The organism is Pseudomonas sp. NPDC087814, from assembly GCF_044742865.1.
GTDB lineage: Bacteria > Pseudomonadota > Gammaproteobacteria > Pseudomonadales > Pseudomonadaceae > Aquipseudomonas.
In genome coordinates this window covers 2,876-115,664 of the sequence record NZ_JBIUVK010000008.1, presented here as the reverse complement: position 1 = coordinate 115,664, position 112,789 = coordinate 2,876, and the positions used below count along the sequence as shown (strand labels likewise).

At 61.7% G+C, this 112,789-nt stretch carries 107 protein-coding genes (1 of these 107 only partly in view); 58 read left to right on the top strand and 49 right to left on the bottom strand.

From position 1 onward, the window contains the following. From ACIOMR_RS09485 to ACIOMR_RS09425, 13 genes are all read left to right on the top strand, one after another. Positions 1-218: the 3' end of a glutamate-5-semialdehyde dehydrogenase gene (locus ACIOMR_RS09485; protein ID WP_003215430.1), read on the top strand. 1,048 nt of this gene lie to the left of the window's left edge; only the last 218 of its 1,266 coding nucleotides appear in the window; its start codon lies off the left edge, out of view; its stop codon occupies positions 216-218. Then, complete coding sequence (gene nadD / locus ACIOMR_RS09480) at positions 218-862, top strand: nicotinate-nucleotide adenylyltransferase (protein WP_401193662.1); 645 nt, start codon at positions 218-220, stop codon at positions 860-862. Before ACIOMR_RS09485 ends, nadD begins: the two co-directional genes overlap by 1 nt. 69 nt (positions 863-931) lie before the next feature. Beyond that, positions 932-1,426, top strand: coding sequence for a ribosome silencing factor (gene rsfS / locus ACIOMR_RS09475; protein WP_003215432.1), 495 nt, complete (start codon positions 932-934; stop codon positions 1,424-1,426). A gap of 9 nt (positions 1,427-1,435) precedes the next feature. Continuing rightward, positions 1,436-1,903, top strand: a complete 468-nt coding sequence (gene rlmH / locus ACIOMR_RS09470) for a 23S rRNA (pseudouridine(1915)-N(3))-methyltransferase RlmH (protein ID WP_003185785.1) — start codon at positions 1,436-1,438, stop codon at positions 1,901-1,903. Positions 1,904-1,918: 15 nt separating this feature from the next. Next, positions 1,919-3,817: a penicillin-binding protein 2 gene (gene mrdA, locus ACIOMR_RS09465; protein ID WP_003215433.1), complete on the top strand. Its 1,899-nt coding sequence runs from the start codon at positions 1,919-1,921 to the stop codon at positions 3,815-3,817. Between the two features lie 31 nt (positions 3,818-3,848). Beyond that, on the top strand, positions 3,849-4,952 hold the full coding sequence (gene rodA, locus ACIOMR_RS09460; protein WP_050442794.1) for a rod shape-determining protein RodA: 1,104 nt from the start codon (positions 3,849-3,851) through the stop codon (positions 4,950-4,952). A gap of 17 nt (positions 4,953-4,969) precedes the next feature. Beyond that, complete coding sequence (gene mltB / locus ACIOMR_RS09455) at positions 4,970-5,983, top strand: lytic murein transglycosylase B (protein WP_003215435.1); 1,014 nt, start codon at positions 4,970-4,972, stop codon at positions 5,981-5,983. Next, the gene (locus ACIOMR_RS09450) at positions 5,983-6,981 is read left to right on the top strand and encodes a septal ring lytic transglycosylase RlpA family protein (RefSeq protein ID WP_003215436.1); all 999 of its coding nucleotides are present in this window, start codon (positions 5,983-5,985) and stop codon (positions 6,979-6,981) included. Before mltB ends, ACIOMR_RS09450 begins: the two co-directional genes overlap by 1 nt. A gap of 185 nt (positions 6,982-7,166) precedes the next feature. Beyond that, complete coding sequence (locus ACIOMR_RS09445) at positions 7,167-8,324, top strand: D-alanyl-D-alanine carboxypeptidase family protein (protein ID WP_003215437.1); 1,158 nt, start codon at positions 7,167-7,169, stop codon at positions 8,322-8,324. 84 nt (positions 8,325-8,408) lie between these two features. Further along, entirely contained in the window at positions 8,409-8,684 is a 276-nt protein-coding gene (locus ACIOMR_RS09440; RefSeq protein WP_401193657.1) for a DUF493 domain-containing protein, read from the top strand. Continuing rightward, positions 8,684-9,331: a lipoyl(octanoyl) transferase LipB gene (gene lipB / locus ACIOMR_RS09435; RefSeq protein WP_003215439.1), complete on the top strand. Its 648-nt coding sequence runs from the start codon at positions 8,684-8,686 to the stop codon at positions 9,329-9,331. The genes ACIOMR_RS09440 and lipB overlap by 1 nt, the downstream gene beginning before the upstream one ends. A 2-nt stretch (positions 9,332-9,333) precedes the next feature. Beyond that, positions 9,334-10,353 carry a lipoyl synthase gene (lipA, locus tag ACIOMR_RS09430; protein WP_003215441.1) on the top strand — a complete coding sequence of 340 codons (1,020 nt, stop codon included), beginning with the start codon at positions 9,334-9,336 and terminating at the stop codon, positions 10,351-10,353. Between the two features lie 151 nt (positions 10,354-10,504). Further along, positions 10,505-11,440 (top strand): LD-carboxypeptidase, encoded by a 936-nt coding sequence (locus ACIOMR_RS09425; RefSeq protein ID WP_401193653.1) that lies wholly within the window; start codon positions 10,505-10,507, stop codon positions 11,438-11,440. Positions 11,441-11,573: 133 nt separating this feature from the next. On the opposite strand, the gene ACIOMR_RS09420 is transcribed toward ACIOMR_RS09425, so the two are convergent. The 5 genes from ACIOMR_RS09420 to leuS form a co-directional block, all read right to left on the bottom strand. Continuing rightward, complete coding sequence (locus ACIOMR_RS09420; protein ID WP_401193651.1) at positions 11,574-12,899, bottom strand: lytic murein transglycosylase; 1,326 nt, start codon at positions 12,897-12,899, stop codon at positions 11,574-11,576. A gap of 61 nt (positions 12,900-12,960) precedes the next feature. Beyond that, a complete protein-coding gene (gene arfA, locus ACIOMR_RS09415; RefSeq protein WP_003176285.1) occupies positions 12,961-13,125 on the bottom strand; it encodes an alternative ribosome rescue factor ArfA in 165 nt (54 codons plus the stop codon). Between the two features lie 84 nt (positions 13,126-13,209). Further along, on the bottom strand, positions 13,210-14,247 hold the full coding sequence (gene holA / locus ACIOMR_RS09410; protein WP_003215444.1) for a DNA polymerase III subunit delta: 1,038 nt from the start codon (positions 14,245-14,247) through the stop codon (positions 13,210-13,212). 39 nt (positions 14,248-14,286) lie between these two features. Further along, positions 14,287-14,892 (bottom strand): LPS assembly lipoprotein LptE, encoded by a 606-nt coding sequence (gene lptE / locus ACIOMR_RS09405; RefSeq protein WP_177035962.1) that lies wholly within the window; start codon positions 14,890-14,892, stop codon positions 14,287-14,289. Positions 14,893-14,982: 90 nt separating this feature from the next. Beyond that, positions 14,983-17,589: a leucine--tRNA ligase gene (leuS, locus tag ACIOMR_RS09400; protein WP_008436573.1), complete on the bottom strand. Its 2,607-nt coding sequence runs from the start codon at positions 17,587-17,589 to the stop codon at positions 14,983-14,985. Between the two features lie 261 nt (positions 17,590-17,850). Between leuS and ACIOMR_RS09395 the strand changes: the two genes are divergently transcribed. Both ACIOMR_RS09395 and ACIOMR_RS09390 read left to right on the top strand, forming a co-directional pair. Then, complete coding sequence (locus ACIOMR_RS09395) at positions 17,851-18,168, top strand: hypothetical protein (protein ID WP_008436575.1); 318 nt, start codon at positions 17,851-17,853, stop codon at positions 18,166-18,168. Between the two features lie 103 nt (positions 18,169-18,271). Then, positions 18,272-19,033 carry a YdcF family protein gene (locus ACIOMR_RS09390; RefSeq protein WP_008436576.1) on the top strand — a complete coding sequence of 254 codons (762 nt, stop codon included), beginning with the start codon at positions 18,272-18,274 and terminating at the stop codon, positions 19,031-19,033. A gap of 123 nt (positions 19,034-19,156) precedes the next feature. Here ACIOMR_RS09390 and lnt read toward each other — a convergent pair whose 3' ends face one another. From lnt to miaB, 5 genes are all read right to left on the bottom strand, one after another. Further along, positions 19,157-20,680, bottom strand: a complete 1,524-nt coding sequence (lnt, locus tag ACIOMR_RS09385) for an apolipoprotein N-acyltransferase (protein ID WP_003215450.1) — start codon at positions 20,678-20,680, stop codon at positions 19,157-19,159. Between the two features lie 8 nt (positions 20,681-20,688). Continuing rightward, positions 20,689-21,528: an HlyC/CorC family transporter gene (locus tag ACIOMR_RS09380; protein ID WP_003215451.1), complete on the bottom strand. Its 840-nt coding sequence runs from the start codon at positions 21,526-21,528 to the stop codon at positions 20,689-20,691. A 27-nt stretch (positions 21,529-21,555) separates the two neighbouring features. Continuing rightward, the gene (gene ybeY / locus ACIOMR_RS09375; RefSeq protein ID WP_003215452.1) at positions 21,556-22,029 is read right to left on the bottom strand and encodes an rRNA maturation RNase YbeY; all 474 of its coding nucleotides are present in this window, start codon (positions 22,027-22,029) and stop codon (positions 21,556-21,558) included. Continuing rightward, on the bottom strand, positions 22,022-23,023 hold the full coding sequence (locus ACIOMR_RS09370) for a PhoH family protein (RefSeq protein ID WP_003215453.1): 1,002 nt from the start codon (positions 23,021-23,023) through the stop codon (positions 22,022-22,024). The genes ybeY and ACIOMR_RS09370 overlap by 8 nt, the downstream gene beginning before the upstream one ends. Positions 23,024-23,241: 218 nt before the next feature. Beyond that, positions 23,242-24,567 carry a tRNA (N6-isopentenyl adenosine(37)-C2)-methylthiotransferase MiaB gene (miaB, locus tag ACIOMR_RS09365; protein WP_102369960.1) on the bottom strand — a complete coding sequence of 442 codons (1,326 nt, stop codon included), beginning with the start codon at positions 24,565-24,567 and terminating at the stop codon, positions 23,242-23,244. A 132-nt stretch (positions 24,568-24,699) separates the two neighbouring features. Between miaB and ACIOMR_RS09360 the strand changes: the two genes are divergently transcribed. Beyond that, positions 24,700-25,026, top strand: coding sequence for a DUF1820 family protein (locus ACIOMR_RS09360; protein WP_003215457.1), 327 nt, complete (start codon positions 24,700-24,702; stop codon positions 25,024-25,026). Between the two features lie 129 nt (positions 25,027-25,155). On the opposite strand, the gene ACIOMR_RS09355 is transcribed toward ACIOMR_RS09360, so the two are convergent. The 4 genes from ACIOMR_RS09355 to ACIOMR_RS09340 form a co-directional block, all read right to left on the bottom strand. Next, positions 25,156-25,710: a tetratricopeptide repeat protein gene (locus tag ACIOMR_RS09355; RefSeq protein WP_401193639.1), complete on the bottom strand. Its 555-nt coding sequence runs from the start codon at positions 25,708-25,710 to the stop codon at positions 25,156-25,158. Between the two features lie 225 nt (positions 25,711-25,935). Further along, positions 25,936-27,219 (bottom strand): glutamate-1-semialdehyde 2,1-aminomutase, encoded by a 1,284-nt coding sequence (hemL, locus tag ACIOMR_RS09350; RefSeq protein ID WP_401193636.1) that lies wholly within the window; start codon positions 27,217-27,219, stop codon positions 25,936-25,938. A gap of 17 nt (positions 27,220-27,236) precedes the next feature. Then, positions 27,237-27,860: a thiamine phosphate synthase gene (gene thiE / locus ACIOMR_RS09345; protein ID WP_177113525.1), complete on the bottom strand. Its 624-nt coding sequence runs from the start codon at positions 27,858-27,860 to the stop codon at positions 27,237-27,239. Positions 27,861-27,878: 18 nt separating this feature from the next. Next, positions 27,879-28,676, bottom strand: a complete 798-nt coding sequence (locus ACIOMR_RS09340; protein WP_003215474.1) for a hydroxymethylpyrimidine/phosphomethylpyrimidine kinase — start codon at positions 28,674-28,676, stop codon at positions 27,879-27,881. A 286-nt stretch (positions 28,677-28,962) separates the two neighbouring features. On the opposite strand from ACIOMR_RS09340, the gene ACIOMR_RS09335 reads away from it, so the two are divergent. The 4 genes from ACIOMR_RS09335 (at position 28,963) to ACIOMR_RS09320 (ending at position 35,469) form a co-directional block, all read left to right on the top strand. Beyond that, complete coding sequence (locus ACIOMR_RS09335; protein ID WP_401193631.1) at positions 28,963-31,341, top strand: 7TM diverse intracellular signaling domain-containing protein; 2,379 nt, start codon at positions 28,963-28,965, stop codon at positions 31,339-31,341. 88 nt (positions 31,342-31,429) lie between these two features. Beyond that, positions 31,430-33,082 (top strand): acyl-CoA dehydrogenase family protein, encoded by a 1,653-nt coding sequence (locus tag ACIOMR_RS09330; RefSeq protein ID WP_177008848.1) that lies wholly within the window; start codon positions 31,430-31,432, stop codon positions 33,080-33,082. A 174-nt stretch (positions 33,083-33,256) separates the two neighbouring features. Further along, the gene (gene amn / locus ACIOMR_RS09325; RefSeq protein WP_172834544.1) at positions 33,257-34,756 is read left to right on the top strand and encodes an AMP nucleosidase; all 1,500 of its coding nucleotides are present in this window, start codon (positions 33,257-33,259) and stop codon (positions 34,754-34,756) included. 71 nt (positions 34,757-34,827) lie between these two features. After that, the gene (locus ACIOMR_RS09320; RefSeq protein ID WP_003215483.1) at positions 34,828-35,469 is read left to right on the top strand and encodes a pseudouridine synthase; all 642 of its coding nucleotides are present in this window, start codon (positions 34,828-34,830) and stop codon (positions 35,467-35,469) included. Here the strand turns inward: ACIOMR_RS09320 and ACIOMR_RS09315 are convergent. Beyond that, the gene (locus tag ACIOMR_RS09315) at positions 35,464-35,673 is read right to left on the bottom strand and encodes a DUF2788 domain-containing protein (RefSeq protein ID WP_401193741.1); all 210 of its coding nucleotides are present in this window, start codon (positions 35,671-35,673) and stop codon (positions 35,464-35,466) included. The genes ACIOMR_RS09320 and ACIOMR_RS09315 overlap by 6 nt on opposite strands. A gap of 228 nt (positions 35,674-35,901) precedes the next feature. Beyond that, on the bottom strand, positions 35,902-36,381 hold the full coding sequence (locus ACIOMR_RS09310; protein ID WP_003194418.1) for an Lrp/AsnC family transcriptional regulator: 480 nt from the start codon (positions 36,379-36,381) through the stop codon (positions 35,902-35,904). Positions 36,382-36,795: 414 nt separating this feature from the next. Here ACIOMR_RS09310 and ACIOMR_RS09305 point away from each other — a divergent pair, with 414 nt between their 5' ends. Further along, the gene (locus ACIOMR_RS09305; protein WP_401193625.1) at positions 36,796-37,914 is read left to right on the top strand and encodes a DUF6515 family protein; all 1,119 of its coding nucleotides are present in this window, start codon (positions 36,796-36,798) and stop codon (positions 37,912-37,914) included. On the opposite strand, the gene ACIOMR_RS09300 is transcribed toward ACIOMR_RS09305, so the two are convergent. Both ACIOMR_RS09300 and ACIOMR_RS09295 read right to left on the bottom strand, forming a co-directional pair. Then, the gene (locus ACIOMR_RS09300; RefSeq protein ID WP_003215490.1) at positions 37,911-38,804 is read right to left on the bottom strand and encodes a cation diffusion facilitator family transporter; all 894 of its coding nucleotides are present in this window, start codon (positions 38,802-38,804) and stop codon (positions 37,911-37,913) included. The genes ACIOMR_RS09305 and ACIOMR_RS09300 overlap by 4 nt on opposite strands. Before the next feature lie 15 nt (positions 38,805-38,819). Beyond that, on the bottom strand, positions 38,820-39,239 hold the full coding sequence (locus tag ACIOMR_RS09295) for a hypothetical protein (RefSeq protein WP_003215492.1): 420 nt from the start codon (positions 39,237-39,239) through the stop codon (positions 38,820-38,822). Between the two features lie 250 nt (positions 39,240-39,489). On the opposite strand from ACIOMR_RS09295, the gene hrpB reads away from it, so the two are divergent. Beyond that, the gene (gene hrpB / locus ACIOMR_RS09290) at positions 39,490-41,997 is read left to right on the top strand and encodes an ATP-dependent helicase HrpB (protein WP_401193621.1); all 2,508 of its coding nucleotides are present in this window, start codon (positions 39,490-39,492) and stop codon (positions 41,995-41,997) included. 138 nt (positions 41,998-42,135) lie between these two features. Here hrpB and ACIOMR_RS09285 read toward each other — a convergent pair whose 3' ends face one another. Both ACIOMR_RS09285 and ACIOMR_RS09280 read right to left on the bottom strand, forming a co-directional pair. Next, entirely contained in the window at positions 42,136-43,224 is a 1,089-nt protein-coding gene (locus tag ACIOMR_RS09285) for an endonuclease/exonuclease/phosphatase family protein (RefSeq protein WP_134327357.1), read from the bottom strand. 40 nt (positions 43,225-43,264) lie between these two features. Continuing rightward, the gene (locus tag ACIOMR_RS09280; RefSeq protein ID WP_003215498.1) at positions 43,265-43,924 is read right to left on the bottom strand and encodes a YciC family protein; all 660 of its coding nucleotides are present in this window, start codon (positions 43,922-43,924) and stop codon (positions 43,265-43,267) included. Between the two features lie 179 nt (positions 43,925-44,103). Between ACIOMR_RS09280 and ACIOMR_RS09275 the strand changes: the two genes are divergently transcribed. The 3 genes from ACIOMR_RS09275 to ACIOMR_RS09265 all read left to right on the top strand — a co-directional run bounded on the left by ACIOMR_RS09275 (position 44,104) and on the right by ACIOMR_RS09265 (position 46,116). Beyond that, on the top strand, positions 44,104-44,874 hold the full coding sequence (locus ACIOMR_RS09275) for a DUF2076 domain-containing protein (protein ID WP_008436594.1): 771 nt from the start codon (positions 44,104-44,106) through the stop codon (positions 44,872-44,874). Between the two features lie 129 nt (positions 44,875-45,003). After that, positions 45,004-45,480, top strand: coding sequence for an NYN domain-containing protein (locus tag ACIOMR_RS09270; RefSeq protein WP_003215502.1), 477 nt, complete (start codon positions 45,004-45,006; stop codon positions 45,478-45,480). Between the two features lie 24 nt (positions 45,481-45,504). Beyond that, positions 45,505-46,116: a PolC-type DNA polymerase III gene (locus ACIOMR_RS09265; protein ID WP_003215504.1), complete on the top strand. Its 612-nt coding sequence runs from the start codon at positions 45,505-45,507 to the stop codon at positions 46,114-46,116. Positions 46,117-46,264: 148 nt separating this feature from the next. On the opposite strand, the gene ACIOMR_RS09260 is transcribed toward ACIOMR_RS09265, so the two are convergent. Beyond that, positions 46,265-46,558: a DUF6124 family protein gene (locus tag ACIOMR_RS09260; RefSeq protein ID WP_017477876.1), complete on the bottom strand. Its 294-nt coding sequence runs from the start codon at positions 46,556-46,558 to the stop codon at positions 46,265-46,267. A 464-nt stretch (positions 46,559-47,022) separates the two neighbouring features. Further along, on the bottom strand, positions 47,023-47,484 hold the full coding sequence (locus ACIOMR_RS09255) for an Lrp/AsnC family transcriptional regulator (protein WP_003215506.1): 462 nt from the start codon (positions 47,482-47,484) through the stop codon (positions 47,023-47,025). A gap of 160 nt (positions 47,485-47,644) precedes the next feature. On the opposite strand from ACIOMR_RS09255, the gene yedA reads away from it, so the two are divergent. From yedA to ACIOMR_RS09240, 3 genes are all read left to right on the top strand, one after another. Further along, positions 47,645-48,541, top strand: a complete 897-nt coding sequence (yedA, locus tag ACIOMR_RS09250; protein ID WP_401193615.1) for a drug/metabolite exporter YedA — start codon at positions 47,645-47,647, stop codon at positions 48,539-48,541. 48 nt (positions 48,542-48,589) lie between these two features. Beyond that, positions 48,590-49,927, top strand: a complete 1,338-nt coding sequence (locus ACIOMR_RS09245; RefSeq protein ID WP_003215511.1) for a DEAD/DEAH box helicase — start codon at positions 48,590-48,592, stop codon at positions 49,925-49,927. Positions 49,928-50,122: 195 nt separating this feature from the next. Next, positions 50,123-50,650 (top strand): hypothetical protein, encoded by a 528-nt coding sequence (locus tag ACIOMR_RS09240; protein WP_238544249.1) that lies wholly within the window; start codon positions 50,123-50,125, stop codon positions 50,648-50,650. Between the two features lie 43 nt (positions 50,651-50,693). Here ACIOMR_RS09240 and ACIOMR_RS09235 read toward each other — a convergent pair whose 3' ends face one another. Then, positions 50,694-51,938, bottom strand: a complete 1,245-nt coding sequence (locus tag ACIOMR_RS09235) for a TIGR03862 family flavoprotein (protein ID WP_401193610.1) — start codon at positions 51,936-51,938, stop codon at positions 50,694-50,696. Between the two features lie 172 nt (positions 51,939-52,110). Further along, the gene (locus ACIOMR_RS09230) at positions 52,111-53,031 is read right to left on the bottom strand and encodes a histone deacetylase (RefSeq protein WP_401193607.1); all 921 of its coding nucleotides are present in this window, start codon (positions 53,029-53,031) and stop codon (positions 52,111-52,113) included. Positions 53,032-53,107: 76 nt separating this feature from the next. Here ACIOMR_RS09230 and ACIOMR_RS09225 point away from each other — a divergent pair, with 76 nt between their 5' ends. From ACIOMR_RS09225 to ACIOMR_RS09215, 3 genes are read left to right on the top strand one after another with little or no spacing between them, the layout of a single operon-like run. Beyond that, entirely contained in the window at positions 53,108-53,677 is a 570-nt protein-coding gene (locus ACIOMR_RS09225) for a GNAT family N-acetyltransferase (RefSeq protein WP_003215518.1), read from the top strand. A 41-nt stretch (positions 53,678-53,718) separates the two neighbouring features. Continuing rightward, positions 53,719-54,588, top strand: a complete 870-nt coding sequence (tesB, locus tag ACIOMR_RS09220; RefSeq protein WP_177028997.1) for an acyl-CoA thioesterase II — start codon at positions 53,719-53,721, stop codon at positions 54,586-54,588. Then, on the top strand, positions 54,585-55,172 hold the full coding sequence (locus tag ACIOMR_RS09215) for an HAD family hydrolase (RefSeq protein ID WP_177021504.1): 588 nt from the start codon (positions 54,585-54,587) through the stop codon (positions 55,170-55,172). Before tesB ends, ACIOMR_RS09215 begins: the two co-directional genes overlap by 4 nt. 134 nt (positions 55,173-55,306) lie before the next feature. On the opposite strand, the gene ACIOMR_RS09210 is transcribed toward ACIOMR_RS09215, so the two are convergent. From ACIOMR_RS09210 to ACIOMR_RS09200, 3 genes are all read right to left on the bottom strand, one after another. Next, complete coding sequence (locus tag ACIOMR_RS09210) at positions 55,307-56,284, bottom strand: hypothetical protein (protein ID WP_087693556.1); 978 nt, start codon at positions 56,282-56,284, stop codon at positions 55,307-55,309. After that, the gene (locus tag ACIOMR_RS09205; RefSeq protein ID WP_003215526.1) at positions 56,285-57,175 is read right to left on the bottom strand and encodes a neutral zinc metallopeptidase; all 891 of its coding nucleotides are present in this window, start codon (positions 57,173-57,175) and stop codon (positions 56,285-56,287) included. A 115-nt stretch (positions 57,176-57,290) separates the two neighbouring features. Further along, positions 57,291-57,707, bottom strand: a complete 417-nt coding sequence (locus tag ACIOMR_RS09200; RefSeq protein WP_008436613.1) for a hypothetical protein — start codon at positions 57,705-57,707, stop codon at positions 57,291-57,293. A gap of 186 nt (positions 57,708-57,893) precedes the next feature. On the opposite strand from ACIOMR_RS09200, the gene ACIOMR_RS09195 reads away from it, so the two are divergent. Further along, a complete protein-coding gene (locus ACIOMR_RS09195; RefSeq protein ID WP_003215531.1) occupies positions 57,894-58,772 on the top strand; it encodes a DMT family transporter in 879 nt (292 codons plus the stop codon). Positions 58,773-58,777: 5 nt separating this feature from the next. Here ACIOMR_RS09195 and ACIOMR_RS09190 read toward each other — a convergent pair whose 3' ends face one another. Continuing rightward, complete coding sequence (locus ACIOMR_RS09190) at positions 58,778-60,112, bottom strand: MFS transporter (RefSeq protein WP_003215533.1); 1,335 nt, start codon at positions 60,110-60,112, stop codon at positions 58,778-58,780. 254 nt (positions 60,113-60,366) lie between these two features. Here ACIOMR_RS09190 and quiC point away from each other — a divergent pair, with 254 nt between their 5' ends. Both quiC and ACIOMR_RS09180 read left to right on the top strand, forming a co-directional pair. Beyond that, a complete protein-coding gene (gene quiC, locus ACIOMR_RS09185) occupies positions 60,367-62,265 on the top strand; it encodes a 3-dehydroshikimate dehydratase QuiC (RefSeq protein WP_401193600.1) in 1,899 nt (632 codons plus the stop codon). A gap of 71 nt (positions 62,266-62,336) precedes the next feature. Then, positions 62,337-63,002: a TetR/AcrR family transcriptional regulator gene (locus ACIOMR_RS09180; protein ID WP_003215538.1), complete on the top strand. Its 666-nt coding sequence runs from the start codon at positions 62,337-62,339 to the stop codon at positions 63,000-63,002. A gap of 122 nt (positions 63,003-63,124) precedes the next feature. Here the strand turns inward: ACIOMR_RS09180 and ACIOMR_RS09175 are convergent, their stop codons facing one another. Both ACIOMR_RS09175 and aroQ read right to left on the bottom strand, forming a co-directional pair. Then, a complete protein-coding gene (locus ACIOMR_RS09175) occupies positions 63,125-63,991 on the bottom strand; it encodes a shikimate dehydrogenase (RefSeq protein ID WP_166742179.1) in 867 nt (288 codons plus the stop codon). Beyond that, the gene (gene aroQ / locus ACIOMR_RS09170; RefSeq protein WP_087693554.1) at positions 63,988-64,428 is read right to left on the bottom strand and encodes a type II 3-dehydroquinate dehydratase; all 441 of its coding nucleotides are present in this window, start codon (positions 64,426-64,428) and stop codon (positions 63,988-63,990) included. Before aroQ ends, ACIOMR_RS09175 begins: the two co-directional genes overlap by 4 nt. Positions 64,429-64,633: 205 nt before the next feature. On the opposite strand from aroQ, the gene ACIOMR_RS09165 reads away from it, so the two are divergent. The 7 genes from ACIOMR_RS09165 to ACIOMR_RS09135 all read left to right on the top strand — a co-directional run bounded on the left by ACIOMR_RS09165 (position 64,634) and on the right by ACIOMR_RS09135 (position 74,393). Further along, on the top strand, positions 64,634-65,155 hold the full coding sequence (locus ACIOMR_RS09165) for an RNA polymerase sigma factor (protein WP_003215543.1): 522 nt from the start codon (positions 64,634-64,636) through the stop codon (positions 65,153-65,155). Between the two features lie 63 nt (positions 65,156-65,218). Next, a complete protein-coding gene (locus ACIOMR_RS09160; protein ID WP_401193595.1) occupies positions 65,219-66,208 on the top strand; it encodes a FecR family protein in 990 nt (329 codons plus the stop codon). Positions 66,209-66,341: 133 nt separating this feature from the next. Further along, on the top strand, positions 66,342-69,092 hold the full coding sequence (locus ACIOMR_RS09155) for a TonB-dependent receptor (RefSeq protein ID WP_102369949.1): 2,751 nt from the start codon (positions 66,342-66,344) through the stop codon (positions 69,090-69,092). 108 nt (positions 69,093-69,200) lie between these two features. Continuing rightward, positions 69,201-69,821 carry a heme acquisition protein HasA gene (locus ACIOMR_RS09150; protein WP_003215551.1) on the top strand — a complete coding sequence of 207 codons (621 nt, stop codon included), beginning with the start codon at positions 69,201-69,203 and terminating at the stop codon, positions 69,819-69,821. A 176-nt stretch (positions 69,822-69,997) separates the two neighbouring features. Then, positions 69,998-71,740, top strand: coding sequence for a type I secretion system permease/ATPase (locus ACIOMR_RS09145; protein ID WP_102369947.1), 1,743 nt, complete (start codon positions 69,998-70,000; stop codon positions 71,738-71,740). Then, a complete protein-coding gene (locus tag ACIOMR_RS09140) occupies positions 71,737-73,068 on the top strand; it encodes an HlyD family type I secretion periplasmic adaptor subunit (RefSeq protein ID WP_177021509.1) in 1,332 nt (443 codons plus the stop codon). Before ACIOMR_RS09145 ends, ACIOMR_RS09140 begins: the two co-directional genes overlap by 4 nt. Then, on the top strand, positions 73,065-74,393 hold the full coding sequence (locus ACIOMR_RS09135; RefSeq protein WP_177020964.1) for a TolC family outer membrane protein: 1,329 nt from the start codon (positions 73,065-73,067) through the stop codon (positions 74,391-74,393). The genes ACIOMR_RS09140 and ACIOMR_RS09135 overlap by 4 nt, the downstream gene beginning before the upstream one ends. A gap of 163 nt (positions 74,394-74,556) precedes the next feature. Here the strand turns inward: ACIOMR_RS09135 and trmA are convergent, their stop codons facing one another. Both trmA and ACIOMR_RS09125 read right to left on the bottom strand, forming a co-directional pair. Further along, on the bottom strand, positions 74,557-75,636 hold the full coding sequence (trmA, locus tag ACIOMR_RS09130; RefSeq protein WP_003215555.1) for a tRNA (uridine(54)-C5)-methyltransferase TrmA: 1,080 nt from the start codon (positions 75,634-75,636) through the stop codon (positions 74,557-74,559). Then, complete coding sequence (locus ACIOMR_RS09125; protein WP_003215557.1) at positions 75,633-76,928, bottom strand: NCS2 family permease; 1,296 nt, start codon at positions 76,926-76,928, stop codon at positions 75,633-75,635. The genes trmA and ACIOMR_RS09125 overlap by 4 nt, the downstream gene beginning before the upstream one ends. 200 nt (positions 76,929-77,128) lie before the next feature. On the opposite strand from ACIOMR_RS09125, the gene ACIOMR_RS09120 reads away from it, so the two are divergent. The 4 genes from ACIOMR_RS09120 (at position 77,129) to ACIOMR_RS09105 (ending at position 81,372) form a co-directional block, all read left to right on the top strand. After that, on the top strand, positions 77,129-77,575 hold the full coding sequence (locus tag ACIOMR_RS09120; RefSeq protein ID WP_401193590.1) for a DUF4879 domain-containing protein: 447 nt from the start codon (positions 77,129-77,131) through the stop codon (positions 77,573-77,575). Positions 77,576-77,681: 106 nt separating this feature from the next. Then, positions 77,682-78,206, top strand: coding sequence for a (2Fe-2S)-binding protein (locus ACIOMR_RS09115; protein WP_256344191.1), 525 nt, complete (start codon positions 77,682-77,684; stop codon positions 78,204-78,206). Continuing rightward, positions 78,203-79,192, top strand: a complete 990-nt coding sequence (locus ACIOMR_RS09110; RefSeq protein WP_003215563.1) for a xanthine dehydrogenase family protein subunit M — start codon at positions 78,203-78,205, stop codon at positions 79,190-79,192. Before ACIOMR_RS09115 ends, ACIOMR_RS09110 begins: the two co-directional genes overlap by 4 nt. Then, entirely contained in the window at positions 79,189-81,372 is a 2,184-nt protein-coding gene (locus ACIOMR_RS09105; RefSeq protein ID WP_401193587.1) for a xanthine dehydrogenase family protein molybdopterin-binding subunit, read from the top strand. The genes ACIOMR_RS09110 and ACIOMR_RS09105 overlap by 4 nt, the downstream gene beginning before the upstream one ends. Here the strand turns inward: ACIOMR_RS09105 and ACIOMR_RS09100 are convergent. Then, positions 81,369-82,610, bottom strand: a complete 1,242-nt coding sequence (locus ACIOMR_RS09100) for an MFS transporter (protein WP_401193584.1) — start codon at positions 82,608-82,610, stop codon at positions 81,369-81,371. The two genes, ACIOMR_RS09105 and ACIOMR_RS09100, sit on opposite strands and share 4 nt — an antisense overlap. 932 nt (positions 82,611-83,542) lie before the next feature. Then, the gene (locus ACIOMR_RS09095; protein ID WP_177020704.1) at positions 83,543-84,334 is read right to left on the bottom strand and encodes a crotonase/enoyl-CoA hydratase family protein; all 792 of its coding nucleotides are present in this window, start codon (positions 84,332-84,334) and stop codon (positions 83,543-83,545) included. 420 nt (positions 84,335-84,754) lie between these two features. On the opposite strand from ACIOMR_RS09095, the gene ACIOMR_RS09090 reads away from it, so the two are divergent. Then, positions 84,755-86,428, top strand: coding sequence for a DEAD/DEAH box helicase (locus tag ACIOMR_RS09090; RefSeq protein WP_003209050.1), 1,674 nt, complete (start codon positions 84,755-84,757; stop codon positions 86,426-86,428). A 69-nt stretch (positions 86,429-86,497) separates the two neighbouring features. Here the strand turns inward: ACIOMR_RS09090 and ACIOMR_RS09085 are convergent, their stop codons facing one another. After that, complete coding sequence (locus tag ACIOMR_RS09085) at positions 86,498-87,265, bottom strand: DODA-type extradiol aromatic ring-opening family dioxygenase (RefSeq protein WP_401193581.1); 768 nt, start codon at positions 87,263-87,265, stop codon at positions 86,498-86,500. A gap of 102 nt (positions 87,266-87,367) precedes the next feature. On the opposite strand from ACIOMR_RS09085, the gene ACIOMR_RS09080 reads away from it, so the two are divergent. Next, positions 87,368-88,024 (top strand): thiopurine S-methyltransferase, encoded by a 657-nt coding sequence (locus ACIOMR_RS09080; protein WP_177040539.1) that lies wholly within the window; start codon positions 87,368-87,370, stop codon positions 88,022-88,024. A 51-nt stretch (positions 88,025-88,075) separates the two neighbouring features. On the opposite strand, the gene htpX is transcribed toward ACIOMR_RS09080, so the two are convergent. Together htpX and ACIOMR_RS09070 are read right to left on the bottom strand one after the other, a co-directional pair. Continuing rightward, the gene (gene htpX / locus ACIOMR_RS09075; protein ID WP_003209055.1) at positions 88,076-88,963 is read right to left on the bottom strand and encodes a protease HtpX; all 888 of its coding nucleotides are present in this window, start codon (positions 88,961-88,963) and stop codon (positions 88,076-88,078) included. 314 nt (positions 88,964-89,277) lie between these two features. Continuing rightward, positions 89,278-90,489 (bottom strand): pyridoxal phosphate-dependent aminotransferase, encoded by a 1,212-nt coding sequence (locus tag ACIOMR_RS09070; protein WP_003209058.1) that lies wholly within the window; start codon positions 90,487-90,489, stop codon positions 89,278-89,280. A gap of 202 nt (positions 90,490-90,691) precedes the next feature. Here ACIOMR_RS09070 and msrB point away from each other — a divergent pair, with 202 nt between their 5' ends. The 3 genes from msrB to ACIOMR_RS09055 all read left to right on the top strand — a co-directional run bounded on the left by msrB (position 90,692) and on the right by ACIOMR_RS09055 (position 92,150). Then, positions 90,692-91,084, top strand: coding sequence for a peptide-methionine (R)-S-oxide reductase MsrB (msrB, locus tag ACIOMR_RS09065; protein WP_401193576.1), 393 nt, complete (start codon positions 90,692-90,694; stop codon positions 91,082-91,084). A gap of 131 nt (positions 91,085-91,215) precedes the next feature. Then, the gene (locus ACIOMR_RS09060) at positions 91,216-91,701 is read left to right on the top strand and encodes a glutathione peroxidase (protein ID WP_003209061.1); all 486 of its coding nucleotides are present in this window, start codon (positions 91,216-91,218) and stop codon (positions 91,699-91,701) included. Further along, positions 91,698-92,150, top strand: coding sequence for a MarR family winged helix-turn-helix transcriptional regulator (locus tag ACIOMR_RS09055; protein ID WP_087694772.1), 453 nt, complete (start codon positions 91,698-91,700; stop codon positions 92,148-92,150). Before ACIOMR_RS09060 ends, ACIOMR_RS09055 begins: the two co-directional genes overlap by 4 nt. Here the strand turns inward: ACIOMR_RS09055 and ACIOMR_RS09050 are convergent. Next, a complete protein-coding gene (locus ACIOMR_RS09050) occupies positions 92,134-94,443 on the bottom strand; it encodes a response regulator (protein ID WP_177009500.1) in 2,310 nt (769 codons plus the stop codon). The two genes, ACIOMR_RS09055 and ACIOMR_RS09050, sit on opposite strands and share 17 nt — an antisense overlap. A gap of 167 nt (positions 94,444-94,610) precedes the next feature. Here ACIOMR_RS09050 and ACIOMR_RS09045 point away from each other — a divergent pair, with 167 nt between their 5' ends. Together ACIOMR_RS09045 and ACIOMR_RS09040 are read left to right on the top strand one after the other, a co-directional pair. After that, positions 94,611-95,501, top strand: a complete 891-nt coding sequence (locus tag ACIOMR_RS09045) for an ATP-binding protein (protein ID WP_003209065.1) — start codon at positions 94,611-94,613, stop codon at positions 95,499-95,501. Continuing rightward, a complete protein-coding gene (locus ACIOMR_RS09040) occupies positions 95,498-95,980 on the top strand; it encodes a GAF domain-containing protein (RefSeq protein ID WP_003209067.1) in 483 nt (160 codons plus the stop codon). The genes ACIOMR_RS09045 and ACIOMR_RS09040 overlap by 4 nt, the downstream gene beginning before the upstream one ends. Before the next feature lie 44 nt (positions 95,981-96,024). On the opposite strand, the gene ACIOMR_RS09035 is transcribed toward ACIOMR_RS09040, so the two are convergent. The 8 genes from ACIOMR_RS09035 to ACIOMR_RS09000 all read right to left on the bottom strand — a co-directional run bounded on the left by ACIOMR_RS09035 (position 96,025) and on the right by ACIOMR_RS09000 (position 104,876). Continuing rightward, positions 96,025-99,657, bottom strand: coding sequence for a transporter substrate-binding domain-containing protein (locus ACIOMR_RS09035; RefSeq protein WP_401193570.1), 3,633 nt, complete (start codon positions 99,655-99,657; stop codon positions 96,025-96,027). A gap of 8 nt (positions 99,658-99,665) precedes the next feature. Continuing rightward, complete coding sequence (locus ACIOMR_RS09030; RefSeq protein WP_003209072.1) at positions 99,666-100,292, bottom strand: response regulator transcription factor; 627 nt, start codon at positions 100,290-100,292, stop codon at positions 99,666-99,668. Positions 100,293-100,541: 249 nt separating this feature from the next. Next, positions 100,542-100,949, bottom strand: a complete 408-nt coding sequence (locus tag ACIOMR_RS09025; protein ID WP_003209073.1) for a response regulator — start codon at positions 100,947-100,949, stop codon at positions 100,542-100,544. Between the two features lie 225 nt (positions 100,950-101,174). Further along, positions 101,175-102,506 carry a deoxyguanosinetriphosphate triphosphohydrolase gene (locus ACIOMR_RS09020; protein WP_003209075.1) on the bottom strand — a complete coding sequence of 444 codons (1,332 nt, stop codon included), beginning with the start codon at positions 102,504-102,506 and terminating at the stop codon, positions 101,175-101,177. Positions 102,507-102,578: 72 nt separating this feature from the next. After that, a complete protein-coding gene (locus ACIOMR_RS09015) occupies positions 102,579-103,742 on the bottom strand; it encodes an EAL domain-containing protein (protein ID WP_401193566.1) in 1,164 nt (387 codons plus the stop codon). Positions 103,743-103,834: 92 nt separating this feature from the next. Continuing rightward, positions 103,835-104,176, bottom strand: a complete 342-nt coding sequence (locus tag ACIOMR_RS09010) for a hypothetical protein (RefSeq protein ID WP_008432159.1) — start codon at positions 104,174-104,176, stop codon at positions 103,835-103,837. Next, positions 104,173-104,559 (bottom strand): phage holin family protein, encoded by a 387-nt coding sequence (locus ACIOMR_RS09005; RefSeq protein WP_003209078.1) that lies wholly within the window; start codon positions 104,557-104,559, stop codon positions 104,173-104,175. Before ACIOMR_RS09005 ends, ACIOMR_RS09010 begins: the two co-directional genes overlap by 4 nt. Positions 104,560-104,561: 2 nt before the next feature. Further along, the gene (locus tag ACIOMR_RS09000) at positions 104,562-104,876 is read right to left on the bottom strand and encodes a YqjD family protein (RefSeq protein ID WP_003209080.1); all 315 of its coding nucleotides are present in this window, start codon (positions 104,874-104,876) and stop codon (positions 104,562-104,564) included. A gap of 348 nt (positions 104,877-105,224) precedes the next feature. On the opposite strand from ACIOMR_RS09000, the gene ACIOMR_RS08995 reads away from it, so the two are divergent. Further along, positions 105,225-106,433, top strand: a complete 1,209-nt coding sequence (locus ACIOMR_RS08995; protein WP_401193561.1) for an ammonium transporter — start codon at positions 105,225-105,227, stop codon at positions 106,431-106,433. On the opposite strand, the gene ACIOMR_RS08990 is transcribed toward ACIOMR_RS08995, so the two are convergent. After that, positions 106,420-108,141: a cation:proton antiporter gene (locus tag ACIOMR_RS08990; protein WP_401193559.1), complete on the bottom strand. Its 1,722-nt coding sequence runs from the start codon at positions 108,139-108,141 to the stop codon at positions 106,420-106,422. The genes ACIOMR_RS08995 and ACIOMR_RS08990 overlap by 14 nt on opposite strands. A 141-nt stretch (positions 108,142-108,282) precedes the next feature. On the opposite strand from ACIOMR_RS08990, the gene ACIOMR_RS08985 reads away from it, so the two are divergent. The 3 genes from ACIOMR_RS08985 (at position 108,283) to ACIOMR_RS08975 (ending at position 109,884) form a co-directional block, all read left to right on the top strand. Continuing rightward, entirely contained in the window at positions 108,283-108,519 is a 237-nt protein-coding gene (locus ACIOMR_RS08985; protein ID WP_087694778.1) for a glutaredoxin family protein, read from the top strand. A gap of 74 nt (positions 108,520-108,593) precedes the next feature. Next, positions 108,594-108,929 (top strand): hypothetical protein, encoded by a 336-nt coding sequence (locus ACIOMR_RS08980; RefSeq protein WP_003209087.1) that lies wholly within the window; start codon positions 108,594-108,596, stop codon positions 108,927-108,929. Between the two features lie 70 nt (positions 108,930-108,999). Then, positions 109,000-109,884, top strand: a complete 885-nt coding sequence (locus tag ACIOMR_RS08975) for a pseudouridine synthase (protein WP_177028920.1) — start codon at positions 109,000-109,002, stop codon at positions 109,882-109,884. Between the two features lie 57 nt (positions 109,885-109,941). On the opposite strand, the gene ACIOMR_RS08970 is transcribed toward ACIOMR_RS08975, so the two are convergent. Both ACIOMR_RS08970 and mobA read right to left on the bottom strand, forming a co-directional pair. Further along, complete coding sequence (locus tag ACIOMR_RS08970) at positions 109,942-110,163, bottom strand: YgdI/YgdR family lipoprotein (RefSeq protein ID WP_003209090.1); 222 nt, start codon at positions 110,161-110,163, stop codon at positions 109,942-109,944. Positions 110,164-110,243: 80 nt separating this feature from the next. Further along, positions 110,244-110,846 (bottom strand): molybdenum cofactor guanylyltransferase MobA, encoded by a 603-nt coding sequence (gene mobA / locus ACIOMR_RS08965; RefSeq protein ID WP_003209091.1) that lies wholly within the window; start codon positions 110,844-110,846, stop codon positions 110,244-110,246. A gap of 75 nt (positions 110,847-110,921) precedes the next feature. Here mobA and moaB point away from each other — a divergent pair, with 75 nt between their 5' ends. Together moaB and glp are read left to right on the top strand one after the other, a co-directional pair. Then, positions 110,922-111,461 carry a molybdenum cofactor biosynthesis protein B gene (gene moaB / locus ACIOMR_RS08960; RefSeq protein ID WP_003209092.1) on the top strand — a complete coding sequence of 180 codons (540 nt, stop codon included), beginning with the start codon at positions 110,922-110,924 and terminating at the stop codon, positions 111,459-111,461. After that, positions 111,445-112,671, top strand: a complete 1,227-nt coding sequence (gene glp, locus ACIOMR_RS08955; RefSeq protein ID WP_177047123.1) for a gephyrin-like molybdotransferase Glp — start codon at positions 111,445-111,447, stop codon at positions 112,669-112,671. The genes moaB and glp overlap by 17 nt, the downstream gene beginning before the upstream one ends. Positions 112,672-112,789 lie beyond the last annotated feature (118 nt).

Sequence of the window (112,789 nt, the reverse complement as noted above, 5' to 3'; positions counted from 1 at the left end):
CCGAGCATTTCAGTGATGCCCGGCGTTTCCTCAACGAAGTGGATTCCGCTTCGGTGATGGTCAACGCCTCGACGCGCTTTGCCGACGGCTTCGAGTACGGCCTGGGGGCGGAGATCGGTATCTCCACCGACAAGCTCCACGCACGCGGCCCGGTTGGCCTGGAAGGGCTGACCAGCGAGAAGTACGTGGTGTTCGGTGACGGTCATGTGCGCACTTGATGGGTAAACGCATCGGGCTGCTCGGCGGCACCTTCGACCCCGTGCACATCGGCCATTTGCGCAGTGCACTGGAAGTCGCGGACGCCCTCGGGCTGGATGAACTGCGCCTGGCACCGAATGCCCGGCCGCCCCATCGCGATACGCCGCAGGTGTCTGCGCAGCAGCGCCTGGAGATGGTCCGCCTTGCTGTGGCCGGCATGGCACCGCTGGTGGTGGACGACCGCGAACTCAAGCGCGACAAACCGTCCTACACTGTCGACACCCTGGAACTGATGCGGGCCGAGTTGGCCGCGGATGACCAGTTATTTCTACTTTTGGGCTGGGACGCGTTTTGCGGCCTGCCCACTTGGCACCGCTGGGAAGAGTTGCTCCAGCATTGCCACATCCTGGTGCTGCAACGCCCGGATGCCGACGCAGAATCGCCGGATGCCTTGCGCAACCTGCTGGCGGCGCGGTCGGTAAGTGACCCTTTGGCCCTGACCGGGCCGAGCGGGAATATTGCATTCGTCTGGCAAACCCCGCTTGCGGTGTCTGCCACCCAGATCCGTCAACTGCTGGCCAGCGGGAAGTCGGTACGTTTCCTGGTGCCTGACGCGGTCCTGGCCTACATCGATGCGCACGGGCTTTACCGTGCGTCGAACTGAAAAGGCGCGCTTGAACGCACGAACAGTCGTGCAGCGAGCGCCCGAACATACGAGCAAAACGAGTTTTATATGACGAACAAAGACGTAAGCAAAGTTAAGCGCAAAGGCACGTTCAAGAGCGCTCCTCTGCCAGTAGAAGCCCACACCGGCCCTGAGCTGGCCGGCGAAGAGCTGGTGAAGGTTGCCGTGGCTGCCCTGGAAGACGTGAAGGCCCAGGACATCCAGGTCCTGGACGTGCGCGACAAGCAGAGCATCACCGACTTCATGATCATCGCCACCGGTACCTCCAACCGCCAGATCGGCGCGATGCTGGACAAGGTTCGCGAAGCGGTCAAAGCCCAGGGCGTCAAGCCATTGGGTGAAGAAGGCAAGGGCGACAGCGACTGGGTACTGCTGGACATGGACGACGTGATCGTTCACATGATGACCAGCAACGCCCGTCAGTTCTACGACCTGGAGCGTCTGTGGAAAGGCGCCGAGCAGAGCCGTGCCGCCGATGGCAAGCACCACAGCCCTGAAGTCGGCCACGCGCACTTCGACAAGCTCAACAAAGACCAGGAATAAGGAACGGCTGTGCGCCTGCGTCTGATCGCTGTCGGTTCACGCATGCCCAAGTGGGTGGAAGAAGGCTGGCATGAATATGCCAAGCGCCTGCCATCCGAATTGGCGCTGGAACTGGTGGAAATACCGCTCAACACCCGGGGCAAGAATGCCGACGTGGCCCGCTTTATCCGTCAGGAAGGCGAAGCCATGCTGGCCAAGGTCGGGCCCAACGAGCGGATCGTGACCCTCGAAGTGCACGGCAAGCCCTGGAGCACCGAGCAGTTGGCGGTGGAACTGGATCGCTGGCGCCTGGATTCGCGCACGGTCAACTTCATGGTCGGCGGCCCCGAGGGGCTGGCGCCGGAAGTGTGCGCGCGGGCGGACCAGCGCTGGTCGCTGTCGCCCCTGACACTGCCGCACCCGCTGGTAAGAATTCTGATCGGTGAACAGCTGTATCGCGCCTGGACAGTTCTGTCCGGGCACCCTTACCACAAATAATCTGCGCCCTGCCTGATGACCCAGCCGATCCGCATCAAGGACCACGAGAAAGACGCACGTCTTGTACGCGCGCGGGTGGTGTTTGGCGCGATTTTGGTGGTGGCATTGCTGGGGGTGCTGATTGCGCGCCTGTATTTCCTGCAGGTGATCCAGTACGACTATCACTCCACATTGTCGGAAAACAACCGGGTGCACGTGCAGCCGATTCCGCCTACCCGTGGGCTGATTTTCGACCGCAATGGCGTGGTGGTAGCGGATAACCGGCCCAGCTTCAGCCTGAGCATGACCCGCGAACGCTCCGGCGACTGGCAGCAGATCCTCGATGTGATCGTCGAGGTGCTGCAACTGACGCCGGAAGACCGGGTGATTTTCGAAAAGCGCATGAAACAGGGGCGCCGGCCGTTTGAGCCGGTGCCGATCCTGTTCGAGCTGACCGAAGAGCAGATCGCCCGGATCGCGGTGAACCAGTTCCGTCTGCCGGGTGTGGAAGTGGTGGCGCAGTTGGTGCGGCACTACCCGCAAGGGGCGCACTTTGCGCATTCGGTCGGCTACATGGGCCGGATCAACGAGAAAGAGCTCAAGACCCTCGACCCGGTCAACTACAGCGGCACCCACCATATCGGCAAGACCGGCATCGAGCGTTTCTACGAGCCGGAACTGCACGGCCAGGTGGGGTACGAGGAAGTCGAGACCAACGCCCGTGGCCGCGTGCTGCGGGTGCTCAAGCGTACCGACCCGGTGCCCGGCAAGGACATCGTGCTGAGCCTGGACATCAAGTTGCAGGAAGCGGCGGAGATGGCCCTGGGCGGGCGTCGGGGTGCCGTGGTGGCACTGGATCCGAGCACTGGCGAAGTGCTGGCGATGGTCAGCCAGCCAAGTTTTGACCCGAACCTGTTTGTCACCGGGATCAGCTTCAAGGCCTACGCCGAGCTGCGTGATTCCATCGACCGGCCGCTGTTCAACCGCGTATTGCGCGGCCTGTATCCGCCGGGCTCGACCATCAAGCCGGCGGTAGCGATTGCCGGCCTGGACTCGGGCGTGGTCACGGCATCGAGCCGGGTGTTCGACCCCGGCTACTACATGCTGCCCAACTACGATCACAAATACCGTAACTGGAACCGCACCGGCGACGGCTATGTGGACCTGGATACGGCGATCATGCGTTCCAACGACACCTACTTCTATGACCTGGCCCACAAGCTGGGGATTGATCGGCTGTCGGCCTACATGGGCAAGTTCGGCCTTGGTCAGAAAGTCTCCCTGGACATGTTCGAAGAATCCCCCGGCCTGATGCCGTCCCGCGAGTGGAAGCGTGCGACCCGGCGCCAGGCGTGGTTCCCGGGCGAAACCCTGATCCTGGGGATCGGCCAGGGCTACATGCAGGCCACGCCGCTGCAGCTGGCCCAGGCCACCGCGCTGGTGGCCAACAAGGGGGTGTGGAACCGTCCGCACCTGGCCAAGACCATCGAGGGTGAACGCCCGGTGGACGAAAACCCGATTCCCGACATTGTGCTGCGCGACCCGTCCGACTGGACCAAGGTCAACCACGGCATGCAGCAAGTGATGCACGGCGCCCGGGGTACCGCTCGTAAAGCGGCAGCCGGTGCGCAATACCGGATTGCCGGCAAGAGCGGTACGGCCCAGGTGGTCGCGATCAAGCAGGGCGAGAAATACGACCGCTCCAAGGTTCAGGAACGCCACCGTGACCACGCCTTGTTCGTCGGCTTTGCTCCGGCCGACAACCCGAAGATCGTCGTGGCGGTGATGGTCGAGAACGGTGAATCCGGTTCCGGCGTAGCAGCGCCCGTGGTGCGGCAGATCATGGATGCCTGGCTGTTGACCGAAGACGGCAAGCTCAAGCCCGAATATGGCGGCACCCCATCCAGTGTGGAGGCTACGGCCCTTGAAGAGTAATTTTGACCGCATCCTCTCCAGCGAGGATGTGATGCGCCGCCGCGCCACTTTGCTGCAGCGCATGCACATTGATGGCCCGTTGCTGATCCTGCTGCTGACCCTGGCCGCCGGCAGCCTGTTCGTGTTGTATTCGGCCAGTGGCAAGAACTGGGACTTGCTGATCAAACAGGCGTCGTCGTTTGGCCTGGGCCTGTTGTCGATGGTGGTGATCGCCCAGCTGGAGCCGCGTTTCATGGCGCGCTGGGTGCCGCTGGGGTATGTCGCCGGCGTGTTGCTGCTGGTGGTGGTGGATGTCATGGGCCACAACGCCATGGGCGCGACACGCTGGATCAACATCCCGGGGGTGATTCGCTTCCAGCCGTCGGAATTCATGAAGATTTTGATGCCGGCGACCATCGCCTGGTACCTGTCAAAACGCACACTGCCGCCCCAGCTCAAGCACGTGGGCATCAGCCTGATATTGATCGGCGTGCCGTTTATCCTGATCGTGCGCCAGCCCGACCTCGGCACCTCGCTGCTGATCCTGGCGGGCGGCGCGTTCGTGCTGTTCATGGGGGGGCTGCGCTGGCGCTGGATCCTCAGCGTGCTGGCCGCGGCCGTGCCGGTGGCCGTGGCCATGTGGTTCTTCTTCATGCACGACTACCAGAAGCAGCGAATCCTCACGTTCCTCGACCCGGAGAGCGATCCGCTGGGCACCGGCTGGAACATCATCCAGTCCAAGGCGGCCATCGGTTCCGGCGGCGTATTCGGCAAGGGCTGGCTGCTGGGCACCCAGTCGCACCTGGACTTTTTGCCGGAAAGCCACACCGACTTCATTATCGCGGTGATGGGCGAGGAGTTCGGCCTGGTGGGCATCTGCGCACTGTTGCTGATTTACTTGCTGCTGATCGGGCGCGGCCTCGTGATTACTGCCCAGGCGCAAACCCTGTTTGGCAAATTGCTCGCCGGCAGCCTCACCATGACGTTTTTTGTTTACGTTTTCGTCAACATCGGTATGGTCAGTGGCCTGTTGCCGGTGGTTGGGGTGCCGTTGCCGTTCATTAGCTACGGCGGAACTTCGCTGGTGACATTGCTGTCAGCGTTTGGGGTTTTGATGTCGATCCATACCCATCGTAAGTGGATCGCACAGGTTTGAATAAGGTGAAGATGTCAATGCAAGTAATGCGCGGCTGGGCTGCCCGGCACGTGTCCTGGATGGGCCTGTTGGGCCTGCTGGGAGCCGCTGTGCAGGAAGCGCAGGCCGGCGACTACGACGGTTCGCCCCAGGTCGCCGAGTTTGTCGGTGAGATGACCCGTGACTATGGTTTCGCCGGTGAACAGCTGATGGGCGTGTTCCGCGAGGCCCAGCGCAAGCAGGCGATCCTCGACGCCATCTCCCGGCCCGCCGAGCGCGTGAAGCAGTGGAAGGAATATCGCCCGATGTTCCTGACCGACGCCCGCGTGGCGCGGGGCGTGGACTTCTGGCGCCAGCACGAAGCGGTGCTGGCCCGCGCCGAGCAGGAATACGGCGTACCGGCCCAGGTGATCGTGGCAATCATCGGCATCGAAACCTTCTACGGCCGCAACACCGGCAGCTACCGGGTGATCGACGCCTTGTCGACCCTGGGCTTTGACTACCCGCCACGCGCCGAATTCTTCCGCAAAGAGCTGCGCGAGTTCCTGTTGTTGGCCCGTGAAGAACAGGTCGACCCGTTGACCCTCAAGGGCTCCTACGCCGGGGCCATGGGCTTGCCGCAGTTCATGCCGAGCAGCTTTCGCGCCTACGCCGTGGATTTTGACGGCGACGGCCATATCAATATCTGGAGCAACCCCGATGACGCCATTGGCAGCGTCGCCAGCTACTTCAAGCGCCACGGCTGGGTAGCCGGCGAGCCGGTGGTGATTCGAGCCGATGTGACCGGTGAGCGCGCCGATGAAGGCCTGACCCAGGGTATCGAGCCGGTCAAGACGGTCGGGGAGTTGCGGGCGCTGGGCTGGTCGAGTCAGAATGCGCCACGCGATGATATGCCGGTGACGGCGTTCCGCCTCGAAGGCGAAAATGGCCCCGAATACTGGATGGGCCTGAAGAATTTCTACGCAATCACGCGTTATAACCGCAGCGTGATGTACGCCATGGCCGTGCATCAACTGTCAGACATGCTGGTCCAAGCACGGGGCGTCAAGTAATGCCGGTATCACCGATGTACAAACCCCTGAAGCTGTTGGCGTACGCCGCATTGTCGTTATTGGTGGTCAGTTGCTCCACCAGTCGTGCACCGGTGCAAAAAACCGCTGGCACGGCGATCCGCTCCCAGCCGGGGCTGGATATCAACCGGGCCCACAAAGACGGCGCGCCGTGGTGGGATGTGGATGTTTCGAAGATCCCGGATGCCACGCCGACCCTGCACACCGGCCCTTACAAGGCCAATCCCTATACCGTGCTGGGCAAAAACTACTTCCCGCTGCAAGACTCCAAGACCTACGTGCAATCAGGTACGGCGTCCTGGTACGGGACCAAGTTCCACGGCCAGAACACCGCCAACGGCGAAGTCTATGACCTGTACGGCATGAGCGCGGCGCACAAGACCCTGCCGCTGCCCAGCTATGTACGCGTGACCAACCTGGACAACAACCGCTCGGTAATCCTGCGGGTCAATGACCGTGGGCCGTTCTATTCGGACCGGATCATCGACTTGTCCTACGCCGCCGCCAAGAAACTCGGGTATGCCGAAATCGGCACCGCCCGGGTGAAGGTCGAAGGTATCGACCCGGCCCAGTACTGGGCCCAGCGTGGCAAGCCGGCGCCGTTGATGCTCAACGAACCGCAAACCCCGCAACCGCAAGTCACGGCCTCGGCCGGCAAGATCGAACAGTGGACCCCGCCGCCGGCGCAGCACGCCCCGGACACGGTGGTCATTCCGCATGCAGCACCGGGAGCCTCTACCGTGGGCGGCCAGTACCTGCAAGTCGGCGCTTTCGCCAACCCGGACGCGGCAGAGCTGCTAAGGTCCAAGCTCAGCGGGATGGTCAGCGCGCCAGTCTTTATCAGCTCTATTGTGCGTAACCAGCAGACCCTGCACCGTGTGCGCATGGGGCCGATCGGCTCGCCGAGTGAAGTTGCGCAAGTGCAGAACAGCGTGCGCCTGGCCAACCTGGGGCAACCCAGCGTGGTCACCGCCGAGTAAGCAGTACAAAGGATTGATGGTTCAGGCTCGCATGCGGGTTTGAGCCCTGGTTGTTGGCTCGTTGAACAATAAAAACCCAGGGGCAAGGGGTGGGCATGCAACCGAACACGCGACAGTCTGGCGACGGGCTGTCTGAATAGTTTTGCCCGCGAGGGCAAGTTTCCATAAGCAATTTCGAGAGACGGATGAACATCACCACCTTAGCCAAACGCACGTGCCTGCTTCTTTCGCTGATCATCACCCCGGCCGCCTGGGCGGTTGAAATGGTGCCAGCTTCCCCGCAACTGGCTGCCAAGGCCTGGGTCCTGATGGACGCCGCCAGCGGCAACGTGCTGGTGGAGAACAACGGTGACCAGCGCCTGCCCCCAGCCAGCCTGACCAAGCTGATGACCGCCTACATCGCGACCCTGGAAATCCGTCGCGGCCAGATCGGCGAAAACGATCCGGTGACCGTCAGCGAAAACGCCTGGCGCACCGGCGGTTCGCGGATGTTCATCAAGGTCGGCTCGCAAGTGACCGTCAGCGACCTGCTGCACGGCATCATCATCCAGTCGGGTAACGACGCCAGCGTAGCCCTGTCCGAGCACATCGCCGGCAGCGAAGATGCGTTCGCCGACATGATGAACAAAACCGTGGCCGACCTGGGCATGACCAACAGCCACTTCATGAACCCGACCGGCCTGCCGAACCCTGAGCACTACTCGTCGGCTCACGACATGGCGATCCTGGCTCGCGCGATCATTCGTGTCGACCCGGTGCACTACGCGATCTACTCCCAGAAAGAGTTCTTCTGGAACAACATCAAGCAGCCTAACCGCAACCTGTTGCTGTGGCGTGACAAGACTGTCGATGGTCTGAAAACCGGCCACACCGAAGAAGCCGGCTACTGCATGGTGTCGTCCGCTGTCCGTGACGGCCAGCGCCTGATTGCCGTGGTATTCGGTACCAACAGCGAGCAGGCCCGTGCGGCCGAGACGCAAAAGCTGCTGACCTATGGCTTCCGTTTCTTCGAAACCCAGACCTTCTACCAGAAAGGCACCGAGCTGGCTCAAGCCCCTGTATGGAAAGGCGCGACCCATCAAGTCAAGGCCGGCCTGGCTGAAGACCTGACCCTGACCATGCCTAAAGGCCAGCTCAAGAAGCTGGTGGCCAGCATGACCATGAACCCGCAACTGGTCGCACCGATCGCCAAGGGCGATGTGATTGGTAAAGTCGAAGTGAAGCTGGACGACAAGGTGGTGCACAGCGCCGATCTGATCGCTCTGGACGCCGTCGACGAAGGTGGTATCTTCCGACGCGTGTGGGATAGCATCCGTCTATTCTTCTACAGCTTGTTCAACTGATAGTGTGCACCTGCATGACCCCGCGCTGATCCGGCGCGGGGTTATGCCCGTCGCCACGGCTTACGCTTACGAGGCCGTTACGCCATGACCGATATCGAAGTAAAGGCGCCAAAGATCGAATTCCCAAACGTGGACTATCCCGTCAAGGTGATCAGCGATACGGGCGTGGGCAACAAGGACAAGATCATCGAGATCGTCAAGAAACACGCAACGATCAACCATGACCGTGTGGATGAGCGTCAAAGCACCAACGGCAAGTACACCACTATTCAGTTGCACATCGTGGCGACTGATCAGGACCAGCTCTACAACATCAACAGCGAACTGCGGGCTACCGGCTTCGTGCACATGGTGTTGTGATGTCACAGACCCTGGGCTTTCGCGAGCTCGGCCAAATGGCTTACGAACCGGTGTGGCACGCCATGCAGCGGTTCACCAACGAGCGCGGCACCGAAGCCCCGGATGAAATCTGGCTGGTGGAGCACCCGCCGGTTTTCACCCAGGGCCAGGCCGGCAAGGCCGAGCATTTGCTGCTGCCGGGAGAAATCCCGGTGGTGCAGGTCGACCGCGGCGGGCAGGTGACTTACCATGGCCCAGGTCAATTGGTGGCTTATCTGTTGCTGGACGTGCGCAGGCTGGGTTTTGGCGTACGTGAGCTGGTCAGTCGCATGGAGTCATGCCTGATCGAGCTGCTGGCCAGCTACGGTGTGACCGCCGCGGCCAAGCCGGATGCACCGGGGGTTTATGTTGATGGCGCGAAAATCGCCTCCCTGGGCTTGCGGATTCGCCACGGTTGTTCCTTTCATGGCCTGGCCTTGAATGTGGACATGGACCTGGCGCCGTTTCGACGGATCAATCCCTGCGGCTACGCCGGTTTGGCGATGACCCAGTTGAGCGATCACGCAACACCACTAGAATTTGCCGAGGTAAGTGCCCGGCTGCGCGCGCAGCTCGTCAAACACCTCGACTATGCTGAGCAGACGACCCTAACGGGCGGAATCGACTGATTATGACTACTGATGCAGTGCAAACCATGATCCCGACGCTGGATGTTACCGAGCGTCCGGCCCCGCGTGCCAAGGTAGAAGCCGGCGTCAAGCTGCGCGGCGCCGAGAAGGTTGCACGCATCCCGGTGAAGATCATTCCGACCACCGAACTGCCGAAAAAGCCTGACTGGATTCGCGTGCGTATCCCGGTTTCGCCGGAAGTCGACCGCATCAAGGCCCTGCTGCGCAAACACAAGCTGCACAGCGTGTGCGAAGAGGCGTCCTGCCCGAACCTGGGCGAGTGCTTCTCCGGTGGCACCGCGACCTTCATGATCATGGGTGACATCTGCACCCGTCGTTGCCCGTTCTGCGACGTTGGCCACGGCCGGCCGAAGCCACTGGACGTCAACGAGCCGGAAAGCCTGGCCATCGCCATCGCCGACCTGAAACTCAAGTATGTCGTGATTACCTCGGTAGACCGCGACGACCTGCGTGACGGCGGTGCCCAGCACTTTGCCGACTGTATCCGCGAGATCCGCAAGCTGTCGCCGAACGTGATGCTCGAGACCCTGGTGCCGGACTACCGTGGCCGTATGGACGTGGCGCTGGAAATCACTGCCGCCGAGCCGCCGGATGTGTTCAACCACAACCTGGAAACCGTGCCGCGCCTGTACAAGGCTGCGCGTCCGGGTTCGGACTACCAGTGGTCGCTGACCCTGCTGCAGAAATTCAAGCAGATGATGCCGCACATTCCGACCAAATCCGGCCTGATGCTGGGCCTGGGCGAAACCGACGAAGAAGTCATCGAAGTCATGAAGCGCATGCGCGAACACGACATCGACATGCTGACCCTCGGCCAGTACCTGCAGCCGTCCCGCAGCCACTTGCCGGTACAGCGTTTCGTGCACCCGGATGTGTTCGCCTGGTTTGCCGAAGAAGGCTACAAGATGGGCTTCAAGAACGTCGCTTCCGGCCCGCTGGTACGTTCCTCGTACCACGCCGACGAGCAGGCGAAACTGGTCAAGGCCAGCCTGGTGTCCTGATACGCGGAACGCCGGACACTGCAGGACCCATGTGGGAGCCGGCTTGAGTGGGAGCGGGCCCGCTCCCACATTTGCTACTGACTCTTCCTCTTCTGTTTGCAACCATTGCTGTTTAGAGTGCCTTGGGCAATCCACACGAGGAGAACCATGGATGACGACTCAATTGACCACTTGTGCGGTACCTGCGCTGCGCGCCGAAGGCGTGATCGGGCTGATTGCCCCTGCCGGGCCGGCCGAGCTGGATATCGACACGGCCACGCAATGGATGCGCGCCCGGGGCTACACACTGCGGATCTTTCCGGGCGTGAGCCAGCGTGATGGCTATCTGGCCGGCAGTGATGAGGTACGCCTTGATGACCTGCACGCGGCGTTCGCCGATTCGACCATCGACGCGATTTTCTGCCTGCGCGGCGGCTACGGCACGCCACGCCTGCTGGACCGCCTGGACTTTGACCTGCTCCGGGCCAACCCCAAGCCATTCGTAGGCTACAGCGATATCACCGCCCTGCACCTGGCGATCAACCGGTATGCCGGTTTCGTCACCTTCCATGGTCCGATGTTCAACGCTGACCTGTTAGGTGAAAAGCAACAGCCTACCGAGTCGTCGCTGTTCAGCATGCTGCGTGGGCAAGTGAAAGCCGGGAGCCAGCTGACTCACCCGGTGGCTTACCCTTTGACCACCGTCGAGCCAGGCATCGCCAGCGGGCGGCTGCTGGGCGGCAATCTATCGATGATCGCAGCAGTGATGGGCACGGCTTACGAGATTGACGCCGAGGGCATCATTCTGTTTATCGAAGATGTGAACGAGCCGTTGTACCGCATTGACCGGTTGCTCACCCATTTGCGCCTGGCGGGCAAGCTGGCCCAGGTGGCGGGCGTGGTGGTGGGGGATGTGGCTGGGGTTGATAGCCTTGCGCTTGAGCGCTTGCTGAAGCAGACCTTCGGGCCGTTGTGCATTCCTGTGCTGTCCGGCTGGCGCAGCGGGCACTGCAACCCGAACCTGACCTTGCCGTTGGGCGCCAGGGTGCGGTTGGATGCGGGGGAGAGGCGGTTGGTGTTGGAGCAGGATGTGGTGTTTAAGGCCTGAACTTTGTAGCGCCGATAAAGGCCTCTTCGCGAGCAAGCCCGCTCCCACATTTCGATCGCGTTCCTTCAGGAAGTGCACGGTCAAAATGTGGGAGCGGGCTTGCTCGCGAATGCGGTAGCAGCCATACGCCGATCTATCGGCTTTGCAGCGACTCCAGCAACTTCACCGTCGGATACCCATCCGCCGGCCAGCCCAGAGACTGCTGCGCGGCACGAATCGCCTTGCGGGTATTCGCACCGATGATCCCGTCCGGGTTGCCCGCGTCGTAACCATTGGCACTGAGCACCGCCTGCAAGTCAATTCGCTGCGAGCGAGTCAACGGCAGTTCATCTTTCGGCCAGCTCCCACGAATCAAGCCACCGCCCCCGAAGCGTTCCGACAACAAGCCAACTGCCAACGCGTAGGACGACGAGTTGTTGTACTTGAGGATCGCGCGGAAGTTATCCAGCACCAGGAACGCCGGGCCACGATAGCCGGCCGGCAGCAACAGGGCGGCGGAAAGCTGGTCGACGTTGGCCGGGACACTGGCGCCCGGCGGCACCTGGATTCCCAGTTTCAGCCACTCGCCAACGGTCTTGCGTACGCTGCCATCGGCCAGGGCGTAATCAAAATTCAACGGCAGTTGCTGCACCTCGAAGCCCCAGGGCTGGCCTTTCTGCCAGCCGGAGCTTTGCAGGTAGTGCGCGGTGGAGGCGAGGGCGTCGGCCGGGCTGTTCCAGATATCGCGGCGGCCGTCACCGTCGAAGTCTACGGCGTGGGTGTTATAGGTGGTCGGGATGAACTGGGTCTGGCCCATGGCCCCGGCCCAGGAGCCTTTCATCTGGTCGGCGGCGATATCGCCATGCTGGATGATTTGCAGCGCCGCCAGCAGCTGCGCCTGGGCGAAGGCCGGGCGACGGCCTTCATAGGCCAGGGTCGCCAGTGAGCGGATCACCGAGTTGTTGCCCTGGAACTGGCCGAAGTTACTCTCCATGCCCCACACCGAGACCAGCGCCTGGCGGTCGACGCCGTAACGGTCCTCAATGCGTTGCAGAATGTCGGCATACTTCACCAGCAGCGACTGGCCATTGCGCACCCGCAGCGGCGACAGCGCGCCATCGAGGTATTCCCATACCGGCCGGGAGAACTCCGGCTGGCTGCGGTCGGCGCGGATCACCGCCATGTCGGGTACGACATTGGCAAAGGCCGTGTCGAAAACCTGCGGCGTGATACCGGCCTTCAAGGCTTCCACGCGAAACCCCGCCTGCCATTCGGCAAAGGTCTGGGTCGGCTGGATATCAAGATTGTCTGCCACCAGTGGCGCAACGACGGCAGGCGCAGCTACCGGTGCAGTCTGGAGCGGGGGCAGGGGTTGGGCATCGGCAGCGGTGGGTTTTTCCGCGCAGGCGACTAACAGAATGAGGCTGGAGGCAGCGATCAGTTGGCGAAGGTGCCAACGACGGGAAAGACTAGAGGGCATGCACAGGTCCAGGGAATACGAATCAGGTACAGACCTTATCATGCCGGAGGGGCGCTTGCCTTCAGGCAGCCAGAAAGTAAGAAGCCTCCCAGCTATTAGACTGGAAGGCTTCGCGGCGGTAGCTGCCTTTGCCTTTGCCGGCTCGTTCCTGGCGACTGCGGAACAACGGCTGGGCGATGATGGATTTGGCCTTGTTGGGGCCATGTTTGGATGGCTTTTTGCTCATGATGGGTACTCTCTGGCGGGTTGATGGTGCGGTGCGAATCATCTGCCGAAGTTTGGATTCTGTCCAGCCCAGCGATACGTAGGACTATTCAGCAGGCAGCGCCAAGCGCTGTCCTGACATCAAAAGTGACAAACGACTCAGGCTCATCCACGGCGATCCAGCCGCCTGCCCCTTGATCTGCGCGTCAATGCGTTGGGCTTCCATCAGCAATTGCGCCCAGCGTTGCGCCGAGTGCCGTTGCAGGGCTTTGCTGATCAGTGGTTTGCGCTTGTCCCATACCGGTGGCCGCGCCTGGCTGAAGGCCTTGTCCAGTGGGATGCCCTGGCTGTACTGCAGGGCAATATTGGCCAGCAGCCGTAATTCTCGCGCCAGGGCCCAGAGAATCACCGGCGGCTCGACGCCTTCGCCGCGCAGCCCTTCGAGCATGCGCAGGGCGTGGGCGGGTTCGCCATTGAGGATCGCATCCACCAGGCCAAATACGTCAAAGCGCGCGCTGTCCGCCACGGCGCCTTGTACGGTTTCGACGGTGATCTGGCCACCCTCGGCCATCAGCTTGAGCTTTTCGATTTCCTGGGCGGCGGCCAACAGGTTGCCTTCCACCCGCGCCGCGATCAGCTCCACCGCATCCTGGCTGGCACTCAGCCCGGATTGCGACAGGCGCTGACGAATCCACTGCGGCAGTTGGCTGCTGTCCACCGGCCAGATCTGTATGAACTGAGTCTGGCCACCTTCCACCAGCGCCTTGCCCCACTTGGTTTTCTGCGCACTGCCATCGAGCTTGGGCAGGCTGATCAGCAGCAGCGTGTCTTCGGCAGGGCGTGCGCAGTATTCCATCAAAGCCGCCGCGCCTCTGTCGCCGGGCTTGCCCGAAGGCAGGCGCAGTTCCAGCAGGCGTTTTTCGGCGAACAGCGACATGCTCGCCCCGGCTTGCAGCAGCGTACCCCAGTCGAAACTGGCGTCGGCGCTGAATACCTGGCGTTCATCGAAGCCCTGTTGGCGGGCTGCGGTGCGAATTGCGTCCGCAGCCTCCTGGCACAGCAGCGGGTCATCACCGCTGACGATGTAGACGGGCGCAAGGCTGCCTTGCAGGTGCTTGGCGAGTTGGGCGGGGGCGAGTTTCATAGGCAGGGCGAACGGGGCGCCTGGGGCGCCCCGTCTGGCTTACTCGACAGGAACTTCGACAGGCGACTGTTTAGGTTGGCTGTCTTCATACTCTTGCGCCGCTTTCAGCGCATCGGCATCTGCCTTGGCCTTGGCATCCGCGGTTTGCTGCAGCTTATCCAGTTGCTCCGGCGTGATCAGTTGCAGGCGCAGGACCATGCGCTGCACCAGTTCACGACGCATTTCCTTGCGCACCTGGATGGTTTCGGAGTCCGAACCCACCAGGTTGTTGCCGTCGTGGCTCACGACTTTCTGTATCTGGATCTTGTCGCCCATCAGCGGCAGGTGGTCATGGCCCTGGATTTCGAAGAAGAGCGTGGTGCTCAGCTCAATGTCCGAAGCACGCCCGGCACTGGCATAGCTGAGGTTGCGCTGCTCTTCTTTCTCATCCAGCAGGTTCAGCTTGTAAGCCGCGCCTGAATAGACTTTGACGCCACTGTTTTCCAGGACCTGGCGCAGCTGTTGCACGGTCTCGCCGTAGGAGTTGCGGGCGGTGACGTCCAGTTCCTTGATCGCCAGTTCGGTGGTGCCGGTGCCGCGCAGCTGGAAGCCGCAAGCGCTCAGCAGCACGGCAAGGCCCATAACCAGCAGATTGCGTTTGATCATTTTGATGCTCCCCTTGAAACCATGTGGGCCTTATCGAGGCCCTGGAGGTTTTGTTCGGCGCCAGGGTTATTCCCTCGGCGCCCGATCCGATTAGCTAGCGACGATATTGACCAGTTTGCCGGGCACCACGATCACTTTGCGGATCGTCAGGCCTTCGGTGAAGCGCAGCACGTTCTCATTGATACGGGCGGCGGCTTCGACGTCTTCACGGCTGGCGCTGGCCGGCATGTCGATCTGGCCACGCAGCTTGCCGTTGACCTGAATCACCAGTTGCAGCGTGTCCTGTACCAGGGCGCTGTCATCCTGTACCGGCCAGCCGGCATCGATGACGGCACCGCTGTGGCCCAACTGGTTCCACAGTTCGTGGCTGATGTGTGGCGTGATCGGCGCCAGCAGCAGGGTGACCGTTTCCAGGCCTTCCTGTACCAGTGCGCGGTCCTGTTCGGTAGCCTGCGGCGCTTTCTCCAGCACGTTCATCAGCGTCATCACCTGGGCGATGGCGGTGTTGAATTTGTGGTGCTGGCCCACGTCCTGGCTGGCGTGCTTGATGGCCAGGTGGGTGCTGCGGCGAATGACTTTTTGCTCATCGCTCAGGGTCGCCACGTCCAGCTTGCCCGGCAAGCCTTGGCTGACATGGGCGTGCGCCAGGCGCCAGACGCGCTTGAGGAAGCGATGCGAACCTTCGACGCCGGAGTCCGACCATTCCGCGCTCATGTCAGGCGGCGAGGCGAACATCATGAACAGGCGGCAGGTGTCCGCGCCGAACTGGTCGATCATCGACTGTGGGTCGACGCCGTTGTTCTTCGACTTGGCCATCTTCTCGGTGCCGCCGATTTCCACCGGCAGGCCGTCGGATTTCAGCTTGGCGCTGATCACCTTGGCCTTGCTGTCACGCTCCAGCTCGACATCTGCCGGGTTGAACCAGGTGTAGGCGCCATTGGCTTCGCGGCGGTAATAAGTCTCGGCAATCACCATGCCCTGGGTCAGCAGGTTCTTGAACGGCTCGTCGGAACTCACCAGGCCTTCATCACGCATCAGCTTGTGGAAGAAGCGCGCGTACAGCAGGTGAAGGATGGCGTGTTCGATACCGCCGATGTACTGGTCTACCGGCAGCCAGTGGTCGGCCGCGGATTTTTCCACCAGGCCGCCTTCATAGTGCGGCGAGGCGTAGCGGGCGTAGTACCACGAAGACTCCACGAAGGTGTCCATGGTGTCGGTTTCGCGTTTGGCCGGGGCACCGCAGTTCGGGCAGGTGCACTCGTAGAATTCGGGCATGCGCGCCAATGGCGAGCCAGCACCGTCCGGCACCACGTCTTCGGGCAATACGACCGGCAGTTGGTCTTCCGGTACCGGCACGTCACCGCAGGTTTCGCAGTGGATGATCGGGATCGGGCAGCCCCAGTAGCGCTGGCGGCTGATGCCCCAGTCACGCAGGCGGAACTGGGTGCGCGAGGCACCGAGGTTTTTCTTGATCAGCGCGACTTCGATGGCGTCGAAGGCGCCTTCGAAATCCAGGCCGTCGAACTCGCCGGAATTGATCAGTGTGCCGTGTTCGTTGTACGCGTCCTGCCACGGAGCCGGGTTGGTGTCGCCCGAACTGGTGCGCACCACGGACTTGATCGGCAGGTTGTATTTGACGGCGAATTCGAAATCGCGCTCGTCGTGGGCCGGCACAGCCATTACTGCGCCATCACCGTAGTGCATCAGCACGTAGTTGGCGACCCACACCGGCAGCTTCTCGCCGGTCAATGGGTGCTCGACGAACAACGAGGTCGGCAGGCCTTTTTTCTCCTGGGTGGCGACGTCGGCTTCGGCGACGCTGCCGCCCTTGCATTCGGCGATGAACGCCTGCAGCTCAGGGTTGTTCTGTGCGGCCTGGGTGGCCAGCGGGTGTTCGGCGGCCACGGCGACGTAGGTCGCGCCCATCAGGGTGTCCGGACGGGTGGTGAAGACTTTCAGTACACCTTCTGCGCCGATGGAGTCGACGTTGTAGGGGAACTGCACTTCCATGCCACGGGACTTGCCGATCCAGTTGCGTTGCATGGTCTTGACCTGCTCGGGCCAGCCCGGCAAATCGTCGAGGCTTGACAGGAGTTCATCCGCGTAGGCGGTGATCTTGAAGTAGTACATCGGGATTTCGCGCTTTTCGATCAGCGCGCCGGAACGCCAGCCGCGGCCGTCGATCACTTGTTCGTTGGCCAGTACGGTCTGGTCCACCGGGTCCCAGTTCACGGTGCCGCTCTTCTTGTAGATCACGCCTTTTTCGAACAGGCGAGTGAACAGCCATTGTTCCCAGCGGTAGTAATCAGGCTTGCAGGTGGTCACCTCGCGGGACCAGTCCACCGCCAGGCCCAGGCTGCGCAGCTGGGTCTTCATGTAGGCGATGTTTTCGTAGGTCCACTTGGCGGGCGCTACGTTGTTCTTCATCGCGGCGTTTTCCGCCGGCATGCCGAAGGCGTCCCAACCCATGGGTTGCAGGACGTTCTTGCCCAGCATGCGCTGGTAGCGGGAGATGACGTCGCCGATGGTGTAGTTGCGCACATGCCCCATGTGTAGCTTGCCGCTGGGGTAAGGGAACATCGATAGGCAATAGAAAGTCTCCTTGCCTGGCTGTTCACTGACTTCAAAGGACTTTTGCTCATCCCAGAACGACTGGGCGGCATTTTCTATTTCACGGGGCTGATATTGTTCGTGCATGGCTACTTTTGAACTGAATAGGGGTGGCCTAATCCTCTTCGGTGCAACGTTCAGGTTGATCGACACCAAAAAGCGGCGCGTCCGTGCCCAAACCCTGCGGGAAGTGGAGTTACAGGAAGCGCCGTAGCATACATGACCCCACTCTATCGAGGGAAACCCTGATTGCGCCGCCGAGGCCGTTGGTCGCGGCGCCAGGCAGGCAGGGCAAGCAGGACTACGCTGTTTAGTGGGGAGTGAGTCTTATCTTCAATGAGGTGAGGGATGGTTGATTCGCAGCGAACTTTAACGAAACCGCAGGTGTACGAAGGACTGATCGACCGTTTGGGTCGAGCACTGGATGCAGCAAAAACCGCAGGCCGATTGTGTGATGAACGGCCTCTGGAGTTGGAACTGCGTGGCTTGAGCCAGGCAGAGCTGGACGTGATCAGGGTGTATCTGGAGTTGAATGAGCATCGCGCGTCCCATGGCATGGCCTCCCCGCCAGCCCAGGAGTTTTCGCGATCGGCCAAGGTGGTATGGCTCAAGGATTTTTCGGCCGGTCGCAGCCCGGAAAAACTCCGGTCCGTGCGTTTCAAGTGAAGTACCGCGTTAGTGATCTGTAGCCTTCTCAGCGTCTGTTCCTGTAAAGATTGTCGCTTAACCCCGTTACACCTTAGGCTTCGGGCATCTTTGGAGATGCCCGATGCCTATTCGCTATTTCATTAAACAATTGTTGTTGCCGCCCGGCATCCTGTTGCTGTTGCTGGCCCTTGCCTGGTGGTTTCGTCGCAGCCGACCGCGGCTGGCGGCCGTGTGCTTTGCCCTGGGGTTTGGCGGGATGTGGCTGATGAGCCTGCCGGTGGCGGTTCAATGGGGCGCAAAGGCCCTGGAGACCGAGCCGCCTCTGGCCCGTGATGAATGGGCGACCCTGGCGCAGCGGGCTGATGCCATCGTGGTGTTGGGCTCGGGGCGTGAGCGCGGGGATCCGGCGTGGGGCTCCGATCAGCCGACGGGTATCGGTCTTGAGCGCCAGCGCTATGCAGCCCGCCTGGCCAAGGCTTCGGGCTTGCCGGTGCTGACCACCGGCGGCTTGCACTACGGCACACCGCCCAGCGAGGCGGAGTTGATGGCGGTATCGATGCAGGATGACTTTGGCGTGAGCGTGCGCTGGAAGGAAGAGCGCAGCCGTACCACGTGGGAAAACGCGCAGATGAGTGCCGAGATTCTGCTGCCGCAGGGGATCAAGCGTGTGGTGGTCGTGACTCAGGCCTGGCATATGCCGCGCTCGCGCTGGAGCTTCGAAAAGGCCGGGTTCACGGTTGTTCCGGCGCCAGTGGGGTTTCTTGGTTTGGACAATGCCCGGCCATTGGGGGGCTGGATGCCGGAGTTCAAGTCGGTATGGCAGAGCGGGCAGTTGCTGAATGAAGCGGTGGGGCAGGTGGGTTACCGGATGTTTTACAGGTAATACCGCAGGTCAAATGTGGGAGCGGGCTTGCTCGCGAATACAGTGTGTCAGTCACTGGTGCTTTAACTGACAGATCGCATTCGCGAGCAAGCCCGCTCCCACATTGTCGTCCGAGTATTTCTTTTAAACCGTTTTGGACATCCGGCCCGCCAACAGCGCCCAGCCAAACAGGCCAAGGCACAGGATGATCAACGGCCAGGAACGCCATTCCAGGTAAGGCGTGAGGTTGTGCATCGGCACGACCTCGCCGTAGAGAATCCCGCGTTCAAACTGCGGGATCTGCACGGTGATCTGCCCGTACGGGTTGATCAGGCCAGTGACGCCGTTGTTGGTGGCGCGGATCATCCAGCGCCCGGCTTCCAGGGCGCGCATCTGGGCCATCTGCAAATGTTGCAGCGGGCCGATGGAGCGGCCGAACCAGGTGTCGTTGCTGATGGTCAGCAACAAATCGCTGCGGGCCGACAGGCCGGCGGCGAACTCCGGGTACACCACTTCATAGCAAATGAACGGCGCAATCTGATAGCCCTTGGCTTGCAGCAAAGCCTGGTCGGACGGCCCGCGGGCGAAGTCCGACATCGGCAGGTCAAAGAACGCGATCAAGCCGCGCAACATGTCCTGCAGCGGCACGTACTCGCCAAACGGCACCAGCTTCTGCTTCAGGTAGGTGCCGTCGCCTTCGCCCACCACCGTGATGCCGTTGAAGAAGCGCTTGTGGTGATGCACTTCCTGGCGGATCGGTACACCGGTGATCAGCGCAGTGTGCCGGTCAGCGGCGAACTTGCCCATCATGCCCAGGTAACCCTCCACGGATTCCTTGAGCACCGGCACGGCGGTTTCCGGCCATACCAGCAGGTCGACAGGCTTGGAGCTGAAGCTCATGTCGCGGTACAGCGCGAGCTGCGCATTGAGCTGCTCCGGGTCCCACTTCATGCTTTGTTCGACGTTGCCCTGGACGGCTGCCACGGTCAGCGGCGCGCCGGCGGGGGTGGTCCATGCATGATGCTTGAGTGCCAGGCCGATGGCCCATGGCGCCACCAACAACAGCAAGCCGGCACCGATGAACAGGTTGCGCTTAGCCGCCAGCAGACGCGGCAGGTTGCAGATCAGTGCGGCGGTCAGCGCCAGGGCAAAGGATATCAGCCACATCCCGCCCAGCGGCGCGAGGCCGGTGAGAGGACCGTCGAGCTGGCTGTAACCGGAATAGAGCCAGGGAAAACCGGTGAGGAACCAGCCGCGAAACGCTTCCTGGCCAACCCACAAGGCCGCGAAGGCCAGGGCATCGGCCAGTGGCGCTTCGTTGCGGCGCAGCCAGCGCGCCCACAGCCAGGCGGGCAGGGCAAAGAACCAGGCAATGGCCGCCGTAAACGCCAGCATCAGCATGCCCGCCAGCAGCACCGAAGCGCCGCCGAAGTGGTGAATGCTGTAGTAGATCCAGCTGGTACCGGCGCCAAACAGGCCGAAACCGAAACACCAGCCGCGCCACAAGGCCTGGCGCGGTGTCAGTTCACGCAATCCCGCATAAAAGAACCCGGCCGCCACCAGCGCAAACGGCCAGAGGTCGAACGGCGCCAGCGCCAGGGTGGTGATGGCGCCGGCCACCACGGCCAGCAAGTTACCGGGCCAGCCGGGTGCAATCATACGGCGCATGTCAGTCCTTAGCGGGCAATAGGTGTCAAACGGATCAAGTGAATACGGCGGCTGTCGGCATTCAGGATGCGGAAGCGATAGGCACCGATTTCCGTGGTCTCGTTACGCTTGGGCAGGTGCCCGAACGCACTCATCACCAGGCCGCCAACCGTGTCGAACTCATCGTCGGAGAATTCGCTGTCGAAGAACTCGTTGAAGTTCTCGATCGGCGTCAGGGCCTTGACCAGGAAGTCACCGCTGGGCAGCGGCTTGATGTAGCTGTCCTCTTCCACATCGTGTTCGTCTTCGATGTCACCGACGATCTGTTCCAGCACGTCTTCGATGGTCACCAAACCCGCTACACCGCCGTACTCGTCAATCACGATGGCCATGTGATTGTGGTTCGCACGAAATTCGCGCAACAGCACATTCAGGCGCTTGGATTCAGGGACGAAGGTGGCAGGACGCAGCAGGTCCTTGATGTTGAAGCTGTCGCCGTTCTCCTTGAGGATCAGCGGCAGCAGGTCCTTGGCCAGAAGGACGCCCATGACGTCGTCATGGCTTTCGCCGATCACCGGGTAGCGCGAGTGCGCCGAATCGATGACGGCCGGGAGGAATTCCCGTGGGGTCTGGGTCGCCTTGATGCTGACCATCTGCGAGCGCGGAACCATGATGTCCCGCACTTGCAAGTCAGCGACCTGGATAGCGCCTTCGACGATGGCCAGCGCTTCGCTGTCCAGCAACTTGTTCTGATGCGCCTCGCGCAGCAGCTCCAGCAGCTCCTGGCGGTTTTTCGGCTCGTGGGCAAAGGCCTGGGTGAGTTTCCCCAGCCATGACTTTTGCCCGTTGCTCGATCGGTCTTCGCTCATAGCGATTACTCTAAATCCTTTATTGTTTCAGTTAGGTGTAGTTGCAATTTCGTCGTCTGCATACGGGTCACGATGACCCAGTTCTGCAAGCAACGTTCGTTCCAGTGCTTCCATTTCTTCGGCTTCGTCATCGTCTATATGGTCGTAACCCAAGAGATGCAAGCAGCCGTGGATGACTAGATGGGCCCAATGGGCCTCAAGTTCCTTGCCCTGTTCCTTTGCTTCACGCTCGACCACTTCGACGCAGATCACCAGGTCGCCCAGCAACGGGATATCCAGCAGCTCATCGGGTACGTCGGCGGGAAACGACAGCACGTTGGTCGCGTAGTCTTTTTGTCGCCAGGTGTGATTCAGTTCACGGCCTTCGGGCTCGTCCACCAGGCGAATGGTCAGCTCCGAGTCGGCGGTGCGCTGGCGCAGGGCCAGGGTGCACCACTGGCGGAACTGTTCTTCGCTGGGGGCGGGCGCTTCGGTGGCCAGCTGCAGGTCAAGCTCAAGCATCGCGGCGAGTGTCCTTGGCCGGTTGGTCGTCGCGGTGTTCGAAGCGCTCGTAGGCTTCGACAATGCGCTGCACCAACGGGTGACGTACCACGTCTTTGGGCATGAAGTGCGTGAAGCTGATCCCCGGCACGTCCTTGAGTACGTCGATCACCTGGGCCAGGCCCGACTTGGTGCCTTTGGGCAGGTCGACCTGGGTGACGTCGCCGGTGATCACGGCGGTGGAGCCGAAACCGATCCGGGTCAGGAACATCTTCATCTGCTCAACGGTGGTGTTCTGGCTTTCGTCGAGAATGATGAAGCTGTTGTTCAGCGTACGGCCACGCATGTAGGCCAGCGGGGCGATCTCGATCACCTGGCGCTCGATCAGCTTGGCCACGTATTCGAAGCCGAGCATCTCGTAGAGCGCGTCGTAGAGCGGGCGCAGGTACGGGTCGATCTTCTGGGCCAGGTCGCCGGGCAAAAAGCCCAGCTTCTCGCCGGCTTCCACCGCCGGACGCACCAGCAGGATGCGTCGCACCTGCTCGCGCTCCAGGGCGTCGACCGCGCAGGCCACGGCCAGGTAGGTCTTGCCGGTACCGGCAGGGCCGATGCCGAAGTTGATGTCGTTGCCCAGGATCTCTTTGACGTAGCGCTGCTGGTTCAAGCCGCGAGGGCGAATCATGCCTTTCTTGGTGCGCAACGCGACGCTGGCTTCGGCTACCGGGTTATTGGCCAGGTCCTCCACGGCGGATTCCTGCAGGTACAGGTGCACCGTTTCCGGCGACAGCTCGCTACCTTTGGTTTCCCGGTAGAGGCGGCGCAGAAGGTTTTCTGCCGAGGTGGTGTGCTGGGGTTCACCAATCAGCTCGAATTGATTGCCGCGGTTGCGGATCTCGATGCTCAGGCGTTGTTCGATCAGGCGCAGGTGCTCGTCGAACTGTCCGCACAGATTGGCGAAACGGCGAGCCTCAAAGGGCTCGAGGAGAAAACGATGTGGTTCTATGGGTGCGTTCAAGGTCGTTTTTAGCCGCCCTGGGGCAATTAAGATGAAATCAAGGATAACGCCAGCAGGCTGCGTGCGAAAGCACTTATATATCCCGAAGCTGGCACCGTTCTAATGTGGGAGCGGGCTTGCTCGCGAATGCGATGGGGCAGTCAGCCTGTTCGTTGCCTGATACACCGCCTTCGCGAGCAAGCCCGCTCCCACATTGGTTCCCGGTGGTCGAATTATTGTTACACCAGCGAACCGCGCAGCGAGTGCGGTTGTGCCGCGTCGATGTGCACGTCGGCGAACTGCCCGATCAGCGTCGGATTATCACAGCGGAAGTTGACGATCCGGTTGTTCTCGGTCCGGCCCTGCAATTCGCCAGGGTCTTTTTTCGAGTAGTCGGTCACCAGGATGCGCTGGGTCGAGCCCACCATCTGTCGGCTGATCTCGAAACCCTGCTGGTTGAGGCGGTGTTGCAGGGCGTTCAAACGCTCCTTCTTCAACGCTTCCGGGGTTTCGTCGAGCAGGTCTGCCGCCGGGGTGCCCGGGCGCTGGCTGTAGACGAAGGAGTAGGAGAAGTCGAAGCCTACGTCTTCAATCAACTTCATGGTCTGCTGGAAGTCTTTCTCGGTTTCCCCTGGGAAGCCGACGATAAAGTCCGAGCTGATGCAGATCCCCGGCACCGCCGCACGCAATTTGCGCAATTTGGATTTGTATTCCAGGGCGGTGTGGTTGCGCTTCATCGCCGAGAGAATGCGGTCCGAGCCCGATTGCACCGGCAAGTGCAGGTGCTTGACCAGCTCCGGCACTTCGGCGTGGGCCTGGATCAGGCTGTCGGAGAACTCCAGCGGGTGCGAGGTGGTGTAGCGAATCCGCTCGATCCCGTCGACGGCAGCCACTACGCGGATCAACTCTGCGAGGTCCGCCAGGCGCCCGTCGTGGGTCTGGCCACGGTAGCCGTTGACGTTCTGCCCCAGCAGGGTCACTTCACGCACGCCGTTCTCGGCCAGGTGAATGATCTCTGCCAGCACGTCGTCGAACGGGCGGCTGACTTCTTCGCCGCGGGTGTATGGCACCACGCAGAAGGTGCAGTACTTGCTGCAGCCTTCCATTACCGACACATAAGCGCTTGGGCCGTCGATGCGCGGCTCGGGCAAATGGTCGAATTTTTCGATTTCCGGGAACGAGACGTCGACTTGCGGCAGCTTGGTGATGCGCGCGGCGTCGATCATTTCCGGCAGGCGGTGCAGGGTCTGCGGGCCGAAGACAACGTCGACGTACGGTGCTCGGTCGCGAATGGCGGCGCCTTCCTGGCTGGCCACGCAACCGCCGACGGCGATCACCATGTCCGGGTTGGCCAGTTTCAGTTCACGCCAGCGGCCCAGCTGCGAGTAGACCCGGTCCTGGGCCCGCTCGCGGATCGAGCAGGTATTGAGCAGGATCACGTCGGCGTCTTCAGCGCGAGCGGTGACTTCCAGGGCCTGATGTTCACCCAGCAGATCGACCATGCGCGAGCTGTCGTACTCGTTCATCTGGCAACCGTGGGTTTCGATGTAAAGCTTCTTGGCCATGGGGATCGTCAACTGGTGGTAAAGAACCGCGCATTATAGGGGGCATGCCGATAGGTTCCTAGCACTGTGCATCGGACGCCATGCTATAGTTCGCGCCCTCTTTTAAATCCCCCGATGTGTTACCCGCCCACCATGACCAAACGTGAAGCTCCAATCTACAAGGTGATTTTCCTTAACCAGGGCCAGGTGTTCGAAATGTACGCCAAGCAGATCTATCAAAGTGATCTGTGGGGCTTCCTGGAAGTGGAAGAGTTCGTCTTTGGCGAGCGCACGCAGCTGGTCGTCGACCCGGGCGAGGAAAAACTCAAGGCTCAGTTCGAAGGCGTGGTGCGCAGTTTTGTGCCGATGCATTCGATCGTGCGCATCGACGAAGTCGAGCGCCTGGGCACGCCGAAAATCAGCGAGGCCCGGGGCATGAGCAATGTCATGCCGTTTCCGATGCCGATGCCTGAGAAGTAAGGCTTAACACCGCGCCGACCCCTTCGCGAGCAAGCCCGCTCTCACATTCGACCCAGTTCCACCTTTGGAATACAGTCGAATGTGGGAGCGGGCTTGCTCGCGAAGGCGGTAGTAAAGGCGCTACAAAACTCAGGGCAGCGGGGAAAACGGCGAGCTGCCATCTGCGCTCTGCAGTTCCTGCAGGTAGTTGCGGAAAATCTGTCCCAGCACTTGGGTAGCCACTTCCAGTTCGTCGCGCTGCATGTGTTCGGCCACTTCGTCGGCCGTGTCCAGTGCATCTTCGGCGCCGTTCACCGCCGCCATTTTCAGCACGATGTACGCCTGGACGTTATTGGCCGGTACGCCTTCGCCGTGGAAAAACATGGTGCCCAGCTGGAATTGCGCCTGCGCGTGGCCCTGCAACGAGGCTTTCTCGAAGTAGCTCAAGGCTTTGTTGAGGTCGCGTGCGGGGTTTTTACTGTCGTAGAAGTACTCGCCCAACTCGTATTGCGCCTGCGCATCCCCGCCTTCGGCCTGTTTCTGGCACGCGCTCAGGGCTTCGGCCTGGCTTTCCGGCTGGGTATTGAGGGTGCAACGACCCATCGCTGGGATTAACAACGAGTTGCCGCCTGCCTGGGCAAACGCCAGCAGCGGCTGAAGGAGCAACAGGCAGCCCAGAACCAGGGTGCGGCCGGTGCGTTTCATGGGAATCGACTTACCTCTGACGGGGCGCGGGACCCACGGGGGGATCCAATAAGCGCGCATTATGAAATAAGCAGGCACCTGCTTACAAAGTCTTTACTCGTTTTTCTGCTGCGTGGGCAAGTTATCTGCCGGATTGCAGGTGAATTCTCGAAAAAAGACGGAAATGCCTGTAAGCAAAGTAGCAAATCTGACGCCGCCAGGGGCGACGCCTGATTTTTGATCCGCTTATTTCAAGGCGGCGAAGGCGCGCTCGGCGGCATCGAGGGTCAGTTTCAGCTCGGCATCGCCATGGGCGATCGAGGTGAAGCCGGCTTCAAAAGCGCTCGGGGCGAGGTACACGCCCCCTTCCAGCATCAGGTGGAAGAAGCGCTTGAACAGGTCGGCATCGCTGCCCATCACATCGTCGAAGGTGACGATGTCGTCGGCGCCGCTGAAGTACAGGCCGAACATGCCGCCCGCCTGGGTGGTCACGAACGGAATGCCGGCGGCATCGGCGCGCTGTTGCAGGCCGTCCAGCAGGCGAGTGGTGTAGTCGGTCAGCTCGGCGTGGAAGCCCGGGCGGCTGATCAGGCGCAGGGTGGTCAGGCCGGCGGCCATGGCCAGCGGGTTACCCGACAGGGTGCCTGCCTGGTACACCGGGCCCAGCGGCGCGATGTGTTGCATGATTTCGCGCTTGCCGCCGAAGCAGCCCACCGGCATGCCGCCGCCGATGATCTTGCCGAAGGTGCTCAGGTCCGGCGTGACGCTGTAGTAAGCCTGGGCGCCGCCGAGGGCAACGCGGAAGCCGGTCATCACTTCATCAAAAATCAGCACCACGCCGTGCTTGTCGCACTGTTCCCGCAGGCCTTCCAGGAAGCCCGGCGCCGGCGGCACGCAGTTCATGTTGCCGGCCACCGGCTCGACGATGATGCACGCCACTTCCTGGCCGACTTCGCTGAGCATCTGCTCGACGGCAGCGATGTCGTTGAACGGCAGGGTCAGGGTGTGTTTGGCGAACGCGGCCGGCACCCCGGCGGAGCTCGGTACGCCCTGGGTCAGCGCACCGGAACCGGCCTTGACCAGCAGGCTGTCGGAGTGGCCGTGGTAGCAGCCTTCGAACTTGATGATGCTGTCGCGGCCGGTAAACCCACGGGCCAGGCGAATCGCGCTCATGGTGGCTTCGGTGCCGGAGCTGACCATCCGCACCATCTCCATGGAGGGCACGATGGAGCACACCAGGTCAGCCATCTCGGTTTCCATGGCGGTCGGTGCGCCATAGGACAGGCCGTGTTGCAGCTGCTGGCGCACCGCGTCCAGTACTTCCGGATGGCTGTGGCCGAGGATCATCGGGCCCCACGAACCCACGTAGTCGACGTAGCGCTTGTCATCTTCGTCGGTGACGTAGGCGCCTTCGGCATGCTTGAAGAACAGTGGGGTGCCGCCAACGCTCTTGAACGCTCGCACGGGAGAGTTCACACCGCCGGGGATGTGTTTCTGGGCATTGGCAAACAGGGTTTCGGAACGGGACATGATCGTGTTCTCTGAATTCAAGATTTTAGAAGATCGTTGAAAGCGCGGGCGCGGCGCGTGACTTCCTGAGTGCTGTCGGCACCAAACAGGCCGTGGACCACTGCCAGCAAGTCGGCACCGTGGGCCACCAGCGGCTTGGCATTTTCCAGGGTGATGCCGCCGATCACGCAGATCGGCAGGTGCAACCGCGCGCGCGCCTGGGCCAGCAGTTCAACGGTGGCTGCCGGCGCGCCGGGCTTGGTGTTGGAATTGAAGAAGCGGCCGAAGGCGACATAACTGGCACCTTCGCGGGCAGCCTGCTCGGCCAGTTCGATCTGGCTGTGGCAGGTGGAGCCGATGATCGCCTTGGAACCGAGCAGCGCACGGGCCGGGGTCAGCGGGCCGTCGGTCTGGCCCAGGTGCACGCCGACGCCGAGGCGTGCGGCCAGTTCGGCGTCATCGTTGATGATCAGTTGGGTCTTGTAGCGCGAGCACAGCTCTCGCAGTTTTTCGGCTTCCCGCAGGCGGCGCGCTTCGTCGCTGCTTTTATCGCGGTATTGCAGCAGGGTCACGCCACCGTCCAACGCCGCTTCGACGTAGGCCAGGAACTTGCCGGCCAACAGTTGGCTGTCGGTAATGGCATAAAGGCCACGTAGTTTCATCGGGCAGGCCTCTTGGTGTTACGAGCAGAAATCCAACGGCAGACGACGAGGCACGAATTGCCCCTGGCCGAGTTGTTCAGCGTCACGCAGGGTGCGCCAAGTGTAGTTGAGGGCCGATTGCACCGCGCTGACCAACCCTTCGCCTTGTGCCAACCGACCGGCCAGCGCGCTGGCCAGGGTGCAGCCCGAACCGTGATAACTGCCGGGCAGTCGCTGGCAGGTAAAGGTCTGGTGCGTGCCGTCGCGGCTGTAGAGGCGGTTGTGCACTTCGTGCTCGTCGCCATGGCCGCCGGTGATCAGCAGGTGCTTGATGAACGGCAGCAGTTTCGCGGCGCATTCGTCCGCCGTGCCCTCGGGCAATTCGGCGAGGATGCGTGCTTCAGGCAGGTTGGGGGTGGCGATCAGCGACAGCGGCAACAGCCGCTCGCGCATGGCGTAGCCGACCTCGTCCTTGCCCAGGCTGCCGCCGCCGCCGGCACGCAGCACCGGGTCGCAGACCACCGGCAAATGCGGGTGCGCCTTGAGCAGTTCGACCACGGTGTCGACCATCTCCAGGGAACCGAGCATGCCCAGTTTCACCGCGGCCACTTCGGAGTCACCGAGCACGGCGTTGGCCTGGGCCAGCACCCACTCGCGATCCAGCACGCGGAAATCGCTGACGTTGACGGTGTTCTGCACAGTCAGCGCGGTGACGGCCGGGGCCGCATGACAGCCCTGGGCGAGCAGGGCTTCGATATCTGCCTGCAAGCCGGCGCCACCACTGGGATCATGGCCGGAGAGACAGAGGACAACGGGGCGAGAGCTGTAGATATTCATGGTGCGCGAGCTTACCACCAAACGCTTTTTGGGTGGCTGTCGGGCGATGGTTGAATTTTTAGCGGAGGGGAAGGTGGAAATGGCTGTTTGCTATCACCTTGAAATACAGGTCAAATGCCCTGTAATGCCCGCTCTAGAGCCTTTCAAAAAATTATTTCAATGGTGTCTTTTGGCCTGTAATGGCTATGCTAGAGTGGATTCAAACCAATAACTGTATCGCCGGTTTACGTCTGCTCAAAAGGAATGGAGGCTTTTGACATAACCGGACAGGTCACGCTGGGGCTCTATGCGCTATTTGCTGATGTTACTGTTGACCGGGCTGCCGATGCTGGCCGGCGCAGTCGAGTTCAACGAGACCACCACGCGGTTGCCCCTGGGCCAAGTGATGCAAGTCCTTGAGGACCCCAGTGGCGCCCTGACCATTGGCGATATCAGCTCGCCGGTCCTCGCCAGTCGTTTCAAGACCCACGACAAAGCCACATTGAATGCCGGCTATTCGCGCTCGGTGTTCTGGCTCAAGGTCGATTTGCATTATCGCGCACAGCGCCCGGATGCCCCGCGCCGCTGGCTGCTGGAACTGGCTTACCCGCCGCTGAACCAACTGGAGCTGTACGAGCCTGACAGTGTCGGCAACTATCGACTGGTGTCGCGCACCGGCAGCATCCTGCCGTTTTCCAGCCGCGAAATCCGCCAGAGCAACTACCTGTTCAAGCTCGACTTCGTCCCTGGCCAGCAGGAAACCCTGTACCTGCGCCTGCAAAGCCAGGGCTCGATCCAGGCACCGCTGACCCTCTGGTCCACCACCGCGTACCTCGAAGAACAGCCATTGCGCCTGTACGTGCTGGGTGTGATCTACGGCGTGTTGCTCGGCATGCTGATCTACAACCTGTTCATCTACCTGAGCGTGCGCGACACCAGCTACCTCTATTACATCCTCTATATCGCCTCGTTCGGCCTGTATCAGCTGTCGGTGAACGGCGTCGCCGTGCAGTATTTCTGGCCGAATAACCCGTGGTGGGCGAACGCGGCGGTGCCCTTCCTGATCGGCTCGGCGGCGCTGTTCGGCAGCCTCTTTGCCCGCAGTTTCCTGCACACTGCGCTTTACAGTCGCTGGATCAACCGGCTGTTGCTGGCCCTGGCGGTCAGCGGCGGGGTGGTGATGGTGCTGGCACTGTTCACCAGTTATGCGCTGGCGCTGCGCCTGGCCACCGCCCTGGCGCTGGTCTTTACCGTGACCATCTTCGTCGCGGCCATCAAGGCCTGGTATTGCGGCCAGCGCATGGCGCGCTACTTCATCATCGCCTGGACCGCGTTCCTGCTGGGCGGTGTAGTCAATACGATGATGGTGCTGGGCTACCTGCCCAATGTGTTCCTCACGATGTACGCCAGCCAGATCGGCTCGGCACTGGAAGTGGCCTTGCTGTCCCTGGCGCTGGCCGATCGGATCAATTCGATGCGCGAGCAACAGGCGCAAATCCTGTTCGACGCCAGCCAGAAACTCGAAGTGCTCAACACGCAACTGGCCCACAGCAACCAGCTCAAGGATGAATTCCTCGCCACCTTGACCCACGAGCTGCGCACGCCGATGAACGGTGTGATCGGCTCCCTGGAATTGATGCAGACCGAGCCGCTGCCAGGCGACCTCGCGCAGTACCATCAAACCGCCTCCGGTGCGGCCCGCGAGATGATGCGCATGGTCAACGGCATCCTCACCCTCACCGAATTGCAGGCCGGGCGCCTCAGCCCGCAACCCCAAGTGTTCAGCCTGCGTGGGCTGCTCGACACCTTGCGCCAGCAGTTCGCGGCCAGCGCCCAGAACAAAGGGTTGGCGTTCTCCATTGATCTGGCAGAAGACCTGCCGGACCGCATCAACGGTGATCCCGGCAAGCTGGCGCAGTGCCTGGATTGCCTGTTGGACAATGCCTTCAAGTTCACCCACGAGGGCTCGGTGCGTGTGCGGGTGGTCGGTGTGCCCCAGGCGGACGGAACGCTGCGCCTGACCTTCATTGTCACTGACACCGGCATCGGCTTCGCCTACCTCGATGAGGCGACCCTGTATCAGCGCTTCTTCCAGCTCGATGGCTCGACCACTCGACAATACGGCGGCATGGGCATTGGCCTGGCGATCTGCCGGCAATTGATCGAGTTGCTCGGTGGGCGCCTCACCCACAATTCCGAGCCGCGGCGCGGCAGTCGCTTCCAGCTGGAACTTGCAGTCAGCCCCGTCCAGCCAGAACCGGCTGCCGTGCGGCGAGTACCGCAGGCGCAACGCACGCCGCAGGAGTGCACGGTGCTGCTGGTAGACGACAACAGCGTGGCGCAACTGGTGGTGCGCGGCATGTTGCTCAAGCTCGGTTATCGGGTGAAAACCGTCGACAATGGGCCGGCCGCCCTGGCGTTGCTGCAGACTCAAACCTTCGACGCAGTGTTGCTGGATGTGCCCGAGGGCGGCTTTTCGCTGTGCTGCCAGATCCGTGCGTTGCCCGGCTGTGGTGAGCTGCCGGTGATCGCCTTGAGCACCTCGTTACAAGCCCCGGAACGCGAGCGCTGCCACGGCGTGGGTATCACCGACCGAGTGGCCAAGCCGGTACGTTTCGAGGCCCTGCAACGGGTGCTGCAACTGCGGTTGTTGCATATGGTTGAGGGTGAAAGCGCCGCCAATTAGGCGTTTATGCCACTTTTTTAACCCGGGTGACGGTGCTTAACTGAAATTCAGGCCTCAATGAACGTGGCCTTTTTTCAGGAGGCCCGTCATGCACCTGCACCAGTTCGCCGAAACCCACGACGTCACCAACCAGCCACCGTCCCTGGACGGCACCAACCTGTACCGTATCGACTTGCCGCTGCAAGACTGGTCCCGGCGCTTCGGCGCCGGCTGGGCCGAGCAGCGCATCGACACCTATGGTGCGCTGGCGGGCGGGCCGCTGATGGAAGCCGGGTTCCTGGCCAACCAGAACAAACCGGTGTTCAACAGCCATGACCGGTTTGGCCATCGCATCGACCTGGTGGAGTTTCATCCGGCCTACCACGAACTGATGCGCACCGCCGTCGAACACGGCCTGCCGTCGTTGCCGTGGGCCCATCCGCAATCCGGCGCCCATGTGGCCCGCGCGGCGATGACCTACCTGCACAGCCAGGCCGAAGCCGGTACCGGCTGCCCGCTGACCATGACGTTCGCCTGCGTCCCGGCCCTGCGCCTGCAGCCAGACCTGGCTGAAACCTGGCTGCCGAAAATCCTCGCCACCGAATACGACCCGCGCAACGTCGGCATCGCCCACAAGGCCGGCGCCACCATCGGCATGGCCATGACCGAGAAACAGGGTGGCACCGACGTGCGCGCCAACACCACCCGCGCTTACCCGGTGGGCGCCGGCGGCCCGGGCCAGGCGTATGAGCTGGTGGGGCACAAGTGGTTCTGCTCCGCGCCGATGTGCGATGGCTTCCTCACCCTGGCCCAGACCGACAAGGGCCTGACCTGTTTCCTGCTGCCCCGGCACCGCCCGGATGACACCCGCAACGAGTTCTACATCCAGCGCCTGAAAAACAAGCTCGGCAACTGCTCCAACGCTTCCAGCGAAGTGGAGTTTCGTGGCGCTCTGGCCTGGATGATCGGCGAAGAAGGGCGCGGCGTACCGACCATCATCGAGATGGTGGCGATGACCCGCTTCGATTGCATGGTCGGCTCCAGCGCCCTGATGCGCCAGGCGCTGACCCAGGCCAGCCATCATTGCGCTCACCGCCTGGTAGGTGGCCGGGTGCTCAGCGAGCAACCGTTGATGCAGAACGTACTGGCCGACCTGGCCCTGGAAAGCGAGGCGTCCCTGGCCTTGAGCATGCGCATGGGGCGCGCGCTGGACCATCTGGATAACGAACAGGAAGCCAAATTCGCCCGGCTGGTGACGGCGGTGGGCAAGTACTGGATCTGCAAGCGCGCGCCCGCGATGATCAACGAAGCCGCCGAGTGCATGGGCGGTGCGGGGTATGTCGAGGACAGTATCCTGCCGCGCTTGTACCGTGAGGCGCCGGTCAACTCGACGTGGGAAGGTTCCGGCAATGTGCAGTGCCTGGATGTGCTGCGGGCCCTGTCCAAAGAACCGGGCGTATTGGAGGCGCTGTTTGTCGAGCTGGGGGATGGTCATGGCCACAAGCACCTGGCGCGGCATATCGAGCAGTTGAAGTCGGCGTTCATGGACACTCAGGACATTCAGTACCGTGCCCGCCAACTCACCGAGGACATCGCGGTGGCGTTGCAGGCCAAGCTGCTGCTGGAGGCGGGCAATGCCAGTGTGAGTGATGGCTTTATCGCCAGCCGACTGGGTGAGTCGTCGGGCCGGGTCTATGGCACCTTGCCGCGCGGTGTGGATGTGGAGGCCATCGTCGCCCGGTCGACACCTCAAATCCTCTGAATGAATGCGGGCAAAATGTGCGAGCGGGCTTGCTCGCGAAGGCGGTGGATCAGCCAATACATGTGCTGACTGACCTAGCGCTTTCGCGAGCAAGTCGAATCGTCGCACCGCCGCTCCCACATTATTGGTCGCATTCCAATTCCGGTGTTCCAGTGCGCCAGGGATACAGGCAAGATGAAGGCCTGCAAGTCAGAACACAGGATGCTTACCGTGACCGAAGCTTTTGTTGTCGTTCAAACCGCCGAAGAAGCCGTGGATCGGCTGGCGGCTCTCCATGAGCGTGCTACCGGCGCGCTCAATCAAGCCCTCAAGCGCTACCTCAAAGACCGCGTCGAACCCGACGCTGAACAACGTGCGATGTTTCGCTACCCGGAACTGCGCCTGACCTACCTGGTGCAGGGCGAAGTCCCACAGACCACCCGGGCGTATGCCAAGGTTCAGTTGCCGGGGACCTACAGCGTCACCGTCACCCATCCGTCGGCCTTCCGCAAATACCTGCTGGAGCAACTGGTGCCGTTGATGCACGACTTCACCGTGACGGTGGAAGTGGGCGTCAGCCAGCAGAACATTCCCTACCCGTACGTGGTGGAGCAGGGTGACGAACTGGCCGGCTCCGGTGTAACTGCCGCCACGCTGGCGCGGGTGTTCCCGAGTACCGACCTGTCTGCCGCCACCGATGGCATCGCCGACGGCCTGTACGACTGGGAAAACACCGACCCGCTGCCATTGGCGTTGTTCGATGCCGCCCGCGTCGACTTCTCCCTGCGCCGGCTGGTGCACTACACCGGCAGCGACTGGCGCCATGTGCAGCCGTGGATTTTGCTGACCAACTACCACCGCTACGTTGACCAGTTCATCGTGCATGGCCTGGAACAGTTGCGCAGCGACCCGCGCTTTATCCGCATGGTGCTGCCGGGCAATGTGATCATCGACAAGAGCATGGACCACGGCGAAGCGTCTGCCATTGCTGCCGGCGTGGTCTGGCACCGCTACCAGATGCCGGCCTACCACTTGCAGGCCAGCGACGGCCATGGTGTGACCCTGGTGAACATCGGCGTCGGCCCGTCCAATGCCAAGAACATCACCGACCACCTCGCCGTATTGCGTCCGCATTGCTGGCTGATGATTGGTCACTGCGGCGGGCTGCGCCAATCCCAGACCATCGGTGACTATGTGCTGGCTCACGCCTACATGCGTCGCGACGGGATTCTCGACCGGGTAGTGCCGCCGAACATTCCGATCCCGGCCCTGGCCGAAGTGCAGATGGCCTTGCAGCAAGCCGCGGCCAACGTCACCGGCGAGAAAGGCGAAGAGCTGAAAAAGCGCCTGCGCACCGGCACCGTGCTGACCTACGACGACCGCAACTGGGAGCTGCGCTGGGCCCAGGAACGGCCGCTGATCAACCTGTCCCGCGCCGTGGCCGTGGACATGGAAAGCGGCACCATCGCCGCCCAGGGCTACCGCCTGCGGGTGCCGTACGGCACGTTGCTGTGTGTGTCGGATAAACCGCTGCACAGCGAGATCAAGCTGCCGGGATCGGCCAACGCGTTCTATGAGCGTGCGGTCAGCCAGCACTTGAAGATCGGCATCGAGGCGGTGGATCTGTTGCGCACCGAACTCAACTCGCTGCACTCGCGCAAACTGCGCAGCTTCGACGAGCCGCCGTTCCGCTAAACGGTTGGGATGGTTATTTAACGGTCAGGCCACTAGCATTGTCGGTCCTGACCGTTAGATGTTCCTTTGCCATGTCCCGTCCTGCCCGTCCTGTTTCCCGCCGCCCCGGTGTGAAAAGTCCGCAAACCTCGTCAGCCCCGCGTCGTGTCGCCAAGGCGCCACCGGCCGATCCCAAGTTGATCCTGTTCAATAAACCCTTCGATGTGCTGACCCAATTCAGCGATGAAGGCGGGCGGGCGACCCTCAAGGATTTCATCGACATCCCCGGCATTTACCCGGCCGGGCGCCTGGACCGTGACAGTGAAGGCCTGTTGCTGCTGACCAACGACGGCCAATTGCAGGCGCGCATCGCGGACCCCAAGCACAAGCTGGCGAAAACCTATTGGGTGCAGGTGGAAGGCGAGCCGACCGAGGAACAGCTGCAACGCCTGCGCGACGGTGTGGAGCTCAACGACGGCATGACCCTGCCCGCCGAAGCCCGGCAACTGGACGAGCCACAACTGTGGCCACGTAACCCGCCGGTGCGGTTTCGCAAAAGCGTGCCGACCCATTGGCTGGAGTTGGTGATTCGTGAAGGGCGTAACCGCCAGGTGCGGCGCATGACGGCGGCAGTGGGGTTGCCGACGCTGCGTCTGGTGCGGGTGCGGATTGGTGACTGGTCAATCGACGGCCTGGACCAAGGCCAATGGAAAGAAGTGCCGGCGCGCTTATAAGGCGCCGGACTCGATCAGGCCGATCACCACGCTTTTGATGATGAACGCGGCAACGCCCAGGCCCAGCACGAAGAACAGGATCATCGAGCCAAAGCGCCCGGCCTTGGATTTCTTCGCCAGGTCCCAGACGATAAAGCCCATGAAAATGATCAGGACGCTGACCAGGCCGGTCATCATCCATTCTTCAAACACGGCGGGATCAATCGAGTTCATCGGGTCGTTTCCGGCTGGGGCAGGGCGCCGATTATACGCCAGGGCAATCGGCGCGACATTGACCTGCGTCGGTCTGCCGCAGACTTACCACCCTGCGGGAACACAGTCAAAATGTGGGAGCGGGCTTGCTCGCGAATGCGGTGTGCCAGGCACCGAATGTGCTGACTGATCCACCGCATTCGCGAGCAAGCCCGCTCCCACATTTGTTCCGCGCTGGTCTTAAGTGCGCAGGTGGGTCAGCGGCAGCTCGGTGCTGTTGAGCACCTGGTTCAGCACAAAGCTTGAACGCACGCTGGTGACGCCTTCGATGCGGGTCAGGTGGCCCAGCAGCAGCTTCTGGTAGTGATCCATGTCTGGCACCACCACTTTCAGCTGATAGTCGGCGTCCATCCCGGTCACCAGGCTGCATTCCAGCACTTGCGGCAAGGTGCGGATGGCCGCTTCGAAGTTCTCGAAACGTTCGGGGGTGTGTCGGTCCATGCCGATCAGCACGTAGGCCGTGAGACTCAGGCCGAGCATCTTGCGGTCGAGCAAGGCGACCTGGCGGGCGATGTAGCCGTCGTCTTCGAGTTGCTTGACCCGGCGTGAGCACGGCGAAGGCGACAGGCCGATGCGCTCGGCCAACTCCTGGTTGGAGATCCTCGCGTCGCGCTGCAATTCCGCCAAAATACTCAGGTCGTATCGGTCAAGTTTGCTCATGGGGCTGGCCTTTGTCGTAACTATTGCGGTGAATTATCTATCCAGGGTTAAAAATTGCGCAAGCACTGTTTATTGACGCAATCTTCGCAATCATCTGCCCGAGGCCGAGGCGTAGAGTTATCAACAGAATCACTGCCCGGACATACAGTCCACTGCAGCCCGCCAATAAGGCCGGCTGCGGCCGCCAACCCCACAGGGTTGCCCCGGCCCCCGGGCTGCACACTGTCCACAAGACGGCGTGAGGTGAGCCAACGTCAAAAGCGTTGAGCCAGGACGAAGTTCTCAAGGGGCGACCGACGGGTCGCCCCTTTTTATTGCCTGCGAAAATACTTCTCGTGACTGATAACCTCTCGCAGAACCGGGCCCCGGTTTTCCAGTCTTACGTGTAGGCCCTAATCCGCAGTGAGGAATAGCATGAAGCGCATCTGGCGTTTGGCAGGTGTTGGTTTGCTGATGATGAGCGTTGGTGCGCAAGTGATGGCCGACGACCCGCCACGCCAGGAAGGCGGTGGTCAGCATGAAAGAGGCCCGGAAGGGCATCCAGGCAATAATCAGCCTCGGCCGCAGAACAACCAACCGCGACCACAAAATAGTCAACCGCGCCCTGTAGCCCCTCGGCCCGAGAACAATCAGCCGCGTCCGCAGAATCAGCATTTCGAAAACAATCAGCCACGGCCGCAGAACCAGAATGTCGAGCGCCCGAATGGGGGTGGCCAGTGGCAAGGTCGTCCACAAGGCAACCAGCAGCAACCGCCGCACCCGGCGCCGCAGCCGGCCAATAACCTGCCGATCCAGGGTCGCCCGGATACCGTGCGCCAGACCCAGGAACCGCGTCAGGGCAATTACCAGGACATCCCGCGTCGCAACGACGGCAACCAGCATTGGCAAGCCGGCAATGGTGGCCCGGGTCGTCCCGGTTTCAACGGCGGTAACGGTGGTGGCAATAACCACCCCAACGATCACCGCTGGCCAGGTCGCCCCGACGGGCACGGCAATGGCTGGGGCCCAGGCCCGCAATACCGTCCGGGTTACATCGTCGACCGCTTCCCCGACCGCAATTACCGCGTGCCGTATCGCGGCCAGGACTACTTCTTCTCGGGTGGCTACTGGTATCGCCCACAAGGCCCGCGCTATGTCGTCGTGACGCCGCCTTACGGGATTCGCGTGCAATACCTGCCCGACTACGCGCGGGAAGTGTGGGTGGGCAGTGCGCTGTTCTTCCTCGCCGCCGGTGCCTATTACACCTACGAAGAAAGCACTCAGCAGTACGTGGTGGTCGAGCCTCCACCCGCCGCGCCAGCGCCGCAACCTGTGCCCCAGGGCAATGGTTATGACGTGGTGGCTTACCCGGCCAACGGCCAGTCACCGGCGCAGGTCCAGCAGGACGGTTACGACTGCTATCGCTGGGCGGTGCAACAAAGTGGCTTTGACCCAAGGACCGTCACCTACGCCCCCGACCCGGCCGTGGTGCAAACCTACCGCCAGGCCCAGGGCAACTGCCTGAGCAGTCGAGGCTATCAGGTGCAGTACTAGGCCTTCTCGCCCTTGACCACTTCCTGCGGGTCGGCGTGCACCAGCACTTCGGCTCGCGGGTAGGCGTTGTGGATGGCATCGGCGGCCTGGTCGCTGATGCCATGGGCCACCGACAGACTCAATTCCCCCGGTAACTCCAGGTGCAACTGCACAAACCAGTGGCTGCCGGAAATCCGCGTGCGCAAGTCATGTGCACCGAGTACACCGGGCACGCTGCACGCCAGTTCCAGCATGTGCTGGCTGACATCCGGCGGCAGTTCCTCGTCCATCAGCACCGAAAAACTTTCCCGGGCGATCTGGATGGCGCTCCACAAAATGTAGGCCGCGATGCCCAGGCCGAACCAGGCGTCCACCTGATGAAAACCAAACGCCGCCAGCACCAACGCCACCAGGATGCTGCCGTTGAGCATCATGTCTGAGCGATAGTGCAGCGAGTCGGCGCGGATGGCGTTGGAGCCGGTTTCGCGGATCACCCGGTATTGCAGGATCAGCAGCGCCGCCGTCAACGCCAGGGACAGAACGATCACGCCAATACTCAGCCATGGCGCGCCCACAGGTTCCGGATGCTGCAAACGCTGGAACGCCTGGAAGGCGATCAACACCGCACTGCCGGCGATGAACAACGCCTGGGCCATGCCCGACAGGGATTCCGCCTTGCCGTGGCCATAACGATGATCGTCATCCGCCGGGCGCAACGCGTAGTGCACGGCCAGCAAGTTGAGCAGCGAGGTAACGCCGTCGAGCAGCGAGTCGGTCAGCCCGGCGAGCATGCTCACCGAGCCGCTGAGCCACCAGGCGATGGCCTTGGTCACAATCAGCACACAGGCCACGCCGACGGAAGCGCGGGTGGCCAGGCGCAACAGCCGGGCGTGTTCGGGACTGGTGGTCATGGGGCGGGTCAGTCCTTAAGCGGCGGGTTGCAGGCCCAGGGTGGCGAGTTGTTGCACGCTGCCCTTGAACTGGATCATGCGCGGGTCGTCCAGCGGCAGATTGCGCCCGGTTTCTTTCTGGATGATGGTTTGCAGCTTGGCGTTATCGACCTTGCCGTCGGCGCCGATGGCTTGCTGGAGTTTTTCCGGAGCTACCTGGGCGGTTTTGCCCGGCTCGAAGTAGATCGCGCCGGTGGCGAAGTCGACACCAAAGGCGATCAGGCCCGGGATCACGTAGAACAGCAGGCCGACCGCATCGAGCACGGCAATTGCCGGGTCGATCTTGCCGTCGATCTGGCCCCGGCGGTCGGGGTAGAAAATCGAGCCGCAGGCCGTCAACTGGCTCAGCAGGGTGACGGCCAGAACACCGCCGATGACACGGGAAGCAACACGCATGGGACTCTCCTTGAACATAATGAAAATGACTATAAGCCAGTCTACAAGGCGACGATGATCAAGTGTGGGAGCTGGCTTGCCTGCGATGGCGGTGGTTCAGTTTCAGGTGTGTTGGCTGACACACCGCTATCGCAGGCAAGCCCGCTCCCACCTTTGACCGCATTCCAGTCAGTACGGGGCCGTGTCGTTGAGACCACCACCGACACCCGGCAGTTCGCCGTTATACTCGCCGCTCTGCTTTGGAGCCAGTATGAATTCGTTGCCAATCGATGATGTTTTACCCGCCCTGCGTGACGCCCTGGCGACGCGCCATGAAGCCGTGCTCGAAGCACCGCCCGGCGCCGGTAAAACCACACGGGTGCCATTGGCGCTGTTGAATGAACCCTGGCTGGCCGGGCAAACCATCTTGATGCTCGAACCCCGGCGCCTCGCCGCCCGCGCCGCGGCAGAAAGGCTGGCCAGCGAACTGGGGGAAAAGGTCGGCGAAACCGTCGGCTACCGCATTCGCCTCGACAGTAAGGTCGGCCCCAACACCCGCATCGAAGTGGTCACCGAAGGCATCCTCACTCGGCGCCTGCAGGATGACCCGGCACTCGACGGCGTGGGTTTGTTGATCTTCGACGAGTTCCACGAACGCAGCCTGGACGCCGATCTGGCGCTGGCCCTTAGTCTCAATGGTCGAGACCTGTTTCGCGACGAGCAGCCACTGAAGATCCTGCTGATGTCCGCCACCCTGGAAGGCGAACGCCTGGCCGGGTTGCTGGACGACGCGCCGATCCTGCGCAGCGAAGGGCGCATGTACCCGGTGCAGATGCGCTGGGGCCGGCCATTCCAGCCCGGCGAATTTATCGAGCCACGGTTGGTGCAGACCATCCTTGAAGCCCTGCATGATGAAGCCGGCAGCGTGCTGGTGTTCCTGCCGGGGCAGGCCGAGATTCGTCGGGTTAATCAGCAATTGGCTGACGCGCTGGGCGATAACCCCGAGGTGCTGCTATGCCCGCTGCACGGCGAACTGGACCTGGCCGCCCAACGCGCCGCCATCGAACCGGCGCCCGCCGGCAAGCGCAAAGTGGTGCTGGCCACCAACATTGCCGAGACCAGCCTGACCATCAACGGCGTGCGCGTGGTGATCGATGCCGGGCTGGCGCGTGTCCCGCGTTTCGACCCGGGCAGCGGCATGACCCGTCTCGACACCCAGCGCATCTCCCGCGCCAGCGCCACCCAGCGTGCCGGCCGGGCAGGGCGCCTGGAGCCGGGGGTGTGTTATCGGTTGTGGTCCGAAGACCAGCATGAAGGGCTGGCGGCGTATTCCAGTGCGGAAATTCTTTCGGCGGATCTTTCCGGTTTGGCCCTGCAATTGGGCCGCTGGGGCGTGGCGCCTACTCAGTTGGTATGGCTCGACGTTCCGCCCACCGCGGCTTATGCACAGGCCCAGGATTTGCTCGAGCGCCTCGGAGCGTTGAGCGATACCAAGCTGACCGCCCACGGCCAGAAAATGGCCGGGTTGCCGGCGCACCCGCGAATCGCTCATTTGCTGCTGCGTGGTCAGGATCTGGGCCTGGCGAGCATGGCCTGTGACGTGGCGGCACTGTTGGGTGAGCGCGATATCCTGCGTGGTGCCGGTGCGGATTTGCACAGCCGCCTGGCCCTGTTATCCGGTGAAGAAAAGGCCCGTGGCACCCAGGGCGGCGTGCAGCGTGCCCGGCAACTGGCGCGGCAATACCGTGGCTATTTAAGAGGCAAGGCAGAGCAGCCGGTGGCTGATCCCGATCATCCGCGCTGGCTCGGAGCCTTGCTGGCGCTGGCCTACCCGGACCGCGTCGCCCAGCAACGGCGGGCGGGCGGTGCCGAATACCGCCTCGCCAACGGCCGTGCCGCGTTGTTCGCCGAAGCCGACAGCCTGATGAAACAACCCTGGCTGGTGATTGCCGATCTGGGCAGCCGCCAGGGCCAGCGTGAAGAACGGATTTACCTCGCGGCGGATTTTGATCCGGCGCTGTTCGACTCGGTGTTGGCCGAGCAGGTGCGCAATGTCGACCAGCTTGACTGGGATGAGCGCGAAGGCGTGCTGCGGGCCGAACGCCAGCGCAAGGTCGGCGAACTGGTGCTCAGCCGCGAGCCGCTGACCGGCCTCGACGAATCTGCCCGCAGCCAGGCGCTGGTCAACCTGGTGCGGCGCAAAGGTCTCGAACTGCTGCCCTGGACCCCGGAGCTGCGCCAATGGCAGGCGCGGGTGATGCTGATGCGTGGTCTGGATAGCGGCAAGGCCAGTGAATGGCCGGATGTCAGCGACAGCGCCTTGCTTGCCAGCCTGGAACACTGGTTGATGCCGTACCTGGGCAAGGTGTCGCGCCTGAGCCATTTCGCCAATCTGGATATTTCCAGCTTCCTGCATAACCTGCTGCCGTGGCCGTTGCCGGCGCGGTTGGACGAGCTGGCGCCGCACCATCTGAAGGTGCCGTCGGGCTCGTCGGTGCGGCTGGACTACAGCGAGCAGCCGCCGATTCTGGCGGTGCGCTTGCAGGAATTGTTCGGGCTGGCGGACACCCCACGGATTGCCGGCGGGCGGCAGGTGGTCAAGCTGCACCTGTTGTCGCCGGCCAGACGGCCCGTGCAGGTGACGCAGGACCTGGCGAACTTCTGGCGCAGTACTTACGCCGAGGTGAAGAAGGATTTGAAGGGGCGGTATCCGAAGCATTACTGGCCGGATGATCCGTTGATTGCTGAACCGACTGCCCGGATCAAGCCGAGAAAGTAAGTACATCGCAGATCTAATGTGGGAGCTGGCTTGCCTGCGATGGCATCACCTCGGTCTGTCGGATAGACCGAGGTGCCTGCATCGCGGGCAAGCCCGGCTCCCACACAAGCCAGCTCCCACACTGTTTCGCCGCGTGGCTTACTGCGCGGCGGGCAACAGGAACCGCGCAATCACCGGCAAATGATTGGAGATACGCACCGTATCGCTCTGGCGCACCTTGCTCTCAACCTTCTTGATGCGCGAGCTGTGGAACAGGTAATCCAGCGTACGGTCCGGCCCCTCTACGGTTGGGTCATTCGGGAAATACGTCAGCCACTGGTCCCGGTCAATCCCGCTGGATTGGCTGTTGCTCGGGATCATCGGGTACTTTTCCCACAGCAGGTGCAGCTCACTGTCCGGCGAGTATTGCCCGCGCTTGCCGGGGTCCAGGCGCAGGAACTGTCCCAGCGGCAGCAGGTTGAAATCCCCACCCATCAGCCATGGCGTGCCACGGCTCTCGAATTTATCCACCAGCTTGACGGTCGCCTGCACCTGTTCCAGCACGGCGTTGTGCCCGGGGGCCGCGCCGTCCAGGCGAGTATTGAGCACGGCCAACTGGCCGCCATCGCTCAACGGCAGGTAGGTCAGCAATAACGCGGGCTTGGGCTGGAACTGACGGCTGATCAGGTTGGCGCGTGCCACCGGCAATTGCAGGCGCTCGGCGTGTTCGATCTGGTAGCGGCTCATGGTCACCAGCTTGCGGCCGACGCTGCCGAAGATATGCAGGTCGGGCACGAAGTCGGCTTTCCAGTCGAAGGCCTGGGCGCTGCACGGGTAGAGGTCGGCCAGGCGCTCCTGGAGCAAGGCCAGTTGGTCCTGGTAGCTGGAAGGCTTGGCGCCTTCGTCGACTTCCTGCAACAGCAGGATGTCGGGCTGCTCGTCGCGGATCACCCGCGCCACTTCGTCGAGGCTTGAAGCCATGTCTTCAACGGTCGGGCGGTCGTCCGGGCCGCTGCCGTCCGGGGTGTCGTACCAGAACACGTAGTTCTTGCCCGCCAGGTACTGCACGTTCCAGGTCATGACCTTTAGCGCCTGCCCAGGCAGCAGGGTCGGCGCACGGGGCGCGACGCAGCGGATGGGCAGGGTTTCCTTGTCGGCAGGGCGCCAGGTCAGGCTGTAGATCAAGCCGGTCAGCAGGGCCGCGAGGATCAGCAGGCCCAGCAAGGTAATGCGCAGTAGTCGGGTCATCGGCTCGGCTTATGGCGTTGCAGGACAGGCCCGGAGCATATCACCGCGCGTCGGCGTCGCCACCAATCAACATGAACAGGCGGAACAACACCACGCTGGTGAACAGTTGCAGGAAGCTCTGTGCGCTGTCGATCAGCAGGCCCAGCAGCGGGTTCGGGTCCGGATAGACCGCCACGCTGGCGCCCTTGAGCAACCACAGCGGGGTCATCACGCACAGCAGGCACACCAGGATCCGCCAGAAATGCCCACGGGTCAGGCGCAGGCTTTCCTTCATGGCCGACAGCGCCGACATGCCCCGCAGCACCAGCAGGTATTCGGCGAAAGCCAGCACCACCATCAGCCACAGGCCGGGCAGGAAATACAGCGACAGGCCCAGCAGGATCAGCAGCGTGCTGATTGCCGTCAGCAGGGCAAAGCGCGGCCACAGGGTCAGGGCCATGGCCAGCACATCCAGGGTGCGCGGCGATTCACCCCGGGTGCGGGCGTCGAGGAACAGGATCAGTGCGCCGGTGTACAGCGGGTACACCAGCAGCCCGATCACCACGCTGTAACCGGGAAACGCATCTGGGCCGAGCGTGTGGTCGAGCACCTGTTGCAGCAGGGCTTCGAGGATCACCAGTGGCAGGCACAACTGCACGATGGCGCCCAGGTTGCGCTTGAAAAAGAAGAAGGAGTCGCGCAATACGTCTAACGGATTCATCAGGGTCTTCACAGGCCGAAAAGCAAGGGCGTTACTTTAACCGATCATGAGCAGATGCAAGCAAACGTAAACCTTGCGTAAAGACCATTGAAACAATCAGCAACAGCCCCATAACTGGGTTGTACCTTGCACATCGTGCGCAAGGCGAAGATTTCTACCGGCAATCTAACGAGGTCGCCATGAACAGCGAAGAACAAACCCTGATCGACGGACTGTTTTCACGGTTGCAGCAAGCCGAAACGGACTCAGCCCCCCGCGACGCCCAGGCTGAAGCGCGGATCAAGGAACACGTCACTCGCCAACCGGCCGCTGCGTACTACATGACCCAGTCGATTCTGGTGCAAGAGCACGCGATCAAGAGCCTCGATGCGCAGAACAAGCAGCAGGCCCAGCAGATCCAGGAGTTGCAGGACCAACTGCAACAGGCCAGGTCCCAGGCGGCGCAGCCTGCACCGAGCAGTGGCGGTTTCCTGTCGAGCATTTTCGGCGGCGGTTCCCGTGACCCGCAGCCGACCCAGAGCGCACCTGCGTCGTCGGGCGGTGGCTGGCGTGAACCAGCGCGTCCGTCGTTTGGCGGGCAACCTGCGCCGCAGCAGAACTACGGTGCTCCCCAGCAGAACTATCAGCAGCCCCAACAGGCACCCGCAGCGCCGATTGGCAGCGGTTTCCTCGGCGGCGCCCTGAAAACCGCAGCTGGCGTGGCCGGTGGTGTGATGCTGGCAGAAGGCATCAGCAGCCTGTTCAGCCACAACTCGCAACAACCGCAAGTGGTTGAAGAGATCATCCGCGAAGAGCCGGCCCCGGCAAGCGACAACGGCAACTGGGGCAACGACGACCAGAAATATGCCGGCAACGACAGCTGGGGCAGCGATAACGCCTCCGACAGCTTCGCCGACAACGACTATTCCGACGACTCCTCCTCCTTTGGCGACGACGATTCCTTCGTCTGACCCACACTCAACCGGGGCGCTTCGTCGCCCCGGGCTGATTTTTCTCGGAAACTCCCTTGTGGCTGGCATACTGGCAACCTTTCCGGGCCTTTGAGTCCGGGGTCCATGCGCGTGTCATGAGGATTTGCGGTGAAAAAGATAGCCGTGTTCGCCGATGTACAAAACCTCTACTACACCGTGCGCCAGGCGTACGGCTGTCACTTCAACTACGCCGCCCTGTGGGCTGATATCAGCCAGCGCGGGCAGATTGTCGAGGCGTATGCCTATGCCATCGACCGTGGCGACAGCAAGCAACAGCAGTTCCAGCAGATCCTGCGCAACCTGGGTTTTACCGTGAAGCTCAAGCCTTACATCCAGCGCAGCGACGGCTCGGCCAAGGGCGACTGGGACGTGGGCATCACCATCGACATCATGGACGCCGCCGCCCATGTCGACGAAGTGGTGCTGGCCTCCGGCGACGGTGATTTCGACATGCTGCTGGACCGCATCATCAGCAAGCACGGCGTCGAAGCCGTGGCCTACGGCGTGCCGGGGCTGACGGCCAACTCATTGATACGCGCCGCCAGCCGCTACGTGCCGATCGAAGGCGCGTTGCTGCTTAAATAGATTTTTGACGGAGTTGGAACAGGTTTGGAACGTATAGCGGTCATCGACTTTGAAACCACCGGCATCCAGCCGAGCAGCAGCTGCCGGGCCACGGAAATCGCCGTGGTCATCCTGGAGCAGGGCCAGATCGTGGACCGCTACCAGAGCCTGATGAACGCTGGTGTGCGTGTGCCGGGGTTTATCGAGCAACTGACCGGCATCAGCAACGCCATGTTGCGCACCGCACCGTCGGCGGAGCGGGTGATGAACGAGGTGAACGAGTTTGTCGGCACCACGCCGCTGCTGGCCCACAACGCCGCGTTTGACCAGAAGTTCTGGGATTTCGAGCTGGGGTTGATCCGGCGTACGCGTTTGCAGAAGTTTGCCTGTTCGCTATTGCTGGCGCGACGCTTGATGCCGGCGGCGCCGAATCACAAGCTGGGTACCCTGACCTCATTTGCCCAACTGCCCCACACCGGCAAGGCTCACCGGGCGATGGCGGACGCGGAGATGGCGGCGAACCTTACCGCTCACCTGGCCGAGGAACTGCGGCGCACCCACGGGTTGCGGGAGTTGTCACACGAATTGCTGTGCAGCCTGCAGAAGGTTCCGGCGGCGAAGATCAATGATCATCTGAAGAAGCATCGCGGGTTCTAAGTCGCTTGAGCAGAACTCCATCTTCAACATGACGAAGATCCAAATGTGGGAGCGGGCTTGCTCGCGAATACGGAGTATCAGCAAACACATGCGCTGACTGACACACCGCATTCGCGAGCAAGCCCGCTCCCACATTAGTTTTGCGGTGTTATCGAGGCTGTAAGCAGTCCAGCGACCGATCCACCACCACCTTCGCCATCTCCACCAAATGCATCACCGCCCGCTGCTGCCCGTTCATCGGCTCGCCGGGTATCTGTGCGGTTGCCACGGCGCAATGCAGCAAATCGGCCGCCCGTGCCAGGGCGTCTTCGAAACTCATGTTGTCGTTCAGCACGAACGGTGCGCCGTCCGGGGCGGAGGCTTTGAGGTAGTAATCGATGGCGCGGCGGGTGAGCGGGCTGTCGCTGCAAAATTCTGGTGGATCGGGGGTGACTTTGACCATGGTGGAACTCCTTTGAGGTAAGAAGCTATCACCGTTCGCTTGCACGCGAATGAAGGTGGCAGCTGTACGCAGGTGTGCAAGACCGGGGCAAAGGAAAACCCGGCAGATCCGAGGACCTCCCGCGCACAGCCGCCATAACAGATAACGTCGGACGTTGAGGAGTAGGGCGTCTGTATATCCTTGCCAGTCGGACTTGCACGTCCGGTCGTCGATTGTTCGATGACCGAGCGAGACTAGCTACCTGATCCGGCCGAAACAAGGCGGTTGGATTTTCTAGGAAAGGTCCTGCAAATGAAAGGGATCCGTCTTGCTGGCCCTAAAAAGTGTGCCCGTGGCGATCGTTCCCACGCTCCGCGTGGGAATGCCGCCCTGGACGCTCTGCGTCCGCTCTTCAAGTCGTGACGCAGAGCGTCACCGGATGCGTTCCCACGCAGAGCGTGGGAACGAGCTGCCGAGCGGCGTGTTCAGTTGCCACTCTTCCCATTCCCCTCCAACTGCCCCAACGGCACCCGCCGCTCTATCGCGCTCGACAAGATGATCGAGGTCTTGCTGAACCCGAATTTCGCCACCCGATTGATCAGGTTCTCCAGCTCCGGCATCGAGCCCACCGCCGCCTGCATGATCACGCACGGATCGCCCGTCACCCGATGGCATTCAGTCAACTCGGGAATTTCCGACAGCGCGTCGTAAACCTTCTGGCTCCCATGATTGGTCAACCGCAACTCAATCACGCACTGGATCGGCAACCCCACCTTCGACAGGTCGACCTTGGCCTGATACCCGGTAATCACACCACTGGCTTCCAGTTTCGCCACTCGCTCAGCCACGGCGGGCGCGGACAGGTTCACGGTGCGCGCCAGTTGCGCGTAGGACGCGCGGCCGTCTTCCAGCAGGGCGCTGAGAAGCATACGGTCGTATTTGTCCATGATAAGGCTCCGGGAATGCATAGCTTTCGAAAGCACGGTTTATAGCCTTGATAACCATGTTTTGAAAAGTGTACTGGCGCTTTAAACAGGTTTTGTAACTTATGTTTACGGCCGGGGATTTCTAAAATAACGCTCCCTTGTCCTGCCACAGAGCTGCCCAATGCCTGGCCCACGTCGCTTTCCCTTACCGTTGACCGCCGCCTTTTTTGCGTTGTACGTGATCTGGGGGTCTACCTACCTGGTGATTCGCATTGGTGTGGAGTACTGGCCGCCGCTGTTGCTGGCGGGGATTCGCTTTATGACGGCGGGCGCGCTGATGTATGCCTTCCTGCGCTGGCGTGGGGCCCCGGCGCCGACCTGGGTGCAGTGGAAGGCTGCCGCGAAGATCGGCATTTTGCTGCTGACCTTCGGCAACGGTGCGGTCAGTGTGGCCGAACATACGGGCGTGGCGTCCGGGGTTGCCGCGTTGGCGGTGGCGACGGTGCCGTTGTTCACCTTGCTCTGTGGTTATTTCTGGGGCGCGCGTAATACCCGTCTGGAATGGGCCGGGGTGGTGCTGGGGATTATCGGTATCGCCATGCTCAATATGGGCTCCAACCTGCAATCGAGCCCCACCGGTGCGGCCTTGCTGATTTTTGCGGCGGCGGCCTGGGCCTTTGGTTCGGTGTGGAGCAAGCATTTGCCGCTGCCTCAAGGCGCGATGGCCAGTGCGGCGGAGATGCTGATCGCAGGTTTCGTGCTGCTGTTGCTCAGTGCCGTCAGCGGCGAACACCTCCAAGCCATGCCGCCGCTGGAAGGCTGGCTGGCCCTGGCGTACTTGACCGTGTTCGGCTCGATCATCGCCTTCAATGCCTATATGTACCTGCTCAAGCACGTACGCCCGGCGGCGGCCACCAGCTATGCCTACGTCAACCCGGCGGTGGCGGTGTTGCTCGGGATTGTGTTTGTCGGTGAGACCATCGGCACGGAGGAAGCCCTGGCGATGTTGGTGATTATCAGCGCGGTGCTGCTGATCAGCCTGCCACAGTGGCGAAAGCCAAAACCGGAAATAAGGTAAACTGCCGCGCATTGCGACCTTGCGCTGACTTTTTCCTACGGTATTTCCATGACTTTCGCCACACTTGGCCTGATCGAACCCTTGCTGCGCGCCCTTGAGACGCTTGGCTACCAGACCCCGACGCCGGTGCAGGCGCAAGCCATTCCGGCGGTGCTGGCAGGCCGTGACCTGATGGCTGCGGCCCAGACCGGCACCGGCAAGACCGCCGGTTTCGCCGTGCCGCTGCTGCAACTGCTGACCATGGAAGGGCCGAAAGTCAGCGCCAACTCGGTGCGCGCGCTGATCCTGTGCCCGACCCGCGAACTGGCCGAGCAGGTTCATGCGAGCGTCGCCGAGTACGCCCAAAACGTGCCGCTGACCACTTACGCCGTGTACGGCGGCGTGAGCATCAACCCGCAGATGATGAAGCTGCGCAAAGGCGTTGATGTGCTGGTCGCCACCCCTGGCCGCCTGATCGACCTGTTCCGCCAGAACGCGCTGAAGCTCAACCAGCTGCAAACCCTTGTGCTGGATGAAGCCGACCGCATGCTCGACCTGGGCTTCTCCGAAGAACTGGCGAACATCTACCGCATGCTGCCGAAAAAGCGCCAGACCTTGCTGTTCTCCGCAACCTTCTCCGACGAGATCCGCCAGTTGGCCGGGCAGATGCTCAACGACCCGCTGACCGTCGAAGTCAGCCCGCGCAACGTCGCCGCCAACACCGTCAAGCAATGGGTGGTGCCGGTGGACAAGAAGCGCAAGGCGGAACTGTTTGTGCACCTGATGCGCAAGGGCCGCTGGAAGCAGGTGCTGGTGTTCGCCAAGACCCGTAACGGTGTGGACGCGCTGGTGGAAAAACTCCAGGGCCTGGGCATCAATGCCGACGGGATTCACGGCGACAAGCCACAAGCCACGCGCCAGCGTGCGCTGGATCGCTTCAAGAGCAGCGACGTGCAGATCCTGGTGGCCACCGACGTGGCGGCCCGTGGCCTGGATATCGAAGACTTGCCGCTGGTGGTCAACTTTGACCTGCCGATCGTGGCCGAGGACTACATCCACCGCATCGGCCGTACCGGTCGTGCGGGCAACACCGGTGAGGCGATTTCCCTGGTGTGCGCCGATGAAGTGAACATGCTGTCGGCCATCGAGATGCTGACCCGTCAGACGTTGACCCGGAAGATGGAGCAGGACTTCGAACCGGAGCACCGTGTGCCTGATACCGATGCCACTGGTCAGGTGGTGAAGAAGCCGAAAAAGCCGAAGAAACCCAAGGCTTCGGGCGGCGGTGGTGGCAAGCGCAACCTGGGCAAGTGGGTGGACAGCGGGGAGGCGACGCCGGTCGAGCCTTCGATCAAGCCAGTGCGTAAGGTGCCCGTGTTTAACACCGGGCCGCGGAAAAAGAAGTAGGGCTTGTTGGTTATCAAGTAAACGCATAGTGACTATCGTGAGCGGAGCAATTCCGCTCGCGTCAAGTTGTGCCTCGTCATCCTTGATGAGTTATTGCTTGTGATTTGGATATTTTTTGTAATTGTCGCCGTGTTTAAGTGCTGGAACTTAAAATGCTTCATTTCCACTGAGGTTGAGTCAGAAACTGATTTCTGAATGACGAACTTAGATGGAGATGTAGATATGGCTGTGTTTTTAGTACCTTTTGTTTTGCCGGTCCTGGCGGCGGCGGGCATTATCGGCGGCGTTGTTGTAGACGGCGAAATCAAGAAAGGCAAGGCCGCTGACGAGAAAGCTTTCAAGCAGGTAGAGTTGCGTGTGGCCGAATTAAGGTCCCGGGTTGAAGATCATGCGGCGCGCGGCGAGTATGGGCAGGCAATCCATTCGTTCAGAGAGTTGATGTCGTTGTATGAGGCTAATTATTCGATCAGTCCTGAGATAAGGGCGCCATTGGATAAGTATCTACAGGATATGCTTTATACTAGTCAGGAAGAGGGCCAGAAACTCAGCTACGCCTTCAAGCAGGAATGGAACGATTTGAAACACGGCGATCCTTCCAGACTCTTCAGTGCGTATTCAGGTTATATAGAAAATCTGAAAATTTTACTGCCTGAAGAGGATGCTTTCCTGCAGAAGCAAGTAACAGCTTTTAAACGTGCCTATCCCGATCTAACAGCCAGTTGAGTCAGAGGTAACTTTGCTGCCGGGCGGTGATGGGGTGAGTGGGTCATGCCGGGGTGGCCGGCCTCAACCACTCAAGAACACCGCGCCCTGCCGCCTGCCCGCTGGCAAAACACCCCGTCAGCAAATACCCGCCCGTCGGCGCCTCCCAGTCCAGCATCTCGCCTGCGCAAAAAACGCCCGGCAATTGCTTGATCATCAAGCGTTCATCCAGCGCCTCAAACGGCACGCCGCCTGCGGTACTGATGGCTTCATCCATTGGCCGGGTTTTCACCAGCGTCAGCGGCAGCGCCTTGATATCCACCGCCAGCTGCGCCGGATCATTGAAGTGCTCCGCCGGTGACAGCTCGCGCAAAAGCGCCGCCTTCACCCCATCCAATCCCAACTGACTGTGCAAATGCTTGCTCATCGAGCGTGAGCCGCGCGGCTTGCTCAGCGCTGCGATCACCTTGTCCAGTGGCTTACTCGGCAACAGGTCAATGTGCACCGTGGCCGATCCATCCCGGTTGATCGCCTCACGAATCGGTGCCGACAACGCATAGATCAGGCTGCCTTCGATGCCCGTGGCGGTGACCACACATTCCCCCAGCCGTGGCTTGTCGTCTGCCAGGCCAATGGCGACGTTTTTCAGCGGTGCCCCGGCGAATTTGCTGACCATCAACTCGCTCCAGGCCGACACCTCGAAGCCACAGTTGCTCGGTTGCAACGCCGCGTAAGGCACGCCTTTGTCTTCCAGCAACTTCAGCCACGCCCCATCCGAGCCCAAGCGCGACCAACTGCCGCCGCCCAAGGCCAGCAACACTGCATCACCGCGTACGCTTTTGTCGCCCTCGGGGCTGTGGATAAGCAGGCTGCCGTCGGCATCCCAGCCCAGCCAGCGATGGCGGGTGTGGATAACTACGCCGTGGTCGCGCAGGCGCTTGAGCCAGGCCCGCAGCAGCGGGGCGGCTTTCATGTCAGTAGGAAACACCCGGCCGGAGCTGCCGATAAAGGTTTCAATCCCCAGCCCGTGTATCCATTCGCACAACGCATCGGCACCGAACTGGCGCAGCAACGGCGCCATGCACGGCGCCCGTTCGGCATAGCGCGCCAGAAACGCCGGGTACGGTTCGGAATGGGTGATGTTCATGCCCCCCACGCCCGCCAGCAGGAACTTGCGGCCTACCGAGGGCATACCGTCGTACAGGTCGACCCGGATCCCGGCCTGGCTCAACACTTCGGCGGCCATCAGCCCGGCCGGGCCGCCGCCGATGATGATGACGTGTTGAGATGGGGTTTGAGTCTGGGGCATGGGGATAACTGCGGTTCGGCAAAGTAGGCCGAGCATTCTACCCGAGGATGCTCATGCTGCCTGATCAAAAAACATACAGCCTTCTGCAGGCCAGGCGGCTTATGGCCTGCAGGGGCTTTCACTCAGGTTATCCACAGGCAGTTCCACAGCGATTGTGGGTAACGCGCATAACTCAATGACAGCCTGATGACGTCCAGACGCGCTGCGCGCTGTGGTGCAGGATCCCGTGGCGACGGGCCAGGGCAGGGCGGTCTTTGCTGTAGCCGCCGCCGATCACCCCGGCCACCGGAATATCGCGGCCCAGGCAGTGGCGCATCACGCTTTCATCGCGGGCGGCGACGCCTTGGTCTGTCAGTTTGAGGTAGCCGAGGGCGTCGTCCTTGTGTACATCCACGCCGGCGTCATACAGCACCAGGTCGGGCTGATACAGCGGCAGCAGGTAGTTGAGGGCATCGTCGACCACCTTGAGGTAGTCCGCGTCGCCCATGCCCATCGGCAGCGGGATGTCCCAGTCGCTTTGCGCCTTGCGCGCGGGGAAGTTCTTTTCGCAGTGCAGGGACACGGTGATTGCATCCGGGGTGTCGTGGAGGATGCGTGCGGTGCCGTCGCCCTGGTGCACGTCGCAGTCGAAGATCAGCACCCGGTTGACCCGCCCGCTGGCCAGCAGGTAATGGCTGATCACGGCCAGGTCATTGAAGATGCAGAAACCCGCCGGGTAATCGTAGTGGGCGTGGTGGGTGCCGCCGGCCAGGTGGCAGGCCAGGCCGTGTTCCAGGGCCTGCTCGGCGGCCAGCAACGAACCGCCCACCGCGCGCACGGTGCGCCGGGCCAGGGCTTCGCTCCAAGGCAGGCCAAGGCGCCGTTGGTCTTCGCGCGACAACTCGCCGCTCATGTAGCGTTCGATATACCCAGGTTCATGGGCCAGGGCCAGAATCTCGGCGGGGCAGAGTTCCGGGCGCAGCAGTTGGCTGTCCCGTGTCAGGCCGCTCTCCACCAGATGGTCACGCAACAGGCGGAATTTATCCATGGGGAAGCGGTGGTCTGCCGGGAACTCGGGGCTGTAGTCGTCGTGGTAGATCAATGGCAAGGGCATGGCGATTTCTGACGGGAACCAGCGACGGATCTTAACAGCGCGTTACACTCACGCACATGGCAAGGGAGGGGGACCAATGGAGCCGATACTGCAATTGGAAAGCGCACGCCTGGTGCTGCGCCAATGGAGCGATGCCGACTTGCCGGAGTTTGCGCGCATGTGCGCCGACCCGCAGGTGATGCGGTATTTCCCGGCCACCTTAAGCCGCCTGGAAAGTGCTGCGCTGATCGGGCGTATTCGCGGCCATTTTGCCGAGTACGGTTTTGGCCTGTGGGCGTTGCAGCGCAAGGACAGCGGCGAGTTCATCGGCCTCACCGGCTTGCTGAATGTGAGCTTCGAGGCCCCGTTCACTCCGGCGGTGGAGATCGGCTGGCGCCTGGCCAGGGAACACTGGGGCCTGGGTTACGCCAGCGAAGCCGCCTGGACTGCCCTGCGCTGTGGTTTCGACCGGCTGAAGCTGGACGAAATCGTTTCGTTTACCACTGAAGCCAATCTGCCATCACAAAAAGTCATGCAGGCCATCGGTATGCATTACGATCCCCTGGCAGATTTTGAACACCCCAAGGTCGCAGCCGATGACCCCTTGCGGCATCATGTGTTGTATCGCATCACCCGCGCCCAATGGTTGGACACGCTGCACGGATAAGCAGCCCGGAATGCCCAATAGATTGTTGTAGGAGATGCTCTATGAGCCAAGTGTTGGAAGATCTGGTGGACCTGCTGACCCTGGAACCGATCGAGGAAAACCTCTTTCGCGGCCGCAGCCAGGACCTGGGCTTTCGCCAGCTGTTCGGCGGCCAGGTGCTCGGCCAGTCGCTGTCGGCGGCCAGCCAGACCGTTGAAGAGGCGCGGCATGTGCATTCGTTGCACGGTTACTTCCTGCGCCCCGGCGATGCGGCGTTGCCGGTGGTGTATTCGGTTGACCGGGTGCGCGATGGCGGCAGTTTCAGCACGCGCCGGGTGACGGCGATCCAGAAGGGCAACCCGATCTTCACCTGCAGCGCTTCGTTCCAGTACGACGAAGAAGGCTTCGAGCACCAGACCACCATGCCTGCGGTGGTTGGTCCGGAAAACCTGCCCTCGGAGCTGGAACTGACCCAGCAGCGTGCGCACCTGATTCCCGAGCACATGCGCGAAAAGCTGCTGTGCCCCAAGCCAATCGAAGTAAGGCCGGTGACTGAGAAAGACCCGTACAACCCGCAGCCGTCCGACCCGGTCAAATACGTGTGGTTTCGTGCGGACGGCGCCCTGGCCGACTCGCCGGCGCTGCACAAATACCTGCTGGCCTACGCTTCGGACTTCGGCCTGCTGACCACCTCGCTGCTGCCCCACGGCAAGACCGTGTGGCAGAAAGACATGCAAGTCGCCAGCCTCGACCACGCGCTGTGGTTCCACGCCGACCTGCGTGCCGATGACTGGTTGCTCTACGCCATGGACAGCCCATGGGCCGGCAATTCCCGTGGGTTCTCCCGGGGCAGCGTGTACAACCGCGCCGGGCAACTGGTGGCATCGGTCACCCAGGAAGGCTTGATTCGTCATCGCAAGGATTGGGCATGAGCCTCAGTGATGTGAAGCACTGGGTGTTCGACATGGATGGCACCCTGACGGTGGCCGTGCATGATTTTGCGGCGATCCGCGTGGCCCTGGATATTCCGGCGACTGACGACATTCTTACGCACCTGGCGGCGTTGCCCGCCGATGAAGCAGCGGCCAAGCATGCGTGGTTGCTTGCGCATGAGCGCGAGTTGGCGCTGGGTTCGGTGGCGGCGGAGGGGGCGGTGGAGTTGGTGCGGGAATTGGCCGGGCGGGGTTATCGCCTGGGCATCCTGACGCGCAATGCACGGGAGCTGGCCCATGTGACATTGCAGGCGATCGGCCTGGCGGACTGCTTTGCAGCCGAGGATGTGTTGGGGCGTGATGATGCGCCGCCCAAGCCTGACCCGGGTGGTTTGTTGAAGCTGGCGCGAGCGTGGGAAGTGGCGCCGCAAGAGATGGTGATGGTCGGTGATTACCGGTTTGATCTGGATTGCGGGCGGGCGGCGGGGACGAAGACTGTGCTGGTCAATCTGCCGGAAAACCCGTGGCCGGAGCTGGCGGATTGGCATGCTGAAGATTGCGCGGTATTGCGCCGGATGATTTAGTCCGGTCGATGAAAATCCAATGTGGGAGCGGGCTTGCTCGCGAACGCGGTGTGTCAGTCAATACATAGGCTGACTGATCCACCGCATTCGCGAGCAAGCCCGCTCCCACATTTTTGATCCGGTTTCTTCAGTGGTTATTGGAACAGTACTTTCTGCCCTTCAGGCGACGTAAACATCTTGTCCCCGTCATGCCCAACCCCCGGCACTTCCACCAGCTTGTGGCCCAACTGCGGGTGCCGCTGCTTGAGGTAGTCAAAATAATTGTGCCCGCGAATCAAGCGATACGCGCCCTGGGTTTCAGCGCCGCAGCTCTTGTCCAGCGCCGGGTGATTCGGGTCGGTGTCCTGCTGGCCCAGCAAGTAAGTGACATTACGCGAAACGTAAGCCTGCTCCAGCTGCTCGGCACTTTGCCCCTTGGCGTAGGCCGGCAGGTTTTGCATGCCGTACTTCCAGTCGTTGAAGCCCGGGCAACTGGCAACATCGAATTTCACCGGACGCTGTGGGCTGAAGTACGCGTAGGACGACGGGTTGGCCACCACATAACGCAGGCTGATGCCCTCGGTTTGCAGCAGCGGGTGATCATGCCCGGTCAGCGCAAAACGCTGCACCACTTGGCCGCCACCGGAATGGCCGGCCACCACGATTTCCTTCAGGTTCGGGAACAGCTTGCGGTTGCCCAGGTGCTTGATGATCTGGTCCAGCGCGCCGTAGGAGCTGATCTGGCCCGGGCCTGTGGACGGCTCGCCGGCCATCCAGTCGTTACTGTTCCAGCGCAGGGTCTGGCTGTCGATCTGGTTGCGCTTGAGGTCGGTCTGGTTGAGGAACTGTGGCGCAATCACCAGGGTATTGGCGTTTTGTCCTGCGGCTTCGGCCGCTTTTTCGCCGCTGTCCAGGTAGGTCATCGCGTTGCGCAAACGGCCATGCACGATGATCAGCGCGCGGGTAACTTGAGGCAGCGGCTGGCGCCAGTCCTGGCTCAAGCCGACGCTCAGGTCGCCGGCATCCAGGTGAAAACGATCGGGACTGACCACCTTGACGCCATGTTCGGCAGCCCAGGTGGAGGAGGAACAGGTGATCAACAAACCTAACAGCAGACCCAGTCGTTTATTCATTTAAAGGCTCTTGGCGGTAAAGGTGTCGCATTGAGTGATCTGGCCCTGGGCGAAGCCGGTCTTGAACCAGCGAACCCGCTGTGCCGAGGTGCCGTGGGTAAACGAGTCAGGCACCACGCGGCCCTGGCCCTGTTGCTGCAAGCGGTCATCGCCAATCGCGTTGGCCGCATTCAGTGCTTCTTCAATGTCGCCGGGCTCCAGCCAGTTCAGGCGCTTTTGCGCACGGTTGGCCCACACCCCGGCGAAGCAGTCGGCTTGCAGCTCCTGGCGCACCAGCAGGCCGCCGTCGCCTTGCATCTGCCGGCCTTGCTGGCGGGCTGCCTGAATCTTCGCCGAGATGCCCAGCAGCGTCTGCACGTGATGTCCGACTTCATGAGCGATCACGTAGGCCTGGGCGAAGTCGCCGGCGGCCTTGAAGCGCTGGGACATTTCCCGGAAGAAATCCAGGTCCAGGTATACCTGTTGGTCTGCCGGGCAATAGAACGGCCCGCTGGCGGACGTGGCGCCACCGCAGGCGGAGTTCACCCGGCCGCGGAACAGGATCAGTTTGGGGTTCTTGTAGGTCAGGCCGTTTTCCTGGAACACCTGGGCCCAGGTGTCTTCGGTGTCGCCGAGTACGGCGCGCACGAAGTCGGCTTGTTCATCATTGGCCGGCGGCGCCTGGCGGGTTTGCGGGCTGACGGAGGGCGCTTGCTCGGTGAGCTGGCCGCTGAGTTGCCCGAGGATCTGCATCGGGTCCTGGCCGGTCAGCCAGCCGATGCCGACGATCAGCACGATGGCCGTCAGGCTCAGGCCCTTGCCACCCCCAAAACGCATGCCACCGCCACCACCGCCGCTGTCATCGCGGGCGTCTACCACGTTGTCGCTGCGTCGGCCTTTTTTCCATAGCATGTGGCAATCCTCTTTATGAACCTGCAGCTCAGTGTTGTTGGTGTGTAGGGTTGGCGCCAGTCCGGCTGTCTGACGATGCTAAACGCTGCGTCGTCCGATCTGTATGAAGCTTGTGTCAGTCGCGGCAATACCCTTCGCCGGTGTCGACGATCAGGCAGTCCTTCTTGTCGGCCAGCCATTTCAGGCCAGTGGCTTCGCCGTCGCCAGCGCTCAGGATCTGCGGGCCGTCCGGGCGTTCAAAGGTGATGCCGTCTTCGGATGCCTGGCCCTTGAAGGTGCCGGAATCGTCGTCATCCAGGCCGTATTTCATGGTCAGTACATAGTGGCCGCGGCCGATGCTGTCGTCCTTGGCGATGGTCAGGTTCAGGCCTTCGACGCCAATCCACTTGCCGACCCATTTGTCGGTGGGCAGCACTTGCGGTACCAACGTTGCCTGGACAGACGGCGGGGCGGGCGCCTTGGCGGTCTCGGCTTGCTTGTCGCAGGCGCTGAGCAGCGTCAGGGTCGAAAGAATCAACAGGGTTTTTTTCATGGTGAGAAGGCCTTGGTTAAAAAACGCGCAGTGGGCGGGGCGGCGTGAAGCGTTGGACTGGAAAACCGCAATTTAGTGCGCTGTTCGAACAGTGTTTGGTTATGCTCTTGAGCGAGGCGCGTCACCCGTTCTAGATTATGCCGCGGTATGCGGCGGTCATTTCAGCCTGCCACTCAAGAGAATGCAATGACCCTCAGTACCCCACTTTCCGGCGTCAACCACCCGCTCAAAGGCATTTTGCTGATTGTGGTGGCGACCTTTCTGTTTTCCAGCCACGACGCGCTGTCCAAATACCTGGCCGGGTTCTACCCGATCGTGATGGTGGTGTGGGCCCGCTACCTGGTGCACACGCTGTTGATGGCCGGGATCTTCCTGCCGCAATCGGGCCTGCGGGTGCTGCGCAGCAAACGCCCTTTGCTGCAAGTGGCGCGGGCCTTGTGCCTGCTGGGCACCAGCCTGTTCTTTACGGCGGCGTTGCACTTTATCCCGTTGGCCGAAGCCACGGCGGTCAACTTTCTTGCGCCGATCCTGGTCACCGCGTTGTCGGTGCCGCTGTTGGGTGAGCACGTGACCCGCGGCCAATGGCTGGCGGTGATTTGCGGGTTTATCGGGGTGCTGATCATTGTGCACCCGGGCGGTGAGCTGTTCACCCCCGCGGTGTTGTTGCCGCTGACGTCGGCGTTGTTCTTCTGCTTCTACCAACTGCTCACCCGCATCCTCAGCAAGTACGACACGCCCACCACCAGCAACTTCTTCGCCGGGTTGTGCAACACCTTGGTGATGAGTGCGCTGGTGCCGTTCTTCTGGCAGGTGCCGAGCTTGTGGCACGGGGTGCTGATGCTGGCGCTGGGCACTTGCGGGATGACCGCACACTTGATGCTGACCCAGGCCTTCCGCTTCGCAGCGCCGGCCCTGCTGGCGCCGTTCGGCTATTGCCAGATCGTGTTTGCGGGGTTGTTGGGCTGGCTGGTGTTCAACCACACCCCGGACCTGACCACCGTGGTCGGGATCGGGGTGATTTGCCTGAGCGGGTTGGCCGCTGCCTGGCAGCAGCGGCGCAGGTAGGAAACTCAGACCTCGACGGTCGGAATCTTGCGCGGCGCCATGAAGTACATCCAGATCAGCGCGATGAAGTACATCGCCGGAATCAGGGTGAACAGCACGGTGTAGTTGTTGTTGGTCACGGTCAGGATATGGCCGACGATCTGGGTCATGAACATCCCGCCGATGGCCGCGCACATGCCGCCAAAACCAAACACCGTACTCATCATGTGCTTGGGCGTGTAGTCCATCACCAGGCTCCAGATGTTGGCGGTCCAGGCCTGGTGCGCGCCGATGGCCAGGGAAATCGCAAACACCGCGACCCACAGGTGGCTGGAGCCGGCGGCCATGATCACTCCGACGATGCAGCAGGCAAACAGCAACATCGACAGCAGCCGCGCCTTGATCGGGTTCATCCCGCGTCCGATCAGGAACGAAGACAGGATCCCGCCGCCGATGCTGCCGAAGTCCGCCGTCAGGTAAATGATGATCAGCGGGATGCCCATCTGGGTCACGTTGATGCCCAGGTTGTATTGCTGATTCAGGAACGGCGGCAGCCAGTACAGGTAGAACCAGAACACCGGCGCGGTCATCGAGTAGGCGAGGGCGAAGGCCCAAGTGCCGCGCATCCGCAGGATCCGGCTGAACGGTACGCGGGGTTGTTCCGGTTCGACTTCCTGTTGCACGTAGTCCAGTTCCGATTGCTTCACGCTTGGATGGTCTTCCGGGTTGTAGTACTTCAAGCCCCAGAGCACCAGCCAGATCCCGCCCAGTGCCGACATGCACAGGAACGCCGCCTGCCAACCCCACACGTGGAGGATCAGCGGCAGCAGCATCGGCGTCATCATCGCGCCGACGTTGGTGCCGGCGTTGAAGATCCCGGTGGCCACGGCACGCTCGCCAGCGGGGAACCACAGGCGGGTGGTCTTGACGCAGGCCGGGTAGTTGGCGGCTTCGGTCAGCCCGAGAATGAACCGGCAGACCATAAAGCCCACCGCCGAGGTGGCCAGGCCGTGGGCGCCAGTGGCCAGGCTCCACAGCAGCACCGCGCAGAAGAACACGCGCTTGACGCCGACCCGGTCGATCAACCGGCCTTGCAGCACAAAGCCGATGGCGTAACCCACCTGGAACCAGAAGTTGATGTTGGCGTAGTCCATCGCCGTCCAGCTCATTTCCTTGGCCAGGATCGGTTGCATCACGCCGAGGGCGGCGCGGTCGATGTAGTTCAGGGTGGTGGCAAAAAACACCAGGGCCAGCATGCCCCAGCGGGTTTTACCGACAGCCATGGCGCCACGGATTTTGTCACCGATGCCGCTATGGGGATTGCTGTGGCCCACGGCCACGGCGGGATTTTGCGAAGGCATGAGGAAGTACCCGTTTTTTTGAAATTTTTATGGTGTGTTCAGGGTCTTGGTTAACCGAGGCCGCTCAATGGAAGCGGGGCTCAATGTGCTGTCGATGGTGCGCAGCGGCTAAAAAATCGTCAATTCGCCGATTGCCATTCTGTTCGATAATCGCCCATAAAACTAACCGGTTCGTACATTTCAATTGCTGTGATGAACCTGGCGGCCAATAATTTGCCGTAAACAAGACATGCCTCAATGCCGGGAGTCGCCCCATGCAACGCTCCATCGCCACCGTTTCCTTGAGCGGAACCTTGCCGGAAAAACTCGAAGCCATCGCGGCTGCCGGGTTTGATGGCGTGGAAATCTTCGAAAACGATCTGCTGTATTACGACGGCAGCCCGCGTGAAGTTAGGCAAATGTGCGCCGACCTCGGCATTGCCATCACCTTGTTCCAGCCGTTCCGGGACTTTGAGGGCTGCCGCCGCGACCGCCTGACACGCAACCTGGAGCGGGCCGAGCGCAAGTTCGACTTGATGCAGGAGCTGGGCACTGACCTGGTGTTGGTGTGCAGTAACGCGTCAGCCGATTCCGTGGGCGATGAAAGCATTCTGCTGGATGACCTGAGCCTGCTGGCCGAACACGCTGGCCGCCGGGGCTTGCGCATCGGCTATGAAGCGCTGGCCTGGGGCCGGCACGTCAACACCTGGCAGCAGGTGTGGAACCTGGTGCGCAAGATCGATCATCCGAGCCTGGGCGTGTTGCTCGACAGCTTCCACACCCTGTCTCTCAAGGGCGACCCGAGTGCGATTGCCGAGATTCCCGGCGACAAGATTTTCTTTGTGCAGATGGCCGATGCGCCGATCCTCGCGATGGATGTACTGGAATGGAGCCGGCATTTCCGCTGCTTCCCAGGCCAGGGCGAGTTCGACCTGGCGGGCTTTCTCGCCCCGATCATCAAGAGCGGCTACACCGGGCCGTTGTCCCTGGAAATCTTCAACGACGGCTTCCGCGCCGCGCCGACCCGGGCGAATGCCGCCGACGGCCTGCGCTCGCTGCTGTACCTCGAAGAGAAAACCCGCCAGCGATTGGAGCAAGAAGCGACGCAGGTCCCCGAGATCCTGTTTGAAACCCCGGCCGCCAGCGAATACGACGGCATTGAATTCCTGGAATTTGCCGTGGATGAAAACCTCGGCGCCAAGCTCACTTCATGGCTGGAGCGCCTGGGCTTCGTCAAGGCCGGGCAGCATCGATCCAAGAGCGTCAGCCTGTTGCGCCAGTGCGATATCAACCTGATCCTCAATTGCGAACCCTATTCCTTCGCCCATAACTTCTTCGAGGCCCACGGCCCGTCGTTGTGCGCCACGGCGATCCGCGTCAAGGACAGCGCCAAGGCCCTGGAGCGGGCGGTGGCCTACAAGGGCCAGCCGTATCGTGGGCTGGTCGGCCCCAACGAGCTGGAGCTGGCAGCGGTGCGTGCACCGGATGGCAGCCTGATCTACCTCGTCGATCAGAGCGAAGGCGGCCTCTACGACACCGACTTCAACCTGCAACCCGCAAGCGCTGCCAGCGGCGGCCTGCTGCGCATCGACCACATGGCCATGGCCTTGCCCGCCGACAGCCTCGACAGTTGGGTGTTGTTCTACAAAAGCTTGCTGGATTTCGAAGCCGACGACGAAGTGGTGCTGCCGGACCCCTATGGCCTGGTGAAAAGCCGGGCACTGCGCAGCCGTTGCAGCTCGATTCGCCTGCCGCTGAATATTTCCGAGAACCGCAACACCGCGATTTCCCACGCGCTGTCGAGCTATCGCGGCTCGGGCGTGCACCACATTGCCTTCGACTGCGCGGACATTTTCGCCGAGGTCAGCCGGGCCAAGGATGCGGGCGTGCCGCTGCTGGATATCCCGCTGAACTATTACGATGACCTGGCGGCGCGGTTTGATTTCGATGACGAGTTCCTCAGCCAGCTCGCGTATTACAACGTCCTCTACGACCGCGATGCCCAGGGCGGTGAACTGTTTCACGTTTATACCGAACCGTTCGAGGGCCGGTTTTTCTTCGAGATCATCCAGCGCAAGAACGGTTACGCCGGCTACGGTGCGGCCAACGTGGCGGTGCGCCTGGCGGCCATGGCCAAGTCCCGCAGCGGTGCGGTGCGCCAGGCCAGGTTGTAAGGTGCCGGCGCTTCCTTCGGCGTGCGGCGCGGCCCATAATCAGCGCCTGCACCTAAGGCCGTGAGCGCACCATGACCCTGACCTCCGAGCTTCCCGCCGCGGCCACCGCACCGCGCAAGAGCCGCAAGAACAACCCGGAAAAGACCCGCGAGAACATTCTCCAGGAAGCCATCGTCGAGTTTGTCACCCAGGGCCTTTCCGGCGCCCGGGTGGACGCGATCGCGGAGCGTATCCAGACCTCCAAGCGCATGATCTATTACTACTTCGGCAGCAAGGAACAGCTCTACGTCGAGGTGCTGGAGAAACTCTACGGCGACATTCGCAACACCGAGACACGGATGAACCTGACGGCCCTGGAGCCCCGGGAAGCGATCCGCCGGCTGGTGGAATTCACCTTTGATCACCACGATCAGAACGTGGATTTTGTGCGCATCGTGAGCATCGAGAACATCCACAACGCCGAGTATGTAAAGCAGTCGACGTCGATCAAGGCGATGAACAGCAACATCCTCGAAGCCCTTGGCACCACGTTGCGCCGGGGCGCCGAGTTGGGGTTGTTCCGGGAAGGGCTGGAGCCGCTGGACGTGCACCTGCTGATCAACTCGTTCAGCTTTTACCGGGTGTCCAACCGCCACACCTTCAGCGAGATCTTTCAGATCGAGTTGTCGGATGAGGCGGTCAAGCAGCGGCATCGGGCGATGATCTGCGAGTCGGTGTTGCGCTATTTGCAGGCCTGAGTTCAACACTGAGCAAAATGTGAGAGCGGGCTTGCTCGCGAAGGCGGAGTGTCAGTCGCCGGATGTTTGGCTGATCCACCGCATTCGCGAGCAAGCCCGCTCCCACATTTCTAATCCGGTTTCTACAGTTGGGTGGTCATGCTCTGGAAGTGCGCGAGCATGCGCTCTGCATCCGCCACTTCGCCAGTGAACAACTCAAACGCCTTCACCGCCTGAAACACCGCCATGTTGCCGCCATCCAGGGTGCGGCAACCCAGGGCGCGGGCGTTGCGCAGCAGTTCGGTTTCCAGTGGGAAGTAGACGATCTCCGCTACCCACAAGTCGGCGCGCAAGGTGCCCAACGGCACGGGCATGCCCGGCAGCTTGGCCATGCCCATCGGCGTGGTATTCACCAGGCCATCGGCCTCGGCCATGGCGCTTTCCAGGTCATTGCCGGCCTGCGCCCGGCCGGTACCAAAATGCTGGTTGAGGTTGTTCGCCAGGCTGCGGGCACGTTCGGCGTCCATGTCGAAAATACTCAAGCGTTCCACGCCTTCACCCAGCAGCGCATGGGCCACTGCCGCCCCGGCGCCGCCCGCGCCCATCTGCACCACGAACTTGCGAGCCACATCACTCAAGCCCCGGCGAAAGCCTTCGGCAAAGCCCAGGCAGTCGGTGTTGTGGCCGATGCGTTTACCGTCGCAAAGCACCACGGTGTTCACCGCGCCGATGCCCCGTGCTTCGGGTGACAGGTCATCCAGCAACGGCAGGATCGCCTGCTTGCACGGGTAGGTGATGTTCAAGCCGGTGAAGTTCATCTGTTCGGCCGCCATCAACAGGTCGGGCAGGGCGCGGGTATCCACCTGTAGCCGGTCGAGGTCGATCAGGCGATAGAGGTAACGCAGGCCCTGGGCATCGCCTTCATGCTCATGCAGGGCCGGGGTGCGGGAAGCCTGAATGCCGGCGCCGATCAGGCCGGCCAGAATTCGACGTTTGGACACCGCGCTCATCCCTTCAAGGTCTTGCTGAAATGTTCGAGGGCGAGGTGATAACCGTGGCTGCCAAACCCGGCCAGCACCGCCTTGGCAATCGGCGACACGAACGAGTGATGACGGAACGCTTCCCGGGCATGCACGTTGGACAAATGCACTTCGATCACCGGTACTTCACTGGCCACCAGTGCGTCGCGGATCGCCACTGAAGTGTGGGTCCAGGCTGCCGGGTTAATCACGATGCCGGCGCAACGGGCGCGGGCGCCGTGGATCCAGTCCAGCAATTCGCCTTCGTGGTTGGTCTGGCGGAATTCGACTTTCAGGCCCAGTTGCTCGGCGCTGCGGCCACACAGGGCAGCAAGGTCGGCCAGGGTTTCATGGCCATAAGTGGCAGGCTCGCGAGTGCCGAGCAGGTTGAGGTTGGGGCCGTTGAGCACCAGCACGATGGGCGGCATAGAGGGTTCTCCACTGTTGTTTTTATGTATGTCAATAAAATGTACTGAATGGTTAATTTGGTCAATCGCGTGGGTGGGAACCGTTCGATTACCGAACGCTGAATGAAAACCACCGTTGTGTGGATCAGAGTTGATATCAATTGAAAATCATTCTCGACAACGCTTAAGATGCCCGCCTGTTTCCTTAACATTCCAGGGAGTCGGTTTGTCGGACGTGGATCTCAAAGGCCTGTTTCTCAAGCACGCCGATACCCTGCGCGGGTATCTCGCACGCAAGGTACGGGACCCGCAGTTGGCCGCAGACCTGGTGCAGGAGAGTTTCCTGCGCCTGGCGCAAAAGCCGGCCGGCGAGCGCATCGACAACTCCCAGGGCTATCTCTATCGCACGGCCGGCAATCTGCTGATCGACCATATCCGCCAGGAGGCGCGGCGCAAGACCGACTCCGTGCCCCATGAGGCGCTGGCCGAGATTGAAGATGAAATGGCCGGGTTGGAGGCTCAGGCGATGGCGCAGCAACAGCGGCAGGCATTGAAGCAGGCACTGGCGGAATTGCCGGAGCGTACCCGGCAGATTTTCCGTCTCAACCGGATCGAGGGCATGACCCATGCCCAGGTCGCGCGCCACCTGGGCATTTCCGACAGCTCAGTGCAAAAGCACCTGGCCAAGGCGCTGGCGTATGTCATGCAGCGTTTGCAGGAAGGTGAGGCGGGGCCGTCCGACGAATGAATTACCGACAAATCTGGGGTCAGACGTCACAGCGTTATATAACGAAAAATTCGAGATTCACACGTGAATAGCCCGGGTCCGCAACAGCACAGCATTACCGAGGCGGCTGCCGATTGGGCGGTGCGCCTGCACGCCGGCGCCCTGACCGATCAGGAGCAGGCCGAGCTGCGCCAATGGATCGCCAGAGACAGCCGCCATGAAGCGGCGCTGCGTTTTGCCGAGCAGACGTGGGCGGCGCTGGGCGAGGTGCATCGCGATGAGACGGTGCATCGCCAGCGGCCGCCCGCTACCGCTGCGCCGGTGCGCGGCCCTCGTCGGCGCAGGCCGTGGCGCATGGCGGCGAGTGTTGCGCTGTTGCTGGTGGTGGCGGGCGTCGGCTGGGTGCGCGGGCCTGAGGCGCTGCTGCAGGTGCAGGCCGATTACTTCACCCAAAAAGGCGAAGTGCGCACCGTGCACCTGGCGGACGGCAGCAGCGTGCAACTGGATTCTGCGAGTGCGATCAAGCTGGATTTTGACGGTGTGCAGCGGCGCATCAGCCTGATCAAAGGCTCGGCCATCTTTGATGTGGCGCCCATGGCCGGTGAGGAAAAAAGGCCGTTCGTGGTGCACAGCGCCAGCGGGCAAACCCGTGCCCTGGGCACGCGGTTTGTGGTCGAGCATGAGGACGACCGGCAGGCCTGGGTCGGAGTGTTGCAGCACAGTGTGGCCGTCACGCTGCAGGCGCTGCCGCAGAAAGAAACGGTGCTCAAGGAAGGCCAGGCTGCGCGCTACAGCCCGGAGAACGGCGTGGTCGCCCTCGACGACTTCGACCTGGAGCGCGCCACCAGTTGGCGTCGCGGTGTGCTGATCTTCGACCGCTTGCCGCTGGCCAAGGTCATCGAACAGCTCAACCGCTACCGGCCGGGCAAGGTGGTGCTGACCAATGCCGACCTCGGCACCCGTGAAGTCAGCGGCGTGTTCCGCCTCGATATGCTCGACACGGCCCTCGGCACCCTGACCGAAGAATTACAGGTGCAGCGCTTTGATCTGGCGGGGCTGAGCCTGATCTATTGATGGGGTCGCCGGGCCCCGTTTACGCCCTTTGAAAAAACTTTCAAAAAACCTTACTGAGTTCCGACGCCTGACACGTCCTGTTAAGTGAGAAGTATTCGCATAAACAAGAATGGTCAGCGAAGGGATAACGTCGATGTCTGCAATCACCAAGGGGCGCAACACCGGTAGCCGGTTGGCCCTTGCCATCCACCTGGGGCTGTTAGCCTCCGCCTGCCAGGTGCAGGCCGCCGAGGCGCCAGTCGGTGAATCACAGCCTGTCACGTTGACGTTTGATATTGCGGCGCAACCCTTGGGCCTTGCCGTACTGACGTTCGCCGACCAGGCCGGGTTGCAAGTGTTGTTCGACAGCGCGCGCCTGCAAGGCCTCACCAGCACCGCGCTCAAGGGCCGTTACAGCGCCCAGGAAGGCCTCGGCCGATTGGTGGGCAGTGCACCGGTGGAATACCGCTTTACCGGGGACCGGCAGGTGACGCTGACTCGCGTCGGCGCCGACCATGACGGTGCGCTGACCGTGGGCACCACCACCATCACCGGCAACACCAACGGCAAGCCAAGCGACTGGGTGTACGACACACCGCGCTCGGTGGCCGTGATCAGTCGCGAGCAGATCGACAAACGCCCACCACGCCACGCCGCCGACATGCTCGAAGAAACCGCCGGCGTGTACACCGCCGTCAACCAGCGTGACCCGGGCCTGTCGGTGAACATCCGCGGCGTGCAGGACTACGGCCGGGTCAACATGAACATCGACGGCATGCGCCAGAACTTCAACGTCAACGGCCACCAGCAGCGCAACGGCACGATGTTGATCGACCCGGAATTCATCTCCAGCATCGAAATCGACAAGGGCAGCCAGTCCGGGCAAGGCGGTGCTGCCGTGTTGGGCGGGATTGCATCCTTCAAGACCCTGGAGGCCAGTGAGTTCCTGGCCGATGGCAAGGACTATGGCGGGCGTCTGCGTGCCGGTAGCGGGATTGGTGAACTGGGTAACGGCACCTATTTCAACGGCAGCGGTGTGTTTGCCTTTGGCGACGAGCGCGGCGACGTGCTGCTGGGGTACAGCGAACGGCATTTTGGCGACTACCGCGCCGGTACTCACAACGACCAGAAACTGGGTACTCATTTGCGCGCTCGTGACTCCCAGCCTGCGGCCTTCGACGATTGGCTGAACAGTGAGGTCGGTGACACCGGCAGCGTGACCCGCTCGCAAATCGTCAAGTTCGGCCTGAACCTGCCCAATGACCAACGGGTGCAACTGAGCTACCTGGAAAGTGACAGCGACAGCAATGACGCGTGGGCCTACACCGCCCCGGATAACCAGAGCGTGTACTACCAGCGCGTCAGCAAGAACAACCTCAATGCCAGGAACGTCGGACTGGATTATCGCTACACGCCGGATAACCCGCTGATCGATTTCAAGGCCAAGGTCTACTACGTCACCACACAGATGGACCGGGACAATGCGCCCAACACCGCGTCGCTGACCTCCGGCAACTATGTGGCGGGCTACACGGATCATTTTCAGACCGATACCTGGGGTGTACAGGGCGACAACACATCGCGGTTCGACTTCGATGCGTTGGGTCATGTGAGTTGGAACTACGGCGTGGAGGTGTATCAAGACAAGTTCAAGCCCAGTACCAACAAGGTCGAGGCCACCAACCTTTCCGGCCTGTTGCCTTACGTTGAAGGCGGGACGCCCGGTGGCAAACGCACCATCGCCAGCCTGTTCAACAACCTGCAGTACGAATATGGCGACTGGCTGACGCTGGATGCGGGCTTGCGGTACGACCGCTATCGGCTGGAAGGGGTCACCGGGATGACGCTCTACCGGCGCGATCGGTTCTACAGCAGCACGGTAGGTGCCAAGCGTGTCGAGGAAGTGTTCGACATTGATAGAGAAGAGGGTCAGTTCTCTCCCACGTTCGGTATCGGCATAAAGCCGGGGCTGGACTGGATGCAACTCTACGCCCGCTGGGGCAAGGGCTGGCGCCCGCCGGCGGTGACGGAAACCTTCATGACCGGGCGTCCTCACGGTGGCAGCTCATCAGAGCGGGTGTTTCCCAACCCGTTCCTGAAACCCGAAGAGTCGCGGGACTGGGAAATGGGCGTGAACGTATTCAAAGAGGGACTGCTGTTCGGTGACGACCGCCTGGGCATGAAGGTGGCTTACTTCGATACCCGGATCGAGAACTTCTCTTTCCTCAATCACAGCGTCAGTTTGCCGGAGACCTCCGTCGGCGGTTTTCTCGGCACGATGGCGTACGTCAATAACACCAACCCCACGCGCTTTCGGGGGGTGGAGTACCAGCTCAACTACGACATGGGGCGGGCGTACGCCAACCTTAGTTACACCCACATGATCGGCAGTAATGAGTTCTGCTCGAAGAACTATTACATGGGCGGGGCGAAGAAGAACGGGCCGTCCACCACACGCTATGAACGCTACACCCGGCCAAACGGCACGACCGGCCTGCGCCCGGTGACCACGTATGAGGTGCTGGACGACGATGTCGCCAACAACAAGGAAAGCTGTGGCCGGATCATGGGCAACGCCACCTATATGCCGGCTGATCGCGGCTCGCTGACCCTGGGCGCGCGCTTCCTGGAAAAGCGACTCGATATGGGCGTCCGCGTGCGCTACAGCTCAGGCAATGGCGAGAACCTCGACTCACAAGGTTATGACTTCATCGACCAGGCGCTATGGCCCCAGTACACCCTCTATGACCTGTACGCCAGCTACTGGATGACCGACCAATTGAACATCGCCCTGGCGCTGGAAAACGCCACCGATGAGGCCTACTTCGTTGCGATGGGGGACGCCAATAACCTGAGCCTGGCGCGCGGGCGAACGTTGAGCGGGATGCTCGAATACAAGTTCTGATCAAGGTGCCACGGCACTTTATCAACCAACGGTTTTGCCCAAGGGTGGGCAAAAAGTGCGCTGTATGAGCGTGCTGATCAATCGTGTTGTTTATAACGAGGTTAAGTGATGACTATTTCTGTTAGTTACGAAGCTGCGCTCGGTGCTTACTCCGTCTCGGACTACCTGACCGACTGGGCACTGGGGTTCAACACTGCGGGTCACGGCAGCAGCAACACCGGCGGCTTCAGCAACGGCTCCCTGAGCGGCGACCAGTATTCGACCCACGGCGCCAACAATTCCGACTACGCCTTCATTGCCGACAGCAACACCAGCAACGGCCTGCACTACGTATTCAACCCGGCGCTGCCAGCCAGCCACAACGAAAACCACTACCTGTGGGGCAACCTGGATAACGTTCAACTGGGCACCGGCCTGGGCGGCGGCAATGGCAGCGACTTCACCCTCGATGCGTTCAAAGTGGCTTTCAACGGCCTTGACTTGAGCGCGGCACAAGGTGCAGGCCGCGTCGGCAACGACGTTCAGAACGTGATCTACAGCCTGATGCAAGGCAACACCTCGGCACTGGAAACCGTGCTTAACAACCTGCTGGACGACTTCGGCCTGTCCACCGCCAACACCTTCGACGAGATCTCGGCCGGCCTGGCAGCACACGCTACGGCAACCACCACCGACGTCGCCCTGGTAGGCGTGCAGGACGTTGCACAGGACTGGGCACTCGCTGCCTGATGTTGCTGCGCAATGAAAAAAGCGAATGGAAGATCACTCTCCCATTCGCTGCGTAAACCCCGTCGTCGCCGTGAGTTTCGAAGGCCAGGGCGACGGCGGTGACAAATTCTGCGCAGCGGCGCGCGGCGTGTCAAACGCGGGCGGCGCTTCCCGATTTCCCCCATGAGAATCCCTCGATGCGCCATGCCGGCAACGAAACCCTGGCCGCTCTCACGGCCTATAAAAGTGGCTTCCTCAACATTGGCCTGTTTTCGGCAGTGATCAACCTGTTGATGCTGGCCCCGGCGCTGTACATGTTGCAGGTCTACGACCGGGTGCTGGCCTCCGGCAACTCGATGACCCTGTTGATGCTGACGCTGATGATCCTTGGCTTGTTCGGCTTGATGGGCGCGCTGGAGTGGGTGCGCAGCCAGGTGGTGATCCGTCTTGGCACACAGATGGACATGCGCCTGAACCAGCGGGTGTACGACGCCGCGTTCGAGGCGCAACTCAAGGGCGGTACCCAGGCGGCCGGGCAGGCGTTGAGCGACCTGACGACCTTGCGCCAGTTCGCCACCGGCCAGGCGCTGTTCGCATTTTTTGATGCGCCGTGGTTTCCGGTGTACTTGCTGGTGATCTTCCTGTTCCACCCCTGGCTCGGCGTCCTGGCGCTGGCCGGTGCGCTGATGCTGATGGCGCTGGCGTGGGCCAACCAGCACATCTGCCAGGCACCGTTGACTCAGGCCAATCAGCTGTCGATCAGCGCCAGCCAGCAGGCCACGGCCAACCTGCGCAATGCCGAAGCCATCGAAGCCATGGGCATGCTGGCAACCCTGCGTGCGCGCTGGTTTGCCCAGCACCAGGCGTTTCTGGCGGCGCAGAACCTGGCCAGTGAAAAGACCGCTGCCATCAGTGCCTGGTCCAAGGGCGTACGCCTGGCGTTGCAGTCATTGGTCCTCGGTCTGGGTGCATTGCTGGCGGTGCAGGGGGCGATTACGCCGGGCATGATGATCGCCGGCTCGATCCTGATGGGGCGGGTACTGAGCCCTATCGACCAACTGATCGGCGTGTGGAAACAGTGGAGTTCGGCGCGCCTGGCCTATGACCGTTTGACCCTGATGCTGGCGGCCAACCCGGCGCGCACCGAGCGCATGAGCTTGCCGGCGCCCAGCGGCCAGTTGACGGTCGAGCAGGTAAGCGCGTGTGCGCCTGGCAGTCGTCGGCCTGCATTGGCCAACCTCGGGTTCAGCCTGCCTGCCGGTGACGTGCTGGGCGTGATCGGGCCTTCCGGTTGCGGCAAGTCGACCCTGGCGCGGTTGCTGGTGGGGGCCTGGGCGCCCTTGGCCGGCAAGGTGCGGCTGGACGGCGCGGACCTGGCGCAATGGGACAAGCAGCAACTCGGCCCGCACATTGGGTATCTGCCCCAGGACATCCAGCTGTTCGCCGGCAGCATTGCCGACAACATCGCGCGTTTCGACACCGTGGATTCGGACAAGGTGCTCGCTGCCGCGCAAATGGCCGGCGTGCATCAACTGATCCTGCAGTTGCCCCAAGGCTACGACACCCAACTGGGGGAGGGCGGTGCCGGGTTGTCCGGCGGGCAGAAGCAACGTGTCGCGCTGGCGCGAGCGCTGTACGGCGTGCCTGCGCTGATCGTACTGGATGAGCCCAATTCCAATCTCGATGAGGCCGGCGAGCAGGCCTTGCTCCATGCCATCACCTTGCTCAAGGCGCAGCGTCGCACGCTGGTGCTGATCACCCACAAGACCCCTGTGCTGGCGTTGACGGACCAATTACTGATTCTGCGGGACGGCCAGTTGCAGGCGTTCGGGCCCACGGCGCGGGTGCTGGAGGCCACGCAGAAACCGGCGGCCGCGCCGCCCAAACCGGTGTCGGCGATGAGCATGAGCTACCGCCTCGGTGAAGGAAAAAAAGCATGAGCCGACCTGTGCTTGTGACGGACAACAGCGTGCCGCCGGTGAACAACGTGCTGGCGCTGGACGATAAAAAATACGCGCGCCTGGGCTGGTTGCTGGTGCTCGGCGGGTTTGCCGGGTTCCTGGGCTGGGCCGCGCTGGCACCGTTGGACAAGGGTGTGGCGGTGTCCGGCAAGGTCATGGTGTCGGGGCACCGCAAGACGGTGCAGCACCCCGCGGGCGGGATCGTCGAGCGGATCGAGGTGCGCGATGGCGAGGTGGTGAGCGCCGGCCAGGTATTGGTCCGCCTGAAGGAAACCCCGTTGCGCGGGCAGATGCAGTCTTTGCGCAGCCAGTTCATTGCGTCCCGGGCCAGCGAAGCGCGCTTGAGTGCCGAGAGCGAAGGCTTGTCGGCCATCGTCTTCGGCCCCGAACTGCTGAACGAGCCTGAGGCCGCCGCCACCTTGAGCCTGCAACGGCAACTGTTCAGCAGTCGCGCCCAGGCCCTGGCCACGGAGCAGCAAGGCCTGCGGGAAACCATCGCCGGGGCCGAGGCACAATTGCGCGGCACCCGGGAATCCCAGGCCAGCAAAGTGCTGCAACGCACCGCGATGAATGAACAACTGCAAGGCCTGCGCGAGCTGGCGCGGGACGGCTACATTCCGCGCAATCGGCTGCTGGAAAATGAACGGCTGTATGCCCAGCTCGACGGTGCGATTGCCGAGGATTTCGGCCGCATCGGCCAGTTGCAACGGCAAGTCCTTGAACTGCGCCTGCGCATCCGCCAGCTCGGCGAAGACTTCCAGAAAGACCTGCGCGGCCAACTGGCCGAAACCCGCACCCGCAGCGACGACTTGCGCAACCGGTTGGCCTCGGCCGAATTCGAACTGGCCAACAGCCTGGTGCGCGCGCCGGCGGCTGGCGTGGTGGTGGGGCTGGAGGTGTACACCGAAGGCGGCGTGATCAAGCCCGGCCAGGCGCTGATGGACATCGTGCCCCAGGGCGAACCACTGCTGGTGGAAGCGCGGGTGCCGGTGCAGATGGTCGACAAGGTGCACCCGGGCTTGCCGGTGGAGTTGCTGTTCTCGGCGTTCAACCAGAGCACCACCCCACGCATTGCCGGTGAAGTGACGCTGGTGTCGGCCGACCGCCAGGTCGACGAGCGCACCGATGAGCCGTATTACACCTTGCGCGCCCAGGTCAGTGCAGCTGGCATGCGCCAGCTCGACGGCTTGCAGATTCGCCCGGGCATGCCGGTGGAAGCGTTCGTCAAAACCGGTGAGCGCTCGATGCTCAACTACCTGTTCAAACCCTTGATGGATCGGACTCACATGGCGTTGGTGGAAGAATGAAGGCGCTGTTATTCGGTCTGTGTTGTGCCTGCAGTGGATCGGTTCAGGCGCTGGGATTGCTCGACGCCTATGACTTGGCCCTGCGCAACGATCCGACGTTTCAGGCGGCAATCCAGGAGCGCGAGGCCGGCGAGGAAAACCGCATCATCGGCCGCGCCGGGCTGTTGCCGAACCTGTCCTGGAGCTACAACAACTCGCGCAATGAGTCCGAAGTCACCCAGTCGACGGCGGTGGGCAACGTCACCAGCGACCGCGATTACCGCAGCTATGCCTCGACCCTGACCCTGCAACAACCGCTGCTCGATTACGAAGCCTATGCGCGCTATCGCCAGGGTGCAGCGCAGGCGCTGTTTGCCGATGAACGCTTTCGCAGCAAGAGCCAGGAACTGGCCGTGCGGGTGTTGAGCGCCTACAGCCAGGCGTTGCTGGCCCAGGAGCGGATCGAGCTGAGCCGCGCCCAGAAACGCGCGTATGCCGAGCGCCTGCAACTCAATGAACGGCTGCTCAAGGGCGGCGAGGGCACCCGCACCGATGTGCTGGAAACCCAGGCACGCCTGAGCCTGGCCCAGGCCGAAGAGATCGAATCCCTGGACACCCAGGACGCAGCCTTGCGCGAGCTGGAAGCGATTGTGGGCCAGCCGTTGCAGATAGACGAGTTGGCGCCGCTGACTCGCCAGTTCGAGATCCCGCCGCTGGAGCCCAACCGTTTCGAGACCTGGCGGGAAATGGCGATGGCCAACAACCCGGAGCTCAAATCCCAGCACCACGCGCTGGACGTCGCCGAATACGAAGTGGAGCGCAAGCGCGCCGGGCACATGCCCAAGGTCAGCCTGTATGCGAGCAGTCGCCAGACCAGCTCGGATTCGGAAAGCAGCTACAACCAGAAGTACGACACCAACAGCGTCGGCATCCAGGTCAGCCTGCCGCTGTTCGCCGGTGGCTCGGTGTCGGCGTCAACCCGTCAGGCCGCCAATCAACTGTCCCAGGCCCAATATGAACTGGACGCGCAGACCGCCAGGACGCTGATCGAACTGCGCAAGCAATTCAACCTCAACACCAGCGGCGCGGCCAAAGTGCGGGCGTATGAAATGGCGGTCAGCTCGGCCACCGCCCTGGTGACGGCGACGAAGAAAAGCGTGACCGGTGGCGAGCGCGTCAACCTCGATGTGCTGGATGCCGAGCAGCAACTGTTCACGGCACGCCGCGACCTGGCGGATGCGCGGCATGCGTATCTGCTGGCGCGGATACAACTGAAGTATTTTGCAGGGTTGCTGAACGAGCAGGACCTGCGGGCGTTGGCGGGGTATTTCCAGCCATCGGCATGATGGCTATATCGGCTAACACACCGATCCACTGTGGGAGCTGTCGAGCCTTGGCGAGGCTGCGATGGCGGCGGGGCTGATGACATTTTTCTGTCTGACCCACCGCCATCGCGGCCTCGCTAAAGCTCGACGGCTCCCACATTTTGATTTTTGCAATGCTGGGGATTTAACGCCGGGTCAACAACACACCCGATTCCATGTGGTGCGTCCACGGGAACTGGTCAAACATGGCGCACTGGGTAATCCGGTGCGTGTCATGCAGTTGCGCAATGTTCGCCGCCAACGTCTCCGGGTTGCAGGAGATGTACAGGATGTTCTCGAAGCGCCGGGTCAGCTCGCAGGTGTCCGGGTCCATGCCGGCACGCGGCGGGTCGACGAACACGCTGCCAAACTCGTAGCTCTTGAGGTCGATGCCGTGCAGGCGGCGGAACGGCCGCACTTCATTCAAGGCCTCGGTCAGCTCTTCGGCAGACAAACGCACCAGGGTGACGTTATCCACCGCGTTTTCATCGAGGTTGCTCAGTGCCGCGTTCACCGAAGTCTTGCTGATCTCGGTGGCCAGCACTTTGCGCACGCGAGTGGCCAGGGGCAGGGTGAAGTTGCCGTTGCCGCAGTACAGCTCCAGCAAGTCGTCACTGCGATCGCCCAGGGCTTCGAATGCCCAGTTGAGCATCTTCTGGTTCACCGTGCCGTTGGGCTGGGTGAACGCGCCTTCAGGCTGGCGATAGCTGAAGGTGCGACCGCCGACGTCGAGTTTCTCGACCACGTAATCGCGGCCGATCACATCGCGCTTGCCCTTGGAGCGGCCGATGATGCTGACGTTCAGGTCTGCCGCCAGCTTGTTCGCCGCCGTATGCCAATGCTCATCCAGCGGGCGGTGATAGCACAGGGTAATCATCGCGTCGCCGGCCAGAGTGGTGAGGAACTCCACCTGGAACAGCTTGTGGCTCAGGGCGGCGCTGGCTTGCCAGGCGGCCTTGAGTTGCGGCATCAACTGGTTGATGCGCAGGCTGGCAATCGGAAACTCTTCAATGAGGATCGGTGTGCGCTTGTCGTCCTGGGAGAACATTGCGTAGTGGCGCTGACCCTCTTCGCGCCACAGGCGGAACTCCGCCCGCAGGCGGAAGTTCTGCAACGGCGAGTCGAAAACCTGAGGCTCTGGCGCGTCGAACGGCGCCAGCAGGTCACGCAGGCGCGTGACCTTTTCTTCCAGTTGAACGGTGTAGCTTGCGGCGTCAAAAGTCATGCGTTGAACCAGCCCAGCTTGATCACAAACAGAATCGACAGGATCACCAGCGCCGGGTTCAGCTCACGGTAGCGGCCCGAAAGCAGCTTGATGGCGGTCCAGGCGATGAAACCGAAGGCAATGCCGTTGGCGATGGAATAAGTGAATGGCATCGCCAGGGCGGTGATCACCACCGGTGCGGCGACGGTGATGTCGTCCCAGTCGATTTCGGCCAGGCCCGAGGTCATCAGCACGGCGACGAACAGCAGCGCCGGTGCGGTGGCGAAGGCCGGAACGCTGGCCGCCAGTGGCGAGAAGAACAGCGCCAGCAGGAACAGGATCGCGACCACGACGGCGGTCAAACCGGTACGGCCACCGGCGCTCACGCCCGCCGCCGATTCGATGTAGCTGGTGGTGGTCGAGGTGCCCAGCAGCGAGCCGGCCATGGCCGCCGTACTGTCAGCGATCAGCGCACGGCCCATTTTCGGCATGTGGCCGTCCTTGCCCATGAGACCCGCGCGCTTGGCGACGCCGATCAGGGTGCCGGAGTTGTCGAACAGGTCGACGAACAGGAACGCGAAAATCACGCTCACCAGGCCGATGTCCAGGGCGCCTTTGATGTCCAATTGCAGGAAGGTCGGGGCCAGCGAAGGTGGCATCGACATCACGCCGCCGAACGGGGTGAAGCCCAGCACGATGGAGGCGATGGTCACCACCAGGATGCCGATCAATACCGCGCCGCGCACTTTCAGGGCTTCCAGCGCAACGATCAGCGCGAAGCCGAGGGTGGCGAGGATCGGCGCGGGTTGTTTCAGGTCGCCCAGGCCCACCATGGTGGCCGGGTTGCTGACCACGATGCCGGCGTTGTGCAGGGCGATCAACGCCAGGAACAGGCCGATACCCGCCGCAATCGCCGAGCGCAGGGGCAGCGGGATGCTGTTGATGATCCATTCGCGGATGCGGAAGATCGACAGCAGGAAGAACAGCACTGCCGAGATGAACACCGCGCCCAGCGCCACTTGCCAGGTGTGGCCCATGTGCAGGACCACGGTGTAGGTGAAGAATGCGTTGAGGCCCATGCCCGGTGCCAGGGCAATCGGGTAGTTGGCGATCAGGCCCATCACGGTGGAACCGATGGCCGCCGCGAGGCAGGTCGCGACAAAGACCGCGCCCTTGTCCATGCCGGTCTCGCCGAGGATGCTCGGGTTGACGAACAGGATGTAGGCCATGGCCAGGAAGGTGGTGACGCCCGCGAGAATCTCGGTGCGCACATTCGTGTTGTGTGCCTTGAGTTGAAACAGCTTTTCCAGCATGCCTGCTCCCTGTGACGCTATTTTGCGTCGTTATTTGTTGACCTCTAAGTCAAAGCACAAACTGCGCCAAGCGCCTGTGGTTCCAGAGAGGATCGGAAAAAGCGGCGCATCATACCAGCAGCCGAGGGCCAGTGGCGCATAGGCTTGATCATGGCCTTGAGGCATACTGCGCCGACGTTTATTACAGGGTCATCGACAGCATGAAAAAAGCCAGCGCCTGGAGTCTAGCTCTGTTCGGTTGCATCGGCCTGTGGCTCGGTGCGGCACCGGCGTGGGGCGCGCCTGCACCGGCGTTGAGCGAGGTGCGGGTATTCAAGGTTCAGTCGGCCAAGTGCACTGAAACCATTCCCGAGCGGGCCGACAGCACCCAGATGTGCACGCACCGCGGGCAGACACTGGTGTACGTGATGGAAGTCGGCCTGGGCAACAGCTCCCACGCGTTTTTCGATGGAGCGCCGGTGTCCGGCACCAGCATGGCCATCTGCCAAGTGGGTTCCATCAGCCAGCCGTGCAGCGGCGCCGGCACTTTGATGGGCTACATCTATACATTCCAGCTGGATATCGACGCCGGCGGCACCTTCCAGTACAGCAACACCTCGATCAACCCACCGCGCAACCAGTTGGTCACCACCCTCGGCATTCGCTGATCGCCACCCATCAATTGCCTTGAACGCTCATAACCCCGGGAAGTCGTACCGCTAAGACGGCGACTTCCCAGAACGCCGCGATTGCACACCAATCCGTGAGGTGTTTATGAGCGCAACCCCCAATGGCGCGGCGGCCAAGCCGTTCGTCAGTCATCCGATACGCCTGACCCTCAATCGGGACCCCATCCAACTGGATGTATTGCCCTGGACCACCCTGCTGGACCTGCTGCGCGAGCAACTGGACCTGACGGGCACCAAGAAGGGCTGCGACCACGGCCAGTGCGGTGCCTGCACCGTGTTGCTCAATGGTAAGCGGGTGAACGCCTGCCTGACCCTGGCGGTGATGTGTGACGGTGCCGAGTTGACCACCATCGAAGGCCTGGCCTCGGGCGAAGACCTGCACCCGATGCAGCAGGCGTTTATCAAGCACGATGCCTTCCAGTGCGGCTACTGCACGCCGGGGCAAATCTGCTCGGCGGTGGGCCTGGCCCGTGAAGGCCGCGCCCACGACACCGCGCAAATCCAGGAACTGATGAGCGGCAACCTGTGCCGCTGCGGCGCCTACAACAACATCCGTGATGCCATCGAAGAAGCCTTGCCGGCGTGCCGCGTGCAGGGAGGTGAGCAATGAATCCCTTCCATTACAGCAAGCCGGCCGACGTGCAGGAGGCGGTGCACCTGGTCAGCCCGGCGTCGCGGTTTATCGCCGGTGGCACCAACCTGCTGGACCTGATGAAAGAGAACATCAGCCGCCCGGAGCACCTGATTGATATCACCGGGCTGCCACTTCGCGACGTGGAAGAAACTCCCGAGGGCGGCTTGATGATCGGTGCCCTGGTGAGCAACGCCGACCTGGCCTGGCACCCGCTGATCGAGGAACGCTACCCGCTGCTGTCCCAGGCCATCCTCGCCGGCGCCTCGCCGCAATTGCGCAATATGGCCAGTACCGGCGGCAACCTGCTGCAACGCACCCGTTGCTACTACTTCTATGACGCCGCCGTGCCCTGCAATAAACGCGAGCCCGGCAGTGGCTGCCCGGCGCGGGTCGGTTTGAACCGCATTCACGCGATCCTCGGCGCCAGCGACCAGTGCGTCGCCACCCATCCTTCGGACATGTGCGTGGCCCTGGCCGCCCTGGATGCGCGGGTGCATGTGCAGGGCCGGGGTGGTGCGCGGGTCATCGAGTTCGCCGACTTTCACCGGCTGCCGGGCGATGCACCCCAGCGGGATAACCAGTTGGCCGACGACGAACTGATCACCGCCATCGAGTTGCCTGCCGACCACCTGGCTGCCCACAGTCACTATCTTAAAATCCGTGACCGGGCTTCCTACGCCTTCGCCCTGATATCCGTCGCGGCGGCGCTGGAGCTGGATGGCGATGTGATCGTCGACGCCCGCCTGGCCCTGGGCGGCGTCGCCCACAAGCCATGGCGTGATCGTGCGGTGGAAGCCGCGCTGATCGGCCAGTCCGTCAGCCGCGAAACTTTCAGCACTGCCGCCGAAACCCTGCTCCTGGACGCCGAGCCGCTGGAGCACAACGGCTTCAAGATCAAACTGGCACGCCGCGCGATCATTCGCGCCCTGAGCGATGCCGCTGTTGCAGGAGCCACGTCATGAGCGCAATCGGCAAACCGTTGGACCGGGTCGACGGTCTGCTCAAGGTCACCGGGCAAGCGCGCTATGCCGGTGAGTTTCCCGAGGATGGCTTGCTGCACGGCAGCGTGGTGTCGAGCAACATCGCCAAGGGCCGGGTCATCCGCATTGATGCGTCCCAAGCCCTGGCGCTGCCCGGTGTGGTGATGGTGCTTGATCACCTCAACCGCCCGAAACTGGCCAGCTACGACGACAGCTACGCCGATGCCGATGCTGCCGACGGCTCGCCGTTTCGCCCGCTGTACAACGACCGCGTGCTCTACAGCGGCCAGCCGTTGGCATTGGTGATTGCCGACAACCTGGAGCTGGCGCGCCACGCCGGTTCCCTGGTGCAGATTGAATACGCCGCCGAGCCTGCCGAGACCGATCTGCTGGCCTTGCAGGAGCAGGCGCACCCGTCGCCGCAAACACCGCCCAAGCCGCGCGGCAACTTCCAGGCCGAATGGACCGGCGCCGCCACGAGCCTGGACCTGCACTACAGCACGCCCATCGAACACCATAACCCCATGGAACCCCACGCCAGTACCGTGCTGTATCAGCCGGACGGCACCCTGCATATCCACGACAAGACCCAGGGGCCGCAGAACTGCCAGGCCTATGTGCAGAAAGTCTTCGGCCTGGATAAAAGCCAGGTGCGGATCTTCGCCGCGTTCGTCGGCGGCGCCTTTGGTTCAGGTCTGCGCCCGCAGTACCAGTTGCCGCTGGCAGTGATGGCATCGCTGGCCCTGAAGCGTTCGGTGCGCGTCACTCTCACGCGCCAGCAGATGTTCACCTTCGGTTATCGCCCGCGCACCTTGCAGCGCCTGCAACTGGGTGCTGCCGCCAATGGCCGCTTGCTTGCCCTGGGCCACACCGCCATCGGCCAGACCTCGCGCTTCGAGGACTTCAGCGAACACGTGGTGGAATGGAGCGGCATGCTTTATCACTGCGATAACGTGCTGCTGACCTACAAGCTGGTGCCGCTGGACGTGTTCACACCGCTGGACATGCGCGCTCCCGGCGCAGCGCTGGGGGTGATCGGCCTGGAATGCGCGATGGATGAACTGGCCTGCGCCCTGGGCATCGACCCGGTGCAATTGCGGCTGATCAACTATGCCGAGCGCAATCAGAACGAAGACAAGCCCTGGTCCAGCAAAGCGTTGCGCGAATGCTACAGCGAAGGTGCCGAGCGTTTTGGCTGGAGCCAGCGCAACCCGGAGCCGCGAAGCATGCGCGATGGTCGCCAACTGGTTGGTTGGGGCATGGCCGGCGGGGTGTGGGAGGCCCTGCAAATGAAAGCCAGCGCCAAGGCGCGGATCGACCACCTGGGCAAGCTCACGGTCAGCAGCGCCACCACCGATATCGGCACCGGCACTTACACGGTCATGGCGCAGATCGCCGCCCAGGCCAGCGGCGTGGCGGTAGGCGATGTGACGTTCCTGCTGGGGGATTCATCGCTGCCGACAGCGCCATTGCAGGGCGGCTCGTTTACCGTGTCGTCGGTGGGCAGTGCGGTGCAACAGGCCTGTGAAGCGTTGAACGCCAAGCTGTTGGACATTGCGCGCAAGACGTACCCGGCGTTCAAAGACGCTGAGTCGGCGCGGTTTGAGAACGGCCAGATGCACGCCGGTGACCAGCGCATCTCCCTGGCGCAATTGGTGCAAGACAGCGGCGAGCAGGCGCTGGAAGTGCAGGTGGATTGCGAGCCGGGCAAACAGCGCGAAGGCTATGCCTCTGCCACGCATTCGGCGGTGTTTGTCGAAGTGCGGGTGGATGAGGACCTGGGCACCATCAAGGTCAGCCGGGTGGTCAGTGCGATTGCGGCCGGGCGGGTGGTCAATCCGAAGATGGCCCGTAGCCAGATTCTCGGCGGGGTGGTCTGGGGCATCGGCATGGCGTTGCATGAGGAGACCCAGGTCGATCACGCATTGGGTCGCTCCATGAACCACAGCCTGGCCGAATACCACATTCCGGTAAACGCGGATATCGGCGAGATTGATGTGCTGTTTGTCGAAGAACACGACGAGATCGTCAACGCCCTTGGTTCCAAGGGCGTCGGCGAGATCGGGATAGTCGGGGTGGCGGCGGCGGTGGCCAACGCGGTGTATCACGCCACCGGCAAGCGGGTGCGGGACTTTCCCGTCACCCTCGACAAGGTCTTCTAAACCCTGGCGGGCTCTTCCACCGGCACATGCATGCGGTCGCGGTTGGCCAGGGTCGGGAACAGTTTGATCCAGACCCCGGTCACCACCAGCGTGCCGATGCCGCCCATGACCACGGCGGGCACGGTGCCGAACCAGTGGGCGGTGATCCCGGACTCAAACTCGCCGAGCTGATTCGACGCACCGATAAACAGCCCGTTGACCGCGCTGACCCGGCCGCGCATTTCGTCCGGGGTTTCCAGTTGCACGAACGAGGCGCGGATCACCATGCTGATCATGTCCGCTGCGCCCAATACCACCAGTACCGCCAGGGAGAACCAGAACGAGGTCGACAGGCCGAACGCGATGGTGGCTACGCCAAACACCCCGACCGCCGTAAACATGATCCGCCCCACATGCCGGTCGACGGCAAACCGCGCCAGCCACAACGACATCAACAACGCCCCGACCGCTGGCGCCGAGCGCAGCAGCCCAAGGCCCCACGGCCCGGTCAGCAAAATGTCCTTGGCAAACACCGGCAGCAAGGCCGTGGCGCCGCCCAGCAATACGGCGAACAGGTCCAGGGAAATCGCGCCGAGGATGTCCGGCCGACTGCGGATAAAACGAATCCCGGCCAGCAACGAATCCATGGTCGCCTTGGCCTTGTTCAGCGGCGTCTGGCGCGCGGGCAGGTTGAGGGTCAACACGCAGGCGATCAGGTACAGCACCACCGTGGGGCCGTACACCCAGACACTGCCAAAGGCGTACAGCAGACCGCCCAGCGCCGGCGCCACGATGGTGGCCAATTGCTGCGCCGACTGCGACGACGCCACGGCGCGGGGAAACAGTGCAGTGGGCACGATGCTCGGCAGCAGGGCCTGGGTGGTGGGCATTTCAAACGAACGCGCCGCGCCCAGCAGGAACGCCAGGATGAAAATCATCTCGCGGGTGACATTGCCGGTCAGTCCGCCGATTGCCAGGGATAGCGCGATCAAGGCTTGAACGGTCTGGCAGATGGCTGCGACCTTGCGCCGTTCATAGCGGTCGGCCACATGGCCGGTGTGCAGCATGAACAGCACCCGCGGTACGAACTCCACCAGGCCGACCAAACCCAGGTCCAGCACGTTGCCGGTCAGTTGGTAGAGGTTCCAGCCGATGGCCACGGTGAGCATCTGGAAACCGCTGGCGGTGAAGATCCGCGCCAGCCAGAACGCGATGAAAGGGCGGTGGTGACGTAACAGCAGCGCGGGTTCACTGGGCATCGGGGAGACGGGTCTGGGTGGGGGAACGGTGAGGTTATCACCAACTTGTAACCAATAGTTGCGTGGTGGGTTGGGGGGTATGAGATATGTTCAGTCTGGCTGAGTACATATCCGTTTCTTCGGTAACGGCCACTTATGGTTCCGCTCTTACAGCGGGTCACTTTTGGCAAACGCCCCAAAAGTAACCAAAAGGTCTTTGCCCCACCACTCGGTGCCTCGCTTAGGCTCGGCATGCCCGCACTCCGGCCCGGTTCCGCGGGCCGCCGCGACGGGCCATCCATGGCCCGGCGCGGCTAAATCGGCATCCTTGCCGATTTACCCGCTCCACCGTGCCTACTTGCGGCCATCGTGGTTGACGGGGCCCGCAGATCAAAATCAAAAGCAAGAGCACAGCGGCCTGAAAGCCGACCTGAGTGTTAAAAGCAAAAGCAAAAGCAAAGACCAGAGCGAAAACAAAGCTGCTTTTCTGTAGGAGCTGGCTTGCCTGCGATGCAGACACCTCGGTACATCAGACACACCGAGGCGATGCCATCGCCGGCAAGCCAGCTCCTACAGTGCACCGTGCCCGCTTTAGCTTTTGATTTTGCTTTTAACACTCAAGTCGGCTATCAGGCCGCTGTGCTCTTGATCTGCTTTTGATCTTGATCTTGGGCGCCCCGTTAAACCACGCTGGCCGAACGCAGGCTTTGGAGCGTGGGTAACCCGGCAGGACGCCGGGTTAGCCGTCCTGGGCCAAGGATGGCCCATGACGGCGGCCCACGGTCCAAAGCCGGAGTGAGGGCACACCGAGCCTAAGCGAGGTGCCGAGTGGTGGGGCAAGAGCGTTTTGCTTACTTTTGCGCTGTTCAAAAGTGAGCCGCTGTAAGAGCGGAACCAATAGTGGCCGTTACCTAAATAACGGATATGTACCCCGCCCCAAGCCCCCTCCACAATCAACAGCCTTTAAAAACCCCAGGCCGCTTCTCGACCATCGCCCGTACACCTTCCTTGGCATCCTCACTATTCAGCAGTTTCTCCACCAAAACGGGCAACCCGGCCGCCGCCGCGGTCTCCCCCTCGATCCGTGCCTGACGCGCCGACATCAGCGTGGCCTGCACCCCCAGCGGCGCCTGCTGGGCAATGCGGTTTGCCAGCGCCACCGCCCGGGGTAACAAATCCTCGCTGGCCATTACCTCCTGCACCAACCCCAACCGCAGCGCTTCATGGGCATCAAACTCATCCCCCGTGAGCAACCAACGCATGGCATTCCCCCACCCCGCGATCTGATGAAAGCGCAACGTCGCGCCCCCAAAAGGAAAAATCCCGCGCTGCACTTCCATCTGCGCAAACCGGGTATTGCTGGCACACAGATTGATATCCGCCGCCAACATCAACTCGATACCAATGGTCAGGCAGTACCCCTGAGCCGCAACAATCACCGGCTTACTGACCCGGGGCCCCGCGAAAACGCCCCACGGATCACAACCACCCAACGGCGGTTGCCAGCCTTGTGCCATCGTGGGCCCCACATTGGCCAGGTCCAATCCGGCGGTAAAGTGATCGCCATGCCCGAAGACAATGGCCACCCGCGCTTCCTCATTGCGATCAAATTCGCCATACGCCAGGCTCAAATCATTGAGCAATTCCAGGTCGAACGCATTGCGCTTGGCCACGCGATCCAGCCCCAGCAACAGGATATGACCCTGCTGTTCACGGCTGACGCGGCTGTTGGTGGCTTGGTTCATGGGGTGTGCCCTCGGGCGCAAAGGGAGGTTTCGGACCGAAGGGCCCGCTGTTAAGGGTGAACCGTTTAAGCGTCATGACCAACAGGGCCGGGCCTTTGAAAAATAGACCCTGCTGCCTGGATGCGCAAAGCCTTTGATGCAGAGGCGTTTACCTGCGGTTTGCGATAAAAAAAGCTCCCTTTTTCAGCGATTTCCGGTATAGTGCGCGCCGGCCTTTAACCGGGCCGCGTTTAGGTAGCGCAATTCCCCGAAGTCAGCTTCGGCTGCACGTCCGCTGCGCGGACTATCCTTGACGATCCATTCATCCAATCGTTTTCGCAAATCCCCGCCGACAAAGCAGCCAGGGCGACTCTTGAGTCTCAACACGGCATGCGCAGCTTTGGAGCATGGGTCTTTGCGGATGCACTTAGAGGCAGACCCATGACCCAGGAAACCGGCGGCTTCGCCGCTTTTAATCTTAACCCGAACATTCTTGCTGCCGTCATCGCGACTGGCTACGAAGAACCTTCGGCTATTCAGCAGCAATCGATCCCGATCATCATGGCCGGCCAAGACATGATTGGCCAAGCGCAAACCGGTACCGGTAAAACCGCCGCGTTCGCCCTGCCAATCCTGCACTGCATCGATCCTGCCAAGCGCGAGCCGCAAGCCCTGATCCTGGCGCCAACCCGTGAGTTGGCGCTGCAAGTAGCAACCGCTTTCGAAACCTACGCCAAGCAAATGCCGGGCGTTACCGTTGTGGCCGTTTACGGCGGCGCGCCTATGGGCCCACAACTGAAAGCAATCCGTAACGGCGCACAGATCGTTGTCGCCACTCCGGGTCGTCTGTGCGACCACCTGCGTCGCGACGAAAAAGTGCTGTCGACCGTGAACCACCTGGTTCTGGACGAAGCTGACGAAATGCTCAAGCTGGGCTTCATGGACGACCTGGAAGTCATCTTCAAGGCACTGCCAGCAACCCGTCAGACCGTACTGTTCTCGGCTACCCTGCCACAGTCGATCCGTGCCATTGCCGAACGCCATCTGCGCGATCCGCAACACGTGAAGATCCAGACCAAGACTCAGACCGTTACCGCGATCGAACAGGCTCACCTGTTGGTTCACGCTGACCAGAAGACCTCGGCTGTATTGAGCCTGCTGGAAGTCGAAGACTTCGACGCCCTGATCATGTTCGTGCGCACCAAGCAAGCGACCCTGGACCTGGCCAGCGCCCTGGAAGCCAAAGGCTACAAAGCCGCTGCGCTGAACGGTGACATTGCTCAGAACCAGCGTGAGCGCGTGATCGACTCCCTCAAGGATGGCCGTCTGGACATCGTTGTGGCGACCGACGTTGCTGCCCGTGGCCTCGACGTTCCACGTATCACCCACGTGTTCAACGTTGACATGCCTTACGATCCAGAGTCCTACGTTCACCGTATCGGCCGTACCGGCCGTGCTGGTCGCGAAGGTCGTGCATTGTTGCTGGTGACTCCACGTGAGCGCCGCATGCTGCAAGTGATCGAGCGTGTAACCGGTCAGAAAGTTGCCGAAGTCCGCCTGCCGGATGCCCAGGCCGTTCTCGATGCGCGCATCAAGAAACTGACCAACAGCCTGTCGCCACTGGTGGCTGATGCTGAATCGACCCACGGCGACCTGCTGGACCGCCTGACTGCCGATATCGGTTGCACCCCGCGTGCCCTGGCTGCAGCCCTGCTGCGCAAGGCTACCAACGGTCAGGCCCTGACCCTGGCTGCCATCGAGAAAGAACGTCCACTGGTGCCGAACAACGCTCCGCGCGGTGATCGTCCAGAGCGTACTGGCGACCGTCCGGACCGTGGTGATCGTGAGCGTCGTGCTCCGGTTCCATTGGCTGAAGGCCGTGCTCGCTGCCGTACCGCGCTGGGCGCGCGTGATGGCATCGCTGCCAAGAACCTGCTGGGCGCTATCCTCAACGAGGGTGGCCTGGCACGTGAAGCGATCGGTCGCATCCAGGTGCGTGACAGCTTCTCCCTGGTGGAGCTGCCGGAAGATGGTCTGGAGAAACTCCTGACCAAGCTGAAGGACACCCGCGTTGCCGGTAAGCAGTTGAAGCTGCGTCGCTACCGCGAAGATTGATCCGCCCCCGGGCTGATTGATCGAACATAAAAAATCCCCGACTGGTTCGGGGATTTTTTTTGCCTGCAATCAGGCGAAACGGTAGATGTCCATGCCCAGCGCGCCCATGGTGAAGCCTTGGTGGGCTGCGCTGAATTCACCGCCGGCGCCCCGGGCGAAATACAGCGGCAGCAAATGCTCGTCGCTGGGGTGGCTGCGCACGGCATGAGGTGCCTGGCGACGATAGTCGTGCAGCGCGGCTTCATCGTTGGCTGCCAGTTTGCTGACCATCCAATCGCGAAAATCCCGCGCCCAGGGCTCGATGCTCTCCGGCCCGGCATGCCAGTCCAGTTCGCCGAGGTTGTGGGTAATGCTGCCGGAGCCGATCAGCAGCACGCCCTGTTCCCGCAGGCTCGCCAGTGCGTGGCCGACACGGGTTTGCAGGGCAGGGCCCATGCGGCTTGGCAGCGATACCTGCACCACCGGGATATCGGCCGCCGGGTACATCAGCGACAGGGGCACCCAGGTGCCGTGGTCGAAGGGGCGCTGATCATCAATGCGCGCTTCCAGGCCGTCAGCCTTGAGGAGCTGCACGATTAGGGCGGCCAACTGCGGGTCACCGGGGGCCGGGTACTGCACCGCGAACAGTTCCCGTGGGAAGCCGCCGAAGTCGTGCCAGGTCTCTGGTGCGGCGCTGCCAGTCACGAGCAGCCCCTGGCTTTCCCAGTGCGCCGAGACCACCACAATGGCCTTGGGGCGTGGCAGCTCGGCCGCCAGGCGCTTGAGTGCCGGGCCACTGGCACCGGGTTGCAGGGCAAGCATGGGCGAACCGTGGGAGATAAACAGGCTGGGCAGCATGAGTAGGGTCCTGAGGGTTAAGATGGGACCATCTTCAATCAGATCATTGATCTAAATCTAATATAAGTTTTAGCGCTATTTGATCAAGTTTTAGGGTGAATCATGGAACCTGGATTTTGGCATGAGCGTTGGGCGCGCAATCAGACGGGTTTCCACTTGCCCGAGGTGAATCCTTACCTGCTGCGCCACTGGCCCGGCCTGGGCGTGGCGAACGGGGCGCAGGTGCTGGTGCCGTTGTGCGGCAAGAGCCTGGACCTGGTGTGGTTGGCGAGCATCGGGCATCGGGTGATCGGGGTCGAGTTGTCGGAAAAGGCCGTTGAAGAGTTTTTCAGCGAGCAGGAGCTGATGCCGCAGGTCAGCCAGCGCGGCGCTTTCAAAGTTTTCCAGGCGGGTTCCATCGAGCTGTGGTGCGGGGATTTCTTCGCCCTGGATGCCGGGGCCGTGGTTGGTTGCACAGCGCTTTACGACCGGGCGGCGCTGATTGCCCTGCCACCGTTGATGCGCGAGCAGTATGCGGCGCACTTGAATGGGATTCTGGCGGGAGGCAGTCGTGGCCTGTTGATCACCCTCGATTATGAACAGTCGCAAAAGGCCGGCCCGCCGTTCGCGGTGAGCGATGAGGAAGTGCAATTGCTCCTGGGCGGCCGGTGGAGCCTGGATGTGCTGCAGGAGCAGGACATCCTGGGGGACAGCTGGAAGTTTGTTAAGGATGGCGTCACGCGCCTGGACGAGCGGGTGTACCGGTTGGCCAGGCGCTGAAGAGCGCCCACAAAAAAGGGGCGATTGAATCGCCCCTTCTTCTTGTCGCTATCAGCCGCGACGACGCAGTGCGTCAATTCGCTCTTCCAGTGGCGGGTGGCTCATGAACAGGCGAGCCATGCCCTGCTTGATGCCACCGTTAATGCCAAAGGCGGTCAGGGTGTTCGGCATGTGCACCGGCAAGCCCTGTTCGGAGCGCAGGTGCTGCAGGGCGCTGATCATCGCGCCGGTACCGGCCAGGCGTGCGCCGGCTTCGTCTGCGCGGAATTCCCGTTTGCGCGAGAACCACATCACGATCGAGCTGGCGAGGAAGCCCAGTACCAGTTCGGCGAAGATGGTCGCCACGTAGTAGGCCATGCCCTGGCCCTGTTCGTTCTTGAAGATCACCTTGTCGACGAAGTTGCCGATGATCCGCGCGAAGAACATCACGAAGGTGTTCACCACGCCCTGGACCAGCGCCAGGGTGACCATGTCACCGTTGGCCACGTGGCCGATCTCGTGGGCCAGCACCGCCTTGATTTCGTCGGGCGAGAACCGCTCCAGCAAGCCCTGGCTGACGGCCACAAGGGCGTCGTTCTTGTTCCAGCCGGTAGCAAAGGCGTTCGCTTCATAGGCCGGGAAGATCCCGACTTCAGGCATCTTGATCCCGGCTTCGCGGGACAGTTGCTCGACGGTCTGCAGCAGCCATTGCTCATGACGGGTGCGTGGCTGGGTAATGATCTGGGTGCTGGTGCTCATCTTCGCCATCCACTTGGAGATGAACAGCGAGAAAATCGACCCGGCAAAACCAAAGACCGCACAGAAGATCAGCAGCTGATTGAGGTTCAGATCAACCCCGTTGGCCGCCATGATCCCATTGAAGCCGAAAAGGCTCAGCGTGATGCTGGCAATCAGCACGACCGCCAGGTTAGTGGCCAAGAACAGCAGAATGCGCATCATGGTTGTAGAATTCTCCTCATGCTTAATATGTCGCGTACTGCGGGGTATATAAGGTGCGGCATGGGGCTATTCAACCGGGGGACTATTTCAAACTGTGTCCTACAGCCCGAATGTAGAGCCTTGAAGGGAATTTCCGAGGCCTGGTGTGGCTCGGCAGCCTCGCCCCATTACCTTGCAGCCCTGTAATTATAGGGTGATGCCCGAGCAAGGGTGGAGCCGGCAGGTGTAAAAGGCGATACCGCCCGCGCAGGGCAGAGAAGTGTTGCCAGATAATCGCTGTACGACCACGGGGGGGCCGTACAGCGCAATGCCCATTACTGGCGATAGGACTTCAGGAAGTTGCCGATGCGACCGATGGCCATCTCCAGGTCATCCACCCGCGGCAGGGTGACCACCCGGAAGTGATCCGGCCACGGCCAGTTGAACGCCGTACCCTGGACCACCAGCAGCTTTTCCGACAGCAGCAGGTCGAGCACGAACTTCTCGTCGTTGAGGATCGGGCACACTTTCGGGTCGATCCGCGGGAACGCATACAGCGCCCCCATCGGCTTGACGCAACTGACGCCGGGAATCGCGTTCAGCAGTTCCCAGGTGCGGTTGCGCTGCTCCAGCAGGCGGCCTTGTGGCAGCACCAGGTCGTTGATGCTCTGGTAGCCGCCCAGTGCGGTCTGGATGGCGTGCTGGCTCGGCACGTTGGCACACAGGCGCATGTTGGCCAGCATGTCGATGCCCTCGATATAGCTCTGGGCATTGTGCTTGGGGCCGGAAATGGCGATCCAGCCGGAACGGAAGCCCGCCACCCGGTAGGATTTAGACAGCCCGTTGAAGGTCAGGCACAACAGGTCCGGCGCCAGGGAGGCGGTGCAGATGTGCACGGCGTCGTCGTAGAGGATCTTGTCGTAGATCTCATCGGAAAACACCACCAGGTTGTGCTGGCGCGCGAGTTCGAGCATGCCCAGCAACACTTCCCTGGAGTAGACGGCGCCGGTGGGGTTGTTCGGGTTGATGATCACCAGGGCCTTGGTGTTCGGGGTGATCTTGGCCTTGATGTCGGCCAGGTCCGGGAACCAGTCGGCGCCTTCGTCACACAGGTAATGCACCGGATGGCCACCGGCCAGGGTTACGGCGGCGGTCCACAGCGGGTAGTCGGGAGCCGGAACCAGCACTTCGTCGCCGTTGTTGAGCAGGGCCTGCATGGACATGACGATCAGCTCGGACACGCCGTTGCCCAGGTAGATGTCTTCGATGCCGACACCTTCAACCTGCTTCTGCTGGTAGTACTGCATGACGGCCTTGCGCGCGCTGAACAGGCCTTTGGAGTCGCTGTAGCCTTGTGCGGTAGGCAGGTTGCGGATCACGTCCTGGAGGATTTCGTCCGGCGCTTCGAAACCAAAGGGTGCCGGGTTGCCAATGTTCAGCTTGAGGATGCGATGGCCTTCCTCTTCCAGGCGTTTGGCGTGCTTGAGCACCGGGCCGCGAATGTCGTAGCAGACGTTGGCGAGCTTGTTCGATTTGCTGACCTGCATGGCGATGTGATCCTGAAAATGAACGATCCAGACGGTGTGAAGACTACCGTGCTGAGAATCCTGCGTTGGCCTGACCCATAAATACGTTTGAATGCCGGTAACGCGGGTGCCAGACTGGCGCTTTGAAGAGGCGCAATCATACGTGCCGCCTGATCCATGGAAAAGACACAGATCAGGCTTTTTCAGTTGCCGAGGTGTACCGATGGAAAAGTTGCAGAAAAGCGTTGAAGAATGGAAAGCCATGCTCGACCCGGAGCAGTACAACGTGTGCCGCCTCAAAGGCACCGAGCGACCGTTCAGCGGCAAGTACAACGGCACCAAGACCGACGGCGTCTACCACTGCATCTGCTGCAATGAGCCGCTGTTCGATTCCAGGGCCAAGTTTGACTCCGGCTGCGGCTGGCCCAGCTTCTACGAGCCGATCGCCGAGCAGGCCATGGTCGAGATCCGGGACGTCAGCCACGGCATGATCCGCACCGAAGTCACCTGCGCCAAGTGCGATGCGCACCTGGGCCACGTGTTCCCGGACGGACCGCCACCGACCGGTTTGCGTTACTGCATCAACTCGGTGTGCCTGGACCTGGTACCGCGCTAAGCCGTCTGGCTCCTGCGGGCTTCGTGCCCGCAGGGGCCGTTATATCAAGGCATAAGTCCCGCCAATTAAATTGCACACAATTGAATTGCCTACTATCGTTCAGTCCTTCTTATCTCTGTAGAGGCACTGCCATGAGCGACAACCTGCTGAGCATCCCTTGCACCACCATCAAGGGTGAGCAAAAGACCTTGGCCGATTTCGCCGGCAAGGCGATTCTGGTGGTCAACACTGCCAGCAAGTGCGGCTTCACCCCGCAATACAAGGGGCTTGAGGAGCTCTGGCAGCATTACAAGGACCAGGGACTGGTGGTATTGGGCTTTCCCTGCAACCAGTTCGGCAAGCAGGAGCCGGGCAACGAAGGCGCCATTTCGGAGTTTTGCGAGCTGAACTTTGGTGTCAGTTTCCCGCTGTTCAAGAAGATTGACGTCAACGGCAGCGATGCCCACCCATTGTTCGTACAGCTTAAAAAGCAGGCCCCGGGATTGCTGGGCTCCAAGGGCATCAAGTGGAACTTCACCAAGTTCCTGATCGGTCGCGACGGCCAGGTGGTCAAGCGCTTCGCCCCGACCACCAAGCCCCAGGACCTGACCCAAGAGATCGAAGCCCTGCTCAAATGACCGACCTGTCCCTGGCCCTCGACGACCAACTGTGCTTCAAGCTCTACGCCGCCTCCCGCGCAGTCACCCGGGCCTACAAGCCGATGCTCGATCAGTTGGGCCTGACCTATCCGCAATACCTGGTGATGCTGGTGCTGTGGGAATGGCAGGCTGCAGCGGTGTCGCAGCCTACGGTCAAGGCCCTGGGCGAGCGCCTGCTGCTGGATTCCGGCACGCTGACGCCACTGCTCAAGCGCCTGGAGCAGCTTACCCTGGTGCGGCGTCAGCGCAGTGCGCTGGATGAGCGTGAAGTGCACCTGAGCCTGACCGATGAAGGCCGGCACCTGCGCGACCGGGTGCAGCCGCTGAAGGCCCGCCTGTTGTGTGACAGCGGCGTTGATCTGAACCAGGCCGATGCCTTGCGTGACGGTCTGGATCAGCTGTTGCGCCAGATCAAAGACTTGTCGTAGTCGGCACCCACAGATCGAGCAAGGCCTTGAGTTCTTCCCGGCGAAACGGCTTGGCCAGGTAATCGTTCATGCCCGCAGCCCGGCAGCGCTCGCGTTCCTCGGACATGGCGTTGGCCGTCAAGGCGACGATCGGCAAGTCCGGCCAGCGCCCGCTGCGGCGGATCTGCCGACTGGCCTCATAGCCATCCATCACCGGCATATTGCAGTCCATCAACACCATGTCGAAGCCTTGCTCTTCCAGCAGCTTGAGGGCTTCACCACCGTGGGCGGCGACGATTACCTCGCACCCGAGCTTGCCGAGCATGCCCTTGGCCACCAGTTGATTGACCGGGTTGTCCTCCACCAGCAGGATGCGCGCCCGGTGGGCGAGGGGGCCGGTTTCCAGCTGGATCAGGTCCAGGACCAGGTCCGGATCGGTGCGCAAGTTGCGTTGCAGGACCTGGTACAGCGCGGTGCGGCTCAGGGGGCGGGCCTGTTGCTGCAAGGGGGCCAGGGCCGCGACTTCTTCGCTGGGCATGAAGTTGCCGTAGGCGGTTACCACCAGGATCGGGGCGGTGATCATCGGGCGCAGGCGGAACAGGCATTCGGGGCAGTCGGTGATCAGCAGGTCGGGATTCTGCCCGCTCAAGTCATCGTCGATGGAATAACAGCGCGGAGCCAGGCCCCAACTCGGCAGCAGGCTGGTGAGGAGTTCTGCCAGCCCGCTGCTGGTGCTGGTGATGGCGATTACATCTCCAGCCAAAGGCGCCAGGCGCACCGCCGGCAAGTGGGTCGGCAAGGGCAGGTCGGCACAGAACTGGCTGCCAAAGCCAGCTTCCGAGCTGATGCTCAGGCGGCCCTTCATGGCTTCGCACAGGTTGTGGGTCAGCGCCAGGCCCAGGCCTGTCCCGCCGAACTGGCGGGTGATGCCCGCACCGGCTTGGGTGAACGGCTGGAAAATCTTGACCTGGGCATCCTGGGCGATCCCGATACCGGTGTCGCACACCTCGATCCTGACCCGGCCGGCCTGGGCACTGAGGCGTACATCCACCCGGCCGAAACGCGTGAACTTCAGGGCGTTGGACAGCAAATTGCTGACAATCTGCCGTACCCGCGTCGGGTCGCCCAGCACCTGGGCGGGAAACTGCGGGTCGATCAGGCACGTCAGCTCCACGCTGGGCGCGGCGTTTTGCGAGAGCAGGTTGGCGGTGTCTTCCACCAGTGAACCGAGGTCGAACGGGATGCTTTCCAGTTCCAGTTGGCCGGCGTCGAACTTCGACAGGTCGAGGATATCGTTGAGTAGCTCCACCAGTACTTTGCCGGAGTCATGGGCGATCGACAGTTGCTGGCGTTGCTCGGCGTTCAGCGGGCTGTCGAGGGAGAGGGCGATCATCCCCAGCAGGCCGTTCAGCGGTGTACGGATTTCATGGCTCATGTTGGCCAGGAACGCCGCCCGTGCCTGGGCCATGCCCAGGGCCGTCATCTTCGCCGCTTCCAGCTCGTCGTTCGAGAGCGTCAGCCGATGATTGATCGCCTTGAGCTCGGTGGTGCGTGCGGAGACGATGTCTTCCAGTTGGCCGAGGTATTCGGTCAGGCGATTTTCAGCATGCCGGCGTTGCTGGATTTCAGTCTCCATGTTTTCAAACTGTTGGTTGGCGACGTTGACCAGTACACCGATCTCGTCGTGCTCGTGCCCCGGCGGGCAGTCCAGGCGCTCGTGCTTGCGTGAGCTCAGCTCGCGGATAATGCGCACCAGCGGCTTGGTCAGCATCACGTAGAAAAGCGCCAACAGAATGCCGGTGAGGATCAGGCTGCGGGCGAAGCCGTTGAGCAGGGTGATCTCGGCGCGGTGCAGGAAGCGGCTGCCGAACGCGTAGGTGTCTACGTCAAGACGCAGTACACCGAGGGAATCGTTGGGCATGTGGGCGAGGTAGAGCCGATCTTCGAATTGGCGGTTGGCGCCAAACAGGAAGTCGCTGATGGGCCGGTAGGTGCTTTCCTTGCGCGGGCGATGGACATCGGCCAGCACCAAACCGTTGTTGTCGACCAGTTGTGCATGGGTGATGGCGGGGGAGTGCAGCAGGCCCAGCGTCAGTTCCTGGGCCAGCTCGGCGTCGATGTTGTAGGCGATGCGCGAAGCCGGGTTATGGCTGATTTCAATCAGCGCACGTATTTCCCGGTTGATGGAAGCGTCTTCGCTGGCATAATCAATCCCAATCTGTATCAGGCTGAGCAAGGTTCCCAAGACGAATCCGACCAGCACTGTCAGTCTGGCTTGTTTATAAGACAAGCGGTGGGCGAACTTGATATCCATCGGGTGCTGTACCACTTTACGTTTCCTTTCGCCCGGCAAGCATAGCTGAACATCCACAGGCTCAAACTTGCCCGGCATGAATCGATTTTATTCGGTGCAGCCCTGCACGGTCTGCCTCAGGGTTGCCAATACGCCATCTTTTACAAGAACTTGCCAGAGGAATAGTCGTGGATTCTCGATTGAATGCCTTTCTTGAGCGTGCCGACGCGGTACTGGCTCGCCTGGAGCCCTTGTTGCCTGCCCCGCGCGAAGCCGTTGACTGGAACCATTGCCTGGCTGCCCGTTGGCAGCGCGAAGGTCGCAGCGGCTTTTTATTGCCACTGGAAGTCAGCCTGGATATGCGCCTGTCCGACCTGATCGGCGTGGATAAACAGCGCGAACAATTGGCCCGTAACACCCAACAGTTTCTCGACGGCCTGCCGGCCAACCATGCGCTGCTCTGGGGCTCGCGCGGCACCGGTAAATCGTCCATGGTGCGCGCCTTGCTGGCGCAGCACGCCAAGGCCGGGCTGCGCCTGATCGAGATCGAGCGCGATCACCTGGCGGACCTGCCGCGGGTGGTCGAGCAACTGATCAAATTGCCACAACGCTTTGTGTTGTTCTGCGATGACCTGTCTTTCGAAGCCGGCGAGAGCGATTATCGTGTGCTCAAGAGCGTACTCGACGGCTCCCTGGAGCAGGCGCCGGAAAACGTCCTGTTGTATGCCACCTCCAACCGTCGTCACCTGGTGCCCGAGAACCAGAGCGATAACGAGAACTGGAAGACCATAGACGGCGAGCTGCATCCCAACGAAGCGGTGGAGGACAAGATTGCCCTGTCTGACCGTTTCGGTTTGTGGCTGTCGTTTTACCCGTTCAATCAGGAGCACTTCCTGGATGTGGTCGAGCACTGGATCGGCGAGTTGGCGAGCAAGGCCGGTCTGCAGTGGCAACGCGATGAAGAGTTGGACATCCTCGCGGTGCGCTGGGCCACCGGGCGCGGTAATCGCAACGGCCGTTGTGCCTATCAGTTCGCCCGCTACTGGGTGGGCCTCAAGTTGTTGGAGCGTCAACCATGATTGATTTGCAACAGGCTGGAACCGGCCTCGATGGCTACGCCATGCTGCATGCGCAGCTGGAATCGCTGTTGGCGGATGAGCGGGATTTCATTGCCAATGCCGCGCAGTTTTCTGCGTTCCTGTTCAACCAGCTGGATGATTTGAACTGGGCAGGCTTCTACCTCAACCGCAATGAAGAGCTGGTGCTCGGGCCGTTCCAGGGGCAGATCGCCTGTGTGCGCATTCCGTTCGGTCGCGGTGTGTGCGGCGCGGCAGCGGCCTCGCGGCAAACCCAGCGGGTGGAAGACGTGCATGCATTCCCGGGGCATATCGCCTGTGACAGTGCGTCCAACAGCGAGTTGGTCGTCCCGTTGGTCAAGGACGGGCGCTTGATTGGTGTGCTCGACCTGGACAGCCCATCGCTGTCGCGGTTTACCCCGCAGGATCAGGCCGGCATCGAGCAGTTGGCGGCGATTTTCCTGCGGTTGACCGATTGTTGATGGGGTGAGTCTCCTGCAGGAGCGAGCAAGTTCGCTCCTGCAGGCTATCGACAGTCCAGCACGTCCAGTTGCATCTGCAGCATCCTCTCCAGCTCAAGCATGGATTTCTCTATTGCCTTGATGCCCGCCTCGATAACGTGTGGTGTCTCGCGTTCGCCACACGCCTGCTCCAACGCTTCGCATTGTCCGGACAAGGTATCGGCCTGGATGATCCGGGCGGCGCCCTTGATCTTGTGGGCCTGGTCGATCAGGTCGCCGGGCGCGGCTTGCCGTGCCAGCATGGCCATCAGCTCGACCCGATCATTCCGGCTGCTGCTGAGCAACTCCTCGAGCAAACGCCGGCTCAATTGTGGGTCACCGCCCGTCATCGCGTCCAGGCTTTGCAGGGTAAACACGTTGCGGGTGGGCAGCGGATCGACCTGCGCCAGGTGCTGTTCCAGCGCAGTAAGACTGATGGGTTTGAACAGGCAGTCATTCATGCCGGCGTCAAAGCAGCGTTGTTTCTCCTCGGGCTGCGCGTTGGCGGTGAAGCCGAGTATCACGCACGGGGTTTTCTGCTCGCGCTCCTCATACTCGCGAATGGAGTGACTCAATTCGTAGCCGTTCATGATCGGCATATTGCAGTCGGCAATGACCAGGTCGAAGTGTTCCTGGCGCCAGGCCTGGAACCCCGCAGCACCATGATGGGCCGCGGTGAACTGATGCCCCAGGAAACCCAGTTGCTGGCACATCAGCAAGCGGTTGGCCGGATGGTCATCCACCACCAGCACGTTGAGTACTGGCGCCGGCGTGGCCGCGGCCGGTTCAAGCTTGTCTACGGCCTTGACCGGCGGCAGGCTGGTCATCTTCAGGCTGACGTGGACCTGGGTGCCTACCATGGGCACGCTGCTCAGGCTCAATTGCCCGCCCATCATGGCGCACAGGCTGCGACAGATCACCAGGCCCAGGCCGGCGCCGCTCCTGGCCAGGTGCCCGGAGTTGTCGGCCTGGGCGAACGGCTCGAACAGGCGTAGCTGGTCTTCGCGATTGATCCCGATGCCGGTGTCCTCCACTACCAGTTTCATCTCGATCTGTTGAGGTTGTCCGGTCGCCTTCAGCTGCACCTTGATCTTCACCTGCCCGCGTTCAGTGAACTTGATCGCATTGCTCACCAGGTTCGAGAGCACCTGCTTGAACCGCAGAGGGTCGATCAGTACGTCGGTATCCTCGACATCGGGGGTGAACTCCAGCACCAGGCTCAGGGTTTTCTGGCGCGCCAGGCCATCGAACACGCGGACCACCGACTCGATGACTTCGCGCAGGTTGACCCGCTCCGGGGCCAGGCTCAATCGACCGGATTCGATACGTGCAATGTCCAGAATGTCGCCAATCAACTCCAGCAGGTCCTTGGCCGAGTTGTAGGCGACCTCGATCGCAGGGCGATCAAGATGACCCTGATCGGCGCGCTTGAGTGTCAATTCCAGCATGCCAATGACGGCGTTCATCGGCGTGCGGATTTCGTGGCTCATGGTGGCCAGGAACGTGCTTTTCGCGCGATTGGCCTCGTCGGCGCGTTCCTTGGCGGCGCGCAGTTCGTCGAACAACTGGCGCCGTTCGCTGATATCGATCCAGCCGCCAATGATGCCCTGGACCTCGCCCACGGAGTCGCGGTAGGGGAGGATCCAGTGGTAGATCGTGAGTTTCTTCCCGTGCACGTGCAGGGTGCGATCAAGGATCAACGGTTTACCCTCGGCCACTACCCGCTGGTAGTCGGCATGGTACTGCGCCGCCTCCGTCTCAAGGGCCATGCTCATCTGCGTGATGCTTTTGCCGATGACGTCTTCACGCTTGATGTCGAACGTCTGCAGGTAGCTGTCGTTGCAGGTCTGCAGATAGCCGTTGTGGTCGCGTACGTAGATCGGATGGGGCGTTTCATTGACCAGCGCCCGCATGAACTCGAACTGGTCGTTAAGGGCGCGCTCGGCCAGTTTTCGGTGCTTGATCTGGCGCTGCAGGTAGCCGTTCCAGGCCAGGGAAATCAACAGCAGCAGCCCAGTGCCGATGATGATCTGGGCAATCAGGCGATGGTAATTGCGCCAGTAGCCATCGGACGCTGCGTTGTAGCCGCGCCAGCGGCTGTTGATCGCCGCCATCTCATCCGGGGCGATACTCAGCAGTGCCTTGTCCAGGATCGAACTCAGCTCCGTGGCGTGTCGGGACGTCGCCAGGGCAAACGTCGCAGGCAACGTGCCGATGCTGGAACTGATCTGCAGTTTGTCCTGGAATGCCGGAGAAGAAAGCAGGTAGTTGGCGATCACCAAAGGGTTCACTGCGCCGTCGACTTGCCCCTGTGCCAGCAATTCCGATGCCTTGAAGGTATCCCCGGTTTCCACCAGGTTTATCTGGGCAAATGCCTGCTGCAGGAATTTTTCCAGCTGATTGCCCTGGGTAATCGCCAGGCGCTTGCCGGCCAGTTCTTGAAGGCTTGTGGGCGCGCCCGGCTCTTTACGGGTCAATAATACGTAGGAGTTTTCCAGGTAGGGGCGGCTGAAGTTCAACTGGGACTCGCGCCCGGTACTTGGGGTAATTGCGCCGATGATGTCGGCTGCACCGGTCTGCACCAGTTCCATCATGTTGGCGACGTCACGCACGTGTTGAATCTCGAAGCGCAGGCCGGTTCGCAGGCGGATCAGCTCCAGCACGTCGGAGGTGATGCCTCGGAAGTTGCCGTCGGTATCAAAGAACGTCAGGGGGGCGAGGGTTTCATTGACCACCACCTTCACCACGGGGTTGTCCTTGAGCCAGCGCTCTTCGCGCAGGCTCAGTTGCAGCTTGCGGTCGGTCAGCAGAATGTCGCTGCCCGCACTCCAGCGCTTGGCGATGCTGTCACGTTCATAGGTTGATACGCCATCGAGCACTGAGTCGATGATACTCAGGAGAATGGGTTGATCCTTGCGCAAGGCGAAGCTGAACCCGTGGGCCTCGTGCTTGCCGAAGTTGGCCATGCGGATATTTTTCAGGTAGCCCTTGTTGATCATGTAGTGAGTGGAAATGGTGTCGCCCAGGAATACGTCAGCCTGGTCGAATGCCACGGCATTCAAGGCATTTTGATAGGACGGGTAGGCGTGGATGGTCGCCTTGGGGTACAGCGCCTGCACTTCGTCCATGGGCAGGTAATGGTAGACAAGACTCAGGCGCAGGCCGGCCAGGCCGTCGCCAAGGTCGCGGTTCTCACCTTCACGGGTCACCAGTACCGGCTGATCCACTGCGTAGGGCAGTGACAGCACGATGTCGGGATTCGCCGCTTCAAAACCGTTGGCAGACCCCAGAAAATCGATTTCGCCGTTTGCCAGCGCCTGGATCGCGGCTTCACGGGAGGAGTAGCGCAACACGGTGAGCGGTATCGCCAGTGTCCTGGCCAGCAGCCCGGCGTAATCGGCAGTCAGCCCTTCATAATCACGCCCGCTGGAGGTGATGTCGAAGGGCGGATAGTCGGGTGCAGAGGTGCCCAGTATCAGTTCCCGTTTGTTCTGCAGCCACTGGCGTTGTGTCTTGTTCAGGGGGGTGTCCAGTTGAACGGCACCGGCACGCCCCAGCAGGGCATATTGCTCGGGAACAGTTTGTTCGGCAGGCACGGAAGTGCTGAGGCACACCCCGATACTCAATATGATTAGATAGTCCTTTAATCGCCTGGGCATCCGATTTCTCACACTAGCGCGTTACGTTTTGCCATCTCGATAAGTTCTACCAAGGATTTGGCTTTCAGTTTTTGCATGAGCCTTTTTTTGTAAGTGCTGACGGTCTTGTTGCTGAGAAACATGCCCTTGGCGATTTCCTTGTTTGTCCGGCCTTGGGCAAAAAGTTGTAATACCATGAGTTCACGATCGTTGACGACTTTGAAGAGTTCAAGCTCTTCATTGTTATCCGTTTCGTTAGTGCTGCCGTTAAGGGCCTGGCTCGGGAAGTAGTTGTAACCTGACAAGACTGCCCTGATGGCACTGAGCAGTTCGCTCAAGTCACCTTCCTTGCACACATAGCCATCCGCGCCGGAGCGCATGCACCGGGTAGCAAAGAGCTTGGGGGTCTGGGCAGTGAGTATCAACGTCTTGGTCGGCGTACTCATTGCGTTGAACCGGCACAGCACTTCCAGGCCATCGAGTTTCGGAATGCCGATATCAAGGATAATCAGGTCAGGCTGACACTCCTTGACCATTTGTATCGCATCACAACCGTTATCGGCTTCTCCCACTACTTTATAGCCTTCGTGTTCTAACAACATCCGAATGGCAAGTCGGATGACGGGGTGGTCGTCAATAATAAAAACTGAGTTCATGATCAAATTCCATACAGGCGCAAATAAAGTCGGCACATTAGCTCACATGGCAATGAAGGAGGATGAACTTGATGTGGAACAAACGTAAAACAAGAATAATCCTACATCAAAAAAAGCAAGGGATTACGCTCTGTGAGGTGTTTGTTGTTTGGGTGTAAGAGTTTTGCGTGGGTGGAATTTAAAAGTAACTGGTCGTGAGAGCGCAGCGTTATAAAGAGGCGTTTTCGGATTGCCCGGGTGTTTAACTTCCTACTTTTCTGTTGAACGAGTAAGACGTGATTGGCGTATGAGTTCATTCAGCTCAAGGTGGCTTAACGGCTTCGACAAATAGCCAAGTAATGGAAAGTTGCGTCGGGATGCCTGGGCCATCAGGTGTTCCAGTTCATTGACGGGCAGGCCGCTGAGCAATATCGCGGACCTTATAAAGCCTCTGCGGTTGGCAATTTCAATCAACTCCAGCCCGGGCAAGTCGGGCAAACATTGATCACAGAGCAGAATATCGAATGGCACGTCGGTTTGTGTCATCAGCCGCATTGCCTGTTCTGCATTCTCGGCCAGTGCCAGGTCGTGGTAGCCATAGTTTCGTAGCAGGCATTGGGTGGCCAGCAATTGAAAGGGGTGATCCTCCACCAACAGGATGCGAAGTTGTTCGAGCATGGTTTTTTCCATGGAATGGACAAGAGCCCTGAAGACGCTCCACCAGGGCGTGTAGTAAGAAGTTAATGGGCCCGCCAGCTATCGGGCGCAGGAGCAGGTCGAAAGACTGCGGTCAGGGCGCGCGATTATTCATCGCGGCGGGGAAGAACTTCGATCAGGCCGCTCTGTTCCGTGCGTAGGGCGATTCTTTGAAAAGGCGCCCTGGCCATCAGCCAGGGCTCCGATTTATTGCGGGCTGGAGCGGCCGGTCATCTCGCGGGCCATCTCGCTGGCGTAGCTGTCAGTCATGCCGGCGATAAAGTCGATCATGCGCAGGAAGGACGCGTGCAATGACCAGGAAGGGTCCGGAGCGCTATTGCCCAGCAGGTCGAGGATGCGTCGGTTCTTGAACGACGGGGTGCGACCGCCATGTTGTTCCAGGGCCGCGCCGCAGAAGGCATTCAAGAGGATTTCCAGGGTGGTGTAGGCGCCGATCTCATGCAGGGTCTTGCGCTTGTCCTGGAAAATCTTCTTGCGGGCCATGTCCTTGGCATCCAGCACGCAGCGCTTGGCCGGGCCGTGCATATGTTCCACCAGGTCCCCCGGCAGGGTGCCGGCCAGCAGCGCGTCCTGTTGTTCGACGAACGCCCGGGCCGCGGCGTTGGTCAGGTGTTCGATGGCCTTGCCTCGCAGGATCGCCAGCTTGCGTCGCCGGGAATCCAGCGGGCCGAGTTGCCGATAGGTTTGCGGCAAGTCGTCGCCCACCAGGTCCAGCAGCAGTGACTCGACCTCGGCGTATTCCAGCAGCTCCATTTCCAGGCCGTCCTCGAGGTCGATCAACGCGTAGCAGATATCGTCAGCCGCCTCCATCAGGTACACCAGCGGGTGCCGGGCCCAGCGTTGTTCTTCCAACTGCGGCAAGCCGAGCTTCTGGGCGATCTGCTCCAGGATCGGCAGTTCGCTCTGGTAGCAGCCGAACTTGTGTTTCTTGTAGCCCAGGGAGTCGGCGTGGCGGGCGGTCCAGGGGTATTTCAGGTAGGTGCCCAAGGTGGCGTAGGTCAGGCGGGTGCCACCATCAAACTGGTGGTATTCCAGTTGCGTGAGTACCCGGAAGCCCTGGGCATTGCCTTCGAAATTGAGGAAGTCATTGCGTTCGGCGCTGCTCATGTCATCCAGCCAGCCACGGCCCGAAGCTTGCTGGAACCAGTGCCGGATCGCGTCCTCGCCGGAATGGCCGAAGGGTGGGTTGCCGATGTCATGGGCCAGGCAGGCCGACTGCACCACCATGCCCAGGTCGCTCGGGTCGCACCAGTCGGGCAGGGCACTGCGGATGGTCTCGCCCACGCGCATGCCCAGGGATCGTCCCACGCAACTGACTTCCAGGGAGTGGGTCAGCCGGGTGTGGATGTGATCGTTGCTGGTCACCGGGTGCACTTGCGTCTTGCGGCCCAGGCGGCGAAACGCACCGGAAAAGATGATGCGGTCATGGTCTTTGTGAAACGGACTGCGCCCCAGTTCTTCCGGGCTGTGCAGGGGTTTTCCAAGGCGTTCGCGGGTAAGCAGGGTGGGCCAATCCAAGGCGGGTACTCTCCGTGCGGTGAATGACGGCTCCCAGCTTCCCGGTTCAGCCAGGCCTTCGCAAGCGAAAAACTACAGGCCGGCGGCGTCGATATCGATTAACAGCAGGCGCTGACCATTATCAAAGAATTGTCCGGCAGTCAGGCAGTACTGGTTGGTCGTGGCATCGCGATAGGTTGAGGACAGGGTCAGCCGCCGCTCCTCCCAACCTTCGGCCAGCAAATGATAAAAATACGGACGCCATGACCAGTTGTGGCCCAGGTAGCGGCTGTCGGCTTGCCAGGCGCCCTGGTGCCATTCGAAGTTGGGTGTCAGTTGCGTGCCATGCCGGTCGCACTGGTAAAAACGCAGCAGCCAGGGAAACGCCGGCAATTGCGGCAGCTGGCTCAGCGGTGCGCGGGTGTGGGCCCAGGTTTGCAGGATCTGCATCAGCTCCGCCAGTTGCTGGCGCAGTTGCATGATCCGGCCACGTTCGGCGAGCTTCTGTTGGACATAGCCGGTGCGCAACTGGGCGAAGCGCGGCACGAATGCGTCGGTGTCGAACCAGTCCAGTTGGGCCTGGGCGAACAGGTAGCCCTGGACATAACGCGAACCGCATTCCAGGGCGAAATTCAGTTGGGCCTCGGTTTCCACCCCTTCGGCGATGATCCAGCAGCCGGTTTTTTCCGCCATTTGCGCCAGTGCCCGTACCACCTCACCGCTCGGGCCACCGCGGGCCGCGGCCTGGAACAGGCGCATGTCCAGCTTGAGAATGTCCGGCTGCAAGGCCAGCACCCGGTCCAGCTGCGAATAGCCGGCGCCGAAGTCATCAATGGCAATCCGCGCGCCGGCCTCGCGGTAGCGCTCGACGACTTCGGCCAGGCGCAGGATATCGCCGCCCAGTTCAGTGATCTCGAACACGATGCGGCGCGGGTCGACGTTATGCAGTTGCAATTGCTTCAGGCTCGGCAGTGCCTGGCCCGGGCGCAGGCGGGTGATCCAGCGTGGCGAGATATTCAGGCTGAGGAACCACTCCTGCGGGGCTTCATGCAGGCGGCTCAGGGCATTGTCACGGATCTGCCGGTCCAGGCGGCGCAAGGCCACCGAGGGCGTGCGCGGGTCGGCGAACAGCGGACCCACCGAGCGCAGTTGGCCATTCGTCTGGCGTAGGCGGCCCAGGGCTTCTACGCCGGCGATGCGGCCGGTGGCGGTGTCGATGAATGGCTGGAAGCAGGCGAGCGGTTGCCCGTCGATCACGGGGCCTCCTTAAAAGACCGGAAATAAAAAAGGCCCGGCCCTCAATGGAGAGGGCCGGGCCTGATCTGTTTGCAAGAATGCAGCCAGCACGCTCAACTTTTGCGCGAAGCACCTTGCATGGCCAGTTTGATCAGCGGGATCAAGCCGGCACCCAGCCGCACCAGGCGGGTCATGGTGCCGATTCCGCCACCCTTGGCGCCTTTGCCGGTGAGAAACCCCAGCAGCGTCACCACGCCCACGCCCCACAGCGGCGCGTGCTTGATGCCAAAACCGTCCTGCCAGCTCTGGCCCATATTGCGGACCTTTTGCAGCGGCAGCATCAGTTGCTGGGACTCGTGACGGATTTCCTGGCGGTGCATTTCCATGCGCAGGCGGATCAACGCCTTGCGCATTTCTCGCCGGGAAGTGTTTTGCGGCAATTCAGTCATGCTCATGGCAGCAGGCGCTCCCGGTCGTTGGCCAGCTCTTCGAGGGTGGCGTGGAACGGCGTGGACTCATCGAACACCGCCGCCTTCAGGCGCAACCCGCAGAATGCTGCGGCCAGTATGTAGAACACACACAGGCTGATAATCCCGGTCAGGCGGTAGGTATCCCACACCAGGATCATCACCAGCGCCGACAAACCCACCAGCAACAGCAAGGCAAACACCAGCGCCAGGCCGGCGAACAGCAACAGGCTGACGGTGCGGGCTTTCTGCTCCTGCAACTCGATGCCGAACAGCTCGACATGGCTGTGCAGCAAACCCAGAACAGCCGCGCCCAGGCGCCGTGAAGTAGAACTTGGGCCCGTGGACGAGCCGGATTCGCCGATAGACATGATTAGCGCCTTGTAGCCAGCAGGCCGATCAAAAAGCCCACGCCGGCCGCAATGCCGACGGACTGCCAGGGGTTGGCCTGCACATAGTCTTCAGTGGCCGTGACCGCCGCCTGGCCGCGTTCGCGCAGGGAGTCTTCGGTCAGTTGCAGGGTTTCACGGGCCTTGAGCAGGCTTTCGTGAATCTTGCTGCGAAGCTCGTCAGCCTGGTCACCGGCGAGGATCGCCGTGTCGTCCAGCAGCTTCTCGGTATCGCTGACCAGGGTTTGAAAATCCGCCATCAGTATTTCTTGAGCAGTCTTTGCCGTTTTTCTGGCCATGGTTATCTCCGTGAGTGGCTGGTCTGTTTACTTCTGGTTTCGAGTCACCGGTGTCGGTGAAGGTTCACTGCAATTGTCTGGTACAGCTTTTGCTTTGCCTTGGTGCGCGGGCCCGGTGCCTTGCGCTGAATCCGGGCGATTGGGGCTCAAACCCTGAAAAACCTTACCCTAAATAACTAAAACTCGCGGAAAAACCCTGTCGGATTCTGCCTTTTTCAATGATCGCTGCGCTAAAGCGGTTCACGGCCTCAAATGAGGGTCGGATCGTTGGTGCCAATTTAGTGCGCATCATGAAGGTCATGAACTGCTTTGGTGCTTTTTCCTGCATGTGCAGGCCTGCCATCCTCCATGGAAAATTTGCAAAGCGCGGTGGACACCCTAGTCCACAGCTCCAACACGCTGTTCATTCTGATTGGTGCGGTCATGGTCCTGGCCATGCACGCCGGCTTTGCCTTCCTGGAAGTCGGCACGGTGCGCCAGAAGAACCAGGTCAATGCCCTGTCGAAAATCCTCAGCGACTTCGCGATTTCCACACTGGCCTATTTCTTTATAGGCTATTGGATCTCCTACGGCGTGACCTTCATGCAACCGGCGGCGGTGATCAGCGCCGACCACGGCTACGGCCTGGTGAGGTTCTTCTTCCTGCTGACCTTCGCGGCGGCGATCCCGGCGATCATTTCCGGGGGAATCGCCGAGCGTGCACGGTTTGTTCCGCAACTGTGTGCCACTGCGTTGATCGTAGCCTTCATCTATCCGTTTTTCGAAGGCATGGTGTGGAACGGCAACTACGGACTGCAAGCCTGGTTGCTGGCCACCTTCGGCGCCAGCTTCCATGACTTTGCCGGCAGCGTCGTGGTGCACGCCATGGGCGGCTGGCTGGCGCTGGCGGCGGTGTTGTTGCTGGGGCCAAGGCAGGGGCGTTATCGGGAAGGGCGCCTGGTGGCGTTCGCGCCGTCGAGCATTCCATTCCTCGCGTTGGGCTCGTGGATCTTGATCGTCGGCTGGTTCGGCTTCAACGTCATGAGTGCGCAAACCCTGTCCGGGGTCAGCGGGCTGGTGGCGGTCAATTCGTTGATGGCGATGGTCGGTGGCACGGTAGCGGCATTGGTGATCGGCCGTAACGACCCAGGCTTCTTGCACAACGGTCCATTGGCCGGGTTGGTGGCGATCTGTGCCGGTTCCGACCTGATGCACCCGGTGGGCGCGTTGGTGACCGGCGTGGTGGCGGGCGGCTTGTTCGTCTGGTTCTTCATTGCCGCCCAGGATCGCTGGAAGATCGACGATGTGCTGGGTGTATGGCCGTTGCACGGGCTGTGCGGCGTGTGGGGCGGGATTGCCTGCGGGATCTTCGGCCAGACCGCCCTGGGCGGCCTGGGCGGCGTCAGTCTGATCAGCCAGTTGATCGGCACCGCACTGGGTGTGGTGGTGGCGCTGGCCGGTGGCTTCCTGGTGTATGGCGTGATCAAACGCGTGCATGGCCTGCGCTTGAGTCAGGAAGAAGAGTATTACGGCGCGGATTTGTCGATCCACAAGATTGGCGCGGTCAGTCAGGATTGAGGGGCGCGTCCCCTTCGTTCTGGTTGCAGCCATGTAACAGCCGGTACCGGCTCTGGCGCACTTCATCGACACGGCCTTGCACCTGCTGCTCCGACAACCCCAGCAGGATCAACGCATGGGAGGCGAGCATCAGGCTCGACTCCAGCAACTCGGGCACCACTTCAGTGGCGCCGGCGGCTTTCAGTTCGGCCAGCTGACTGTCGTCGCGGGTGCGTACCAGGATCGGCACGGTCAGGTTGATCCGCCGCGCTTCGTTGAGCACGGCCAGGGCGACGTCGCTGTTGTCCACCGCGATCACCACCAGGCGCGCACGTTCCAGGCCGACCGCGCTGAGCAGGGCGCCACGGCGGCAGTCGCCGTAATGCACGGCGCTGTCTTCGGTAGACGCTTCCTGGACTCGCTCCGGGTCGTCATCAAGGGCAATGAACGCCTGTTGTTCACGGTGCAGGAAGCGCCCGATGGACTGGCCAACCCGGCCGTAGCCGCAGATCACCGCGTGGTCGCGCAGCTCGGCATTCAGGGCCGTAATCTCTTCAAGCTGTACTTGCTGGTTGGGCTTGCGGTGCAGGCGCAGGGCAATCGCGGGTGCAGCCCTGAGCAACAGCGGAGTCAATAGCATCGAGCAGAAGGTGGCAGCCAGCAGCAGGCCGCTGATGTCGGCGGGCATCAGGCGGCTTTGCTGCATTTGCGCCATCAAGGCGAAACAGAACTCGCCGCCCTGGGCCAGCGCCAGGCCGCTGCGCCAGGCGGTTTCACCGTCGCTGCCGCGCAGTTGCACCAATAGCGCGACCACACAGCCTTTGATCAACATCAGCGTGAGGGTCAGGCCGAGAATCAACAGGCTATGACTGACGAACAGTTGCAGGTCGATCAGCATGCCGATGCTGACAAAAAACAGTCCTAGCAGGATGTCGCGAAACGGTCGGATATCGGCTTCGATCTGATGGCGGTAATGGCTTTCCCCCAGCAGCATGCCGGCGAGAAACGCACCGAGTGCCGGGGACAGGCCCAGCAAGTGGGTCAGCCAGGCGGTGAGCAGTACGATCACCAGTGCCAGCAGCACGAACAATTCGGCCGAATGGGACGCCGCCACCTCACGGAACAAACGCGGCAGCAACCAGCGGCTGGCCAGCAGCAGGCCAAGGAACAGCACCACGGTTTTGCCCAGGGTCAGTGGCAATGCCCAGTACCAGGCTTGCTCGCTGTTACCGGCGAACACTGGCACGAGGGTCAGCAGCAATACGGCCACTACATCCTGGAACAGCAATACCCCAATCGCATTCTGGCCATGGCTGCTGAAGATTTCGCCGAGGCTGGTCAGCTCCTTGCTGACGATGGCGGTGGACGACAGTGCCAGTCCCGCACCGAGCAACAGCGCGGTCGTCGGCGACAGGCCGAACAGTGCCAGCAAACCGCCCAGCAGCAACCCGCAGCACAGTACCTGCAGGCTGCCCAAGCCAAACACCACCCGGCGCAGGCTGAGCATTTTGTTGAGAGAAAACTCCAGGCCCAGGGAAAACAGCAGGAACACCACACCCAGTTCGGCAAGGTCTGGCAACTCTTCGCTGTCATTGACCCAGTCGAGGGCGGTGGGGCCCACGGCCAGGCCAACACACAGATAGCCCAGCACCGGCGGCAGTTGCAGGCGACGAAACAGCGCAATCACCACCAGGGAGGAGGCCAGGATAATCAGCAGGTTGGCAAACACATGCAGCTCCATTGCAGGTATTACGGGAAAAAAGTCGCGAGAGTCGCTGAATCAGTTATACGCCATGCTGATCTGGGTCAGGCTTTTGCAGTGTCCCGACGCTGTTAGAATAGGCACCTGATTCTTCTCGGACCCTTTGCCATGCTTCCTGAATGTCAGTTGTTCGGCACCCTGGGCTGCCATCTGTGTGAGTTTGCCGAAGCCGAAATCATGCCGTTGGTCGAACACGGCCTGCTGGTGGAGTTGGTGGATATCGCCGATTCCGAGGCCCTGTATGAAGCCTACGGCCTGCGGATTCCGGTGCTGCGCCGGGTAGACACGGGCGCGGAGCTGGAGTGGCCGTTCGACGAAGCGCAGGTAGTGAACTTTCTTAGCTAGCACTCGGCGATGGCGAGTTCCCGATTATTCGGTTACTGTATGTTTGTACAGCGATTGAATGAGAGGGAACGCCCGTGGTGAATGTTGAACAACTGAAAAGCAGCGTCAATCGCATGTCCGCCGATGTCGTGCGCGACGCGGTGAACGAGCTGCGCCTCGATGGCCTGGTCACGGAAGGCAAGACGCCGTTTAACAAAGTGCATTTCAACACCTGCTTTGCCGAGATCGAGGCGCTGTTCCAGCGCGCGGGTTATCACAAGCAGCTGGATGTGGTGGGTTACCAGGGCTTGCTGTATGCGCTTTACGACCCGGGCCGCTGGGAAGCGGTGGATGTGCTGCGCTGGCTCAAGGAATTCACCGAGGCGGCCAGTGCGTCACCGGTGTTGCGCGCGGAATTGGCCAAGGCCTGAATCTGTGCTGGGCCTGATCCGGGTGCATGCGGGATAATGTGCGCCTGTATGTCCACGTCTTGAGCCTGCCATGTCCGTTTTTTCCGCTGCCCAGCACCAAGCCAGCACCTTGTACCTGCCGCCAGGCGCCTGGGCCACCGTGCTGGATTGCCTGTGTGAGCACTTCCAGGCCATCAGCCGTGAGCAATGGCTGGACCGCATCGCCCGGGGCAGGGTGCTGGACATCAATGGCACCCCCATCAATCAGGACCTCGCCTACCGCGAAGGCCTGTGCATCTACTACTTTCGCGAAGTACCGAACGAGAAAGTAATCCCGGTGCAGGAGACGATCCTGTACGCCGATGAACACCTGGTGGTAGCCGACAAGCCGCATTTCCTGCCGGTCACGCCTGCCGGTGAATACGTCGAGCAGACCCTGTTGCGGCGTTTGATCCGTCGCCTCGACAACCCGGCGCTGGTGCCGCTGCATCGCATTGATCGGCATACCGCAGGGCTGGTGTTGTTTTCGGCCAACCCCCAGACGCGCTCGGCGTATCAACAGCTGTTTCCCACGCGCAAGATCGACAAGTTCTACGAAGCCATTGCCCCTGCATTGCCTGGGCTGACCTTTCCGCTGGTGCACAAAAGCCGGCTGGTGGATGGCGAGCCGTTCTTTCGCATGCAGGAAGGCGAGGGGGCGAGCAACACCGAGACGGCGGTCGAGGTGCGGGAAAAGAATGGCGACCTGTGGCGCTATGGCCTGTTTCCGGTGACCGGCAAGAAGCATCAGTTGCGGGTGCACATGACGGCCCTGGGCGCGAGTATCTGCAACGATCCGTTCTACCCCGACGTTATCAAGGATGCCGAGGACGACTACGCCAACCCGCTCAAGCTGCTGGCCCAGGGGGTGCGTTTCATCGACCCGGTCACCGGCCTTGAGCGCGACTTTCGCAGCGAGATCAGCCTGGACTGGTAAACCCCAGCAACGAAAAAGCCCGCATTACGCGGGCTTTTTTGTATCTGGCGTTAAGACTTACAGGTCTTTAACGGTGCGAACCTGATCCTTGTTGATCTGGGTGCGCTTGCCATCCAGCTGTTCGAATTCGTAGAAGCCGGTGGACTTGTCGAATTTAGGAGTGTCGACGGCCTGGATTTCGCGACCGTCATTCAGGGTGATCACTGTCGGCGAGGCGCAACCGGCAAGGGTAGCGAGGCCCAGTGCAAGCATGAGAGCGGCGATGGTCCGTTGAGTCATGAGTTTGTCTCCGAGAGAATGCTTTGTTGAGTACTGACCTTGTGACGTGTGTAACGTCGGCAAAGTTCCTTGTTCGACGCTCATTCTGACACGCTGGGCGGGCGGTGCAACAACTCCGGTGTATTGAGGTTGGCCAGGCGCGGATCGTCGGCGGGGCAATCCAGGGCCTTGGCCCCCAGCGCCTGCATGATCTGGCGCGGGCTGCGCTCGCCGGCTGCCCAGGCCCGCTCGAAGGGCTCGCGCAGCGAAGTGGGGATCACGCAGAGCAGCGGTTCCCAGAAATCGCCGTGGCGCACCATCACCGGCAGCAACGGGTTTTGCTGCGCCGTACTGCGCAGGTCGGCGAGCAATCGTGCATCGATCTGCGGCACATCGCACGGCAATACCAGCAGATGCCCATGCTGCGCCACCGCCAGTCCTGCGCGAATGCCGGCCAGTGGCCCTGGAAAGTCGGGGCTGTCATCGCCTACCAATCGGTCGGCGTAGGCCGCGTACTGCGCCTGGTTGCGATTGCAGGAGATGATCAGGTCGTCGGTCAACGGCCGCACCAGGCGATGCAGGTGCGCAATCAGTGGCTGCCCGTGCCAGTCCAGCAGGCCCTTGTCGAGGCCGCCCATGCGCTGGCCACGACCGCCGGCCAGCAAAAGGATCGAGCAGGGCAGTGGGGAAGAATGGCTTGGCATGACGGCTCCTGCGGGCAGTGAAATGGGGGGCTGTGATATAACATCGGGCTGTTCCTTCGACAACCGGACCGAGCCATGAAAGCCAAGGCTGATGCGCCCTTTGTACCCCTGAATATCGCTGTATTGACGGTCAGCGACACCCGCACCCTGGAAACCGACACCTCGGGCCAGGTCTTCGTCGACCGCCTGACCGCCGCCGGTCACCTGCTGGCCGAGCGAGTTTTGCTTAAAGATGATCTGTACAAAATCCGTGCGCAAGTGGCGCACTGGATTGCCGAAGACGTGGTGCAGGTGGTGTTGATCACCGGCGGCACCGGCTTCACCGGCCGCGACAGCACTCCGGAAGCGGTGAGCTGCCTGCTGGATAAACAGGTGGATGGTTTCGGCGAACTGTTCCGGCAAATCTCCGTGGCCGATATCGGCACCTCCACCGTGCAATCCCGTGCCCTGGCCGGCCTGGCCAACGGCACACTGGTGTGCTGCCTGCCGGGCTCCACCAACGCGGTGCGCACCGGTTGGGACGGGATTCTCGCCGAGCAACTGGATAACCGTCACCGCCCGTGCAACTTCGTCCCGCATTTGAAACAGGCCGAGCCCTGTGAATCCCGTGGGTAAGCCGGGCAAGACCGGCGCGTTGATGCCGGTGGAAGACGCCCTCGAACAATTGCTGGCGATGGCCGAGGCAGCGCCGATTCGCGAGCCGGAAACGTTGCCGCTGGCCGAGTGTGATGGTCGGGTGCTGGCCCAGGCGTTGATCTCCACGCTGGACTTGCCGCCCTGGCCCAACAGCGCCATGGACGGATACGCCCTGCGCCTGGCGGACTGGACCGGTGAGCCACTGGTAGTCAGCCAGCGCATTTTTGCGGGCACGGCACCCGAGCCCTTGGCTGCCGGTACCTGCGCGCGGATCTTCACCGGAGCCCCGGTACCGGAGGGCGCGGACTGCGTCGAGATGCAGGAAAACGCCGTGGTCCATGCCGATCAGCGGGTGAGCTTCACCGAAGCGTTGCAGGTGGATCAAAACATCCGTCCCCAAGGCCAGGAAACCACGGTGGGCGAGTGGGTGTTGCCAGCAGGTACACGCCTGGGCCCGATCGAGTTGGGCCTGGCGGCTTCACTGGGTCGTGATCGGCTGGAAGTGGTACGACGCGCCCGCGTGGCTGTGCTGTCCACCGGCGACGAGTTGATCGAGCCGGGCCTGCCGCTGGGGCCCGGGCAGATCTACAACAGCAATCGCCGAGTGCTGTGCAGCTGGCTGGAGCGCCTGGGCTGCGAAGTGGTGGACGCCGGGATCCTGCCGGATGACCTGGAACAAACCCGCGAACGCCTGGGCGCATTGGGCTCGGTAGACCTGATTCTGTCCACCGGCGGTGTGTCGGTGGGCGAGGCGGATTTTCTCGGGATTGCGCTGCGGGAAGAAGGGGAGCTGGCGCTGTGGAAGCTGGCGATCAAGCCGGGCAAGCCGCTGACGTTCGGGCATTTCCGTGGTGTACCGGTGATCGGTTTGCCGGGCAATCCGGCGTCGACGCTGGTGACCTTTGCCTTGCTGGCGCGGCCTTACCTGTTGCGTCGCCAGGGCGTGGAAGACGTGCAGCCGCTGCGCATTGAAGTGCCCGTGGGATTTGTCTGGCCCAAGCCGGGGAATCGCCGCGAGTATTTGCGCGGGCGGCTGGAGCAGGGCAAGGCGATCATCTACCGCAACCAGAGCTCGGGTGTGCTGCGTAGCGCGGCGTGGGCCGAAGGTTTGGTAGAAGTGCTGGAGGGGACGACGCTGGAGATCGGTGACCGGGTCAACTTCATTCCGCTGAGTGAAGTGTTGAACTGAGCCCGATCTATCAAACAATGAAGATCAAAATGTGGGAGCGGGGGGGGGGGGGGGGGGGGGGGGGGGGTCGGGACACGAGTTTTTAGGTGAAAATCCGTAGGGGAGAGCCCACCACCCC

Bases quoted from the DNA above. Each gene is read 5' to 3' on its own strand.
- nadD (WP_401193662.1), top strand. From the start codon at position 218: ATGGGTAAACGCATCGGGCTGCTCGGCGGCACCTTCGACCCCGTGCAC.
- rsfS (WP_003215432.1), top strand. From the start codon at position 932: ATGACGAACAAAGACGTAAGCAAAGTTAAGCGCAAAGGCACGTTCAAG.
- mrdA (WP_003215433.1), top strand. From the start codon at position 1,919: ATGACCCAGCCGATCCGCATCAAGGACCACGAGAAAGACGCACGTCTT.
- rodA (WP_050442794.1), top strand. From the start codon at position 3,849: ATGCGCCGCCGCGCCACTTTGCTGCAGCGCATGCACATTGATGGCCCG.
- mltB (WP_003215435.1), top strand. From the start codon at position 4,970: ATGCAAGTAATGCGCGGCTGGGCTGCCCGGCACGTGTCCTGGATGGGC.
- ACIOMR_RS09450 (WP_003215436.1), top strand. From the start codon at position 5,983: ATGCCGGTATCACCGATGTACAAACCCCTGAAGCTGTTGGCGTACGCC.
- ACIOMR_RS09445 (WP_003215437.1), top strand. From the start codon at position 7,167: ATGAACATCACCACCTTAGCCAAACGCACGTGCCTGCTTCTTTCGCTG.
- ACIOMR_RS09440 (WP_401193657.1), top strand. From the start codon at position 8,409: ATGACCGATATCGAAGTAAAGGCGCCAAAGATCGAATTCCCAAACGTG.
- lipB (WP_003215439.1), top strand. From the start codon at position 8,684: ATGTCACAGACCCTGGGCTTTCGCGAGCTCGGCCAAATGGCTTACGAA.
- lipA (WP_003215441.1), top strand. From the start codon at position 9,334: ATGACTACTGATGCAGTGCAAACCATGATCCCGACGCTGGATGTTACC.
- ACIOMR_RS09425 (WP_401193653.1), top strand. From the start codon at position 10,505: ATGACGACTCAATTGACCACTTGTGCGGTACCTGCGCTGCGCGCCGAA.
- ACIOMR_RS09420 (WP_401193651.1), bottom strand. From the start codon at position 12,899: ATGCCCTCTAGTCTTTCCCGTCGTTGGCACCTTCGCCAACTGATCGCT.
- arfA (WP_003176285.1), bottom strand. From the start codon at position 13,125: ATGAGCAAAAAGCCATCCAAACATGGCCCCAACAAGGCCAAATCCATC.
- holA (WP_003215444.1), bottom strand. From the start codon at position 14,247: ATGAAACTCGCCCCCGCCCAACTCGCCAAGCACCTGCAAGGCAGCCTT.
- lptE (WP_177035962.1), bottom strand. From the start codon at position 14,892: ATGATCAAACGCAATCTGCTGGTTATGGGCCTTGCCGTGCTGCTGAGC.
- leuS (WP_008436573.1), bottom strand. From the start codon at position 17,589: ATGCACGAACAATATCAGCCCCGTGAAATAGAAAATGCCGCCCAGTCG.
- ACIOMR_RS09395 (WP_008436575.1), top strand. From the start codon at position 17,851: ATGGTTGATTCGCAGCGAACTTTAACGAAACCGCAGGTGTACGAAGGA.
- ACIOMR_RS09390 (WP_008436576.1), top strand. From the start codon at position 18,272: ATGCCTATTCGCTATTTCATTAAACAATTGTTGTTGCCGCCCGGCATC.
- lnt (WP_003215450.1), bottom strand. From the start codon at position 20,680: ATGCGCCGTATGATTGCACCCGGCTGGCCCGGTAACTTGCTGGCCGTG.
- ACIOMR_RS09380 (WP_003215451.1), bottom strand. From the start codon at position 21,528: ATGAGCGAAGACCGATCGAGCAACGGGCAAAAGTCATGGCTGGGGAAA.
- ybeY (WP_003215452.1), bottom strand. From the start codon at position 22,029: ATGCTTGAGCTTGACCTGCAGCTGGCCACCGAAGCGCCCGCCCCCAGC.
- miaB (WP_102369960.1), bottom strand. From the start codon at position 24,567: ATGGCCAAGAAGCTTTACATCGAAACCCACGGTTGCCAGATGAACGAG.
- ACIOMR_RS09360 (WP_003215457.1), top strand. From the start codon at position 24,700: ATGACCAAACGTGAAGCTCCAATCTACAAGGTGATTTTCCTTAACCAG.
- ACIOMR_RS09355 (WP_401193639.1), bottom strand. From the start codon at position 25,710: ATGAAACGCACCGGCCGCACCCTGGTTCTGGGCTGCCTGTTGCTCCTT.
- hemL (WP_401193636.1), bottom strand. From the start codon at position 27,219: ATGTCCCGTTCCGAAACCCTGTTTGCCAATGCCCAGAAACACATCCCC.
- thiE (WP_177113525.1), bottom strand. From the start codon at position 27,860: ATGAAACTACGTGGCCTTTATGCCATTACCGACAGCCAACTGTTGGCC.
- ACIOMR_RS09340 (WP_003215474.1), bottom strand. From the start codon at position 28,676: ATGAATATCTACAGCTCTCGCCCCGTTGTCCTCTGTCTCTCCGGCCAT.
- ACIOMR_RS09335 (WP_401193631.1), top strand. From the start codon at position 28,963: ATGCGCTATTTGCTGATGTTACTGTTGACCGGGCTGCCGATGCTGGCC.
- ACIOMR_RS09330 (WP_177008848.1), top strand. From the start codon at position 31,430: ATGCACCTGCACCAGTTCGCCGAAACCCACGACGTCACCAACCAGCCA.
- amn (WP_172834544.1), top strand. From the start codon at position 33,257: ATGAAGGCCTGCAAGTCAGAACACAGGATGCTTACCGTGACCGAAGCT.
- ACIOMR_RS09320 (WP_003215483.1), top strand. From the start codon at position 34,828: ATGTCCCGTCCTGCCCGTCCTGTTTCCCGCCGCCCCGGTGTGAAAAGT.
- ACIOMR_RS09310 (WP_003194418.1), bottom strand. From the start codon at position 36,381: ATGAGCAAACTTGACCGATACGACCTGAGTATTTTGGCGGAATTGCAG.
- ACIOMR_RS09305 (WP_401193625.1), top strand. From the start codon at position 36,796: ATGAAGCGCATCTGGCGTTTGGCAGGTGTTGGTTTGCTGATGATGAGC.
- ACIOMR_RS09300 (WP_003215490.1), bottom strand. From the start codon at position 38,804: ATGACCACCAGTCCCGAACACGCCCGGCTGTTGCGCCTGGCCACCCGC.
- ACIOMR_RS09295 (WP_003215492.1), bottom strand. From the start codon at position 39,239: ATGCGTGTTGCTTCCCGTGTCATCGGCGGTGTTCTGGCCGTCACCCTG.
- hrpB (WP_401193621.1), top strand. From the start codon at position 39,490: ATGAATTCGTTGCCAATCGATGATGTTTTACCCGCCCTGCGTGACGCC.
- ACIOMR_RS09285 (WP_134327357.1), bottom strand. From the start codon at position 43,224: ATGACCCGACTACTGCGCATTACCTTGCTGGGCCTGCTGATCCTCGCG.
- ACIOMR_RS09280 (WP_003215498.1), bottom strand. From the start codon at position 43,924: ATGAATCCGTTAGACGTATTGCGCGACTCCTTCTTCTTTTTCAAGCGC.
- ACIOMR_RS09275 (WP_008436594.1), top strand. From the start codon at position 44,104: ATGAACAGCGAAGAACAAACCCTGATCGACGGACTGTTTTCACGGTTG.
- ACIOMR_RS09260 (WP_017477876.1), bottom strand. From the start codon at position 46,558: ATGGTCAAAGTCACCCCCGATCCACCAGAATTTTGCAGCGACAGCCCG.
- ACIOMR_RS09255 (WP_003215506.1), bottom strand. From the start codon at position 47,484: ATGGACAAATACGACCGTATGCTTCTCAGCGCCCTGCTGGAAGACGGC.
- yedA (WP_401193615.1), top strand. From the start codon at position 47,645: ATGCCTGGCCCACGTCGCTTTCCCTTACCGTTGACCGCCGCCTTTTTT.
- ACIOMR_RS09245 (WP_003215511.1), top strand. From the start codon at position 48,590: ATGACTTTCGCCACACTTGGCCTGATCGAACCCTTGCTGCGCGCCCTT.
- ACIOMR_RS09240 (WP_238544249.1), top strand. From the start codon at position 50,123: ATGACGAACTTAGATGGAGATGTAGATATGGCTGTGTTTTTAGTACCT.
- ACIOMR_RS09235 (WP_401193610.1), bottom strand. From the start codon at position 51,938: ATGCCCCAGACTCAAACCCCATCTCAACACGTCATCATCATCGGCGGC.
- ACIOMR_RS09230 (WP_401193607.1), bottom strand. From the start codon at position 53,031: ATGCCCTTGCCATTGATCTACCACGACGACTACAGCCCCGAGTTCCCG.
- ACIOMR_RS09225 (WP_003215518.1), top strand. From the start codon at position 53,108: ATGGAGCCGATACTGCAATTGGAAAGCGCACGCCTGGTGCTGCGCCAA.
- tesB (WP_177028997.1), top strand. From the start codon at position 53,719: ATGAGCCAAGTGTTGGAAGATCTGGTGGACCTGCTGACCCTGGAACCG.
- ACIOMR_RS09215 (WP_177021504.1), top strand. From the start codon at position 54,585: ATGAGCCTCAGTGATGTGAAGCACTGGGTGTTCGACATGGATGGCACC.
- ACIOMR_RS09210 (WP_087693556.1), bottom strand. From the start codon at position 56,284: ATGAATAAACGACTGGGTCTGCTGTTAGGTTTGTTGATCACCTGTTCC.
- ACIOMR_RS09205 (WP_003215526.1), bottom strand. From the start codon at position 57,175: ATGCTATGGAAAAAAGGCCGACGCAGCGACAACGTGGTAGACGCCCGC.
- ACIOMR_RS09200 (WP_008436613.1), bottom strand. From the start codon at position 57,707: ATGAAAAAAACCCTGTTGATTCTTTCGACCCTGACGCTGCTCAGCGCC.
- ACIOMR_RS09195 (WP_003215531.1), top strand. From the start codon at position 57,894: ATGACCCTCAGTACCCCACTTTCCGGCGTCAACCACCCGCTCAAAGGC.
- ACIOMR_RS09190 (WP_003215533.1), bottom strand. From the start codon at position 60,112: ATGCCTTCGCAAAATCCCGCCGTGGCCGTGGGCCACAGCAATCCCCAT.
- quiC (WP_401193600.1), top strand. From the start codon at position 60,367: ATGCAACGCTCCATCGCCACCGTTTCCTTGAGCGGAACCTTGCCGGAA.
- ACIOMR_RS09180 (WP_003215538.1), top strand. From the start codon at position 62,337: ATGACCCTGACCTCCGAGCTTCCCGCCGCGGCCACCGCACCGCGCAAG.
- ACIOMR_RS09175 (WP_166742179.1), bottom strand. From the start codon at position 63,991: ATGAGCGCGGTGTCCAAACGTCGAATTCTGGCCGGCCTGATCGGCGCC.
- aroQ (WP_087693554.1), bottom strand. From the start codon at position 64,428: ATGCCGCCCATCGTGCTGGTGCTCAACGGCCCCAACCTCAACCTGCTC.
- ACIOMR_RS09155 (WP_102369949.1), top strand. From the start codon at position 66,342: ATGTCTGCAATCACCAAGGGGCGCAACACCGGTAGCCGGTTGGCCCTT.
- ACIOMR_RS09150 (WP_003215551.1), top strand. From the start codon at position 69,201: ATGACTATTTCTGTTAGTTACGAAGCTGCGCTCGGTGCTTACTCCGTC.
- ACIOMR_RS09145 (WP_102369947.1), top strand. From the start codon at position 69,998: ATGCGCCATGCCGGCAACGAAACCCTGGCCGCTCTCACGGCCTATAAA.
- ACIOMR_RS09140 (WP_177021509.1), top strand. From the start codon at position 71,737: ATGAGCCGACCTGTGCTTGTGACGGACAACAGCGTGCCGCCGGTGAAC.
- ACIOMR_RS09135 (WP_177020964.1), top strand. From the start codon at position 73,065: ATGAAGGCGCTGTTATTCGGTCTGTGTTGTGCCTGCAGTGGATCGGTT.
- trmA (WP_003215555.1), bottom strand. From the start codon at position 75,636: ATGACTTTTGACGCCGCAAGCTACACCGTTCAACTGGAAGAAAAGGTC.
- ACIOMR_RS09125 (WP_003215557.1), bottom strand. From the start codon at position 76,928: ATGCTGGAAAAGCTGTTTCAACTCAAGGCACACAACACGAATGTGCGC.
- ACIOMR_RS09120 (WP_401193590.1), top strand. From the start codon at position 77,129: ATGAAAAAAGCCAGCGCCTGGAGTCTAGCTCTGTTCGGTTGCATCGGC.
- ACIOMR_RS09115 (WP_256344191.1), top strand. From the start codon at position 77,682: ATGAGCGCAACCCCCAATGGCGCGGCGGCCAAGCCGTTCGTCAGTCAT.
- ACIOMR_RS09110 (WP_003215563.1), top strand. From the start codon at position 78,203: ATGAATCCCTTCCATTACAGCAAGCCGGCCGACGTGCAGGAGGCGGTG.
- ACIOMR_RS09105 (WP_401193587.1), top strand. From the start codon at position 79,189: ATGAGCGCAATCGGCAAACCGTTGGACCGGGTCGACGGTCTGCTCAAG.
- ACIOMR_RS09100 (WP_401193584.1), bottom strand. From the start codon at position 82,610: ATGCCCAGTGAACCCGCGCTGCTGTTACGTCACCACCGCCCTTTCATC.
- ACIOMR_RS09095 (WP_177020704.1), bottom strand. From the start codon at position 84,334: ATGAACCAAGCCACCAACAGCCGCGTCAGCCGTGAACAGCAGGGTCAT.
- ACIOMR_RS09090 (WP_003209050.1), top strand. From the start codon at position 84,755: ATGACCCAGGAAACCGGCGGCTTCGCCGCTTTTAATCTTAACCCGAAC.
- ACIOMR_RS09085 (WP_401193581.1), bottom strand. From the start codon at position 87,265: ATGCTGCCCAGCCTGTTTATCTCCCACGGTTCGCCCATGCTTGCCCTG.
- ACIOMR_RS09080 (WP_177040539.1), top strand. From the start codon at position 87,368: ATGGAACCTGGATTTTGGCATGAGCGTTGGGCGCGCAATCAGACGGGT.
- htpX (WP_003209055.1), bottom strand. From the start codon at position 88,963: ATGATGCGCATTCTGCTGTTCTTGGCCACTAACCTGGCGGTCGTGCTG.
- ACIOMR_RS09070 (WP_003209058.1), bottom strand. From the start codon at position 90,489: ATGCAGGTCAGCAAATCGAACAAGCTCGCCAACGTCTGCTACGACATT.
- msrB (WP_401193576.1), top strand. From the start codon at position 90,692: ATGGAAAAGTTGCAGAAAAGCGTTGAAGAATGGAAAGCCATGCTCGAC.
- ACIOMR_RS09060 (WP_003209061.1), top strand. From the start codon at position 91,216: ATGAGCGACAACCTGCTGAGCATCCCTTGCACCACCATCAAGGGTGAG.
- ACIOMR_RS09055 (WP_087694772.1), top strand. From the start codon at position 91,698: ATGACCGACCTGTCCCTGGCCCTCGACGACCAACTGTGCTTCAAGCTC.
- ACIOMR_RS09050 (WP_177009500.1), bottom strand. From the start codon at position 94,443: ATGGATATCAAGTTCGCCCACCGCTTGTCTTATAAACAAGCCAGACTG.
- ACIOMR_RS09040 (WP_003209067.1), top strand. From the start codon at position 95,498: ATGATTGATTTGCAACAGGCTGGAACCGGCCTCGATGGCTACGCCATG.
- ACIOMR_RS09035 (WP_401193570.1), bottom strand. From the start codon at position 99,657: ATGCCCAGGCGATTAAAGGACTATCTAATCATATTGAGTATCGGGGTG.
- ACIOMR_RS09030 (WP_003209072.1), bottom strand. From the start codon at position 100,292: ATGAACTCAGTTTTTATTATTGACGACCACCCCGTCATCCGACTTGCC.
- ACIOMR_RS09025 (WP_003209073.1), bottom strand. From the start codon at position 100,949: ATGCTCGAACAACTTCGCATCCTGTTGGTGGAGGATCACCCCTTTCAA.
- ACIOMR_RS09010 (WP_008432159.1), bottom strand. From the start codon at position 104,176: ATGAGCATGACTGAATTGCCGCAAAACACTTCCCGGCGAGAAATGCGC.
- ACIOMR_RS09005 (WP_003209078.1), bottom strand. From the start codon at position 104,559: ATGTCTATCGGCGAATCCGGCTCGTCCACGGGCCCAAGTTCTACTTCA.
- ACIOMR_RS09000 (WP_003209080.1), bottom strand. From the start codon at position 104,876: ATGGCCAGAAAAACGGCAAAGACTGCTCAAGAAATACTGATGGCGGAT.
- ACIOMR_RS08995 (WP_401193561.1), top strand. From the start codon at position 105,225: ATGGAAAATTTGCAAAGCGCGGTGGACACCCTAGTCCACAGCTCCAAC.
- ACIOMR_RS08985 (WP_087694778.1), top strand. From the start codon at position 108,283: ATGCTTCCTGAATGTCAGTTGTTCGGCACCCTGGGCTGCCATCTGTGT.
- ACIOMR_RS08975 (WP_177028920.1), top strand. From the start codon at position 109,000: ATGTCCGTTTTTTCCGCTGCCCAGCACCAAGCCAGCACCTTGTACCTG.
- ACIOMR_RS08970 (WP_003209090.1), bottom strand. From the start codon at position 110,163: ATGACTCAACGGACCATCGCCGCTCTCATGCTTGCACTGGGCCTCGCT.
- mobA (WP_003209091.1), bottom strand. From the start codon at position 110,846: ATGCCAAGCCATTCTTCCCCACTGCCCTGCTCGATCCTTTTGCTGGCC.
- moaB (WP_003209092.1), top strand. From the start codon at position 110,922: ATGAAAGCCAAGGCTGATGCGCCCTTTGTACCCCTGAATATCGCTGTA.